Here is a 115343-nt window from a genome sequence, read left to right as displayed (position 1 = left end):
GCTGGTCGGAGGCTATAGTTTTGAGCAAAGCCAATTTAACCGTGCCACCCAAGCCAAACGACAACCGGGCTCGGCTTTTAAGCCCTTCGTTTATGCTGCGGCATTGGATAATGGCTTCACTCCTGCGAGTCAGGTTCTCGATGCCCCTTTCGTGATTGAGAAGCAGGATGTCGAATGTGAAGAAAATGAACTTGGAACGTTAGAACTTCGCGGTGTTGATGAAGATGGTCAGACTCCGCTTGAAAGAGATGAAGGTGTTGAGGCCGCCGAAGAAGATGAATGCGAGCGTTTTTATAAACCGTCCAACTATAATACAGGTAAGTTTTATGGCCTGAGCACTTTACGGCTTGGGCTTGAAAAGTCTCGTAATGCGATGACTGTCAGGCTTGCCAATGATATCGGCATGACCCCCGTAAATGCCTATGCCCGCCGGTTTGGTATATATGATGAAACCAAGCCAGAACTGGCTTGGGCCTTAGGGGCCGGGGAGACAACGCTTCTTCGCCTTGCGACAGCTTATTCGGCCCTCGCCAATGGAGGTAAGGCCGTAACGCCCGCTATTTTGGACCGCGTTCAAGACGGTCAAGGTAAAACGATTTTTGTGAATGGGGACAAGGTATGTGAGCTCTGTCTTCAAGATGAATATTACGGAGGCCCTCCGCCTGAATTGCCTGATGAACGGGAGGTTATCATTGATCCTGTTACAGCTTATCAAGTGACCTTTATGCTTAAAGGTGTGGTTGATAATGGAACGGGTTTCCGCGCACGCGCTTTGCAACGTCCGATCGCCGGTAAGACAGGAACGACGAATGATTCATATGATACATGGTTTATGGGCTTCTCTCCTGACTTGGTCGCAGGTGTCTATGTCGGAATGGACACACCAGAACAAATGGGTATTGAAACGGGCAGCTCTGCCGCGTCGCCTATATTCACTAATTTCATGGCTGAAGCGTTGAAAGATGCGCCCAAGGTACCTTTCCGTATCCCAGAGGGTGTCACGCTTTCACCTGTGAATCGTAATACAGGTGAGCCTTCTTATATTGGTGCGCCTGACTTTATTCTCGAAGCCTTCCGCCCGGGAACTGAACCTACAGTTGGTGAGTTGAAGTCAACCATTCGCGTAGGAAGCGGAACGGATAGTTTCGGAAGTTATGACTTCGATTTTGGCAATGAAGCTGAGAGTGAAGATGCCTTAGGAGAAGAAAATACAGTCGAGCTCTCTGATGAAAATGCTTCAGAAGCGCCATCAGAAAATGACGCTTTGAAAAACAAAGTTAAAGACCTCCTTAACGAAATAGAGGCCGCATCTGATGGTGTTGAGACGCCTGATGTGGAAGTTGCACCCAAGCCTGAAGCACCTGTTGATGTGGCTGTTAAAATGCCGCCGAAACCTGAAACAGAAGAGGTTGAAGAAGCGCTTGATGAAGGGCTCTACTAGTCCTATCTACTTTTCATGAGAGCTGATATTTTACAAATGAAAGACGACATCGAGCAGTCAATTGCACTGCTAAGGAGGCGTCTTTGACTGGGAAACCTCACAACAGCGGCTCGCAGAATTAAACGCACTTAGCGAAAAGCAAGATTTTTGGGACGATCCGCAAGCTGCGCAAAAACTAATGCAGGAACGGGCGCGTCTCGAAAACGCTTTCAATAATATTGAAAAACTCACGAGTGACCTTTCTGATAATCTTGAGCTCGCAGAGCTAGGCGAGTTGGATGAGGATGCGGAGCTTGTCGAAGCTGCGGCTGAGGCCTTGCGTAAAGTTAAAGAAACTTCCGGCAAAGCTGAGCTTGAAGCGCTCCTTTCGGGTGAGGCTGACGGCAATGACTGCTTTGTCGAAATCCATCCCGGGGCGGGCGGAACAGAAGCTCAGGATTGGGCCGAAATGGTGCTTCGTATGTACACGCGCTGGGCCAATGCACATGGTATGAAAACTGAAATCATTGAGGAGCAATCCGGAGATGAAGCTGGGATCAAATCTGCCACGATTAAAGTTAAAGGCCCGAACGCTTATGGATGGTTGAAGACTGAATCGGGGGTTCACCGCCTGGTGCGTATCTCTCCTTTTGATTCGAGTGCGCGTCGTCATACCAGTTTTGCCTCTGTTTGGGTCTTTCCCGAGATCGACGATACTGTTGAGATTGACTTGAACGAATCCGACTGCCGTGTGGACACATACCGCGCCTCAGGGGCAGGGGGACAGCATGTCAATAAAACCGATTCTGCTGTGCGCATTACCCACGAGCCTACGGGGATTGTTGTGCAGTGCCAGAATGACCGCTCGCAACATAAAAACCGTAAGACGGCTTGGGATATGTTGCGCTCACGCCTTTATGAAGCTGAGATGCAGCGCCGTGAGGCCGAAGCCCAAGACGCGGCAGATAACCGCTCAGAGATCGGTTGGGGACATCAAATTCGTTCCTATGTCCTGCAGCCCTATCAAATGGTCAAAGACTTACGGACGAGTGTCGAAACCTCAGATACATCGGGCGTTCTCGATGGCGATTTAGATCAGTTTATGGCTGCCGCCTTATCTGCAAAGTTAGAAACTGCAGGATAAACCACGCGCTTATACTTATTCGAACGAAGCTTTTCTTTCCTAATTTTAGATACAGCTCTCCTGCGGGTCGAGTCGGCTTTTTTAAACGAAAGCCGCGAAACGCATGAAAGCCTTGATAAAGGGCATTCTGCGGGAGCCGCGCCTGAGGCACGCCTGGGAATACTATAAACACAGGAAACGACTCCCGCAGCGGTGATTTTATCTGCGCGTAAAGGAACGTCGCAGAGGTTGGCATCTCAGCGGTCGTAACTCCGCCGCGCCCTACCTCACCGTCCCGCCTTAACAAACCTACGCGATTGTCTGCCCAAAAGCGGGAACGCCCCACTATAGCCCGAATTTCCATCATCAAGGATTTATCTGTTTGAAATTCATGCAAGCTGTTGAATTGCCATAGTTATAGGATGGCTAATTCAAGGATTGAAATATCGCGGCATAAAAAAAGCGCCTCAAAGAGACGCTTTCACTCTAAATGTTATGTGAGGTTATGCAGTCTTCTTAGCGGTTTTGGCCGCGCTAGATATATTGCTTTTACGCGTGCATTTTCCGTCAAAGAATGCGCCATTGGCAATCATCAATTGATCTTGAACCAGGTCAGCTTGAACATTGGCTGTCTCTGAGAGGTCCACAACATTGGCCTCAATCTTACCCGTAACCTTGCCGCGAATGTGAACAGCACCGGCCACGATTTTTCCGTTTACAGCCCCTTTTTCTCCGATTGTGACATTGCCGGCTTGAATATTGCCGTCCAACCGCCCGTCTATCTGGATGTGGCCATCTGTCTTAATATCGCCCGTAATAACGATATCGCTTCCGAATATAGACGGAACTGCAGCGCCACGTGAGGGTGATGATGTCTTCTTGGCCGGCATGTCAGGCGCAGAGGGCGCAGAGGAAGATGATGAATTTGTCTTATTGAACATAATGACCAGCTTTCAAAAATTTATCAGGATCGTACTCACGACCTTGGAAGTGAACTTCATAGTGCAAATGAGTTGCTGTACTGCGGCCCGTCGAGCCCATACCGCCAATCTTATCGCCCTTTTTAATAACCTGCCCGCGCTTAACATTCAATTTGTGCATATGTCCGTAGCGGGTCACAAAGCCGTGACCGTGGTCAATTTCGACCGAGCGGCCGTAACCACCATTGCGTCCAGCAAAAATAACCGTTCCGTCAGCCGCGGCAACAATAGGTGTTTCGCGACGTCCACCGAAATCCAAGCCTTGGTGAAATGTCGGGCGTTTTGTAAAGGGATCTTTTCTAAGACCGTATGAGGATGTGCGGTATGTCGGAACACCTACCGGGTGACCGAAAGGGAGTGAGGTGAGGGCGTTGTCTAAAGCTTCGGCTTCTGCAACGCGGGCTTTGATACTCGCCACGCGCGATCCGAAATCACCTTCCGCAGCAGCGGCATTAAGATCGTCACCTAAATCTACGAATAAGCCGCCTTTACCAAAGGGGCTTTCACTTAGAACAGTATCGACTGAAAGGTCCGTCGCTCTAATAATAGCGCGGCCACGCTCAATGCGGTTTAGCGTATCAATTTCCGCCGATGCTAGTATGGCGTTTTGAGTGATGTCCAAGTTGCTTAGAGACCGATCAATATCCATCCCGGTATTAGCGCTAGCTGTTTCGACTATGGCGGTTCTGGCGCTTCGAGGCGCTGCATCTCTGATAGTAGGCGCCATTAAAATTCTGTCATCAGCATATGACGTGTCCCCTGACGGCAGAGAAGGCGATGTGGGAGTTTTTAGAATTTGGGAAATTGTGTTATGCTTTTCTTCAAAGCTTTTGGCCATTTGCTCAAAACTTTGGCGCTGCTCAGAGAGCATAAGGCGAGCATTACTTTCTTTGGCTTGGGCGTCGGCGAGAAGGCGTTGATAGCGAGCCTCAACACGTTTTATTTCCTGTGCGGGAGCACGCATCGGGTTATATCCCCAAATGAGATTGAACATCGTAAAGACGCACCATGCTGCAACGAGCATTAATCCGCCTGTAATCGCCATTTGTGTCTTTGTGCCAAAGACATAATATTTAACTTCACCGCCGGAACGAAGGTAAAGCTGGCGTTCTGGGAAATGCTGGAGAACGCGTGAGCGCAACTCCCCAAAAACGTCGTTAATCATGGATCCCCATCCGTTTGAATTTTGATTATATAGACCATAACCACCCCAGGGCTTACAAGTTAAATCAAAAGAATTAAGGTGAAATTACTGCAGATATTATAAATCTCACCGAAATTTAATGTTAAACTCTATGAAAGAGGCATGTAAAAACCTTCTTTTAACCCTGCAAGTGTGCGGGCCTGCACATTAAAGGGTGGTTTGAGACGTCCGGCAAAGTAATCACTGACAAGGGCGTGAAACCAAGATTCGGGTTCCTGGCCGCGAATTTGGGCAAGTTTCTGAAACCAGCGGGCTCCGATAGCAACGTGCCCGATTTCCTCATTATAGATGATTTTTAAGATATCAGCACTAGCATTATCCCCTACATTTGTCAGTTTTTCGATCATGCCGGGCGTAACGTCCAATCCACGTGCTTCTAGCACCATGGGCGCTATTGCGAGCCTTGCAGCAAAATTGGATTTGGTTTTTACAGCAGCTTCCCACAAGCCGTTGTGGGCGGGGAGGTCACCATAGCTCATATCAAGCTCTGAAAGCCGGGTTTGGAGCAAATCAAAATGACGCGCCTCGTCAAGACAGACACTAATCCAGTCGCCTATAAAGTTAGTCTGGTCTGCCTTAGGAATATCAGGGTGATGCCCAAACCGAGCAATCATATCAGCGGCTAAATCAATCGCGTTAAATTCGATATGGGCCACAGCATGAAGGAGGGCTCCGCGCCCGGCCTTCGTGCCAAGGCGCCGTCTTTTTACGTCTCCAGGTGAGACGAGTACGGGGTGCCCCGGCCGCGCAGGCTTATCCGGCATAAGGTCAATAGCAGTGCCAATGTCACGAGACTGTTCCCAGTCTTGCGCAAGTTGCCTTGCTGCAAGGCCCTTTTTTGCTGGCGCAGAACTATTGAGAACGGCTAGTGCATTTTGAGCTGCGCCCACTTTACCCAGCGTGATTTTTCAAAGCTGTTAAGACTGTTGCAACATGATCTTTGACGCGAACTTTACGCCATATTTCAAGAATATCTCCGTCCGGGCCAATCAGATAGGTTGCACGTTCAATGCCCATATATTTTTTGCCATACATGTTTTTTTCTACCCAAACATCATAGCTTTCAATCATCCCGCCATCTTCATCTGAGCCCAATGAGACTTTGAGATCATGTTTGGCGATAAACTTATCATGTTTGGCCGCTGTGTCTTTTGACACGCCTAGTATAGAGGCACCGTGCGCGTCAAATTCCGCTTTGCTTTCTGTAAAGCCAATGGCTTCCTTAGTGCATCCAGGTGTGTCGTCTTTGGGATAAAAATACAGAACAAGATAGCGTCCTTCATAATCAGAAAGAGAGACCGTTCCGCCGCCATCGGATGGCATGGAAAAGTCAGGAGCTTTATCACCAACAGAGAGTGTCATAGGAATTTCCTTTTTATGCTGTATGTTGCGAATGCGTAAGTTGAATACGCCGCGACATAAACTTAAGTTTTCTTTACCGTCTGTGTCTAATATGATGCGGTAACTTGATAGGCCATATGACCGAAAACCCATCTGCTGACAATGCTAAGGACGCATTAAGTGACCCAGATGTCACTGCGCCAAAAGCCGTGCCGCAAAAGCAATGGTCTTATTGGCCTAAGCGCATAGCCTATCGGGTATTTCGCCTCAGCGGCGAGTTGACAGCAATCGTCCTTGGACTCGCCATATTCTGGTTTTTTGCTTTAAACATGATCTTGAGCCGTCAAAGCGTTGATATTTCACGGTTTAACACCAATGCTCAGATGTGGTTTTCTCAGGCTTTTAATGGCAGTGACGCCCAGATTGAGGACATGAATCTGACATGGCTTTCAGCGTCAAATACCATTGTTTTTGAAGCTACGAATGTTGTCATTACCGACCCGGGTGGAAACCGGATCGAAACCATACCGCGTTTGCAGACGGAAGTCCCCCTTGCTGCGGCAATGAAAGGGTCTTTGACGCCGGAGCGCTTAGTCATTGATGGCGGTGTTGTGACGTGGTTGCGAACCAATGACGGTAAAGTCATTGCGGGTTTGGGCACGCCTAATACTGTCGGGCGATTGGGGCCTGTTTGGCGCAGTGGCCAAAATACGGTTGGCGGTGATCGACCTGATGTTAGCGGGGTCAAGGCTGTCACAGTTACCAATGCTGAAGCTCACATCGTAGATGACAGCGATGGGTTAGAACTGATTTTTCAGGAAACAGATGTTGATTTTCGAAGTGAAACTGACGGCATCTTTGTCGATATGACATCTAATTTACGCAAGGATGCTATGACAATTCCGCTTGAGTTTACAATGCGGGCCTCGCCTAATGTAAAGTCCTACGCGATCGATGTGACGGCGTCGGGGTTAAACCCGTCCATCATTTCACCCAAACGCGGACGTTATGCCGGGCTAAAGACTCTTAATACATCCTTGGATTTGAAAGCCTCGGTCAAGGTGGATGAAGTCAATGGTCTTGAAACTGCTGACATTGATTTAAGCGCAGGAAGTGGCTCCGTAAAGCTAGGCGAAACTTTGGCTAATTTTGATGATGGACGTTTCAAGGCGAAGTTGACGGCTGATTCTCAGATTATGGATATCTCAGAAGTGGGACTAAGCTCGCAGAAGATAAGCTTTACAGGTTCGGGAACTTTAAGCGAGTTGGGTGCGCTCACGGATGGCAATATAAACAGCTCCCCGCTTTTTGACTTAAATCTTGCTGACATCAATCTTGATCAAACGCCGCAATTCGCGAGCCCGCTAATTATTGACAGCCTTGAAACAGCGGGGCGGCTTGATGCGGACTCGCGTGTTTTGGACTTAACAAAACTAAATGTTGATCTTGGGACACATCAGTTTTCGGTCACAGGCCGGGTAAAGCAAACGCAGGCTGGTGACTGGGAGTCTATAAAACTCGAGGGACGATCCTCAGGCACACTGATGCCGGATGACCTCTTGGCTCTTTGGCCTGTCAAATTTGCGGATGGGGCACGGCGCTGGCTTGAGCGGTCAATCCTGCGGGCGACAATCAAAAATATTGAGTTTGAAGCTGATATTCCGCAAGACCTTTTAAACGGAAGCCGTTTGCCCGTTAATGACGATTTGATGATGAGTTTCGACGTAACGGGCGGGGATGTGCGTTATATCTCGACAATGACGCCCTACACCAACACGTCAGGACGCGGTGTTGTGCGGGGGAACAGCGCCAGGTTTGACGCTATCGGCGGACAAATTGGCAACGTCAATATACAGCAAGCCATTGCGGATATTCCAAGATTGCAGCCAAAAGGTGGTGATTTGAATATGACGGTCATCGGAGATGGCGAGGCATCAGATTTAATGGGCTTGATAGATGAGAAGCCGTTCCAATATGCCAGTAAATATGGCGTCAATCCTCAGGATTTTGGCGGCACTGGTAATATTGAAGTGAAGGTTACCCGCCCGCTCTTGGAGTTTTTTGAAAGAGACAGAATAAAATATGATGTCACCGGGCGTTTTGAAAATGCGTCTGCGCCTTTCGCTTTGGGAGCGCATAAACTCAAAAATGCTTTTGTAACAATGACTGTGGACAGCGGCGGTATGACCGTCAAAGGTCCTGTAAATATAGGGCCTTGGCAAGCTGATCTGAATTGGCAGGAGACCTTTGATTTTGGCTCTACGCCGACACGCTACAAGGTTGAGGGGCGCATGGACCGCGATACGCTTGATGGTTTTGGCATTGGATTTAGGGAATATTTTGACGGCGAAATTGATCTTAAGGTGGATGCTGTAGGGAAAGGTTTAGAGCTATATTCCGCAGCTATTTCAGCTGATCTCTCAAGAAGCGCTCTGCAAATTAGGGATTATTGGGCCAAAGAGATGGGTGCGCAAGGCCAGCTTACGGGAGAGCTGAAACGGCGACCAAATGGTGATGTCCTTTTCGAAGATATGAAAATCTCTGCCTCTGGACTTGATGTCCAAGGTCGCTTGGAATTTGCGCAGGACTTTCGCCTCATTGATATGGATCTTAAACGGGCCAATATCGAAGGATTTGTTGACGCGGCTATTCAATCCAAACCTGATCTGACAAATGAGCGCCTTTCTGTTTTTATGACAGGGCGATATCTTGACATGTCTTCTTTTGTAAGGGCGGGCTTTGAAGATAGCGGAAGCGGAATAGACATTCCGATATTGCTCACGGCAGGGCTGGAAACATTGGCCCTTCACGAAGCTTATCCTGTTAAAAATGCAAATCTACTCTTCTCTCACAATGGCGAAGGCATCACAAATGCTAGGCTTTCAGGTCAAACAGCTGATGGGGATATTCAGCTTGATATGGTGACAGACGGGGAGAGCGACGTCCGAAATGTGACGGTTGATATTCCTAATGCTTCAGAAGCGGCTTTTGCCTTTTTAGGACTCGACAATATTACGGGTGGACGCCTTCAGATACAGGCGCAAATGCCGCCTATCGGGCTCTCCGGGGCTTTGAACGGTGTGGCTGAGGTCGAAGACTTTAAACTCGTCGAAGCGCCTATTCTCGCGCAAATGCTGTCCATCGCGTCTTTGCGTGGCATATTTGATACTTTAGGGGGAGAGGGCTTGAGGTTTACAGAATTTGTTGTCCCGTTCTCACTTGAGCAAGGCGCTTTAAATATTCGCGACGCCAGAGTTTCCGGTCCAGCTTTGGGCATGACGGGACATGGTGAAATTCGCTTAGACGACCAAATACTGGACTTGGATGGCGTCTTGGTTCCCGCCTATACAGCCAACTCTATGCTCGGTGATATTCCGGTGCTTGGGGATATCTTTGTCGGCAAAAAAGGCGAGGGGATTTTCGCGCTTAGCTACACAGTGAAAGGCTCATTTGACAAAACCCAAATCGCAGTAAATCCGCTTTCCGCGCTTACGCCAGGATTTTTGCGCGGCATTTTCAGAACCAAACGGGATAAGCTACCTGAAAATGTCGAAGCGGAGATTGATGCTGTGAGGCCCTCACCGCCGGGTGATAAAACCCAAGAGGAATAATCAGACAGCCTTTAAAAGGGCGTGTTTCTTTTTTCCAACTGAGATTTTCACAACCCCATCTAGGATGTCACCTTCTGATACGCTCTGTTCATGGCTTGTCACTTTTCCATCATTCAGCTTTAGCGCGCCGGCTTTGATGTGGCGGCGGCCTTCTCCATTAGAGGCGGCGAGCCCTGCCGTTACCGCAGCCGCTAAAATGCCCATTCCGATAAGATCAGAACCAGAAACTTCAACCGTCGGAAGACCAACCGCCGTGCCGCCTTTTTCAAAAGTCTCTCGGGCCGTAGCCTCAGCTTTTGCTGCAGCTTCAGCGCCGTGCAGCATTGTCGTTGCTTCATTGGCGAGGCGTATTTTAGCGGTGTTTATATCCGCGCCTTCTAGCGCTTCAAGTTTTGCAATTTCGCCTAATGGTAAATCAGTGAAGAGTTTTAAGAATCGCCCGACATCAGCATCATCTGTATTGCGCCAGAACTGCCAATATTCATAAGGTGTACGGAAATAATCTTGCCCTAATTCAGGGTCGGAATTCAGCCAGACGGCTCCATCTGCGGTCTTACCCATTTTCCCGCCTGATGCGGTTGTGATGAGCGGCGTGGTGAAGCCGAAACAATCAGCCTCCGCCATTCGCCGCGACAAATCTATACCGCTGGTAATATTGCCCCACTGATCCGATCCGCCAAGCTGTAATGTACAGCCATGCCGGCGATAAAGTTCCACGAAATCATAGCTTTGTAAGAGCGGGTAGTTGAATTCTAGGAATGTCATGGGCTGCTCATTATCAAGCCGGCGCTTAACTGTTTCCATGGCGATCATGCGGTTGACAGTAAAAAGTTTCCCGACATCACGCAGAAATTCTATATAGCCTAATCCGTCTAGCCAGTCGGCATTATCCGCGAGGATAGCCGCATTGGACCCCTCAAAATCAACGAATTTTGAGAAGACTTGCTTGATGCCGTTTTTGTTTTTCTCAATCAGCTCATTTGTGAGGATTGGACGGGATTTATCTTTATCAGAAGGATCACCGATCTTTGTGGTACCGCCGCCTAGGAGAACAATGGGCCGCCCGCCCGCGCGCTGTAGATGGCGCAGCATCATGATCTGAACAAGTGAGCCCACATGAAGGCTCGGTGCGGTGCAGTCAAAGCCAATGTAACCCGTCACAACACCTTCAGAGGCGGCTTTATCCAATCCGTCTTCATCCGTACATTGATAAAGAAACCCGCGCTCTGTAAGGGTTTGCATCAATTTTGATTGATATTGCGTCATGAATCAGGCCTATAAGGTTTCGAATTTTCGCTTCTAACAAAGCGACCTTACAAGTCAAAGGGGTATCTGTGGGACACCCGCATTACATCGCATTGGGCCTTATGAGCGGGACGTCCCTTGATGGGGTGGATGCCGCTTTTTTGGAGACGGATGGTGAGCGGATTATCCGTCTTGGCCCAAGTCTTTGTTTTGAATATTCTCAAGAAGATAAGTTGATACTTGAGGCGGCAACTCAAGCTGCGTTGCGGTGGCAATTTGAAGGCCCAAGGCCCAATAATTTTGTCGCAGCAGAAACGGTCATATTGAAAAGTCACATACGGGCCGTGAATGCGCTTTGTGAAGATCACCGTGAATGGGCCGCGGAACTAAAGCTTATCGGATTTCACGGTCAAACGGTTTTGCACCACCCGCCAAAGGCTTTGTTTAAAGGCCGCACATTGCAACTCGGAGATGGCAAGGCTTTAGCTAAGGCTGTTGGTAAACCTGTATGGTATGATTTCAGAACGGCTGATATGGCCGCAAGAGGGCAGGGCGCACCGCTCGCCCCGGTTTATCACCAAGCGCTTGTGGCCTATTCAAAATTGGACCGGCCAACAGCGGTGCTCAATATTGGCGGTGTGGGTAATGTGACTCTGATTACCAAGGACGGGCATATTATTGCCTCTGACACAGGGCCTGGAAATGGCCCATTGGATAACTGGATGTCACGTAATGGCATGGGGGCTTTTGACCCGGACGGTAAATACGCAGCGGCGGGTGAGCCGCATTTTCCTTTGGTGCGTAAATGGCTTGAGCGGGAATTTTTTCAGCAGCCTACGCCGCGTTCGGCTGACCGGTATGATTTTGATGTCATCAACGATATGGATGATTTGACGATTGAAAACGGCGCGGCGACCCTCGCGGCCTTTACGACGTTGGCGGCTGTTTATACCCTGAACGGCATGCGGGAAAAACCGCGTTCACTGATCGTCTGCGGGGGCGGTCGCCATAATAAAGGCATGATGTGGATGCTCCGTGAGCATTTAGACGCGACCGTCAAAACGGCGGAAGAAGTGGGGTGGAATTCAGATGCGATTGAGGCGCAAGCTTTCGCTTACTTAGCCGTGCGCGCAAAATGGAAATTACCGATTAGTTTTCCAACAACGACGGGTGTGGCTAAGCCGATGACGGGCGGCGTTTTAGCAATGCCGTAATCCAGCCTACGGGTTGTAGCTATGATGTGATATGTTATTCTCTCTAAAAAGGAGTCCGCCATGACCACATTCAAACCCGCAATATTCACGCTTTTTGCCGCCGCAGCCCTTACCGCATGCAATGGCGCAGAAGCCCCTGTCAAAGAAAATATGCCTGTAAAAGCCGAGACGCCTACAAAGCTTATTATCAAGTCTGATAAATTCACTTACGCCAATTATGATGAAGTGAGGGTGACCCATGTTGACTTGAACTTGGATGTTAATTTTGACGCCAAGGTTTTGGACGGAATTGCGACCATAGATTTTGAGCGTGTCAAACCAGATGCGGATATGCTCGTTCTCGATACAAAGGACCTCCTTATTAAATCCGTGCGTATTTTTTCAGGCGGCAATCCCGAAGGCGTAACGGATTATACGATGGATGAAGCGGATGCTGTTTTGGGCGAGGCGCTGCGTATTCCGCTGACGGATAAGACTGACCAAGTGCTGATAAGCTACCGCACATCACCCACCGCTGAGGGCCTTCAGTGGCTCTCGCCGGAGCAAACGGCGGGTAAAAAACATCCCTTTTTATTTTCTCAAGCTCAAGCTCTTAATGCGCGGACTATGGCGCCTCTTCAAGACACGCCGGCTGTGCGTATGACTTATAGTGCGACGTTGCGTGTGCCGGAGGGGCTCTTGCCGCTTATGAGTGCTAGCCAAGGTGCAAAAGATCAGAACGGGGAATATCGGTTCGAGATGCCGCAGCCCATTCCGTCTTACCTGCTCGCGATTGCTGTAGGGGATATCAAGTTCAAACCAATCAATGATCATATCGGCGTATATGCGGAAGAGTATATTCTGGACGCCGCGGCGGAAGAGTTTTCTGAAACGCCGCAAATGGAGGAGGCGAATACCAAGCTTTATGGGCCTTATCGCTGGGGGCGTTATGACCTTATCGTTTTGCCGCCTAGCTTTCCCTATGGCGGTATGGAAAATCCGCGGCTGAGCTTTCTTACCCCGACACTGGTGGCGGGGGATAAGAGCCTAACAAATGTCGTGGCGCATGAATTGGCGCATTCATGGTCAGGAAATCTTGTGACGAATTCTAGTTGGCGTGATGCTTGGCTGAATGAAGGTTTTACGAGCTATGTTGAGAACCGCGTCATGGAAGAGCTTTACGGCGAGCGCCGCGCTATTATGGAGCAAGTTCTGGATATGGAAGGCATGAAGCGCGCCATATCAGAAGCAAAGCGCCCTGAGCTGACGCATTTGAAACTGCCCGAGGATATGGCGCATCCTGATGTGGCCTTTACCTTAGTCAGCTATATCAAAGGCGCGAATTTCCTCTTTTTCCTCGAAGATCGCTTTGGCCGCGAAAAATTTGATCCGTTTCTAAAAGCTTGGTTTAACGATCAGGCGTTCAAGTCTGTTACGACAGAGGATTTCCTGTCTTACCTTCATGAAAACCTTCACAAAGATAATATGGAGGCCGTCACAAGAGAAGAGATTGATGCGTGGGTTTACGGGCCGGGGCTTCCTGATACAGCGCGAAAGCCAATCTCGGACGCTTTTGAGGTTGTAGATGCGCAATCAGCAGAATGGGTGTCTGGCGTAGTAAAGGCCGCTGACTTAAAAACCGAGGCGTGGTCAACGCATGAGTGGTTACATTTTTTGAATAATTTGCCTGAAGGCCTTACAGAGGCACAGTTTTCTGAATTGGATGATACCTTTTCGTTAACGGGTACACAAAATGCCGAAACAGCTTTTGCATGGTATATGCAAGCGATTAAGGGCGGCTATGACGCCGCTTATCCTGAGCTTGAGAACTTTCTCATGACAGTTGGGCGCGGAAAATTTATCTATCGACTTTACGGCGCGCTGAAGGGATCAGATAGAGAAGACCTACAGTTCTGGGCCGCCGATGTATATGAAGCCGCAAGACCCGTATATCATCCGATAGCGCAGCGTCGGATTGATGCGATTATGGGGGAGTAACCAAAGATACGTCCTCACCCACTGGGTGGGGTGAGGACGAAGAAGTTTACTACCCCTCAAGCAGTTTCGGCTCTCTTGGTGGGCAATATTGTGGATCTAGGTTCGCGTCTAGGTAATCATCAATCACATGCATCGCTTCTTCGAGATGGTTAGTGTAGAAGTGATCTGCGCCCTCGATTGGATATGTGTAAATCTTATGGCCCTTTTGAACGCGGATTTTCTCAACAATTCGGTCCACATCATCCGCTGGGACAATCGGGTCGTTCGTCCCGTAAGTGATTAGGCCAGAGGCTGGGCAGGGCGCGAGAAACGCGAAATCATATGTGTTAGTTGGAAGGCTCATTGAAATAAAGCCAGCCACTTCGGGGCGGCGCATCAAAAGCTGCATGCCGATCCACGCGCCAAAACTATAGCCTGACACCCATGTAAAAGGCGCGTTCTGGTTAAAGCTTTGCATGTAATCCATAGCGTAGGCGGCATCTTGCAATTCGCCTTGGCCATTATCGTAAACACCGACAGAACGGCCTACGCCGCGAAAGTTAAAACGCAGAACAGAAAATCCGCGGGCTTTATATTGCTCATACATCGCAACCGTGATGCGGTGGTCCATATGACCGCCAGCTTTCGGGTGCGGCGGAAGGATGAGCGCGCAGGGCGCTTGCGGATCATCGGATGGGTGATAACGGCCTTCAAGACGGCCTTCAGGACCGTTGAAAATGACTTCTGGCATAAGAGCCCCTTAAACTGTTTTGTCGCAGCTGATTAGCGCAGACTTAATCTTGACTAATTTAGTCGGAATAATTAAATCCCTGACACATTAGTGTTGCAAATAAATTTCTGGGCGGCCTTTAACAAGGACCTTCACGAAAAGCGAGAAAAACCTTCACAGAAAGGGCTTTAACAGGTGAAATTGACGGCAAAAGGGCGTTATGCGGTGATGGCCGTGGCAGATATGGCCGCGCAAGGTACGAATGTGCGCTCCTCACTCAATGATATCTCCAAACGCCAAGGTATTTCGCTGAGCTTTTTAGAACAGTTATTCGCCAAACTTCGCCGCGCGGGGGTGGTCGAAAGCCATCGCGGAGCATCTGGCGGTTATGTGCTCGCCGAATCTGCGGCTAACCTAACGCTAGAGAAAATAATTTTTGCCGTCGACGAAGACATCAAAGCCCATGGCTGCACCCCCGAAACAAAAATTGCCTGTACGGGAAAAACCGATCGTTGCCTGACCCATAATCTCTGGGGAGCCCTTGAAGATCATATTGAGCAGTTTTTAGCCTCCATTACAGTACAAGATGTCGTTGATGGCCGTTTTCCTGTTCTGGAGGCGGCGGAATGACCCGCACCTATCTCGACCATAACGCGACCTCGCCAATCCGCTCCGAAGTTATCGAAGCTGTAACAGCGGCGATGGCTGTTGAAGGCAATCCGTCTGCGCAACATGGTGATGGGCGCGCGGCGAAAAATCTAATCTCGAACGCCCGCGAAGCGGTAGGGCTCGCCATGGGAGTTTGCGCACAGGATATTGTCTTTACGGGCTGCGGCACCGAAGCTCTGAATACAGCGGTGTTTTCCGCTTGGACGGCGGGATGCCGCAAAATGCTGTTTTCCTATGCAGACCACCCCGCGACTTACCGCGCGGCGGATCAATGGAGGTGTCCGCATGAGTTTATTCCGTTAAGTGAAAATGGCGTGACGGATGTGGCGTGGCTGAAAGACCGTCTTAAGAATTGGGATGAGGCCGATGGGCGTATCTTTGTCTCTGTCGTCGCGGCCAATAGCGAGACGGGGGTTATCCAGCCGATTGAGCAGATTGCCGATATTGTTTCCGAAGTAGGCGGCTTGCTCCTTGTTGATGCGGTTCAAGCGCTCGGTAAAATACCTATGACTTACATCGCGGATTACATCGCTATTTCTGCGCATAAGATCGGCGGACCGCAAGGTGTTGGTGCGCTTTACATGGCCCCCGAAGCGCCAGCACAATCGCTGCTCTGTGGGGGCGGGCAAGAGCGCCGCCGCCGTGCGGGCACAATGAATGTGGCTGGGATTGCGGGCTTTGGCGCGGCTGTGAAGGCGATGACAGATTTAGACCATACTAGAGAGTTGCGTGATGCATTAGAGGCGGGTCTTAAATCTATGGAACCTGAGCTGACAATATTTGGGGAGGGCGTAGAGCGCCTGCCGAATACCAGCTTTTTCGCCATCCCTGATGTCAGTTCCATGACAGCGATGATGTCACTCGACCTCGAAGGCATATCCGTCTCAACGGGTACGGCATGTTCTTCGGGCAAGGTTGGCGAAAGCCGCGCAATCAAGGCCATGGGCTTATCGGATAAATCCCCTAAGGGTGCGATACGTATTAGCTTTGGGTATAACAGCACTATGGCCGATGTGGAGCATTTTCTCTCCGCCTGGGCCAAGATTAGAAAAATAAAACGGAAAGCCGCATAATGAGCGAAGACGTCAAGATTGCAAAAGACTCTATAGAGGACAGCACCGTCGAAGGTGTGCGCTCACTTGAGGCGGATAAATATAAATATGGCTTTGATAGTGATATTGAGCAGGAGTTCGCGCCAAAGGGTCTGAACGAGGATATTGTCCGTTTTATTTCGGCCAAAAAGGACGAGCCACAATGGCTACTCGATTGGCGTCTCGAAGCATATCGCCGTTGGCTCACGCTCGAAGAGCCGGAATGGGCGATGGTCGAATATCCGAAAATCGATTTTCAGGACATGTATTATTACGCGTCACCGGTGAAGAAGAAGGAATTGAATTCGCTCGATGAAGTCGACCCAGAGATACTCGAAGTCTATAATAAGCTCGGCATTTCACTCAAAGAACAAGAGGTTCTGGCGGGTGTTAAAGGCGCACCGAAAGTCGCCGTGGATGCGGTGTTTGACTCCGTCTCGGTCGTCACGACATTTAAAAAAGAACTCGCGAAACATGGTGTGATTTTCTGCTCATTCTCCGAGGCCGTAAAAGACCATCCTGAATTGGTGAAGAAATATATGGGCTCTGTTGTGCCTGTGACGGATAATTATTACGCGACGCTTAATAATGCCGTCTTCTCCGATGGCTCCTTTGTTTACATCCCGCCGGGGGTTCGCTGCCCGATGGAGCTCTCCACCTATTTCCGTATGAACGCGCAGGGGACAGGGCAGTTTGAACGTACGTTGATTATCGCTGATAAAGGCTCTTACGTCTCTTACCTTGAAGGCTGTACGGCCCCGATGCGGGACGAAAACCAACTCCATGCTGCGATTGTTGAAATTATAGTTCATGAAGATGCCGAAGTGAAATATTCTACGGTTCAGAATTGGTGGCCGGGCGACGCCGAAGGTAAAGGCGGGGTTTATAACTTCGTGACCAAACGCGCCGATTGCCGCGGTGAAAACTCCAAAGTGTCTTGGACACAGGTCGAAACAGGCTCTGCGGTTACATGGAAATATCCAAGCTGTATTTTACGCGGCGATAATAGCCAAGGTGAGTTCTATTCCATTGCCATTACTAATGGACATCAACAAGCCGATACAGGCACCAAAATGATCCATTTAGGCAAGAATACGAAATCGCGTGTTATCTCTAAAGGTATCAGCGCGGGTAAGTCTAACTCGACCTATCGCGGCCTTGTCAGTGCCCATAGAAAGGCGGTTGGTGCGCGGAACTTTACGCAATGTGATAGCTTGCTAATCGGCGATCAGTGTGGCGCCCATACCGTGCCCTATATTGAAAGTAACACGCCGACCGCGCAATTTGAGCATGAAGCAACGACATCTAAATTATCCGATGATCAACTCTTCTATTGCCGTCAACGCGGCTTGTCCGAAGAGGACGCCGTGGCGCTGCTCGTTAATGGTTTCTGCCGTGATGTCCTCCAAGAACTGCCTATGGAATTTGCCGTTGAAGCGCAGAAATTGGTGGCGATTAGCTTGGAAGGCTCTGTGGGTTAATGAAGGTCGTGCGCTTAAATTCGCTCCCCCGTTCACGGGGGAGCTGTCGCGAAGCGACTGAGGGGGGAGCCCAGCAGAGCTATGTTTCTTGTCGCTCCCCCCTCCGCCCCCTTCGGGCGCACCTCCCCCGCAGGCGGGGCGAGGGGTTTGCACTTGCGGCGTTAGGATTGCTTTTAGTGGCTTGTGGTTCGCAGGAGGTGGAAGCACCTGCCGCGCCTAAAGTCACAACCGAGGTAACACCGCCCGCTCCGCCTATGCCAAAATCACTCACCCTTGAAGATGTTGATTTCAATAGTTATTCCAAAGGCCTCGCCAAGTTCACAGGCCTCAGGGAAGGTCAATCGCGCGGCGAGGCCATCGATAACGTGCGGCTCTATTTCGCGCCTGAAGATGGCAATACAATCATCTCAACATCGCAATCGACCTTTGAACGCGAAGATGGCGCGGTCTTGCTTTTTAGCGCCAAAGGCTTGCCCGACGATTCGGTCAAAGCCGAAGAAATTTATCTCATTGTGAGCGGCGCAGAGGGCAACCAAACCCTCGCCGCTTACGGATCTCGTATTAAATGCCATCGCGGCGAAAACACAACTGAGTGGACCACCGCTCTCTGTCCATAAGGAAATAAAAATGGCCAAAGCTAAACGTAAATTTATTTCACTCTCCGAAGGTGAAAAAACATATGCCATGTCCCGCGCGGTGGTGCAGGGCGATTGGTGCTTTGTTTCTGGCACAGTGGGCTATGACTACACATCAGGTGAACTCCCAGAGTCTGCTGCGCAGCAAGCTCAGAACACCTTCACAAATATCATGGCGGCGCTAAAGGCTGCAGAGTTTGAACTCGGTCATACCATCCGAGTGCAATATACGGTCTCCGACCGCAAATATGTCAAAGAGGTTCTACCCGTGATTAAGAAGCATTTCGGAAATATTCTGCCCGCGGCGACAATGGTGATAGCCGGGATGGTGGACGAAAAGATGAAAGTGGAAATCGAGGTTACGGCGTTTCGTGGCTAACTCCCTTTTATATCCGTGCATTCCAGCGAAAGCTGGGAACCAGTATCCCGCATCTATCAAGATTAGCCATGAGGGACACTGGGTTCCTGCTCTTGCGTTTTGTTCAAAACGCTGGGCAGGAATGAACGGAAGTTTTAGAAAGTCTAAATCATGACTGAAACAGTCACAATGTATCGCCCTGTTGGCAAGAATGAGTTGAAGCTCATTGAGGATAGTGGCTTTACAGCTTATCCGCCGCGCTTGCCTGACCAACCCATATTCTATCCTGTTTTGAACGAGGGTTATGCGCGACAAATTGCGAAGGATTGGAACTCGCGAATTAATGACGACAAGGAAGGTTACGTTACGCGCTTTGCTGTGAAGAAGTCAGTTGCAGATAAATATCAGCCCGAAGTTGTTGGGGCAAAAGAACATGAAGAAATATGGGTGCCTGCTGAAGAGTTAGAAGCTTTCAATGCAGCCATCGTCGGAAAAATAGAAGTCATCGTGAAATATGCTCACGACGAGCTTATTTGGGAAAAATAATGCTAAAAATAAATAACCTTTCTGCCGCTGTTGATGACGGCCAAAAAACTATCCTTGAAGGGCTTTCGCTCGACATTCCCGCAGGGGAGGTTCATGCGATTATGGGGCCGAATGGCGCTGGTAAATCGACGCTGTCTTATGTCCTGACGGGGCGTGATGGCTATGACGTTACGGGCGGTGATGTCACGCTTGACGGTGATAACCTTCTCGATATGGACCCCGAAGAGCGGGCGGCCAAAGGCATGTTCCTGTCCTTTCAATATCCGCTGGAAATCCCCGGTGTTCCAACCATGACATTCCTCAAGACCGCGCTGAACGCACAGCGCCGCGCACGAGGGGAAGAAGAAATGGCCGCACCTGAATTTCTCAAGAAAGCTCGCGCTCTCGCCAAAGAGCTAAAGATGAAACCCGAAATGCTCAAGCGTCCACTGAATGTCGGCTTTTCGGGCGGCGAGAAGAAGCGTATGGAAATTTTCCAAATGATGATGCTCGAGCCGCGTTTTATCGTCATGGACGAAACGGATTCCGGCCTTGATGTTGATGCGCTGCGTATTGTGGCCGATGGCGTGAATAAGCTCCGCTCTCCTGATCGCGGTATGCTCATCATTACCCATTATCAGCGCCTCCTTGATTACATCGTACCAGACCGCGTGCATGTTCTCTCTGGCGGAAAAATTGCAGCCTCAGGTGATGCAGATTTCGCGAAAAAGTTAGAAGCGGAAGGCTATGACGCATATGCCGCTTAAGCTCGATACACTCCCAACCCGCCGCGACGAAGCGTGGAAATGGACGGATGTGCGCGGCCGTGTCGATGAGTCGGCAGCGGGGCTATCCGTAGCGGGCCTCCCAAAGTTCACATTGCCCGAAGGCGTCACTATTTCCGAAGTCGAGACGGACGATTTGGACACGGATAGCGCCATGGCGAAACTCGCCCGTAATTTTGGCGGCAAGGTTTGGACGATTGCCGTGCCCGAAGGCTTTAGCTCTGAAACGCCTCTCATTATTGAAGGGCTGAACCGTGGCCATATCCGTATCCGTATTGATATAGCCAAAGGCGCGAGCCTTAGTGTAATTGAACATCACGCGGGTGATGCCGGTGGTTTCGTCAATATTGATATGACGGTTACGCTCAAAGCCGAAGCCTCATTTGACAGAACCATTGTTCATAGCGACCCTGCCGATTGTGTGCGTATCGCCACAGCTCATATCACAGCTTGGAATGATGCCAAGGTCACGCAACATGCGCTGTCTTTTGGCGGAGCTTTATCTCGTATCGAGACGCGACTTGCGGGGATGGGGAAACATATTGAGGCTACGTTGAACGGGGCTTACCTGCTCGATGATAAACGCCATTGCGATATGACGAGCTATATTGATTTGGCCGTTCCCGATTGCACCATTCGCCAAGCCGTAAAAGGTGTGGTGACGGATAAATCGCGCGGCGTCTTCCAAGGTAAGTTCCATGTCCGCCGTCCAGCCCAGCACACAGATGCAGAGATGCGCCATGACGCTTTGATGCTCTCGGATACATCCGAAATTCGGTCTAAGCCCGAGCTTGAAATCTACGCCGATGATGTCGCTTGCGCCCATGGGAACACGATTGGGCAGCTTGATGAGAGCGCGTTGTTTTACATGCGCCAACGCGGTATTGGGCTGGCCGAGGCGCGGGCGCTCCTTACTGAAGCTTTCGTCGCTGATGTCTTTGATGACATGGACGATGAAGAGTTGCGCGAGAGCTTGCTAGTGAAGATTCGTGAGTGGTTGGAATGAACGAAACTACTTTTACAGAGTTTGTGCTTTATGGTTTTTTTCCGGTAGTGGTATTGGTGGGAATGCTGATGCAGCTAGATCACTTTGCCAAGATATATAGTTGGAGTGCTAAGAAGCGGAAAATAATGGAAGCATGGATAGGCTTGGGCGGCGCTTTCATAGTCATTGTATTTTGGACGCAACTTGCGAAGCAGGTTCAGCCATGACAACGTCCACCCTCGCCATACTTATTCTGATCTCGACAATTGCCTATTTCGTGTTGTCCCGCCTATCCCGTCGCCCCGGAAAAGAAGCGCCTGAGCTGATTTTTATCAGCCGTCTGTTGGCTGTCTTCATTCTAGGCCTAACCGCGTTCTATTTTTACATGAGGTTCGCGGCATGATTGAAGCATTTATCATAGCTTGGCTTGGTGTGGCTTTGTTTGTTTTTGCGAGATTTAAGCTTAGCAAAAACCCAACTTACCGGCCTTTCGCTTTTTTAAAGCTCATAGGCATAACTATCACTGCTCTAGCTGTGATAAAAATTCTATTGGTAATTTTTAATGTCCTTTAACATCGACAATATCCGCGCTCAATTCCCCATTCTCTCGCGAGAGATAAATGGTAAGCCTTTGGCCTATCTGGACAATGCTGCCTCTGCGCAAAAGCCGCAGGCGGTGATTGATGCCATTACGGGGCAGATGAGCACGAGCTTTGCCAATGTGCATCGCGGGCTTCATACGATGGCCAATGAAACAACCGAGGCATATGAAGGCGCGCGGGCGAAAGTGGCGAGCTTCCTAGGCGCGCCTAAGCCAGAGAATATCGTCTTCACTAAAGGGGCCTCCGAAGCGTTGAACCTTGCGGCTTACGGTCTTGCAGGTGAAATTGAAGCTGGCGATGAAATCATTATTACCCAAATGGAGCATCACTCCAATATCGTGCCGTGGCATTTCCTGCGCGAACGTTACGGCGCGGTGATAAAGTTTATTCCCGTAACAGAGCAGGGCGAGCTGGACCTCGCGGCCTATAAATCAATGCTTGGACCGAAGACGAAAATCGTGTCCATCGTCCATATGTCCAATGTGCTGGGCACGGTAAATCCCGTCAAAGAAATGGGCGAATGGGCCCATGCGGCGGGCGCAATATTCATCGTCGATGGCACGCAAGCCGCTGTGCATATGCCCGTCAATGTCGTTGATATTGACGCCGATTTATACTGCATGACAGGGCATAAACTATATGGCCCCACGGGGATTGGCGCGCTTTACGGCAAGACCGACATCCTTGAGCGCATGCAGCCCTTTCAGGGCGGCGGCGAGATGATTGAAGACGTCTTTGAAGACCGCGTCACCTATAATGATCCACCCCATAAATTCGAAGCGGGAACGCCGCCCATCCTCCAAGCGATTGGCCTTGGCGCGGCGATTGATTGGTACACTGGCTTTGACCCTGCTGAGGTGCATCAACATGAAATGGCGGTCTATTACCATGCGCTGGATGGGCTTCGGGCTATCAACAGTTTCCGCCTGATTGGCGATGCTCAGGAAAAGGGCTCTGTGCTAGCCTTTAACCTCAAGGGGGCCCACGCCCATGACGTTGCGCAAATTCTTGATAAATACGGCATTGCTGTGCGGGCAGGGCAGCATTGTACGCAGCCCCTCATGACCAAGCTGGGCATTCATTCTACAGCCCGGGCGAGCTTTGGTATTTACAATACATTGGACGAAGCTGATCGCCTCATTGAAGGCGTGAAAAAAGCTACCACTTTTTTATCTTAGAAAAATGACTATATAGAGACCGTTATGATTGATCCGACATTAGACAGACAGCGCCGCGCCGAAGCGATGGCGAATGCGCAAATTCCAGGGCTCGACTCGGCAAAAGACTTGCCAGTGCCAAAACATCCTGCGCCCGCGGAAGCAGCCGAAGGTGTCGTGTCTTCCACGCCAAAGCGAGACGTGATTGATGTTTCAGGCGCGCCCATAGAACCGCCATCGGACGAAGAAATAGAGCGCATTACTGAAGATGTCATCGGACAGCTTAAATCGGTCTATGACCCTGAAATCCCGACGGATATCTATGAGCTAGGCTTGATTTACAAAGTCGAGTTAGAAGATGACCGCTTGTTGAAAGTTGAAATGACTCTGACCGCACCGGGCTGTCCCGTAGCTGGCGAAATGCCTGAATGGGTGCGCGAAGCTTGCGAAGTCGTCGCCGGCGTACGCCGCGTCGAAGTCAGCATGACTTTCGATCCGCCATGGACACCCGACCGCATGAGCGATGAGGCCAAATTAGAATTAAATATGCTATGACCGTCACCACTCGAACTCGCAGACCACGCCCTAAACTCGTTACCCTTACGGATGCCGCTGCCGCGCGCGTGCGTGAAATTCTCGATGAACGCGGCGAGGGTTACTTGCGCGTAGGCGTGACCAATGGCGGTTGTGCAGGCATGGAATATGTCATGGACTATGTGTCCGAGATCGAGAAATTTGACGAAGTTGTCGAAGATAAAGACGTGCAGATCGTCGTGGATGCTAAAGCAGTGCTCTTTATTCTGGGCTCAGTCGTGGATTACGAGGTAGACGTCATGTCCTCTAAATTCACCTTCAAAAACCCAAACCAAACTGATGCTTGCGGCTGTGGTGAAAGCGTCACGATAGTTCCCTTTACGGTGGAGTGATGTCTGCTCGCCCCGCTTGCGGGGGAGCTGTCAGCGAAGCTGACTGAGGGGGGAGCCGCAAGAAAGGCTGTTAATTATGCGTGAGTCAGAATGGCAGTCCCGACCTTTCGTACAAGAACTACGTCACAATCAAACACCTGCGGAAAAGGTGCTTTGGCAAGATTTGCGGGCAAGGCGCTTGGCGGGCTTCAAATTCCGGCGCCAACATCCAATAGATTGCTTTATCGTTGATTTTGCTTGCTTGTCAGAAAATCTTGCGATTGAAATTGATGGAAGTACGCATCTATCCGATGAAGCTAAGGCTTACGATACACAGCGAACAGATTATTTAAATAAACTTGGTTGGCATATCATGCGCTTTAGTAATCATGATATCCACACTGGCACGGATGGCGTGATTGAAGCGATTTATCTGTGGCTGAAAGGCGAGGAGCTTGCGGCTCCCCCCTCCGAGCGCTTCGCGCCCACCTCCCCCTTTAAAGGGGGAGGGTGCCCATGAATCTCTCAACCTTCAACACCTATTGCGCCACACTCCCTCAAACTGAGCACGTTATCCAATGGGGTGGTGCGGATGTTTGGAAGGTGGCGGGGAAGCTTTTTGCTATGGCGCGCGAAGGGGATGACGGGTTTCAAGTCACCTTTAAAACCTCAGACATAGCCTATGAAGTTTTGCGCCAGGAACCGGGCTTGCGGCCCGCGCCTTATCTCGCCTCACGCGGAATGAAATGGATACAGCATTACGCCGCGCCTGGCCTCGATGATGAAAACCTACGCATTCATATCGAAGCGTCTTACCGCATGGCGATAGAGCGCCTGACGAAGAAAACGCGTTTGGAATTAGGGCTTTAAGTCGTCTTTCTAAGGTTCATGCGCTCCGCATAAACGACATAGCGCAGGGGGCCGTTAAAGCTGATAGCGTCAAAGGGGTAGCAGGTTACAAGGGCTAAATTTGAAGGCGTTTCGGACGCATCTCCGATGGGAAGCTCTTGCTCGCGGCTGTCAAGAATTTCGCTATGCGTGACGCGGAATATAATCTTGTCACCTTTAGCTGGTTCAAGAGTGATAACCTCCCCGGATTTTAGCTCTTTTAAGTTTTGAAACTGTGTATTCTTATGCGCGGCAATGGCAAGCATATTGGTATTTTCAGTCCCGCTTATCACCGCAGGGCCAAAAGCTAAAGCCTGACCGCTATCGGTGTTCAGGACGATGTGCGAGTTGGCTTGGCCTTCAAACTTTATACGAGCCACTGGATAAGCATCCATCCAATCCCATGGCAGATGCACCTCTCCGCTGGAAATTGTCTTGGTCCAAGACCGTTCCAATAAATGTTGCGCTAACAGGGCTTTGCCGCCGATATATATACCATTGCCAAATAGCGCTGCGCCGATAAGCGCGCTTATGACACCAAGCTTATACATGTCGGCGGCGGCGCGTGAGGATACCAAATAGCATAAGCATCAAACCGAGTAGCACCATGAGACTATGCGGGCTCGCCGTAGAGGGCATTGGGGCTGTGCGTCTGGGTGCAGGGGCGGCTTGCGTGTTGGCGGCGGAGGAGGCCCGATGGGAGGCTGTGTTATTTGACGCAAGTTTGGCGAAATCCCACCCTGCGGGGAGTTGCGTCGGAACTTTCAAAGTTTGTAGCGGATTTGACATGTCACGTGACGGCGTAACGTCAACAGCGACAAGTGAGGTCAGTCGGCTGACCAGATGGTGATCGAGGGCCGTCTTGAGGATTTTTGCGTCGATTTCCGCCGCGCCTTGCCTGTCAAAACGGCGCTCTTCCAAATCCGCGATTTTCTGGCGAGCCCATAAAACGGATAATCCTTTGGCGGGGATAGCTTGAGTGAGATCCACGCGGCCTTTATAGGGGCTGTCAGAATATTGGCCTGAAATCGTTAGAGATTTGGGTATGTCATGGCTCGCAAGCTTTACGATTGAGACGACAGGTTCGCCGTCATATAAATCAGGCAGGCGTGAGGGATAAGCTTCGCCCTTATCCTTGAGGCTAAGTTGTAAATTCGTGAGCACAGGGTTTTCAAGCGCCGCAAAGAGCTCTCCCATCTGTGTTTCAACCTCATCAATTTTTCCAATCATAACCATGGTCCCACGTCCGAATTTGGCAGCTCGCGACATAAAGAACCGATTTGGCGCAGAACCGATGCCTACAGGAAACATGCGGGCGTCTCCTAGCTTGTCTTGAATTAAAGCAAAGAGCTCTGTCTCATTCCCAATAGCGCCGTCTGTGATGAAAACAATTTGCCGCAAACGTTCTTCGTCGCTCTTGGTTTTAAAGCTGTCGCTTAAAGCTGGACGCATCATGGTTCCGCCATTTGCTGTGAGCCTTTCAACATAACGCAGAGCGCGTTGAATGTTTTCTTCTGTGGCTGGGAGTGGACGATCAGAGAATTTTGAATAATCACCGGAAAAGCGGGTGACATTAAAGCTGTCTTCCGGGCCAAGCCGGTTTAAGCCAAGCTTGAGGGCGCGCCGGGCCTGCGCAATAGACGTGCCGCCCATTGATCCCGATGTATCGATAATAAAGAGCATCTCGCGTGCGTGGCTCTTTAATAAGATTGGAGTCTCCGGCAAAGGCGGGGACATCATCGTCATCAAGTAACTTGTCTCGCCAATTGTTTCTTTGAAGACAGCGCGTTGCGGTTCATGTGAGGCTTGTGCTCTCCACTTTAACTGGAAGTCTCGATTAGCGGGAACGTCTCCAGCGGCCAGAGTGATATGCGCGCTGTCACCATCAATCCGGTTTACAGATATGTCATGATAAGGACTGTCAATCTCGGCCACATCAAAGCCAGCATCCAATTCAATATCTATACTGACGGGAAGGCGCAAATATTCCGTGGGTTCATCCTTGGGGTCCATCACAGGCGGGCTGATAAGATGCCTGTCCAATACAGGATCAAGGACAACGGGCATAGTGCCGCCATCTGCTGTTGCTAGTTTGATAACTTCTGACGGCGGAGAAAATCGCGGCGCGACAGTCATGGGAAAAATAAGTGATGCAAAACCTTGTTTTATAACGCTTTTATCCTGATATTCAATCTGAATGGCAACAGCTTCCTGGGGGCCAATATTGGCCACTGAGGCGGAGAACATATTGGGACGTAGCTGCTCAACCAGACTAGCTTTTTTACCTTGAGCTTTGGCCGTTTCGTAAATTTTCTTAGCTTGTTTTTTCTCTTTGATTTGACCTTCGATGAAACGTCCACCTACGACAATTCGCAAGCGGTCAACGGCAGCGTTTTCTGGGAGGGGGAAGACGTAAACGCCCTCGACCCATTCATCAGAAGTGTTCTGAAAGGTCTGGGATAATGTTGTGCGTATCACAGGTCCAGCGATCTTCATTTTTACATCGGTCGAAACCATGGGAGCTTTAAGGTAGCGATTAAGCCGATCTGTTTTGAATAAGAGGGATCCATTACTCACTTCATTTATGCCAATCTCTGTATTCATTGCGGCTGAAGCAGGGTTAGGCGGGGGAGGTGTATCCGCCCGGGCGGAGGTAGAGAATACCACTAGAAAAATAGCTGTTGTGATAAGTGAAGTGTGTATTAGCCGCATGATATATCCGTCCCTGTGATGATGTGATAGGAACGTAAATGCGGAGCAAAACAGCCCTTAATGAGACGTGCTCAAGGAATGTTTAAGGCAATTTTATAAATTGCGGCGAAGCTGTGCCAAAACCAAGGCAAAGAAAAACCCCGCCGAGACGGGGTGTGCATAAGCTTTTGTATAGATATTTAAGCTGCGAGTTCTTGCTTTTCTATTTCTGCTGGCTTGCGCTCGTTAAAAGCATCGCACATGTCTTCCGCTTCTTTGTCGGAGAAGAGCTTTTTGGCTTTCGGGAAAAATTCGGCTTCTTCTTCATCCACATGGTGAATGACTTTATGGGCCAATTTTTCAAACTTTTTCATCCAGACATCAGCATCCATGTCCAAATTGTCCAAGACTTCGATTTGCTCTGTCATAAGCTGGTGTTCTTCTACCGCGTGGCGCGTGTCATCTGTTCCTTTCGGGTCTTTCATCAGCTCCGAATAAAAAGCCTGTTCTTCAGCAGAAGCGTGAGCCTCGAGCTCGACACGCAGTTCAGCCCATAGCTTATTCCGCTTTTCAGAATCACCGCGCGTATGCTTTATCTGCTCGCAGAGGTCACGTTGTTTATCGTGATCTTGTTCTAAGCGTTTGTAAATTTGCATAAGTCTCTCCTGTGTTAATGTTCACAGAATTAACGGGGCAGGCGGCTAATCGTTCCAAATTACCTTAAAGCCTATCCTTCAATGAGGCCTGATGTTCCGGCCGCTTTCAGCATAGCTTCTTGTAGTTTTTCAAAGGCACGCGCTTCGATTTGGCGAATCCGTTCACGGGAGACGTTATATATTCCCGCCAAATCTTCGAGTGTCATAGGTTTTTCAGCCAGGCGACGTTTTGCAATAATATCCCGCTCACGCTCATTTAGATCAGACATGGCTTCCGTTAGGAGTTCCATACGGGCATCATGTTCTTGGTCTTGTGCCAAAACCTCTTCTTGCGAGGCACTGTCATCTTGTAACCAATCCTGCCATTCCGAAGAACCATCCTCACTGCCAATGGTGACATTAAGCGAAGCATCGCCGCCATGACCCATTCTGCGGTTCATGGAGGTCACTTCTGATTCTTTTACGCCTAGTTTTGTGGCAATTTTAGACAAATGTTCAGGGCGAAGGTCGCCATCTTCAATGGCTTTCATCTCGCCTTTCATGCGGCGCAGGTTAAAGAAGAGCTTCTTCTGTGCGGCGGTCGTCCCCATTTTCACGAGCGACCATGAGCGAAGTACATATTCCTGAATAGCGGCACGTATCCACCACATGGCATAGGTGGACAGGCGGAAACCCTTATCAGGATCAAATTTCTTGACCGCTTGCATCAGGCCAACATTACCCTCTGAAATAACTTCACCGATAGGCAGGCCATATCCGCGATAGCCCATAGCGATCTTCGCGACGAGACGTAGGTGAGAGGTTACCATTTTTTCCGCCGCAGCAGAGTCTTGATGCTCAACCCACCGCTTAGCGAGCATAAATTCTTCATCGCGCTCAAGCATGGGAAATTTTCGCACCTCTTGCAGATAGCTGTTTAGCCCCTGCTCAGGAGATAGCGTTAAAGACAGGCTCATATTGCCAGAATATGAGGCGTCTTTCGTTTTCGCTGTGCTAGCCGCTTTCTTAGCGGGTAATGTGGTTTTAGTTTTAGTCATACAAACCCTCCGATGGATACATATAGGGAACTCATTAGCGATTTAAAGGGTTCCAAGATGAATTTTCGGAAGAGAGCGATGTCTTAAGCCATATTGCAAAAAAAATACCCTGAGCGAGGCAGGGTATCACAAGTCTTATGTTTTGAACTCTTTAGAAACGGCGTCCATAAGATAATGCAAGGACAGTCATGCCATCATCAATGGCAAGATCACCCAGATCCAAATATGTAGCATCAAATCGCACAACATTTTTCCGTGCCTCGCCAAAAGCATAATCCAGACCGATACCGCCAGCGAAACCATTGGCTGAGAGATCAGCCGACACATTGCCAATTGCAGCGTTGCTGACGGTCGCACCAAATTTTGTAGAGTGATATCCAAGTCGTCCGATTAGGCCAAAACCCGCGTCACGATTGGTCCGCGCAACACCATATATACCAACATTGGAGTCAACGCCTAAGTCCACGTCGATATTGCCTAATTGCGGGTCGTTGATTCTTTCGGAGACTTCTGTAAAGGCCGTTCCGATTTCACCCTCAACACCGAGCATAAAGGCGCCGACATTGTGCATGTAGCCAAGACGCCCTTGTGCGCCTGTAAAATCATTATTTTCATACATGGAGATACCCACATGGGCTTCCAAGCCGCTATCTTGAGCCATAGCGGGAGTCATCGTCATGGCCATAAAGCCCACGCTTAGAATGAGTATTTTTTTCATATCTTGGTTCTTTCCTCTCTGAAAACGCGACCCCTAGTCAGCCTTACTGTGGATTGCAAGGTGAAATGGCTGTGAAATTACAGTTGCTCTAGGGCCTGAAGCAATCCGGCCATGTCGGGCGGGAGGGGCGTTTCAAAGGCCATAAACTCTTTGGTCGTCGGGTGCTTGAAGCCAAGGCTGGCTGCATGCAGGGCTTGGCGTTTGAAATGGCTCATCGCCTCTTTAACGGCGATTTCGCCCGGGCTTTTACTGGTTAGAAAGGCTCTCTGTTTTCCGTAAAGTGGATCGCCAAGTAGGGGGCAGCCAATATGCGCCAGATGCACGCGGATTTGATGGGTGCGGCCCGTCTCCAGTCGGCATTCAATCATACTAACCTGCGGAACGCCGACGGCTGCATTGGGTTGTTGGCCGAAGCCTTTGATATATTTATAATTTGTGATGGCATGGCGGCCGTGATCAGAGGCTTCTATGTTGCTCAAAGTACCACGGACAACAGCTTGTTTCTTACGGTCATATACGCTTCGGGCCAGGCGGCTTTCGACGCGGCCTTCGCGAGGTTTAGGAATGCTTCGGGCAAGGCAGATATAAACGCGCTCGACCGTGTGTTTGGCAAATTGCTTTGACAGATACCGGTGCGCGCGATCCGTCTTCGCGACGACAAGCGCGCCTGATGTGTCTTTATCGATACGGTGTACGATGCCCGGCCGCATAACGCCGCCTATGCCTGAGAGGCTATCAGCGCAATGATAAAGTAGCGCATTGACCAATGTCGCGGAACGAGAGCCTGGCGCAGGATGGACTGTCATCCCCGCAGGTTTGTTGACGACAATAAGCTGATCATCTTCATAGAGTATGTCGAGAGGAATATTCTCAGCTATCGGTGTGTCATCAACTGGCGGCGGTACAAAGACAGCATATTCAATGCCTTGGCGGACTTTGTTCGTTGGCTTGTGAACTAAATCACCATCGGCGCGAACTTGTTTGGCTTCTATAAGAGCGCCTATTCTGGCCCGCGATAACTCTGTCCAACCCGCAAGCCATTTATCGACACGGATACCAATATCCGCGTTGTCTGCGGTGCGAGTATGCCAAGTGCCTTGCGGAGTTTCGTCTTCAATATTTTTCTCGGATGCGTCGACCATGGCGCGGCTTTAATCTGAATGAAGCGCGAAAGCAAAACACTTCTGCGAGGCGATATAGCCCTTATCTGGGTTTTCTTAAATGTAAAATCTGTATGTGTTAAATAAGACACAGTCTTGCGAAAATCGGAAATAGAGACGGTTGTCTCTTGATATGCAACAAATTGCACTGTAGCGATAAAAACATAAATAGCGGCCATTCAAGGCTGCATGACGTAAACTTAACAGCACACGGGGAAACCATGCTCAAAAAAACCCTCCTACTCGGCTCCACATTCATGATGGTTGCCGCCGCGCCTGCCTTAGCTCAAGTTGAAGACGAGATTATCGTTACAGCTACAAAGCGGGCACAAACACTTCAAGATACACCTGTTGCCGTCACAGTGACTAGCGCCGCAGAAATTGAGAAAGCAAATATTCGCGATATTAAAGATCTACAATCGGTCGTGCCTTCATTGGTTGTGACAACAAATCAGAACTCCGCGCAGTCAACCTTTACCATTCGTGGTTTTGGTAACGGTGCCAACAATACTGGTCTTGAGCCATCTGTTGGTGTTTTCGTTGACGGTGTTTACCGCTCACGTCCATCCTCAGCGATTGGTGATTTGCCCAAGCTAGAGCGTGTTGAAGTCCTGTCAGGACCGCAATCAACGCTTTTTGGTAAAAATGCTTCTGCTGGTGTTGTCAGTATTGTAACTGCTAAGCCCGAATTTGATTTCAACGGCAGCGTGTCTGGCACTTATGGTAACTTTAACAACATCAACCTTAAAGCTGATGTTACCGGCCCACTCTCTGAAACGATGGCCTATAGCCTCTCAGGTGGATATAACAGCCAAGACGGTTATGCCGAAGCTTTCACTCAAGGTCTTCCAGATGTAAATGATCGTAACCGTTTCAATCTACGTGGTCAGCTTCTTTGGGAGCCTAACGACGTTGCCTCTGTTCGCTTTATTGCAGATTACAGTGAAATTGACGAAATTTGCTGTCACGTGACGAACCTGCAAAATGGTCCAACGGCGGCGATTATCACAAGCCCTGTTTTGGGCGGCGCCTTGGCTGACCCGAATGATGTATTCGCATTTGTTGACTATCGTGATGTAAACCCAACAAATGAAATCAAAGATTACGGCCTCTCAATGCATGTCGATTATGATCTTGGTTTTGCAGAGCTTACATCAATCACAGCTTATCGAGATAATGATTCGCTCAATGTTGGCGATGTCGATTTCACAACAGCCGTTCTTGTTGAGGAATTTCGTGATAACCGCTTGAAAACTTTCACGCAGGAACTGCGTCTGGCCTCTACAGGCGACGGCCCTTTGAGTTGGTTGATTGGCGGTTTCTACTTTAATGAAGATGCCGACGTTCAAAACGGACTGGATTATGGTGAAGACACGCGTAATTACCTCGACTTCTTGGGAGCAGGCTTTGCAGGTCTCGAAGCCGCGTCCGGCGGTATTTTGGCTCCAGGGTCGTCATTTGCAGACGAGACCACAACACGTGAGTTTTCAACACAGAAGAACGAAGCCTTTAACGTCTTTGGCAATGTCGACTATGAAATTACGGATCGCCTGACCGCAACAGTTGGTTTGGCTTATGTAGATGACTCTAAGACAGTCACCGCGCGGACAGTCAATACTGATGTCTTTGGTAACGCCAATCTCACAGGTGACTTTGGTACGAACGTTCTAACCGCTGGCGGTTTGGCGGCTAACTTTGGTGCGTTCCAAGCGTCTTGTTTGGTTGACCCAGCTAATCCTGCTGGAGGCTTCCTTTCTGGTTTGGCATTCCCGAATGATCTAGCGACAATCTTCGGAACACAGTGTTTTGTTCCAGGAACAGGATTTGTCCCTGGACAAGCTGCTTTTGGTGGTTTCCAGTCGTCGGTAGCGGCAGGATCTGCTGCCTTGGCACAGTCTGTAAATAACCCACTTCTGGCTTTGGCTGGTTTCCAGTTCCAACCGCAATTCCTGCCATTTGGCGGCGATGCGAATAACCCATTGGAAGACGGGCGTTCAAACGACACGAATGTCGATTACACATTGAAGCTTGGCTATGAATTCACAGATAGCTTTAATGCCTATGTGTCTTACGCGACGGGTTACAAAGCGACATCATGGAACTTAAGCCGAGACTCACGTCCATCTATTGATAATGCGGCGGCATTATATTCTGCGGGCCTCTTGCCGAATAACTACCGCTTCCAGCTCAATGATGGGTCGCTCATCAGCAATGCATCTACAGCAACTGTGTCTCAAGCGGATATCAATGTTGCAAGTCCGTTCAACGCGAACTTTGGATCACGTTTCTCAGAACCTGAAGAAGCTGAAGTGTTCGAAATTGGCGTGAAGACAAAGTTTGACTGGGGTTACATCAACCTTGCTCTGTTTGATCAGTCCATCACCAATTTCCAAACAAATGGTTTCCGTGGTACGGCCTTCGTCTTTACCAATGCCGAGAAGCAATCGACAAAAGGTCTTGAGCTCGACTCAATGTTCCGTTTGGATGATAATTTTACAGGCACGTTCTCAATGACATTGCTTGATCCGATTTATGACAGCTTCACAAATTCAGTGAGTGGTGACATTAGTGGCGAAAAAGTTGCTGGTGTTCCTGAGGTCAGCTTCTCTGTCGGTGCCAATTGGGACTTCCAACTTACAGATAAGATTGACGGTTATATTCGCGGCGACTTTGAGCATCAAAGCAGCACACGCATCATCCAGCAGTTTAATCTTACTGACCAAGTTGATCGTTTGAATGCGAGTATCGGCTTTAACAAAGATGCAATGTCCTTGCAATTTTGGGCTCGTAACCTGACAAATGATCAAGAATTCCAAACAGTTTTCCCGGGTGTTATTCAATCATTCCCAGGACAAGTTCCAACAATCAATGGTTACCCTGCACGTCCACGGACTTACGGCGTAACAGCTAAGTACCGTTTCGGGTCATATTAAGCCCTGAACATAGCAAATTGTTTTTCAAGCCGTCCCTTCGGGGGCGGCTTTTTTTATGTTTGGAAGCTTTATTTGTGCCCCGCCAATCAAGGTGTTTTTCACTAACCGTTTAAAGCGGCGTCACAGAGCAGAAAAGCACGGCCGCCATCTGATTCAAGAGCTGTCCGTATCGCTTCTCTGTCATGTTCTATGAGGCTTAGGCGGCTTTGATATTGCGCTGCGAAAGTCCTTGCATCCATTTCAAGAGCGCCATTTTGACCAATCGCAAGGTGTAAATGCCGAACAGCCTCGCCCATGCGCAGAGCCACAGCCGCACTCATGGCTGCCGCGCCTTTGGCTTTGCGGGTATTGGCGGCTTCGATAATACAGCCGTCATCAACAATGGCGCCTGGAGTTAAGCCAAGGGCACTTAACGACGCAATCATGCGTTGATCGGATATTTCACGAGGCGAAGGTTCAGCTAAGGTCAGAGGCGTTTCATTTTCAGCCATAGCTTCATCAGGACGTTCTAAGCCTCCGAGCATATCCCGCCATCGCCAGCCAGATTTGGTTTTATTGGCTTTCGTCTTTTTCTTCCCAAATCCAACGATGTCTTCTGACATTGGCGGAGCCGTGGGCCGCAAAGTCTCCGGGCTTGGCTGTAAATCAACTTCAGGATCAAAGGATGTGATATCAGCATTGTTATCAATAGGCGCCATGTCAGCAGTTAAATCGAGGGGTTCGACTTCTAATGTAAGTTCTTCCAATAATTCCAACGCCTGTTCATCAGGTCGTGGTATTGACATTGGGTCCTCGGCTTCAGGCGTATAAGGCCTAAATACAGTATCGCCTTTAGGGGCGGCTCTGAGGTTTAATGGGCGCGGAGTTTCATCTGGAATACGCGGCGGCTCCACAGGCGGAAAATCCTGCTCAAGCGGCTTAAGGCGGATGCGTTTGCGTTTCACCGGTTTTGGCTGCTCAGGCATTTCAAGCGGGAGAGTTTCAGCGGGTCTAGGTGCATTTAAACGCGCTTGCAAAGCGACCATATCGTTCTCGATGCGCGCAATTTCTTTGCGTGTGTGTCCCAGACTATCCTGCACACGCCGCGCGGCTTGATCGCTGATACTCTCGGCTTTATCGCTCGAGAACTTAACCATCTGCTCCATATCGGCAAAGCGTTGTTTAACCGCAGTATCCGTAAGCCGCGTCGCTTCGGCAAGGGCCTGAACAGTCACCTTACCGGCTTGAGAGGCCTCGGTTAGGCTCTCAGCGGAAACTTTGGCAGAGAGGGACATATCGCGCATTTTGACCAAGCGTTCTTCTAATGAGATCGACATGTCCTGTTGCTCATCGCGCAGCTGAGCAATCATGGCTGTCAAATCTTTGGCATGTTTACGGTATACTTCATCGAGTTCAGCAGACCTTGCGCGTATCATGTCGGCCAAGCCTTCAATCTCTTCATGGCTTTTCGTAAGAGTTGAGGCGGCTTCTACCGTATTACCTTTAACAACATCTGAGGCGGCATTGATTTTCTCCGCGGCCCCGTCAATGCTAACTCTGGCTTCTTGAATCTTATGCTCTGCAAGCTGTGTAGAGGCTTCAAGCTTGTTTGATTGTTCATCCAAGGTCGAGGAGAGCATAGCCATACGGTTATCAAAAGTCCCTGCGATTTGTTCAAGAGCCAATCTCTGTGTAGAGAGTCGTCCCGCGATTTCGTCTGCTGTTTGGGTTGTGGCCGCCGTCGCAAGCGTGAGTTCATGTGTTTGGTCTTTCAACACGCTTTCCAAGCTACTCATTCGGGCAAGAGCTTGGTCAATGCGGGCGTCAATGCTGTCAATTTCTGTTTTTACGGCCATGGACATGATGGCTGTCTTGGCAACCACACTATCATCTGGCGTTGAAAGCGTATGTGCCGCACGAATGAGGTCATGGGATTGCGCCGAGAAATTGGCGAGCTGCCTAAGCGCAAAGAACAATAGTCCTAACAATAGAGCCGGAAGCAAAATCGCCAAGATGAGACCTGCAATCTGAATAGGGCTGAGGTCTGTCCATTTGCGTTCCAAATCAAAAAAACCATACATATAGGCAAAGCTTGCACCCAACCAAGCAAGAATGGCCAAGAGTCCAACCCATTTCATCCATCCTGTTGAAGGAGGACTATCAGCAACAGATGTCGCGGTGACCGCTCCTAATGTGGCCGTGCCTGAAAGCGGCGCTTGATAAGGTTCAAGTGGCGGTGTCACGGAATCTACAGGTTTTACAGCGACCTTTTCTGCCTTTGTTGCAGGGGCTGCATCTTTGATCGGGTCTGTTTCAGCGGGCATATTATCACTCTCACGTGTGATAAATGCAGGGACAGGGTCGTCATCAACTTCGTCATCAGTCAAGGGACGTAGGAAAGATTTGCGGGGTGTTTTATCCGAAGGCCGAATGTTGAGAGCATCCAATGCATCATCATCCACGGGTTCAATAGATGAGATTTTCTTAAAAATATCTGACAAGTGGACGTCCTCTTTTTATCTTTTGGCTTATTAACTGAATATAAGCCGTTTTCTCTTATCATGTGAAATATAATGGGAAAAGTCGCGAAGACTATGAATCCTTCAATTGGTGTATAAAATGGGTGGGCTGGCTATGAGCACGGCAGTAAAATCTCGCATGTCTGCGGGGCATAAAATATCTCAAGCTGAGAAAAATTATCTGAAGCAGGGTCTTAAGCAACCCGGCGGTAAGCTCCCCTTATTTGATAAACGCGGTCAGGAAATTCCGGCGGCCCTCATACAAGCTTGCCTCAAAAAGGGTTATGTCGAGCGCTGGTTTGCCAACCCCCTTAAACCTGATTGGTTGGTATGCCGTCTAACAGAAAAGGGTCGTCAGGCCCTTTAGTTTTCTGTTTCTCTGCTGTTATGCGAAAGTCATATCTAGCGGCTTACGTGTCTTATAAAGTATCGCTGCAATCAACCCCATCGCTAGCAAAGTTGTGGGCACGTCAATCACAGTATTGGGCGTCGCCATGAAGAGTGAGGGTGTGGGCAGGACAGATCCTTCGTAATTTACAAAGATAGCGGCAAAGGTATTGTTGGCGGCATGGAAGCCAATTGCAGATTCTAGTCCGTCATCCATCCAGACCATGAGGCACGCTACAAAGCCGAAGAAGAAATAACTGCTCATTGTCAGGAGCAGAATGCCATCTTCTGCGCCTTTCAGGGCTTCAGGGTTTGAGAGATGCATGCAAGCAAAGAGGGCGCTTGTAATGATGAAGGCAACCCATTTATTCTTGAGGATATGAGCGAATCCTTGGTTGAGATAGCCTCTGAAAACAATTTCTTCCGTGCCGGACTGCATTGGAATAAAGATAAGAGAAACAAGGGCGTATATTAAAAACCTACCAGCATCGAAATTGGTATTGATAGGGCTTAGGCCTGTAAAATGACCCACAGCCGTTAAAGAACCGAGCACAACCCATGTCACACAGAAGGCTTGCAGGCCGCGTGACCATCGTATTTTCTTAGCCGTTGTATGAAGACTCAAGATGCTACGTTTATGTAAAAACTTTTGCCCCAGATAAAGCGCGATAAGCGAAAACGGAAAAACCAATAAGAACAGCATGTAGGCCATCGGGCTAACGCCCATGGCTTTTAGAATCGTAGAGTTGGCTTCGGGATCGTTCATGACGCCCATGAGCTTCCAAAGCCCCACAATTGATGTCACGACGCCTATTCCCGTTAGAATGCCAAATATCTTTTGCGCCGTGTCTTTGGTGTTACGGTTTATGAGCCAGCCTATTAGGCCAAGCAATGTGCCGCCGACAAATAAAAGTCCAAATAATGCCGCAGCCGTGGGATCAATTCCCGTCATCATATCTGCGGTCGCGCGGTCAATTTCTGCGCCCAGTTCGGGGTCAGCCGCTCTTGCAAGCTCAGGAATAGGGCCTGTGATAGGAATTTGAACAAAGAGCCAGCCCAATATCGTAAACCAAAACACCATGATCCAACTCCACCAGCGGGATTCGCCTGTTAGAGCTTCTTTGAAATAATCGAAATGGGGTGCGGACATGTTGCGGCCTTTGAGTTGTTTAGGAGACTATGCCGTGAAAACCGTAAAGCGCATATTAAAAAACCGCGCTCTGCTATCACTCAGAGCGCGGTTCTTGTCAGACCTAAGCGTAACCTACCAACGGCAGCTAACGACCCGTTCTGAACCCTGTACAATATATGTCCCATCCCAAGGATTTGAGCATTGCTTAACGCTCACGAGTTCGCGGTGACCGTGATGCCATCCTTCGACATTAATGCGGCGGCACGTGGTACGGCGTTGATAGTAACCATATGAGCCGTAAGTCGGGCGGTAGAAGCTGTAAGCTGCCGGCGCCCAGCGATAAGAACTGTAACCAGGTGTGCCGAAATGAAAACTAATACCAAGGTTCGAGCGGTAAGGCGTGTAATAACCGCGGTTTCGAAAGCTACGTCTCGTAGAGTGACGGCGAGCCGGACGGTAATAGTCGCGGCGGCGAAAGTCATGACGGTATGATCTGTCCCGGTTCCGATAATGCCTGTCACGATTGCGATAGCCTCTGTCGGAGCTGTGACCGCGATGTCGGTCGCTACGAGTATCATGACGGCGGCTACGGTCACCGCGTGAACGATCCCCGCGATTGCGATCGCTTCGATTTCCGCGGTTGCGGTCACTGCGATCTCCGCGATCTGCAACCTTGGTCAGTTTGGATTTTGAACTGTGAAGCTTTGTGTCAACAGCCGGCGCAGCAGAGGCGGCGGGAGCAACGGCGAGCACAGTCAAAGCACTAGCCGCCAACAATATCTTTGTTAAATGTCTGGTCATAGGGACCTCCTTTTGGTTAGCGACACTCTCAGGGTTAGCAAAGGCGCGCTGAGCTAATGCTGAAAACTCTGTTCATCTTTGATTAATCCTTTAAGGAAGCCTTATGAGTGCACATGATTCAGACCCAGAAATAGATTTTAATCATTTAAATCAATATGTTGGAGGCGATAAAAGTCTTACGGCAGAAGTCTTTGGCTTGTTTAAGCATCAAGTTGAGATGTGGGGGCGGGCGTTGATTGTGGACGCCGATGATGAGACATGGGCTTCTGTGACTCATTCTTTGCGCGGCACAGCGCTGGCTGTTGGGGCAACAAAGCTTGCGCAACTTTGCGAAAATGCCGAAGATTTAGTCGGAGACGGTAATCGGCCGGGGGGGCGTGAAGTTGCCCTGCAAAATATTGAGTTTCGAATATCCCGAACAATGGCCGAAATTCAGCGCTGGGAATATCGCCAGACCCTAAATCAAATGCGCGGTCAATAGGCGCAATTTTTTACCTTTTCACGAAAGCATTTCTAGGCAGGGCGGAATAACCTTGTTATAAGCCGCGGCTGAAACACGATTTATGCCTATTAAGGCTGTTATTCTGACGTATAAGACACGGGTAAGACGATGACGAAATGGACACCTTCAAGCTGGCGCGCATTACCGGCAAAGCACATACCGGATGATTACCCCGATATGGATAAATTAGCTGAGGTTGAAAATACGCTGAAGGGCTATCCGCCGCTTGTCTTTGCTGGAGAAGCCCGGCGCCTCAAGGCGCGTTTGGCGGATGTGTCGATGGGGAAGGCTTTCTTGCTGCAAGGCGGCGATTGCGCTGAGAGCTTTAAAGAGTTTCATCCTGATAATCTTCGCGACATGTTTCGTGTTATGATGCAAATGGCTGTTGTGCTGACTTATGGCGCCGGACAGCCGGTTGTTAAAGTCGGGCGTATTGCAGGACAATTTGGGAAGCCGCGCAGTTCACCCGTCGAAGTGCGCGATGGCATTACTCTACCTAGCTATCGCGGGGATAATATTAACGGTATGGATTTTGACGAAAAGTCCCGCATCCCTAACCCTAAGCGTCTGCTGAAAGCCTATGGTCAGTCCGCATCAACGCTTAACCTGCTGAGAGCCTTTTCTACGGGTGGTTATGCGAATCTGCGGAATATTCATAAATGGACACTTGGCTTTGCGGGGCAGTCTGAACAGACGGCGCGGTATAAGGCGCTTTGTGATAAAATATCTGATGCGATGGATTTCATGGAAGCTTGCGGCGTTACGCCCGAAAGCACGCCTCAAATGGCGGCAACAGATTATTATACAAGTCATGAAGGGCTGCTTCTCGGATATGAAGAAGCTATGACCCGCATCGATAGTACAACAGGGCGCTGGTATGACACGTCTGCGCATATGCTCTGGATCGGGAACCGAACACGCCAGCTTGATCATGCCCACGTTGAATTTATGCGCGGCATTGAGAACCCAATCGCAATGAAAATCGGTGAAGGACTGGAGTCGGATGAGTTATTACAGCTTATAGATAAGCTGAACCCTGAAAATGAAGCCGGGAAAATCACGCTCATCGCGCGTTACGGCCATGACAAAGTTGCCAAAGGCTTGCCGAGTCTCGCGCGTGCTGTGAAGACCTCAGGACGTCACGTCGTTTGGTCCTGCGACCCGATGCACGGTAACACCATTAAAACGTCTACTGGCTATAAAACACGTCCGGTCGATAATATCCTGTCTGAAGTCAAAAGCTTCATGCAAGTTCTGCATAGCGAAGGCTGTTGGCCAGGCGGTGTGCATTTCGAGATGACGGGTCAGAATGTTACGGAGTGCCTTGGTGGTTCCGCGAGAGCTGTCAGGGAAGAGGATTTATCCTCACGCTATCACACCCATTGCGACCCGCGCCTAAATGCAGATCAAGCTTTGGAGCTTGCATTCTTAATTGCAGAAGAGTTGGGAAGCTACCGCAAAGAGGAGGCGGCCAGACTCGCGAGTTAGAGGTTTCACGTCTGCGTTCTTATCATATCAACGACCTCTCCGCCGATCGGAATGAGCGCCAACATCATTGAGACGAACTGCGCAATAAAGAGCGCTATAAAAATGAGAAGCCCGATAACAATCGACATACCAATACGCGTGCCTGTCTCCGAATTGGCGTAAGCCCCTCTGTAAGCTGTCACGCAGTAGCTAAGAAAAATGAGGGCCATCGCGACAAATGACGCTATTTGATAGGCTTGTCCTTTAAAGGGAAGCATCATGAAAGTCGTGAGTAGCCCTATGATTGATCCTGGCACTATAATCGCAAAAATATATCTAACGCGCGCAATGAAGGGGAGTTTCTGTTCCCATCCACGGAAAATAAATCCGAGCAAACACATAAAAAGAACAAAGAAAAACGGATAGATAAAGATATAGTTTTTGAACATCTGTTTACCAGCTTCCACACGGTCAAAACCGCTCATATCTATAATATCTCCCTTCCTCTCTGCTCCTGTGATAACGCCATCTGATAATGAACCAGCCAACATACGAAACATTGCTGTCATTTCGCTACTTTCGCTCGCCCAGATAAATTGAAGGCCAATCATGATTGTCATGAGGCCAAACCACATGCGCATTGAGGGCCAGTATTTACCTTCCCAATTTGGAGATAGGGCGGCTTTAAAATAAATGGCGGGCGTTTTAATCAGGACAATAAGGCTTTTTAAGCCCATTATGTTTATACCAATAAGGTCATATAAAAATTCATCACGGCCGAGAGGATGGTCAATTGAAAGGTCTTCAGAAAGACGAGCCTCTTCAAGAAATATATTTTCATCTGTCATGAACGATGCCTCCCGCCTATTTAAATCATAAAAAAACCGTCATGGAAATATCCATAACGGTTTTATCTTGAGGCAGGTAGGTCCTGCCAAATAGATTAGTCTATAGGTCTTTAAGACCTGCCGATGGTTTGAACGTAGCAGAGGTCTTGGCTTTGCTCATCATCATCTGGCCTGTTGCCGGATTACGCATCTCACGTGAGGCGCGATGTTTGGCGATAAATTGACCAAACCCGGGGAGGGCAACAGTAGACTTATCACCCTTTTTCATTTCATTTGTGACGATTTCACAGAAGGCGTTCACGAACTCTCCTGCTTGTGCTTGTGTTGTTCCGCAATGATCAGCCAGTGCGCCAATGAGTTCTTTCTTGTTCATCCTGGTCTCCCTAATAGATGGTGATTCCATCACAGCGATGGAATCGTTAATACTACCCTAGTTAATTTAGTTAATGAGTCATTAAAAACCGCGGTTTTATGGGGGTTTTGGGCGATTTTGGGGTGTTCTGAGCTACATAAAGGGATCCAAATTAACTTATTCGGTCCGTCTCACTGAAGAATCAGTCTGTCTAGTTGCGCTTTTATCTTGCGCTACATGGCCTCTGCGGGGTTTATAGGCGCATGAAGAATAAGGTGAAAGTAGCTGTTATCGGCGCCGGTGTTTTCGGGGGGTATCACGCAAATAAATGTGCGGAAAATTCACATGCGGAATTTATAGGTATCTTTGATCCAGATATTGGACGCGCCAAAAGCCAAGCTGCCAAACATGGTGTGCAAGCCTTCGATAATTATAAAGCCATGCTTGATAAATGTGAGGCTGTGGTTGTGGCATCTCCTGCGGATACGCATGGAACTATGGCAATAACAGCGCTGGAGTTTGGAAAGCATTGCTTGATAGAGAAGCCTGTGGCCTCGAAATTGAAAGATGCCGCGAGAATAGTTGAGCTTGCTACAGAGAAAGACCTTTTTGTGCAGGTCGGGCATCAAGAGCGTTTTGTGGCAAAAGCGATTGGGTTGAACACGCTGCCTGAAAATCCGACCCGAATAATGTCCCGCCGAATGAGTAAATATTCCGAGCGCGGCACGGATGTTTCTGTCTCGCTTGATCTCATGACGCATGACCTTGATCTTGTTGTGATGTTGATGGGGGGGCTGCCGCAGCAAGTAAAAGGACAAACGCGCATAGAGAAATCGCAATTTCCAGATTTTAGCCAAGGCGAGCTTAAATATGCGCAGGGTTCGGCATTACTAACAGCCAGCCGTTTGGAGGATGATTTCTCGCGCACGATGGATATCACATATCCAAGCGGGGAGGTGCATATTGATTTCAACGCAAAGACCCTCAGCCATACAACACCATTTGATTTAAACGCTGAATTTGGTAGCGACCCTTCCGCCAAGGACAGTTTAGGCGCTGCGAGTGAAGCGTTCATATCGGCTATCCTTGACGGCACCCCTGTTCCTGTGACAGCACAAGATGGATATAATGCGCTGAAACTGGCGCTTGCGATTGATGGGGAGATATCATGGGAAAACGACGTATAATCGGCGCGGTTGCGCTTGGCGCAATTTTGTTTGGAGGCGCTTTCATGGCGCTTAATTGGGAAAACATCCAGCGCCTGAAAACTGTAAATACCTTGTTTGACGAAGATAAGATCGTCAATAATTTCTCCAATATGGACGCCGCCTTTTTACATCAAGACTTGGCCGCATCTCCTAATCCATTTATCTTTCCGAAAGATGCGCAAGCGCTCCCCAAAACAGTTTTTGTCAATGGGCAGGAGCGCGACCTTGAAAAGCTCCTCGCAGATTTGGACACAACCGCACTTATTGTTCTTAAAGACGGCAACATCGTTCATGAGAGTTATTCCAAAGGTACAGCCCAAGACGATCTGCGCATAAGCTGGTCGGTAGCCAAATCTTTTATGTCGGGGCTATATGGAAATGCTGTAAAATCCGGCGCGATAAAATCGCTGGATGACAAAGTCGAGGACTATGCCCCCGCGCTGAAAGGCTCCGCCTATGAGGGCGCGACCATACGTAATGTACTGAACATGGCGAGCGGCATTACCTTTGATGAAGACTATATGGATCCGAAATCCGACATCAATGATATGGGCCGCATTTTGGGCCTTGGCGGCTCTATGGATGACTATGCAGCTGGCTTGACGGACAAAGATGTGCCGGCCGGTACACGTTGGCAATATGTTTCAATTGATACACATATCGCGGCGATGGTGCTACGTGCTGCGTCGGGCAACTCATTGCATGAGCTATTCAATGAGACTTATTCTGCTCATCTGGGGTTTGAGCGAGCGCCCGTTTATATGACCGATGGTGAGAATGTCGCCTTTGCGTTGGGCGGTCTTAATCTGACCACGCGTGACTATGCCAAGTTTGGACAAATGTTCCTTCAAAATGGTGAGTTCGGAGGCACTCAAGTCGTTCCCGCTGAGTGGGTCGCGGCTTCGACGGTTCATTCCGCCCCAACCATGAGCGACCGCGATGTTGGCTATGGCTATCAATGGTGGATACCTATGCCGCAGGAAGGGCCTAATAAAGGCGATTATACCGCCGCAGGAATTTACGGACAATACATTTACGTCAATCCCGCCCGCGGTATCGTTATCGCCAAAAACGCCGCTGACAGGGAATTCGCCTATCCCCAAGACGGCTATGGTCATTCTATGAACGTAAATATGGATATGTTCCGAAGCATTGCTGATTATTATGGGGAAGAGTGATAATCAGCCTGACTCGGCTTAGGCCGATAGTCTCCGTTGCCCTTTGACCGAAAAGGCGGTTGAAATCGCGTCCAAGAAACGAAGCATGTCATCAAAATCACTGAGCGTTTTTTTTATGCTCTCATTACTCCATGCACCCGTCATGATGTCAATGATGTCGAAGCGGTTATCACCGATCAGATCGACCACGAGATGATTTTCAAAGGCTACGCCGCGCACAGGGCCTTGGGCAGCATAGGCGGTTAGGCGTTCAATGACAGCAGGGTCGAAAATCAACCGAGCTTCCATTTGATCATCGGCGCGTACCTTATACGCTTTGGCAAATTGTCGTGAGAGTAGTTTGACTTTATTATGCTTTCGGTGAGGGGGTGTCATAGGCCATATGCCCGCCTTGTTTTTAAATTCAACGCGGCCCGTTAGTTTTGTCGGCAATGTAAGCGCAATAAGCAAATGATGTATCCGTCCATCATGGTTTTCGTTCCATTCTACTGCGGCGAAAGAAATATTACCGCGCACGCCTTTAAAGCCGTCCTCGAATTGTTGCTCGTTTAAAGTTTGTTTGAAATAGCGCTCTTTCGTTTCGTCCGATCCGATAAAAACAGTGTTAGGTACAGCTAATCCGGAGGCTTTAATGATTTCGCTTGCTTCTCCCAGACCACTATGATCTTCCATAACGGCGCAAACATCCTTAAGCGTTTGTGGGCATTTTGACCAAGTCGTTATCTTTTTCAAAGAGGATGCAGGCCCACCTGGTACGGCGATAAATTCTAACCCTAAGGCTTTTGATAAACTATGCATCACCTGTGTGCGAAGCAGGAAGTTATGTTTCCCTTTGACAAATATGTCGGCCAGGCGAGCTCTAAAGAGATATCCCGTTATAAAAATACTGGCTAGGAACAGAAGGGGAAAGGCGACAATACTAAGAACCTCAGCAAGATTATTGTCTGGCAAGACCATCTTTAAACCAGCGAATGAGGCGATAAAGAGAGAAAATCCGGCAAAAAAAGGTAATTTTAGCTGCTTCGGTATTCCGTCCTTCGTCAAAGGTTCCTGCTTTGATTGTGCCAAAAGTGGTATGATTTCGGTTTTAATTAACCTATCCATATCAGGTATCTTTGTTTTCGAGGATGTCATTTTGTGCCCAATTCGCTTCACTTTTAAGACTGTGTATATGAGAGCAGTTAAATAAGCATGAGTCAGGCAAAGGCTATATTAAGGCATATGCAATAAAGCTAAGAATGAATTAATGTCGTGTCTTCTAAAGGCTTGCCACTCCGTGCAACAGCCCGCTAAACCAAACCCATGACCCAGAAACAAATAACGACTCTCAAAATCGCCTCCGCGCAACTTAACGCTCATGTTGGGGCGCTTGGCTCTAACATGGCCAAGGCCCGCGAAGCTTATGCTTGTGCTAAAGCCGACGGTGCCGACATTCTCGTCCTGCCCGAACAGTTCGTCATTGGTTATCCGGCGGAGGATTTGGTGCTTAAACCGTCTGCCGTTTTGGATTGTAAGGTCCATGCGGAAGACTTTGCGAAGCTCACCAAAGATGGGCCTGCTGTGGTGTTTAATTTGCCGTGGCTTGAAGAGGGCAAGCTCTACAATGCTGCGCTGTTTATGCGCGATGGTAAGATAACCGATGTGCGCCTTAAACATCATCTACCCAATTACGGCGTGTTTGATGAGGCGCGTATATTCACCAAAGGCCCGCTCCCTGAGCCTATAGAGTTTAAAGGCATTACGATTGGTCTGCCGATTTGTGAGGACCTTTGGCAGCCGGGCGTGGCGAGCCATTTGGCCGATAACGGGGCGGAAATTCTCATCTCGCCCAATGGGTCGCCTTGGCGGCGCACGGCGCTGTCTGAGCGGGTCGAGGCGCTGGGCGAGAAGGTGCATAATGAGGGCTTGCCGCTGATTTACGTCAATCAGATTGGCGGGCAGGATGAGCTGGTTTTTGATGGCTCTTCCTTTTCTATGGCGGCGGATGGCTCGATTGTTCAAGCGCTTAAGAGCTTTGTCGAGGATTATGATTGCGCGACATGGGAAAAGCGCGACGGAACATGGGTGTGCGCGGATGCCAAGATAGAAACACAGCTGACAGGGCATGAGGCCGATTGGCGAGCCATGTGTCTCGGCCTCGGCGATTACGTCAATAAGAACCGCTTTAAGCAGATAGTGCTTGGCCTGTCGGGCGGAGTGGATAGTGCCGCTGTCGCCGCTATTGCCGCCGATGCGCTCGGCCCCGACCGTGTGTGGTGCGTGATGATGCCCTCGCGCTATACGGCGGGGGAGAGCTTGGGCGATGCGCAGGATTGCGCCGAGCGGATTGGGTGCCGCTATGATGTGATTGCGATTAAGCCCGCCTTTGATGCGTTCCAAGAGATGCTTGCGCCAATGTTCAAAGACTTACCCTTTGATACGACCGAGGAGAATATGCAGTCCCGCACCCGCGCGCTCACCCTTATGGCGATTTCCAATAAGTTCGGGCCAATGGTGGTGACGACAGGAAATAAATCCGAAATGGCGGTGGGTTATGCCACGCTATACGGCGATATGTGCGGCGGCTATAACCCCGTCAAAGATATCTATAAGACCGAGCTCTTTGAGCTCTGTAAGTGGCGTAATAAGAATAATCCCGAAGACTTGCTGGGCGGGGATTATCCTATTCCCGATAACATTATCACCAAGCCGCCTTCCGCCGAATTGCGCGATGATCAGAAAGACAGTGACAGCCTGCCGGAATATGACGTGCTCGACGATATCCTCTTTGGACTGATTGAGCAGGAATTGCCTGTAGAAGACATCATCGCGCGAGGCCACAGCCCTGCCACCGTAAAGCGCATACAGCATCTGCTCTACATAGCTGAATATAAACGCCGCCAAGCCCCCCCGGGCGTAAAGATCGGCACAAAGAATTTCGGGAAAGACAGGCGCTATCCGATTACGAATGGCTATCGGGATGAGGTATGATGGATAGTCTCAAACTGATAAGTGCCGATAGAAAGCGCGTTGCCCCCGCAAATCAAAGAGCAATATCGTTTATGGATTTTGAAGTGTCGGGCGTCTCACTCTATTCTGAATTAGTTTCTCGCAGCTACGATTACGTTTCTTGTTTAGGTTGGGTTGGCGCGGAGTATGAATTGGAAGCTCGCGACCGTCTAATGTTAAAAACACCGGGAGAGATGTCGAAAGGGAGAGTAGGTCTATACGTATGTCCGGAATGCGTTGACCCTTATTGCGGTGCTATTACAACGAAAATCCACGAGGAAAATGGCGAAATTATCTGGAGCGAATTAGCTTATGATAATTTTATGTTTGAAGACCCCGAGTTATTCCAATTTATTATTTTGGACGGGCTTGGCCCATTTAGGTTTAACAAATTAAAATACTTTACGCTTTTCTCGGAGTTATGAGCTGTATTAGTTCCCCAGCTATGCATTGCTTTACTCTTTCATTCATTATCACAATCCCCTAAGACCGCGCGAATAGTTTAAGAAGGTTTTATTGATGACTGTCATCTGCCGTTTTGCCCCGTCGCCGACCGGGCGTCTTCATGTTGGGAATGTGCGTACTGCGCTTATGAATTGGCTCTTTGTGCGTGAACGCGGGGGCAAGTTCATTCTGCGGATTGACGACACGGATTTGGAACGTAGCACCAATGAATATGAAGAGGGTATCAAGGAAGACCTTGGTTGGCTTGGCCTGAATTGGGATCATACCTTTAATCAGTCGCATAAATTTCCCGCCTATGAAGAAGCCGCAAAGAAACTGCGTGAGGCGGGTCGTCTTTATCCTTGCTACGAGACAGGCGAAGAGCTTGACCGCCAACGTAAATTACAGCGCGTGCAGGGCAAACCGCCCGTCTATAACCGCGCGGCGCTTGAGCTTACCGATGAACAAATCAAAGCTTATGAGTCGGAGGGCCGCAAACCGCATTGGCGCTTTAAGCTTTCGGGCAAGACCGTGAAGTGGAATGATATGGTGCGCGGTGAGCAAAGCGTGGATACTAGCTCGCTTTCTGATCCTGTCCTGATACGCGGCGATGGTTCATTCCTTTATACGCTGCCGAGCGTGGTCGATGATATTGACGAAAAAATCACTCACGTCATTCGCGGCGAAGATCATGTGACCAATTCTGGCGCACAGATTGAAGTTTTTCAGGCGCTCTCCGATCACTTACCTATCTTTGCTCACACGCCGCTATTGGTTTGGAAAGATGGCTCGCCGCTGTCTAAGCGTCTCGGCTCGCTTTCTATGGAAGAGCTCAAGGAGCAGGGCTTCGAACCTTTGGCAATTTGTTCATTGCTCGCAAAAATCGGCACATCGGATGCGATTGAAGTCCGCAGCTCCATGGAGGCGCTCAAGGATGAGTTCTCATTTGATAAAATTGGCCGCGCCCCTGCGCGTTTCAGCGATGATGAATTGCTGCTGCTCAATGGCCGCCTCTTACACGAAATGCCCTATGATGATGTGAAAGATCACCTTGAGAGCTTAAATGTGGGCGGCGGCAAAGATTTTTGGAACCTCATCCGCGCAAATATCAGCAAAGTTGCGGACGCTGCGGGGTGGTCCACAGTTCTTTATTCGCCCATGCCCGGCCGGATTGAGGACGAGGATCGTGCCTTTTGCATAGCGGCGGCCAATTGCTTGCCTGAAAATATCTCAGATGAAACATGGGGTGAGTGGACAGCCACGTTAAAAGCCGAACAAGGCCGCAAAGGCAAGGGGCTCTTCATGCCTTTGCGCCGTGCCCTAACTGGCCGCGACCGCGGTCCAGAAATGGGTCAGCTTTTGAAACTTCTCGGAGCGGATAAAGCTAAAGCCAGGCTAAAAGGCGAAACCGCCTAAAATTTTCTCCAAAGTTCACATGAATGTGACGGGTATGTGTTTTTGAGATAGTCTAGCTCTGCTTCACAAATGAAAGAGAGAGACTACCATGGCAGCACATACCTTAAAATTACCTTTGTTCTTAACGCGGCTGAGCATTTTCTTGTTCATGCTGCCTTGGCAGATCATGCGATTTACCAAGCCTGAAGTCATCGATAATATTTCGAATAAATATTATAAATTCAGCATGCCTGAAATTGGCAGCACAATCACGGGGGTGCTGATGATGGCTTTGCTTTTGGCATTTCTTATCGGGTTTAAGAAGAAAATCAGCTATCTGCTTGTGCTTATTCTGCATGGTGTGGGGACGGCGATGACGATCCCTAATCTTATTCCAGGACTTGAAGGGTATAACCAACTCTTTTTAGCGGCGCTTCCCGCGCTTGCGGCTATGCTACTGCTATATTGCCTGCGCGATGAAGATACGATGTTGAGTTTGGATTAAGAGAAAAACTTACGTTTTGGAAAGGTTACAAACTAACGTCAGGCTGCGTGCGTAACCTTTATATCCCCGCATAATCGGGGGCTCTTAAATTTGGAGAGACCCATGAAAACCCTCAAAAATCGCGCGAGTCGCGGAACAATAACACTCACCCTAACCACAGCGGCATTGGCCTTTGCTAGCACGGCCAGTGCAGGTGATTGCAATATGAAGAAAGCCCAACAGGCGGCGCAATATACTGCAGCTCCTGCGACGCAAGTTCTGAGCACCTCGGCGCAAAGCAATATTGTCTATGCCGGAGCTCATAAAATGGAGAAGAGCACAATTGTTGATGCGGCAGTCGCAACAGATAGCCTTTCCACATTGGTAGCGGCGGTCACGGCGGCTGATTTAGTGGAGACCTTATCAAGTCCCGGGCCCTTCACGGTCTTTGCACCGCTAAATAGCGCTTTTAACGCGCTTCCTGCTGGAACCGTTGAGACTTTGCTGCAGCCTAAAAATAAGCATCAATTACAAGATATCCTCAAAGCACATGTCGTCTCAGGTAATCTGTCCACCAAAGACATTATAGGCTTAGCTGAGAAAAATGGCGGTACAGTGGATGTGCAAACCGTGAGTGGTGATACGCTGACTGCTGTGCTGGCCGGAGGCACATTATATGTCAAAGATGAGAGCGGCGGATTAGCGTCCGTAAAAAAAGCGGATATAATGAAATCCAATGGTACGGTTCACGTCGTAGATAGGGTGTTACTTCCAAAATAGTCCCTTTACTGGAAGCAATACGGTCCATCTTTCTTCCCCTTTGAGAATGGACACCTTCAAGCGCTTCGAATTTAATATTCGGAGCGCTATTTTTTTTGAATCATGTTCAGAATATTGCGGCCCATAATGCGCCAAATAGGATCGAAAATCAGAATCCCTGCGATGATGAAAGCACCCCATATCCAATCTGCGCCATCAATATAAAGCCAGATAAAGACTCCAATCATTATCGGATAAAAGGCGAGGGCGTGAAACAGGCGCCACATGGCAATTAAGCTGGCTTTCATTCCAATTCTCTTGGCAAAATAAGATCAACCAATCTCCAAGAACTGGGGTCTAGCCAGTCGCCTTCGCTTTGTATATTTCGCGAAAGAACCGTGCAAGCTCCCGTGGGGTAATCGTGATAATGCCCTGTAAAATATTCGTGTAATGCCGCCCATCCGGGATTATGCCCTAGCAACATGAGCTTACCCTCAGGTTCAATTTGCTTGCCACAAATAGTCAGCACGGTTTCAACGCCAGCATGATAAAAGTTTGAATCGTAATTTACGGTCTGTGCACCGGGGATAGCGCGGATAAGGCGCATGGCGGTTTCGCGGGTGCGAGCGGCGTCTGAACTCCAGATGATATCAGGCGCATATCCGCGGGCGGTTAAAGCTAAGCCCACCGCCTCAGCGGCTTTCTGTCCCCGCTTATTGAGCGGGCGTTGATGGTCAGACAGTGACCCGTCTGACCAAGACGATTTTGCGTGACGCATGAGGAGAAGATGACTCAACATGCATTAAGCGTAGGGCTAGTTCATTGTGTAAACAATGCCAAAGCGTGTGATTGTGTCTGTTTTTTCACGGCCCGGAGCAACGTCACTATGCGTGTCGATACGGAATGATGCGCGTGCCGCCAAGTTCCCGGCGAGCGTCGCTGTGATGCCTGTTTCGTTCCATATATATGTATCACTCTTGGAGTAAATGACTTCTGTATCGTTATAGAAAGACACATTCTCGTTGAAGATATAATCAAAATCAGAGAATGCGCGTCCTGCAATTTCGGCGTTTTCTTCACCTAATGCACCTTGGTCTTCTTGCATCCGGTAGCCGAGTCCGCCTTCTACATTCCAGCTAACAGGCTCAGGCAAAATTACTTTGTAACCCAGACCGCCGCCTACGAAGTAACCTTCTTGGAAAGCGCCGAAATCATCGCTGAAATAATCAGCATTTGCGTAACCGTATAAGCGGTCATTAAAATCACGGTCTATTTGATAGCCGAGATTATAACGCTTTTTATTCGTCAGGCCCTCAGCTTTGCCAAGATCAGCAAGAGCTTTGAACTTATGACGCCAGGGGCCGTCTTCTTTTTGAAGTTTCAGGCCCAGCCCGATATCTGTTGTATCTGTGTTACCAGTCGTTTTTGAACCAGCGAGAGAGGCTTCGCCGCTCCAACCGTCTAAAATATCATTAAATTGAGCGTGGGCTGTTCCGGTTGCAGCAAACATAAAAGCTGCGGCTAAAAGCATATGCTTCTTCATGTTATTCCCTTTCGTAGGATTAAAATAATTGGGGGACACCTAAGGATTTTATCTGAATTGAATATGAATAACGGATTTTAAATGCATGTAGGTGTTGTAATTAAGCCGAAATGAAAACTGCTTGCTTTACGTTGTTGACCACCGCCGCTATAGCGAGCGCGAGATATAAACCTCGTTTAAGAAGACACATCCGACATGCACGACATCAAAGCCATACGCGAAAACCCTGAAAGCTATGATGCCCTTTGGGCGAAGCGGGGATTAGAGCCGCTCTCCAAGAAAATCCTCGACCAAGACAAGTTGATTCGTAAAGCGATGCAGGTTGTCCAAGAGGCTGAAGCCGCACGTAATAAAAGCTCTAAGATGATTGGTCAGGCGATGGCCAAAGGCGATAAAGACGAAGCCGAACGCCTTAAGACCGAAGTTGCAGGCGCGAAAAACGTTATCGCCGCTATGGGGGCGCAGGTGGATAGCGAGAAAGCTCAGCTACAAAGCCTGCTGGAGTCCACGCCCAATATTCCGTTTGCGGATGTCCCTGAGGGCGAAGATGAAAACAGTAATGTAGAGCTTCACACATGGGGCGAGCCAACCAAGCTAGGCTTTGAACCCAAAGACCACGCTGATTTAGGCGAAGCGCTTGGCATGATGGATTTTGAAACGGCTGCGAAAATGAGCGGGAGTCGCTTTGTCGTGCTGAGCGGGAAGCTGAGTAGGCTCGACAGAGCGCTTGCGGCCTTTATGCTTGATTTACAGACGGAGGAGCATGGGTATCTGGAGCATACGCCTCCTCTTATGGTGCGTCCAGAAGCGCTATACGGCACAGGTCAACTTCCTAAGTTTATGGAAGATCTATATATTTGTGCTAGCGAGGGAGATCGCAATCGTCTGAGTAATCAGGCTCTTGAATCTCTGGATGTTCCTGTCAAAAAATTTGAGCAAGCTCCAGAATTGAATATCCGTGATTTAGTCAACAAAGCGTATGCAGAGGCTCCAACGAACGAAGCATACTTTTTAATCCCAACAGCTGAAGTCTCTCTCACAAACATTGTGCGCGAATCCATAGTCGATCCCGACACACTCCCCATGCGCATGACGGCACACACACCGTGTTTCCGCAGCGAAGCGGGGAGTGCAGGGCGTGATACGAAGGGCATGATCCGTCAGCATCAATTTAATAAGGTCGAGCTTGTCTCTATTGTCAAACCCGAAGATAGCGAGGCAGAGCATAAGCGTATGCTCGGCTGCGCGGAAGAGGTGCTAAAACGTTTGGAGCTGCCTTATCGCGTGGTTGAACTTTGCACAGGGGACCTCGGTTTCGGAGCACGCCGAACCTTTGACATCGAAGTGTGGCTCCCGAGCCAAGACACATATCGCGAGATTTCAAGCTGTTCCAATTGCGGAGACTTCCAAGCTCGCCGCATGAATGCTCGCTATAAATTCGCAGAAAAAGATAACCGTTTTGTGCATACGCTTAATGGCTCTGGTCTAGCAGTGGGGCGGACATTGGTTGCGGTGCTAGAGAATTATCAGAATGAGGATGGCTCTATCACAGTACCGAAAGCGCTCGTGCCCTATATGGGCGGCGTTGAGGTTATTTCTGCGTGAGAATCCTCCTAACAAACGACGATGGCATCCACGCCACGGGCTTAGCTGTCCTTCGCCGCATTGCCGAGCAGCTCTCGGATGATGTTTGGGTCTGTGCGCCGGATACGGAGCAATCCGCAGCGTCACGCGGTGTGTCTTTGCACAATCCGGTAAAGCTGAAAAAGCATGAGGATAAAGTGTATTCAGTTACGGGGACACCGACCGACTCCGTTATCGTCGCTATGACGGAGTTGTTTCAAGAGGATAAACCTGACTTGATTTTATCGGGGGTGAACCGCGGGCAAAACCTCGCCGAAGATGTGACTTTTTCCGGTACAATTGCCGGGGCCTTGCAGGGTATGCAGATGGGCGTGCCGTCTATTGCACTGTCCCTCGCGAGAGGTTTTCAAGGGGCGGACAGCTTACCTTGGGACACAGCAGAACATCATGGGCCGGATTTTATAAAGTCATTGATTTCAAAAGGCTGGCCAAAGAACTGCATCCTCTCTATCAACTTCCCCGACACTTCTGTTGACGGCGTCAAAGGTGTTCAAATCACCCGCCAAGGCCATCGCGATTTTCAAATGAGCGGCGTAGATAAACGGGCCCACCCTCGCGGCGGCCATTATTTTTGGCTCACCTATGGGGCAGCGAAATCAAACCCGCCCCACGGCACAGACCTTCGCGCCATTTATGATGGTTATATCTCAGTCACGCCGCTCCATACGGATTTAACGCATACCGAAACACTTAATGCTTTGCAGGAAGCCTTTGATGCCGACTAATCATGATTGACCCAGGTCTGATAGACATGATTATGCGTCTGCGCGGGCGTGGAATTTCAGATAATGCCGTGCTGAAAGCTATGGAGTTGTCGCCGCGGAAACACTTCGTGGGTGAAAGCTTATTTGAGGCCGCTTATGATGAGCAATCCCTGCCAACCTCATGTGGACAAACAGTTTCTCCGCCTTTGACCATCGCGCTTATGACGCAAATGCTAGAGCTTACGCCTGAGCATAAGTTACTCGAAATAGGCTGCGGCAGTGGCTACCATACTGCCATTCTGTCAAAGATCGTTAAGCGGGTCTATTCTGTTGAGCGTTATAAGCAGTTAATCCGCGAAGCAGAAGCGCGGTTTAAAACGCTCGGCATTACGAACCATGTGATACGTCATGGCGACGGACGTTACGGATGGGGCGGACAAGCACCCTTTGATCGTATCATCCTGACATGTGCCCTAAGAGCTGAACCCGCTATGTTGATTGACCAATTGGCCCCAAATGGCAAACTTGTTGCCGTCGTTGATGATCAGCTAACGCGATATTCCAAAGCCCGCAAAAAGGTTACGGTCGAGACCCTTTTTCCATTGCAAGTGCCCATGATTGAAGCTGGAAAATCCAAGGTGCTATAACGCCTAACTTTCGTCATGTTTTATGATAGTGTGGCGCTATGAAAACGGCTTTGCTTATATCCGCTGCCCTAATGCTCACGGCCTGTAGCACCGTCAGGACGGGGACAAAGATTGTTAAGACAACAGGAAAAGTCGCGGCGGGAACAGGTAAAATCATATATAAGACAGGTGAGGCGACAGGCAAAGCCGTCGTCGGTGTGGGGCGCGGCACAGCATCTTCGATTGATAAAGTAACGAGCACGGAAACGGTTCAAAATGTAACTATGTCTCCCGAAGCGCGCGGAATAGACAATGTTGGCGATAGAAACTCTTTCGGTGAAGTGCTGTTATCGCCCCTCAGTGACATCAATCTTCGCAAGCAACGTATTCCCAAAAAACTCAAAGCCATTAAAAGCCCTTATGAGCCTTTGCCTGTGATGACATGTCAGGCGGTCTTCAATGAAATTTTGGTTTTCGATGATATTTTAGGGCGCGATTTAGATAGTCAGCGCTTTGAAAGTGACACAGAGCGCAGCCGACGCAAAAGGCGGGAAGCCAGTCTGGATGTGGCCGAGGCCGGCGTTCGTAGTTTTATCCCGTTTCGCGGGATTGTTCGCGCGGCGACGGGCGCGACGAAGCATGAGAATAATATTCGCAAAGCCTATAGAACGGGTATGGCGCGGCGCGGCTATTTACGCGGTGTTTTCGATGCGAGTGGCTGCTGAATATACAGAATTGCAAGATGAAACTGCAATCCTTTAAACGTGGTTAACGAAACGCTAACACATCTAGGTGAAGTTCCAGGTTAGACGAATCGATTCTGACCTCGGAGCCCTATATGCGCCTCTTATCCATCCTCGCTTTGACCACGCTTTTATCCGCACCGGCTTTCGCCGCTGATCTGGGCACTTATCGTCCGGGTTCACCTTATCATAGTGTTGTCGCACCCGGCGCGGATGTTTGTGAAAGCCATTGCGCGGGAGACGCTCAGTGCAAGGGGTGGAATTATGTCAAAGTAAATCCGCGCGCTCCCGGCGTTTGCGAATTTAACACGAAATCTGTCAGCCCAATTGAAAGCGCGATCAGCATTAGCGGAGCCGGTGGCATATCTGCCGCCCCAAATCTTTTGAAAGGTAACACAAATACAATTCGTGTTGGAACTCAAGCAAGGCCGCAACCTCGTAGCCGCACAGTAACTGTAGGGCAAACACCTTCCGGTCGCCGCATTGTTCGCGAAGCTGTGCCGCAACGAGTTCAGACGCGCCCAACCGTCGCGCGCACCCCAGCCGCCAGTGGGAGCTTGACAGAACAGCAAAATAAATACCGTCAAGCGACGGGCCATACCGCGTCTCAAGGCTATCCTCAGTCGCGCCAAACTCAACCGCGCGCGCCACAACAAGCGTCACGCCCCGGATTAGGCCAGCCGCAAATTGCGACGCGCCAGGCAGCTCCGCAAGGTCAACGCTTGATGCGGGATCCCCGTATTCAAGCGCCGCAATACCCTCAGGGTCCTCGTTTCCATCATAATTTGGATGGAGCCACGCAAGGCCGTCCACCTATTGGTGTTCCGATTGGGCCTGGAGGGCCGCAAGCTGCTGCGCCCCGCCGGACGGCACCAGTTCCGCAACAAACCGCCATGCCACGGGGATCTGTTAATGACCCTGTGACGCATTCAAATGGCGCCCGCCGTGTTCAAGCTGCCGCACAGCAGCAAGCACAATTGACTTATGAGCAAGCACAGCAAAGCCTATACGGGTCTTTAAATGATGACGTTCAAGCGCCGCGGCCTCTCATGGGAGCTCCGCTTGATCCAAATGCGCCTATCCCAACGTCACAAGCGCGTCCGACACAGCCCATCCCTCAGAGCTCCTTGGGCGTTTTGGCGGGGCCACCTGCGCGTTAGACAGTTTGGTTTAAACCGCTGGCTTAATCTTGCCTATCAGGCGCATGATAACGTGAGTGATGGCTTTTGCGGAGAGACGAAACCATCCAAAGACAACAAAGATCACAAAACATACGGTCAATATAGATAGATATATATTGGCGACCTGTTCGGCAGGGACGTCCAAAATAATGAGCGTGTTCATCGCGCCTGCTATAGCGCTAATCATCATGAGGAATATCCACACGCCTGACCAATAAAAGTTGACGAGCTTATTCTTCATGGGAAAGCCTAGCATCGGCATGCAAAGAAGGCTTGTCACAGCTGCAGTGATTGTAAACATTATCAATGCGGGAAGTATCTGTGCCATCATGAGCTTAAATGCGCCTTTCTAAGAATAGTCCTCTACTCCAAGCAAGCTATAGGCCAGTTAAGCTTTTGTTAAGCTTAGAGGCGCTCTTTTGTGGTCAAAAAGCGGATTTCGGGGTTCTTTTCTTGCGCGTAACCGACATCCCAAGCTGATTTGGCCAGAAATACAGGGTCATCATCGACATCAACGCCTGTAGTGGACATGGATTTATCGATGAAAGCTTTCAAGATAGCTGGGTCATCAGAGGTGAGCCACCGCGCGGTTTGATAGGGCGGAACCTCGAAGGTCACTTCAAGCCCATATTCGGTTTTGATACGCTCGCGCATCACGTCAATTTGCAGCGCGCCCACCGCGCCGACAATCATATCCGCGCCGAGCGTCGGTTTAAACAATTGCGTGACGCCTTCCTCGGCCAGCGACTCCAACGCTTTGCGCAAATGCTTCGCTTTAAGCGGGTCGGCGAGGCGGGCGCGGCGCAGGATTTCGGGGGCAAAGTTTGGGATGCCCGCAAATTTGACTTTGCCGCTCTCGGACAAGCTATCGCCCACGCGCAGAGCACCGTGATTAGGGATGCCAATAACATCACCCGCATAGGCATTTTCTGCAATCTCACGGTCTTGGGCGAAGAACATGACAGGGTTATGGACGGTGATGGCTTTGCCGCCCGCCGTTTTCATTTTCATGCCGCGTTTAAATTCTCCGGAGCAGAGGCGCAGAAACGCTACGCGGTCGCGGTGATTTAGGTCCATATTAGCTTGAACCTTAAACACGAACCCTGCGACTTCTTTTGAGGTCGGGAGCATTTCTGCTTTCTGGCCAGCTTTTACACAAGCTTCTGGCTGAGGCCCCGGCGCAAATTCCGCTAAGGCATTTATGAGCTCAAGCACGCCAAATTTACGCAAAGCCGAGCCGAAATAGACAGGCGTCATATGGCCTTCGCGAAAGCTCTGCACATTGAAATCAGGATATTCCTTTGCGAGCTCTTGCTCTTCGGAAAATTCTTCGAGCAGGTCAGTATCGTCAAAATGCGCGCCAATAGAGTTACCGTCCATAGGCGTCCATTCATGGGCGTCGCCTGAGTCGGCTTTGGCGAATTTTAAAAACTGCCCTGTGCGTAAATCCGACACCCCGCGAAAGCGTCGGCCCGAGGCGGCGGGCCATTGCATCGGAACCACATCAAGGGCGAGCTTATCTTCAATCTCGGCAATGATCTCAAAGGTGTCACGCGCTTCACGGTCAAGTTTATTGACGAAGGTGATGATGGGAATATCGCGGAGGCGGCAAACCTCAAAAAGCTTTAGGGTTTGCGGCTCAATACCTTTGGCCGCGTCAATCACCATGACCGCGCAATCGGCCGCGGTGAGGGTACGGTATGTGTCCTCGGAAAAATCCTCATGCCCCGGCGTATCGAGCAGGTTAAAGATAAGCTCTTTATGTTCAAATGTCATGACGGAGGAAGAGACCGAAATGCCGCGCTCTTGCTCAATCTTCATCCAGTCTGATTGCGTCCGCCGCGCTTCGCCCCTTGCCGCTACCTTACCTGCTTGGTGAATAGCGCCAGAGGCCAAGAGCATGTTTTCCGTCAGCGTAGTTTTACCTGCATCCGGGTGAGAGATAATCGCAAAGACACGGCGCTTATTGGGCTCGATTTCAAGGGCTTTAGACATGAGCGCGGGATAAGGGGATTGCGCGGGGAGGGCAAGGGGAAAGAGGCGTGCTGCCTATTACTATACATGTCTGTAGACGTAGGTTTTATGCGGTTGTGTGAGAGCGTCTAAAGGTTAGTTTGTTTGAGAAAAGAACCAAAGCCATTGGAAGAATAAATATAGCACAGAATAGTAAGAATGTACCAAGAAACATCCATGATCCATGGCTGACGGTCATTATGAGGCAGAACAGGAGAGGCAGCAAAATTAGTATTGAAAAGCTTGCAAGAGAGGCTTTGAGAAGTTTTGATACAGGGTTGAAATTATGGGATACAGCTATAGCTAAAAACAAGCATGAAGTAATAAAAACACCTAAAGCGAATATGTGTGTGAGGGGTGGAAAAGTAACTTTTCCTATAGAATAAAATAATCCGAGTGATCTGATTATACCTAGAAATCCAATGCAAATAAGAATTAAGGTCACGATAATTTTGAAGCTGATGTAAGGTATGTTATTTAAACGCATAAGTTTAGTGTAGGGGTAACCAATTAATGCTTTGTGAAATTTGTATAGGCTAATTCATCCAGCGATTTATTGTTTTCTGTGTCCTCTCATGCTCTCTACCCTCATTGCAAGAACGGAGTCTTGCAATGATGGGGGTGGAGTGCCAATCCTACCCCCATGGATAAACTCTCACGCGATCATTTCATGCAGGCCAAGACGGCGGGACGGGCGCTTAATCTTGCCGCTAAGTCGATGCGGATATTGTCTTCTGTGGCGTGGGATGATGGGCAGAAGGATCGGTTCCTTAAAGACGGAAAGATGCCCAATCCAGACTACGCGCCGATTGATGTGTCAGAGCCGCGACGCCTCATTGCCGAAGCTCGAAAATCAATTGAGGGTGAGCATGTTATTTTTGAATGGCTTGGGCGCTTGGCTGAGACGCTTGATATCACAACGGGCTTGATTGAGACGCGCGGCACGGCGGCATTTTATAAACATTCGGCAGAGCTTTATGGGCGGCCAACCAAGTTAATGCTCGATAAGAAAACTCGCGTGATTGACCTAGCGCGTCATATGGATAGTACGCTGGAGGGGCTCGATTTTTCTAAACTCGTAATCGAAGGATATGAAACGCATCTTTCAGCAAAAGACTTCGCGAAAGAGCTTAAGGCACGGCTCGCGCTGCATTTTGGCGATAAAGCGCCATCGGTCGAAATATCCGACACACTCTCTGCCAAAGCTTCGGCAGGGCGTACGCGCATTCGCGTTCGCGCAAGCGCGAGCTTTACAGAGCGAGACATTGAACAACTCCTTCAGCACGAAGCCCTCATCCATACGGCGACAGCCCTAAATGGTCGTGCACAGCCACATTTCAAAATCTTAGGACGTGCACATGCGGGAACAACTGAGGTCCAAGAAGGACTTGCCGTATTTGCGGAGATCATTAGCGGGGCGATGGACCCGCAGCGTTTCCGGCGGCTCTCTGACCGCGTGATTGCGATACAAATGTCGATTGACGGCGCAGACTTTAAAGAGGTGTTTAATTTTTATAATGAGCGCTTGGATGATCCCGACCAAGCTTTTGAAAATACGCGGCGTATTTTTCGCGGCGGAGTGATGACGGGCGGGGCGCCCTTCACGAAAGATATGGTTTATCTGAACGGACTTTTGCGGGTGCATAATTTTATGCGCACGGTTGTAAAACTAGGCCGCGCGGATCTCATTCGTGTTTTATTTTATGGTAAAATGGATATTGAAGATGTACCGGCTTTGGCGCAAATGGCAGCGTCAGGCCGAATGCGAAACCCTAAATACATGCCGCCTTGGGCAAAAGACCTCCGCTTCCTCGTCAGCTATATGGCCTATTCGGGCTTCCTAAATCAGGTAAAATTACCTGGTTTTCAGGCCTATTATAAAGAAGAATTGTCTGATGTCCCCGTGGTCTGGTCTGTGTCCTGATCGCCATGTTTAAGATTTTTTAACGCAATTGCGCGTTCACTCTTTCTTAACTTAACCTTTTAGCAAGACCTTAAAAGCTGCTCCTTTATTTGAAATTTCAATAATAATTGGAACAGCAGAAGGTTTGGGAACATGGCTGAGACTTTGGGAACAGAATATAACGAACTACTCTATGGCACAGATGGAGATGATATTATCACTGGGTTCTCCGGCTATGATACCATGGACGGCGGAGAAGGATCCGACACTTACATCGTAAATGCAGGCGACTTTCAAAACCGCTATGTTGATTTTTATCAAGACTCAGGCACATCGGGTACAGATGTAATTTTGGCGGCAGAAGGTGGTATCATTATCGGTATCGGCGACGGGTTTAGCTATGCATCTAGCGGTATTGAGAGAATTGATGGTGTTGAAGGCTCCACGATTTCTGGCGATAATGACCGCCAAGTTTGGGATTTTACAGGTGTTGAGATTACGGGTGTTGACCTCCTTTTTGGAATGGGCGGGCATGATGAAATCCGCGGATCAAACGCTGCGGATACTATTGATGGCGGTACCGGCCATGATGTTTTGTTTGGCGGATTGGGCGCAGACCACATTATGGGCGGCGAAGGTCATGATATTATGCACGGCGAAGAAGGCCGCGATGTATTAGAAGGCGGTTTCGGCCATGATCAGATCTATGGTGGTGATGGTCGCGACACACTTACAGGCGGTGATTGGAATGACATGCTTTATGGTGGCGATGGCCGTGATTTTCTGAATGGAAATGCGGGCTATGATTATTTGGACGGCGGTAATGGCTCTGATGTTTATTATGTGGGGCTAGATAATGACGGTTTTGTTGACGAATATAAAGATACGGGCGAGTCTGGCCGTGATGTGATCCGCGCATTAGAAGCCGGAACTGTTATAGGCCTCATGAGCGGTTTTGGGCCTGATAGCGGCATTGAAGCGATTTCCTCAGCGCGTAATGCGGATGTCACAATTGGCGGCACGAATGATGCTGAAGTATGGGACTTCTCAGCGACCACGCTACATGGAATCCAGTGGATCAATGCGCTTGATGGTCATGATGATGTGACAGGGAGCGTCCGCCGCGATCGCATAGATGGCGGTAATGGTAATGACATGCTCGATGGCGGTGCGGGTAATGATTACCTTAAAGGCGGTAACGGATTTGACCATATTCTCGGCGGCGAAGGTAAAGATCGCCTCGAAGGCGGTGCTGGTAACGACTTTATGGACGGCGGAGAAGGTCGCGATCTCTATCTCTTTAATACAGAGTCCAATGGCGGTTTTGACGACATTATGGATAGCGGAACAGAAGGACGGGATGTCATTAGAGCCATGGAGGAAGGTACTGAAATTGGATTAGCCCAGAGCTTTGGCTCTGCTAATGGTATTGAGGTTATATCCAGTGGGAAAAATGCTAACGTCACAATTGAAGGCAGCGATGCAGGTAATAATTGGGACTTCTCAGATGTACGGCTTTACAGGATCGAAGCCATCAATAGTGGCGACGGCATGGATGTCGTGCAGGGCAATAATCAGCGCAACACGATTAATGGCGAAGCCGGTCATGACCAACTTTATGGTGGCCGTGGCAGAGATACGCTCTCAGGTGGAGCGGACTCCGATTTCCTCTTTGGGGAGCAAGGAGCAGACAGCCTCTTTGGAGATGATGGAAATGATGTCCTAACAGGCGGCCTTGGACGTGATATGCTGACTGGCGGAGACGGTTATGACACATTCGTTTTTGGTGAAAAGTCAGGACGCGATACTATCACGGATTTCGAAGACGGTTATGATATCATCGAGTTCAGAGATTTGGTCGACGACTTTACGGACCTTATAATCTCGCAGAATGGCGCGGATACGGTTATTAAATCAGCCAATGGGGTTATAACACTGACTGATTTTGATAGCTCTCTGCTTGATGCGAATGATTTCTTATTCGCCTAGAATAGAGTGAAATATTTAGAATATAAAGGCCTCGCATTATAGCGGGGCCTTTCTTCTAATGGTATCTATGTACTCGGTTTGCCGCTTTTGCGTTTCAACAATAGAAATGCGATTATGGCCGTAATAGCTTCGAAGAATGCATAAGCTATGAGGGTTGATGATGGCGTTCCTTCATAAGGCAAAGCTATGATGCGGCCCATGGCATAGCCGCCCGTGTAAGCCATCAAAGTAAACAAGGCAGGTCGCTCGAATTGTGTTTTCAGTGCTCCGCTTGCACAGAGAAGGCCTATACCCAGGCTAACACCGCCATAGTTGCTCCGGACTTCATATAGGGCATTAGTTCCTAATTCACCAAAGCCCATATTTTCAAATATGCCTGGGGCAGATAGGAAAACATAAATGCCAAACCCTATAAAAAGAATGGCGTTCAAAAGTAAGAATAGTCTCGTCATTTTTGCCACTCCGACTTGGGTGCTTCTTAGCTTTCGCGTCTGTTCAGAAACGCTAACCGTTCAAATAAATGCACATCTTGCTCGTTCTTAAGCAGCGCGCCATGGAGCGGTGGTATTAGTTTTTTCGGGTCAGCTTCTTTTAGGGTTTCTGGGTCAATATCTTCCACAAGAAGGAGCTTCAGCCAATCTAGAAGTTCAGAGGTGCTAGGCTTTTTCTTGAGTCCCGGCATGGCGCGGACATCGAAAAAGCGTTTCATCGCAGCATTCAGCAGACGCGGCTTGATGCCGGGGAAGTGAACTTCAACGATCTTGGCCATCGTTTCATCATCCGGAAACTGGATGTAATGAAAGAAGCAGCGCCGCAGAAATGCATCAGGCAAGTCCTTCTCATTATTGGATGTGATAATAATGATCGGGCGCTGCTTCGCCGAAATTGTTTCTCCTGTCTCATAGACATGGAAACTCATTTTATCGAGTTCATGCAGCAGATCATTTGGAAATTCGATATCTGCTTTGTCAATTTCATCAATCAAGAGGATAGGGCGCTTTTTTGACTCAAAGGCTTCCCATAGTTTTCCCTTTTTGATGTAATTCGCAATGTCGTGGACGCGGTCTTCGCCCAGTTGGGAGTCGCGAAGACGGGCGACCGCGTCATATTCATAAAGGCCCTGCTGTGCTTTTGTTGTGGATTTGATATTCCACTCCAATAGAGGTGTGTCGAGGCCTTTTGCAATTTCGTGGGCCAAAACCGTTTTACCTGTCCCTGGTTCGCCTTTTATCAACAGTGGACGCTCTAATGTAATCGCGGCATTCACCGCCATTTTCAGGTCTTGTGTCGCAACGTAATTTTTAGTGCCTTCAAACTTCATTTTCATATCCTTGTTTGACTATCTTATTTATACGGCAGACAGAGTGTTGCAAGAGATGTTTTATTCACATTCTTTTGTGGGGAATCATATTGCCCCCGTAAATTCCACACGATAAGAGGCGCTCAATATGACCGATCAATGAGTCGTAAACAAAGACTGGGAATCCTAATATTTGTTTTGAAAATATCAATGGGAGGCTGGCATGGCTGCAACAAAGAAACCAAAAAAAACGGTTAAGCTTCCGAAAGGTTATGTGCCTTCAGAAGACGAAAAATTCATGAATCCTAAGCAAAAGGAATATTTCCGCCAAAAGCTATTGGCTTGGAAAGCTGACGTTATTAAACAGACTCAAGATACAGTCGAATTTCTTCAACAAGAAAATGTATCTTATCCCGACCCTGCTGACACAGCTGCGGCTAATGCAGATCGTCAGCTGGAACTGCGCTCTCGTGACCGTCTTAGGAAATTACTCAATCAAATCGACAAGGCTTTGGCCCGAATTGATGATGGAACCTATGGTTACTGCCAAGAGACGGGCGACCCCATTCGCATTAAGCGGCTTGATGTGCGCCCAACAGCAAAGCTAAGCCTTGAAGCCCAAGAAATGCATGAACGCGGCGAAAAGGTTCGCGCGGGATAAGTCTGCCTATTGCGTGCTACCAGAAAGCCAGAGGCCCATCTGGGGCCCCCGGTATCAATTCCGTATAATCGCTAGAGAACCCGGACACGCTTTAGCTTTCCGGGAACATAAAACCTTTACGATTTACTCGTAACCCAGGCATCAACTCGTTCTTCGAGAATATTGAGCGGGACAGGACCGGATGCGATCACAACATCATGATACTCGCGAATATCAAATTTATCACCCAGCTTTTCTTTTGCCATTTCGCGCAAATCTAATATTTTGATCATGCCAATTTTATAGGCCGTAGCTTGTCCCGGCATGACGATATAGCGCTCAATTGCTTTAATGCAGTCATTTTCGGGGTTGGGGGTGTTGGTTGTAAGGTAGTCAATAGCTTCTTCGCGTGTCCATTTTTTATCATGCAATCCTGTGTCAACGACAAGCCGTGCAGCGCGCCAGAGTTCCATCGCAAGACGTCCAAAATCAGAATAAGGATCTTGATAGAAACCCATTTCTTTGGGGAAATATTCTGAGTAAAGCCCCCATCCTTCGGTATAGGCCGTGACGCGGTTATGTTTACGGAACTTCGGAATGCCTTCAAGCTCTTGCGCAATTGATAATTGCATATGATGTCCTGGATTACCTTCATGATAAGCGAGAGCTTCCATTTGATATTTAGGCATATCCGTTATTTTATAAAGGTTCGCATAGTAATAACCAGGGCGAGAGCCATCCGGTGTGCCGCGTGAGTAAAAAGCTTTACCGGCTGCCTTTTCGCGGAAAGCTTCAACGCGCCGAACTTCAAGTTTGGCCTTGGGTTGACGAAGAAAGACCTCATCTAAGCGGGCCGTAATTACATCAATAATGCGTGTCGCCTCTTTCAGATAAGCCTCTCGGCCCGCATCTGAGTCTTCATAGCTAAAACGCGGTTCGTCTTGTAAGTATTTGAAAAATTCTTGGAGCGTTCCTTCATAGCCAACTTTTTTCATGATATCGCGCATTTCGCCGTGAATGCGGTCAACTTCTTGCAGGCCCAATTCGTGAATGTCTTTGGCGCTCATATCTGTAGTCGTCATGACTTTTAGGCGGTAGGCATAGTAATCAGCTCCATCAGGGAGTTTCCATGCGCCGTCATCTGTATTGGCCTTGGCTTGCTGAGCTTCCATTTCAGTCAGCAAGGCAGCATAGGCCGGTTTTACCGAGGTCAGGAGGGCGGTTATAGCTTGCTCATATAAGGCTTCAGTTTTCTCTTCGCCAAGATTGAGTTTCTCGACTTTGGTTTTGAAATCATTAAGCATCAAGTTCAATTTGTCACTTTCATCAAAGGGAGCGCCGCTGACGATATTATTGGTTGTGCGAATGACGTGATCATAGACGAATTTTGGCGGCATGATGCCTTTATCCGCGCTAGCTCTGGAGTTCTTGATGATTTCCGTAAGAAAAGCTTCGACACCCTCAAGGCGTTTTATATAATTTTCCGCATCTTCAATGTTTTCAATCGGGTGCTCATTTATCAAAAATGTGGGGATGCTGGAATGTGGCCCGAACATTTGTGTGAAGGCATAGCCATGATACCACCATTTTGCGCTATCTAAACTATTTTGGCTGTTTTCCATAAATAAACGATATGATAGCTGTCCTGTCTCGTCCAAGTCTTCTAGGTTGAAGGTGTTCTTGAGTTCTTCCATATTTTGGCGAATCCGATCCAATTCTTCGAGGGCAAAGGTGCGGCTAGGATCGTTCCATTCATCCATGCGTTCTTTGATGCCTAAGCCTGCAAGACGCTGAGGGTAGCGTCGTGCCCGTTCCATAAATTTATCTTCAAACCAAGCATTCAGTCTAACATTAACGTCGGCCTGTTGCATATTTTTTGCGGCCTCAACAATTGAAGGTGTTTCAGACTTCGTTGAAGCCGGGCTAGTATCCTGACATGCGGTAAGGGCTAGGGCCGCCGTTGTAAGTATAAGAAATTTGCGCATTATGATGTCCTGTTTAATCTTGTTTTGATGTTACCCAGTCCTCTACCAACTCTTCCAATACTTTTAAAGGCACTGAACCGTTAGCGAGAACAACGTCGTGGAATTCGCGAATATCGAATTTATCGCCAAGGCGCTCTTCGGCCTTTTTGCGAAGATCCTGAATTTTGATCATACCAATTTTATAGGCTGTCGCTTGTCCCGGCCAGACGATGTAACGATCAATTTCAGCACGGACATCTCCTTCAGGATTTGGAATGTTGTTCAAGTAATATTGGACGGCTTCTTCACGTGTCCATTTTTTCGTATGGATTCCTGTATCCACGACTAACCGCGCAGCACGGAAAATTTCCATCGAAAGGCGGCCAAAGTCGCTATAAGGATCGGTATAAAGGTTTAGCTCTTTAGGAACTGACTCAGAATACAGAGCCCAACCTTCTATATAACTCGTATGTCCGCCCATCGTTCTGAATTTGGGGAGGCCCTTCAGTTCCATGGCGATAGCAATCTGCATATGGTGACCCGGGATGCCTTCGTGATAGGCAAGGGCCTGCATAAGATATTTGGGCTGCTCTTTGACGTCTTTTAGGTTGATATAATAAGTGCCTGGCCGAGACCCGTCAGCCGCAGGTTGATTGTAAAAAGCGCCAAAAGCTGTGGCTTCACGAAAGGGTTCAACGCGTTTTACAACAATATCCGCTTTGGGTTTTGTGATGAAGAGACTGTCCAAGCGTGTTTTCATATCTTCGATGATATCAGTGGCGCCGGTGATGTATCGCTCTCGACCTTCATCTGTATTCGGAAATACAAATTGAGGGTCTGAGCGCAGATAATCAAAAAACTCTTTCAAGTCCCCCTCAAAGCCGACTTGGGTCATGATTTCGCGCATTTCGTCTTGAATACGCGCGACCTCTTTAAGCCCGGTTTCATGAATATCTTCTGCCGTCATATCCGTTGTTGTGTAATGGCGAAGGCGGGCTGCGTAGTAATCCTTAGCGTTAGGGAGCTTCCACGCGCCATCATCCTCTGACGCTTGAATCTGGTGCTCGGAGAACATTGCGATTAGATTGATATAGGCGGGCTGTAGCGATGTCATTAATGCCTGCTTAGCGTCTTGGACGAGTCTATTTTTTTGATCCTCAGAGATATTAAGCTTTTCAATTTTGCTTTTAATATCTGAGAAGAGGGGGCTGTCCTCTCCTTCAGTAAATGGCGCACCGTTTATAACATTTCGCGACGCTTCTGATATTTTCGGGTACACAAATTTTGGCAAAATAACACCTTGATCAAATTGCGCCTGAGCTCTGTCAGCATATTGCCCTAAATAACGTTCTGAGTCTTTCAAGCGCGCGATATAGGCTTGCGCATCTTCGACGCTTCCAACGCTGTGGAAGTTTATCAAGAAGGACGGTAGGCTCGTATGAGGACCGCTCATATGCTGGAAAACATATTCATTTTGAGAAAATTTATATGTTTCAAGTGCGTCTTCGGTCGCAAATTCGAACAGGCGGTATGATAGCGCGGTTTGTTTGTCGAGGCGATCAATGTCGAATTCGCGGCGCATTTCTTCGAGCCAAGCTTTGGATAATGCCGCGCTTTCATCTACGGCTAGGGCTGAGGCATCATCGAGCTTATCCTGATTGTCTTTCATCCCCAAATAAGTTTGGGTCATGGGCGAGCGGGCAAGCTCATCCTCATAGCGCGCTTGAAACCAATCATTAAGTGCTTGGCTGTGCGCCTCAACTCTTTCAACTTTGGTTGGGGTTTGCGATGTTGACGGGCTGCAAGCTGTTAGTAGAAGCGTTGCCGAGAGGGCTGAGGAAATAAAAAGTGTCGAGAGGCGCATTGAGATTTAATCCTGTAGTAACATTGGTCATACAGTAACCCGACAATTTAAAAGGCCAAGGTCATAATTTGTGCTTATCCTGAGTATATTCCGCAAATTCATGAGCATAATGTTCCGAAAACTGTCTAAGGTTATGCAATGACATCAGTGATTCGAGATGTGGACGAGGATAAAGTTCCGGCACGCCGTTCTATATGGCTGTGGGCACTCACGATAATATTGGGCATCATTATTCTTGCGAGCGCTAGTTTTGCAGCGATTAACGCTGCCGCTCTAGGCCTGCCTGCCATCATATTATTGGGCGGAATGGCTCTTGTTGCAGCCTTTGGTTTGATGAGCCTAATTGTTCGGAAACCTGCAGGGGATAAATTTGAACGTCGTCAATCCACACGTGATGGTGTTTATGCACAAGCTTTTTATAACAGTCCCGAAGCGACGGCCCTTGTTGAGGGTGGAAAAGTTATACATGCCAATAAAGCTTATTTGAGCTTGGCTGAAAAAATTGGCGCAATGGGGGTGAGCGAATCAGCGCCATCCGTTGACCGCCTTTTTAGTGCAGGCGGCAAAGATACTTCAGCGGCTGTTTTCCGTCTGCATCACATGCAAAGAGATACGCCATTTGCTGAAGAGATAGTTGATACTGTTGATAGTGATGGCTCGCTGCACCGTTATCGTGTTCACGTTACAAATTTAGAAGGGCGGCAGCTTTGGCAAATTGCAGATATCACTCGCGATAACGGCGGCGGAGACAGCGTCTTAGTAGGAGCACCCGTAGGGCTTTTCTCTGTGACAAGAGAGGGCCGGGTTCTGGCCACAAATTCTGTTTTGGACCGTTGGCTAGGGGGAACGGATGTTGTTCGCCCTGATTATATGAGAGAATTTATAGAAGATGCCGAAGCTTTGCTGGAGAGCCCTGCGACGACCGGGCGCGTTGTCAGGACTGACACGCGGCTGATCACGCGCAAAGGCGTTGTTACCCCCAGCATAATGGTCGGCACCTGGTCACATTTGGATAGCGGTGAGGAAGTCGCGAGTGTTGCGCTTTACGGACATTCCAGTCTTGGCGCGAAAAAAGACGTGGGTTCCGCCTTATCTTCTAACGTTGCTTTAGCCGCAAACGACTCTGTAGCCGGCTTTTCTTCTGCGCCTGTAGCCATATTACAGCTAGAAGGAACAGATTTGGGTCAAGCTATTGTGAAATCCGCTAATCCAGCCCTTGAGCGTATGAGCGGCGGTATGTCCTGGCAAGATCGTCCTTTCTCTCAGATTTTTGCAAAAAATGATGCGGATCATCGCTTTTTGAGTTTGAACGCATCTGATTGCGAAACGGATAAGCCTTTTGATGCGACTCTTACGGGTGAAAAGGCACTACCTGTTTCTGTTTATATTGTGCCTGACCCTGAGACCGAGGCATCGGCGTGGGCTTATCTTGTAGATACGAGCGCCCGTAAGTCTCTCGAAGATCAACTTGTACAGTCTCAAAAAATGCAAGCAATTGGTCAATTGGCAGCTGGTGTGGCCCATGATTTTAATAATCTTTTGACGGCCATTCGCCTTAATACAGACGAGCTATTGCAGCGTCATCCCGTCGGGGACCCGTCTTACCCTGAACTCCAAAATATCAATACGACAGGCATTCGGGCAGCGGCGTTGGTTAAAAAGCTTTTAGCGTTTTCCCGCAAACAGACGCGCCGAATGGAGCTGTTAAACGTTACAGACACATTGTCTGAAATGATTGTGACGCTCAAACAAACACTGGGTGAGCGGGCTCAGCTGAACGTGGTACACGGAAGAGGTCTTCCGGCTGTTCGCGCAGATAAAAGCCAGATTGATACCGTTTTGATGAACCTCTGCGTCAATGCAAGAGATGCGATGGAGGATCAGGGCGGCGGTAACATTACCATCTCCAGCCTACAGAAAGCGCGGCAGGAGATTGATGACGCGAATTTGGCATTGGCGCTTAAGACGATACCAGGTGATAATTTCGTTGTCATAGAAGTCGCAGACACGGGCACTGGGATGACAGATGACGTGAAGTCAAAAATCTTTGAGCCTTTCTTTACAACAAAAGAAGTTGGCAAGGGCACAGGTTTGGGACTTGCTACGGTTTACGGAATTGTTCAGCAATCGGGCGGGCACTTGACGGTCGATAGTAAGTTGGGCGTGGGAACAACCTTTCGGATTTATCTTCCTTCTGTTGATCCGAATGAGGTCGCTGAGGTGGATATCCCTAAGGCGTCATCTGCCTCTAAAAAACCGGCTGACCTTACGGGACAGGGCAATATCCTCTTTGTTGAAGATGAGGCCTCCGTACGTCTTATCGCGGCCAAGTCTTTGCGCAAGAAAGGCTATATCGTTGTTGAAGCTGAGGACGGAGAGGAGGCCTTTGAAATGTTAGAGGACGCGGAAGAGCCTTTTGATCTCATGATTTCAGACGTGGTTATGCCGGGTATGGATGGCCCGACTTTACTTAAAAAGGGCAGAGATATGCTAGGGGATGCCAGAATCGTCTTTATTTCAGGTTACGCCGAAGAAGAGTTTTCAGACCTTCTGTCAGAAGAACCTGATGTAACTTTCCTTCCAAAGCCTTTCACACTTGCCCAGCTGGCGGAAAAAGTGAAAGCCGAAATAGGCGAAAGTGAAGCATAATCAATGGCTTGTGTATTTTTGTTCCATAATTGTTCTTTTTTCTTGCGCTGTGAGAACATATGTGGAACAAGATGTTTACGGCAGTCCGATACCAGCCGCAATTTCAAGACGATGACCGAAGGGCTCCGGTCATTTTTACTGGAGTTCCGTTATGGCCAGAAAATCATCAACACCCTTAACCGTCGTGGGTAAAGCCGACGACAAGAATAAGTCCGCAGCTCTCGAAGCTGCAATGTCTCAAATTGATCGTGCCTTTGGTAAGGGCGCAGTTATGAAATTGGGCCAGAAAAGCGCGATGGATGTCGAATCCGTTTCAACAGGCTCTATCGGACTTGATATTGCTCTTGGCATTGGCGGTTTGCCTAAAGGCCGCATCATCGAAATTTATGGTCCTGAAAGTTCTGGTAAAACGACATTGTCTTTGCATGTTGTTGCTGAAATGCAAAAGCAAGGTGGCGTTGCTGCCTTTATTGATGCGGAACATGCCCTTGATCCTGTCTATGCGGGCAAGCTTGGTGTTGACGTTAATGAATTGCTGATTGCTCAGCCTGATACAGGTGAACAGGGGCTCGAAATTGCGGATACGCTTGTGCGCTCTGGTGCGGTTGATATCCTCGTCATCGATTCTGTAGCGGCTCTCACGCCTCGCGCCGAGCTAGAAGGTGATATGGGTGATAGCCTACCTGGCCTTCAAGCCCGTCTCATGAGCCAGGCGTTGCGTAAGCTGACGGGCTCTATTTCGAAGTCTGGCTGTATGGTTATCTTTATCAACCAAATCCGTATGAAGATCGGCGTGATGTACGGATCGCCTGAAACGACAACAGGTGGTAATGCACTGAAATTTTACAGCTCTGTACGCCTTGACATTCGCCGTATCGGCGCGATTAAGTATCGCGACGAAGTTGTTGGTAACCAGACCCGTGTCAAAGTCGTCAAAAACAAAGTCGCGCCGCCCTTCCGTCAGGTTGAATTCGACATCATGTATGGTGAAGGCATCTCCAAAACAGGCGAGTTGATTGACTTGGGTGTTAAGGCTGATGTTGTAGAAAAATCAGGCAGTTGGTATTCCTATGGCGATGAACGTATTGGGCAAGGACGCGAAAATGTACGTACTTTCCTTAAAGATAATCCTGATATTGCCGCTGACTTAGAACGTAAAATCCGTATCAATGAAGGATTGATTGAAGATGAACTCCTTATGCCTAAGGATGAGCAAGTTGAAGACGATGGTGAGCCAGATAACATAACGTCACTTGGGGCATAAAAGCTTTTCAACCAAATTCCCTGTCTAAAGGGCAGAATTCCCCGTATATTTCTGTCTTTTGACAAAAGAGCGCTTGGCTAAGTCAGGCGCTCTTTCTATATGGAAACTCCATAACTTAGGTAATGAACGGCATGACATCCTTACGTGATATTCGGCAGCAATTTTTAAACTTTTTTGAGGAGCAGGGTCACACCGTGGCGGCCTCAAGCCCGCTAGTGCCGAATAATGATCCGACGCTGCTTTTTACCAATGCCGGGATGGTGCAGTTTAAAGACTATTTCACAGGTGGCCAAACGCCACCTTATCCACGCGCTGTAACATCTCAAAAATGTGTGCGCGCGGGGGGCAAGCATAATGATTTGGATAATGTAGGTTACACAGCTCGCCATCACACATTTTTCGAAATGCTGGGTAACTTTAGCTTTGGAGATTATTTCAAAGAAAATGCCATTGAACATGCTTGGAACCTCGTCACGAAAGATTTTGGACTGGATAAAGATAAGCTGCTGGTCACAGTATATCACACCGATGATGAGGCTTTTGATCTTTGGAAAAAAATAGCGGGTCTATCTGATGAGCGAATTATCCGTATCGCAACATCTGATAATTTTTGGGCTATGGGCGATACAGGACCATGCGGACCTTGTTCGGAAATATTCTATGATCACGGCTCCGATATTCCCGGCGGGCCTCCGGGGTCACCTGATGAAGACGGCGACCGCTTTATCGAAATTTGGAACTTGGTTTTCATGCAATTTGAGCGATCTAAAGACGGCACTCAAACGCCCCTGCCTAAACCTTCCATTGATACGGGTATGGGACTTGAGCGTACGGCAGCTATTCTCCAAGGTAAGCATGATAATTATGACATTGACCTTTTCCAAAATCTTATAGGGGCATCTGTTGAACTAACAGGCGTAAAAGCCGAGGGTGAGGCTAAGTTTTCACACCGCGTTATAGCAGACCATCTAAGAAGCTGTTCTTTCCTAATGGCAGATGGCGTCACGCCGTCAAATGAGGGCCGCGGTTATGTTCTGCGCCGCATCATGCGCCGAGCTATGCGCCACGCCCATATTTTGGGGGCCAAAGATCCCCTTATGCACAGACTTGTTCCATCGCTAATCTCAGAAATGGGCGATGCCTATGCTGAGCTTGGCCGTGCCAAAGCGTCTTTTGAAGCGACATTTGAGCAAGAGGAAGAGCGCTTCCGCCGCACATTGGGACGCGGTACGGCGCTGCTAGAAGAGGCTACGGCTGAACTTGGCGATGGGGACACGCTCGACGGTGAGACCGCCTTCAAACTTTACGATACATATGGCTTTCCACTCGATCTGACCCAGGATGCGCTTCGCGCAAAAGGCATTGAGGTGGATAAAGACGGCTTTGACGCCGCCATGGCGCAGCAAAAAGAAGACTCCCGCGCAGCAGGTTTTAAATCCGGTGATGTTGGCACAGATGACATCTGGCTCGCCGCGCGCGAGGCTAGCGGCCCGACGGAGTTTACAGGCTATGAAGACTTGTTTGTCACCAGCCCTGTTCAAACCCTCGTCGTTGAGGGTGAAGTTGCAAACAGCGCCTCTGATACTGACGTCATGTTTGTTACGCCCGCAACGCCATTTTATGCGGAAAGCGGCGGCCAGGCCGGTGATAAAGGTGTTGTGAGTTTTGAAAATGGAGCTCAGATTGTCGTTAAAGATGTCGTCAAAAAGGCGGGTGATCTTCATGTTCACATCGGCTCTCTAACGGGAGAGATAAGCCGAGGCGACGTAGCCTATTTGACCGTAAATTCTGACAATCGCAAGCGCACTATGGCAAACCACTCCGCGACCCATATTATGCACGAAGCCTTGCGCCGCATATTGGGTGAACATGTGACGCAAAAAGGTCAAATGGTGGATGGCGAGCGTATTCGTTTTGATATCTCACACGGAAGCGCCATTACGCGCGAGGAACTGGCTAAAGTCGAAGATCAGGTCAATCAGGTGATTTTACAAAATGCCGAAGCGAGCACTGAATTAATGAATCCTGAGGCGGCTATGGCGGCCGGGGCTATGGCTTTGTTCGGCGAAAAATATGGTGACGAGGTTCGTGTATTATCTCTCGGCGATCCGATAGACGAAGACCCAAAGGCCTATTCTGTAGAGCTTTGCGGCGGCACTCATGTTGATCGCACGGGCGATATTGCGCTGTTTAAAATTGTTTCCGAAGGCGCGGTCGCCGCAGGCATTCGCCGCGTTGAAGCCGTGACAGGTGAGGCCGCGCGTCAACATCTTGAAACTCAAGCGGGTTATACCCGTGCTGCTGCGGATAAACTTAAAGCCAAACCTGAAGATGTTCCTGCACGCATTGAAGCGCTCATCGCAGATCGTAAGAAACTTGAAAAAGAACTGTCGGAAACCAAGAAAGCGCTCGCCCTAGGCGGGTCAGGGGGCAGCGCGGCCAAAGCTGAAGAGATAAATGGTGTTAAGTTTATGGGGGGTGTTCTCGAGGGCGTGTCTGGTAAAGATCTTCGCGCCATGCTTAATGATCAGCTGTCTGCGATAGGATCAGGTATCGTCGGATTTGTAGCGAAAGACGGAGCAAAAGTTGCTGTGGCCGTAGCTGTAACTGATGATTTAATTGGTAAATATAATGCGGCAACGCTTGTAAATGCGGGCGCTGAGAAAGTTGGCGGGCGGGGTGGCGGCAAGCCCGGCATGGCCCAAGCTGGCGGCTCTCAACCCGAGAATGCCGATGAGGCACTGGCGGCAATAAAAGCGAGCATATGAGCGATCACCATCATTTTAATTATATAGAATTGCCGACGACTGATATGATGGCAATGAAAGCCTTTTATAAGTCAGTTTTTGGATGGGATTATATTGACTATGGGCCTAGCTATTCTGCGATTACAGGGGCCGGTATGGATGGCGGTTTTGATGCCGAGGCAGGAGCACGCAAGCCCTCTGACCAAGGCGCATTGATTGTCCTTTACTCAGATAATCTTGAGGCGACAGAGCATGCGGTGATAGCTGCAAATGCAGAAATAACGATGCCGATTTTTAGGTTTCCTGGTGGACGGCGTTTTCACTTTAAAGACCCGAGCGGAAATGAGCTTGCGGTTTGGACAAAGGTTACAGAATGATCCGCAAAAATTTTATTATGACTAATGAAAGTGCTGACCGAACGGGAATTGTCGCGGCATTGACAGAATGCTTAGCGCGCCATGATGGCTTTATTACAGAGCTTTCGCAATTCGGGACGCCATCATCAGAACGTTTCTATTCTCGTATCGCCTTTAACATGGGTGAAGGTGATGTAAGCGTCTTTAAAAGGGAAATGAAAGCTGTTTCTGCTGACTTTGATTTAAAAACGAAAATCATACCTGCGAAGCGTAAGACCAAGACACTAATAATGGTGTCGAAATTTGATCATTGCTTAGCAGATCTAATCTACCGTGTTGGGAAGAAACGGCTGAATTGCGAGGTTGTCGGAATTGTAAGTAATCACGAAACCGCTAGGCCCTTGGCTGTAACCGCGGGACTGGCCTATCATCATATTCCCATTACGACTGAGACCAAGCCTCAAGCCGAGCAAGTCTTACGTAATATTATTGAGGCGAGCGGCGCTGAACTCATCATTCTTGCGCGTTATATGCAGGTTTTGTCCGACAGCATATGCCGCGATTATTCAGGCCGTATTATTAATATTCACCACTCCTTTCTACCAAGCTTCAAGGGCGCAAAGCCCTATCATCGTGCCTATGAGCGTGGTGTTAAATTAATTGGGGCGACGGCACACTATGTGACCGCTGATTTGGATGAAGGGCCAATTATCGAACAAGGCATTCAGAGAGTTGACCACACAAAAACTCCTGCAAAACTGATTGATATCGGCCGGGATGTTGAATCCCAGACTTTGGCGGAAGCCGTGCGATTACATACCGAACACCGTGCATTCTTAAACGGGGCAAAAACGGTTATCCTGCCATAGTTTAGATGTCGATTTAGTTTTAGGTCAATTATCTTGTTTGATATCCTGCGTGGCAGTAGCACTGATCTGTTCGCTCATGTTTTACCACTTAGCGGTATCGAACTTACGCGACACACCGATCGTAGCAAATATGCCATTTTTAGAACCGTCCGATGAATTTAAGATAGGACTATCGGCTGCATCTCCTGTGAACCAACGATAATTCGCGATAAGGCTTACAGCGTATTTTTCTTCTATTTCGACCCAGCTTACTAAACCTGCCGAGTAGGCATATATGCCAGAGCCCGCATCATAGGCTGTGAGGCCGGATGTAGCGGCTTGAGCATCAGTAACAGTAAAAAAACTATCATTATGTTTGTTATCAGCCCAACTGACTGTTGCCGTAGGCTGTACCTTCAACTTCCCTAGAGGAAAAAATGTCCCAATAGAGGCGTCTGCCGTCAAGCCGTCATGACCACCAATAATATCTTTGCCGACATTAACGCCTAAGCCCACGGGTCCGATTGTACTAAGAATAAAGCCGCCCAAAGGCGCACTGCCGCCTATGTCATCAAAGCCATTTAAATTGACGCTCTCATCGCTATCGCGGCCACCCTGATAGCTAATGCTCGGGCCGGCGCGTAAAGACCATTTATCAAGGCCTTGCCCTGTGCCGATATCAATGGAGCGATAGCGTAATGTTGTGCCGAATAAGGTAAAGCCTTTAACATTATCAAAGCTTAGATAGGGAAGAGCGCGAACTTCCTCATCGGCAGAACCTAGATATTTGGAATTAAGAAGGATAGAGGCGCCGATATATCCTGTGCCGTCATTATTGCTAACAGGCATGTCTTGGGTTTGGGCTAAGGCTGGGGAGGTTATTGCAGTTGTAAGGATGATGTATAATAAGTTTTTCATGAACGCGGATCTAGGGGAGAGTTGCATCAACTGCCAATAACGTTCGCGAGAGATTTGCGGATGGAATTGTTAGCCTTGAATTTGTCCTCGCGAATTGGAATTCTCATCTGAATTTTGATTATGAGTTGAAATCGCCAATGTCTTATATAGATAAAGCCCAGAATAGCTTTTGAGATTGAAAAATATGACACAACAAATACCTGATATCATTTATACTATTGTGGATGAGGCGCCTGAATTGGCTCGCAATTCTTTGCTTCCCATTATTACGTCTTTTGCAAATGCAGCGGATATAAATGTCGAGACTCGCGATATCTCATTGGCGGGACGTATTTTGTCATTATTTCCAAAGCTATTAACCGATGATCAGCGCGTGTCTGACGACCTCGCTGAATTAGGAAAGCTTGTAAAAACCCCTGACGCAAATGTCATTAAGCTTCCCAATATCTCCGCCTCTGTGCCGCAATTGCAGGATGCGATCAAAGAGTTGCAGTCCCAAGGTTACCCCATTCCGGATTATCCGAAAGACCCTGAGAGCGAAGCTGAAAAAGCTGTTCGCGCTAAATATGACGGCATTAAAGGATCGGCCGTGAACCCGGTTTTGCGCGAAGGTAATTCTGATCGCCGATCTGCCAAAGCCGTTAAAGCTTATGCCAAGCTCAACCCTCACCGTATGGGGGAGTGGACAGCGGATAATAAAACCACCGTTGCCTCAATGCCTGGTAATGATTTTTTCGCCAATGAAAAATCCGTGACCATCACAGACGCGCAAGCGGGCGGGGCGAAAATTGTCTTCACCGATAAAGGCGGTAAAGAGACCGTCCTGAAAGACGGTTTGTCATATGAGGAGGGTACGATTGTTGACGGAACATTTATGTCCGCCAAATCCTTGCGCGCTTATATTAAGAAAGAAGTCGAGTCCGTAGAAGATGGCGTCTTGTTTTCGGTTCATCTTAAAGCCACGATGATGAAAGTCTCTGACCCGATTATCTTTGGGCATTTCGTTTCCGTTTATTTGGAAGACTTCTTGAGCAAACATGGCGACTCGCTTGACTTTAATCCTAACTCCGGCATCGGTACGCTTGAGAAACTGATAGTGGGTAATGCCGAAATGGAGGCGGACCTCAAAGCAGCACTCGCCGCCAAACCGCCGCTCTATATGGTCAATTCCGACAAAGGTATAACCAATCTCCATGTCTCGTCCGACGTCATTATTGATGCGTCTATGCCGGCTGTCATTAAAGCCGGCGGCATTGGTTGGGGCCCTGACGGGGAGCCGGCTAATACGAAATGCTGCATCCCGGATAAGAGCTACGCGCCCGTTTATGACGAGACGGTTGAGTTCTTTAAGCAGAACGGCAAGCTCGATGTGACCACATGCGGCGCAGTTTCCAATGTCGGACTTATGGCGCAGAAGGCCGAGGAATATGGTTCCCACCCGACGACCTTTACAGCAAGCGCTGACGGGACGATGTCTATCGTATTGGAGAATGGCGAGACGATTATCAGCCATAAGGTTGAAGCGGGAGATATTTGGCGCTCTTGTACGGCTAAAAAAGCCCCTATTTTGGATTGGATTAAATTGGGCATAGAGCGTTTTGACGCGACAGGTTTGGCGGCATTCTGGCTCGATGAAAACCGTGCCCATGATGCAGAACTGATTAAATATGTGATCCCCGCGCTTCAAGATGCTGGAAAAAATATTCCAATATTGGCTCCGCGCGAGGCCACGCGTTATACACTTCAAGAAATGACGAAGGGGCACGATGTGGTTACTATCACGGGCAATGTTTTGCGTGATTACCTGACTGATTTGTTCCCGATTTTAGAACTTGGAACGTCTGCGAAAATGCTCTCCATCGTTAAGCTTATGAATGGCGGCGGATTGTTTGAAACAGGGGCAGGCGGATCTGCGCCAAAACATGTGCAGCAGCTACAAGAAGAGAACCATCTGCGTTGGGACAGCCTTGGCGAGTTTTGCGCCTTGGGCGAGAGTTTCAATTTCCTCGCCACAAAGGGCCGCCCAAAAGCAGCTGTACTGGGCGAGGCGGTTGAGAAGGCCACGCAAATCCTGCTCGTCGAAGGTCAGTCTCCGGGCCGTAAGGTCGGCGATAATGATAACCGCACCTCGCATTACTGGTTCGCCCGTTACTGGGCTGAAGCTATTTCACTACAGTATGAGGATGCGGAGCTGAAAGCGCATTTCGCTAAGATTGCGGCGGAGTTAGTCAAGCACGAAGAGACAATTCTCGCCGAGCTCATGGCCGATGAAGGGAAGCCCGCGGATATGGGTGGGTACTATCATGCGGATGCAGATAAGGTTGCGAGGATAATGCGCCCTTCAGCGACGCTGAACGGGATTATTGGGTAAATTTTTCGTCATATTTCCGTCTTGATACGCCAAGGCGGGAAGCGTCGATTTTTGCCTCCTGCAAAGAGACGAATTCGGTTTCCACTCGGGTCTTCTATATCCGCTTCAAACCAGAGATATGATTTCATTTCGGGTGTTGTGAGTGGCGTGAGACTCTTATCGGCCAAAAATGCCTCCACATCATCGACTTCGAAATAGATGAGGGGCACATCAACAGAGGGTTTGAAATCTGTTTGAGCAGCATGAAGAGAGAGTGTGGCTTGAGTACCGTGACCATCATCTGGAAACTCAAACCGCACATATCGCGGGGAGCTGTCGACTATACGCGTAAGGCCAAGTTTTTCGTAAAATAAAATGCTTGCCGACATGTCCTTGGACGCGAGCGTGACTTGATTGAGGCGGATGTTATGCATAGGGTTCTTAGACGAGAGATGCGTTCGCGCGAACGGCTAAGCCGAATTTGTAATGCAAATTCGACATAGCCGCAGACCGCCCAGCGGTCACGCGAACGTTACGTCATTTTACGTTCAAAATTCTCCGCAATCGCTTCTAGATAGCCTGTTGTTGTCAACCAACCTTGTTGCGGGCCAACTAGCAATGACAAATCCTTCGTCATTTGGCCACCTTCAATCGTTTCAATGACAGTGCGCTCAAGGCCCGTTGCGAATTTCACGAGTTCTTCATTATCATCTATTTTACCACGGTGCGCGAGGCCGCGTGTCCAAGCAAAGATAGAGGCTGTGGAGTTTGTAGAGGTCGCTTCGCCTTTTTGGTGGTTACGATAATGACGAGTGACAGTCCCGTGTGCGGCTTCCGCCTCCATGGTTTTTCCGTCCGGCGTAAGCAAGAATGACGTCATAAGTCCCAGCGAGCCAAAACCTTGCGCGACTGTGTCAGACTGCACATCGCCGTCATAATTTTTACAGGCCCAGATATATCCGCCGGACCACTTCATTGCCGCGGCCACCATATCGTCAATTAAGCGGTGCTGATATTCGCCGCCAAATTCTGCAAACTGACCGGAAAATTCAGCATCATAAATTTCTTGAAAAATATCTTTGAAGCGTCCGTCATATTTCTTGAGGATTGTGTTTTTAGTCGACAGATAAACAGGCCATTTACGCTGAATGCCGTAGTTAAAACAGGCCCTCGCGAAGTCCCGGATAGAGGCGTCGAGGTTATACATACCCATCGCTACACCGGATTCGGGAAAGTCAAAGACTTCTTTCTCGATTTTATCGCCATTCTCACCTTCCCAGGTCATAGTCAGTTTGCCTTTGCCGGGCACAAGAAAGTCTGTGGCTTTATATTGGTCACCAAAGGCATGGCGCCCGATAACAATGGGTTGTGTCCAGCCCGGGACGAGACGAGGGACGTTGGAACAAATAATCGGTTCGCGGAAGACAACGCCGCCCAAAATATTGCGTATGGTCCCGTTGGGGGAACGCCACATTTTTTTCAGGCCAAATTCTTCGACGCGCTGCTCATCCGGCGTGATGGTGGCGCATTTAATGCCAACATTGTGCTTTTTAATCGCATTGGCGGCGTCGATTGTGATTTGGTCATCTGTGGCATCGCGGCTTTGGATCGATAGGTCATAATCAAGAAGGTCGATATCGAGATAGGGGTGGATGAGACGTTCTTTAATCATATCCCACATGATGCGGGTCATCTCGTCGCCATTCATATCTACGACGGGATTATTTACCTTGATTTTAGCCATAATGTCCTCTGTAAGCGGGGAAATTTAATTTCATGCGCCGCTTACCACTGGCGGGTCTATATTTAAAGAGAGAAGATGGGAAAAACCATTAGAGACCAGTTGGGCCGCGTGGTTGAAGGCGATAAAGCCTTGGTAACCCCCGCCGTTGTGCTCGTGAGGCCACAGCTTGGCGAAAATATTGGGGCGGCGTGCCGCTGTATGCTTAACTTTGGTTTGACAGATTTGCGTCTTGTGGCCCCGCGTGATGGATGGCCCAATGCGGCAGCAGAGCCTATGGCGGCCGGCGCGATAGATGTGCTGGAAAATGCAAAAGTTTATGAGAGTGTGGGTGAGGCGGTCGCTGACTTGAAATTTGTCTTGGCTGCTACGGCTCGCCGCCGCGAATTGGAGATACCTGTCATAGGCACAGGCGATGTAGGGTCCACGCTTAAAACTTATTCACGTGAAGGCACAGCGACAGGCATATTATTTGGGCCGGAAAAAGCGGGGCTGACCAATGCTGATGTGGTCTTGGCGGATGCGATATTAACCTATCCGGTTAATCCCGCCTTTCAGTCTCTGAATTTGGCACAGGCTGTGAATATATTTGCGTATATTTGGGCCAGTGCAGAAGACGGAGGTGCCCCCCCTGATCTGTTTCAAAAAGATATTAGTGGCATTGCTAATCGTGAGGATTTGGTGCGTATGTTCGAGCACTTGGAAGATGAACTTGATGATGCGGGCTTCTTCTACCCCCCTGAAAAACGGTCTTTGATGTCGCAAAACATTCGCGCGCCCTACACCCGCGCAAGGTTAACGGCCCAGGAAGTACAAACTATGCGGGGTATTATAAAGGCTTTGTCCAGAGGACGGGGCAGGGGCCAGACTAATAGAGGACAAAGATGAGATATTTTGGATATGCCCTGATTTTGGTGGCGATAGCAGGGGGCTACACGGACGTGCATCCCATACTTATTATATTGCTAGCTCTACTTTCGACACTTATTTATGCGTCAGCGCGAAGAAAAGCGCTGAAGAACCAGCCCCAAGCGGCGGATCAAAATATGATGCTTGATGGGGCTTACCTCTTAGCAGGGCAGACAATGATCATGTTTGCTGCCTTTATATTAGGCTGGTTTTTTGCAAACCGCGTTGCTTTGGGAAGCGCTTCGTAAATTTTCAATTATGACAGCTTTATTACACTTAACGTTGCGATAAAGTCACACTTGTCATTTTTAATCTTTTTTCGGGTTTACTCATTGTTTACGTGTGTTAATGAAGATTTAGGGAGTTGCTGTAGGAATATGTGGGCGCGCATGATGTCATCACATAGATTATAGTCTTCAGAATTAATGAAAACGGCGAGAAATCGTCAGACATGATACACAATGGAGGGTTTTCAATGTCGAAACTGAATAACAAATATGTGACCGTATCACTTGCTGCAATGCTTGCGGTTGGTTTAGGATCTGTTGCATCAGCTCAAGTGAGTATGATTGATGATATTACAATTGATGCGCCTGCTGTAGATCCAACAGCAGTTCCAAACCCTGCAGCTCCTGGGGCTGCATTTTGTAATGCCAATGCACCGACCGGAGGTGCGACTGCGCTGCAATGCGGGAACAATGCAGACGCTCGGCAGCTATTTGGTACAGCCGTAGGTAATGATGCTATTGCCGAAGACTTTGCGTCCTCTTTTGGTAATGGGGCGAACGCTGCAGGGAATGGGGCAACTGCATTGGGTGTTTTTTCAACTGCTAACAACGTCGGTGTGGCTGTAGGTGGAGCTACATTTGCTAACACGGCAGCTGTTTCCGTGGGAACGTTTGCGACCGCCAGTGGTTTTGCGGCTAATTCAATTGGTTTCCAATCAACTGCAGCAGGGTTACAAAGCCAAGCTATTGGTTTCGGAGCGGAAACTGGAGTAAATGCTACAGATTCAATCGCAATGGGGACGGTTACAATTGTTAATGGTGCGAACTCAGTCGCTATAGGTGACAACATCACAACCGGTGCTGCGAACACAGTCGCCATCGGCTCTACATCCGCAGCAGGCGCTGTAAATGCTGTTGCTGTTGGTTCTGGCGCGACTGCAAATGGTACATTCTCAACGGCTACAGGTGCAAATGCAATGGCAACTGGTAATGCGTCATCTGCCTATGGCGCTAACTCAAATGCGGAAACACTTCGTGCATCTGCAATCGGCTTTGGCGCTAATGCAACAGGTGCACAAGCTCAAGCTTTCGGTTCATTGGCTCTTGCCGATGGAAACCAAGCGTCAGCTTTCGGCCTTCGTTCACGTGCTGCGGGTTCATTCTCAACAGCGACAGGTACAGCCCGTGCAATGGGTAATGCTTCTCTCGCTAGCGGGTACAACGCTCAAGCAAATTCCGATCTTTCAACAGCTATGGGCTTTGGCGCAAATGTAACAGCTGGTGCTACCGAAGGTACAGCAGTTGGCGCACGTTCTCTCGTAACTGGAACTTTTGGTACTGCTCTAGGAACCTCTTCGCGTGCCACAGCAGATGGCGCGACGGCTGTTGGTTGGGGGGCATTTTCGACAGGCGCTCTATCCACTGCCGTTGGTAGCTCAGCAGGTGCAGCGGGTATGATGGCGACTGCATTTGGTAACAGTGCAAATGCTTCAGGTGCAGGTGCCACGGCACTTGGACAAGGTGCGGCTGCCACTGATGTTGCGACAACAGCTACAGGTAAGCTTGCAACGGCTTCCGCAAATGGTGCCTCTGCTTATGGTTGGGGGTCTTTCGCAACGGCTGCAAATGCAACAGCACTTGGTGCTAGTGCTGGAGCGTCTGGGGTTAACTCTACAGCCGTAGGTAATAGTGCAAATGCGTCTGCTAATGGCGCATCAGCAATTGGCTTCGGATCATTTGCAACAGCTGCCAACACATCTGCAATAGGTAGCTCAGCAGGCGCTTCAGCCGTAAACGCGACCGCAGTCGGTAACAGCGCAAATGCATCAGACGATGATGCAACAGCCGTTGGTTTCCAGTCTGCATCCACAGGCTTCCATTCAGCTGCTTTTGGTGCTCTGAGTAATGCCTCAGGTCTTGGCGCAACCGCACTGGGTTGGTTGTCAACAGCTTCAGGTAGTCAGTCAGTTGCGGTTGGTAATCTAGCAAATGCTACAGGCGATTTTTCAACCTCTGTTGGCCGCTTATCGCAAGCCACAAATGATGGTTCTACTGCTCTCGGGTTTGGTTCTTTCTCGACTGCTGATAACGGCACTGCTCTTGGCAGCGCCGCAGGTGCATCTGGAATGAATTCCACTGCGGTTGGTAACAGCGCAAATGCCTCTGGCATGAATTCAACCGCTGTCGGCCAACAAAGCGCTGCAACCAATAACGGTTCAACAGCTATTGGTTATCAAGCTCAAACGACAATGGATAACCAAATTGTCTTAGGAACAACTGCAGAGTCTATTACGGCTCCCGGTATCACATCTGCTCTGTCGCTTTCACGTCAGTCTGGTCCAATCGAATTGGTGACATCTGATGCGTCTGGCAATCTTGCAACGGACGGTGGTTCTACAATCGCTAACATCAACGCGTCTACAGGTGCAAATACTGCAGCTATTGCGACGAATAGAATGGATATTGATACAAATACGACTGATATCACGACGAATAGAAATGCTATCGCGCAGAACTCAAACAATATCAGCAATGTTACGAACAACATTAGCAACTTGAGCGCGGCCGTTATCTCTAACAACGCTTCTATTGGTGTAAATGCTGGTAAGATTGCTGATAACTCAGCACTCATTGGTGTCAACGCAGCGAATATTGGTAATAACAGCTCAAGAATTTCTGAGCTTCGTTCCGGTCTCGCAGCTGTTGCATCTGTTCCGGACCTATACCTGAACGCTGACGAAACATGGACTGTTGCTGGCGGCGTCTCACTTTATGATGATGGCTTTGGCGGATCAGAAACTGGCTTCGGCGGTGGTGTTCAGTTCCGCAGCAGCACTTCTGATAATTGGTCAGTTGGTGCAGCAGGTTCTGTTGCTGGAGGTGCATATTCAGTACGCGTCCAAGCTCGTATCGGCGGATAAGCCAACTCACATTAAGAATAAGAATGGCCGCTTTATGCGGCCATTTTTTTTTGCTCTGAGCTTGTAGAATTCAGAGCGAGCCTAAGACGTGCGATTTTGGAGGCTTAAATACCAAATGGTACGGTTTTCATTCTCTATCGATGAACGTACCTTAATCGGGTCTATGACACCCGCAGAATTGTTTAATACAGAGTTGTTGGTATAACCTTCAAGGCCTTACGGAATTGATCCTACTATGTGCTCAAGGCGCGATTGCCATAAGTATTTTGTTGCAGTTGAGTTTAAGCCTCTTCATCTCTGGTCTCATGACAGTCTTGAAAACTTTAGGCTATATCGCTTGGTCTAGTTGATATGCTTAGGCCGCCCTCTGTAAGCATCAAAGCTGTATATCAGGATTCCTACCCAAATAAACCCAAAGCACCAGGCATGTGCGGTTGTGAATGCTTCCCCATAATAAAGTGCACATATGAACTGTCCTGTTGGGCCAATATATTGGAGCATACCAAGGGTGGATAGTTTTAGCTTTCTAGCCGCGATTGCAAAAGCCCAAAGCGGCAGTACCGTAACCGGGCCTGCCAATAACAAAAGCCCCGTTATACTCGGAGAAGTCCCAAAGGAAAGCGTGCCCTGAATATGTAACCAAAACAGGAATGCCGCAGCAGGAATAAATAAAAGACCCGTTTCAATAACTAACCCCGGTATAGCTCCAACAACGGCTTGCTTCCTAATAACGCCATAAGTTGCGAAACTGGTTGCCAAGATAAGTGAAATATAAGGAAAAACACCTCCATATAGGGTCAATATGGAAACCCCGATCAGAGCCAATATGACGGACACGAATTGTAATTTTGTGAGTTTTTCACCAAAAAACAAAACACCAACCAAGACATACATAAGAGGGTTTATGAAATAGCCGAGGCTACCTTGGAATATTTGCTCATTTTGAACGGCCCAAATATATACGCCCCAATTTACGGATAATGCAATGGCGGCAAGCGCCAATAACCCGACAAGCTTTGGGAGTCTCAGCGCTCGTTTCAATTCGGGCCATTGCCGCCTGATAACTATGATAATGAGGGCAAAGGGAAGGGACCACACGATGCGATGAGCTAATATTTCAAGGGGTGAAACAACTTCTGTAATTTTGAAGTATATGGGGAAAGCCCCCCAAAATGTGTAGGCCATAATGCCGGCCATAAGACCAAGCTTGGCATCCTCAGATGTGGTATGTGGCGGGATAGAGTTCATCTATTCCGATTGTCATAAAGCTGCGATTTTAACTAGCAAAATCTAGTATAAATTACGCTTGACTTGAGCGGCTGTTGTTTTAAACGACGCTTCTAATCACGGGTTGGTGTGGCGCCGCCGTTGTAATCGCTGCCGGATGTGCCGGAAAGCCGGGCCACGCTATGAAGATGAGGATACACGCATGTCTAAGCGTCATTCTACAAAATATAAAATTGATCGCCGTATGGGTGAAAATATTTGGGGGCGTCCGAAGTCTCCAGTCAATAAACGCGCCTACGCTCCTGGCCAGCATGGCGCCAATGCCCGCCGCGGTAAAATGTCTGACTTTGGTACGCAGCTTCGCGCTAAGCAAAAGCTAAAAGGCTATTACGGTAACATCACAGAGAAACAGTTTCGCCGCACATATGATGAAGCGACCCGTCAAAAAGGCGACGCCTCCGAGAACCTTATCGGTCTTCTTGAGCGCCGTTTGGATGCCATTGTGTACCGCGCTAAATTTGTTCCGACTGTTTTTGCGGCACGTCAATTTGTGAATCACGGCCACGTTCTTGTGAACGGTAAAAAGGTCAACATTCCATCTTACCGTTGTCGCGAAGGTGATGTAATTGAGGTGCGCGAGAAGTCTCGTACAATGGCTCTGGTCCTAGAAGCCCTTGAAAGCGCGGAGCGTGAGCTGCCTGATTATGTCAGCGTTGATCCGAAAGCTATGAAGGCGACATTGACACGTATCCCGAGTTTTGATGAAGTTCCTTATCCTGTCGTAATGGAACCCAATCTAGTTGTGGAATTCTATTCTCGTTAAACGATAGAATAAAGTTAGAATTGAACCCTGCTTTGTCGATCATACAGGTCCGAGGCAGGGTTTTTTATTGTTGAACTATAGCAGATTAAACGCGGCTCCAGACAACTCTATAGTTTTTGATGTTATTAGGAGCGTGGGTTATAGTGTCTTGAAAACGATAAAAGCCCGCTTCAGGAAATCGAAACCGTTGCGTTCCGCGCTGATCTGATGTGATGCGAACTTTCTCTTCAGTCATGACATTGCAATTAAATATTTCTAAAACAAAAGCTGCTTGGCATCTCTGAATGATTAGCTCTAGCGAAGCCCCTTTAGGTATTGCGTATTGGGCTTGTATTGTTTGACCTGGCCTGAGGTAGGTTCGCTTCAATCGAAAGGCATCCGCATAAGATGATAAAGCGGCCCATTGACTGCTTTCAGGTGCTACCGAGGAGGATGTATCAAGTTCAGAAAATGAGAGAATTTTGTTAAGGCCCAGATAAGCTGGAATATAATGCAGAGCGATATAACACATCGCTCCGCCTATAATCAGAGTTGTGGCGGAACCAAAAGTTCTAGCTAACCCTAATGACTTTCTTTTCTTTAAAGCGCCCTTATCAATATATTCTGCGTGAAAGCCACCGATTTTTTTGCGGCGTCGTATTATGTCTATTCCAAATAGCGGCATAGCTGCGTCCCAACATATAGGTAGCGCCCCCGCAACCTCTAAGGACAGTAGCAAAAATGAGTTTAAAGAGCCTTAATCGCTTAGGGAAGATATCTTAAGGTTTAAGCTTTGGTTGTAATACCTTTATCTGATAGCATTGTACGAAGTTCGCCTGTTTCAAACATCTCTTTTACAATATCGCAGCCGCCGATAAATTCGCCTTTGACGAAAACCTGCGGAATCGTAGGCCAATTATTGTAATCTTTGATGCCTTGGCGAATTTCAGGATCTTCAAGAACGTTCACTGACGCATATTCCGCGCCTACATAATCCAGAATTTGGACCACAGTCGAGGAAAAGCCACATTGCGGAAATACGGGTGTACCTTTCATGTAAAGTACGACATCGTTTTCACTAACGGTTTTTTTTATCTGGTCTTGAGCTGACATGAGTAATCCTTTGCGTCTTTCAGACTATAAATGGGTAGAGCTTTATCGATTTCAAGGCGCACGTGTTTCAAGGGCGAGGGCATGTAATTCACCGTCTGCGCCGTCCATTTTCCCTTTTAGAGCAGCATAGACCATTTGGTGTTGTCTCACGCGGGGCACGCCTTCAAAGGCTTTACTTATGATGACGGCCTTCCAGTGGTTATTGTCGCCCGCCAGGTCAATCATTTCGACTTGAGCGTCGGGCATGGCCTCAACGATCATGGCCGCGATATCTTCACCTCGCATAGCCATTAAGACATTAACTCGGGCAGGAAGGCTTCATGTTTTTTTCGTAATCCGGCCAATGATACATCAAAGCCATCATCAGCTTTTATACGGTCGCCGCCGATTTTACCTACGATTTGGGCTGAAACACCTTTGGCTTTTGCTGTTGAAATTACAGGGTTTACGCTATTCTCTTCCACGGCGACCAGATATCTGGCTTGGTCTTCACCGAAAAGCCAGGCATGTGTAGGACATTCTATAGCGCGTGATAAGTGCAGGCCTATATTTCCGGCAAAGGCCATTTCGCATGCCGCGACGGCAAGGCCGCCATCTGAACAATCATGAACAGCATTGACGCGTTTATTGCGAATGAGTTTACGCACATAGTCGCCGTTACGCTTCTCGGCTTCTAAATCAACGGGAGGAGGTGCACCTTCCTCGCGGCGGAGTATTTCTCTTAGATATATAGAAGATCCCAACCAGCCTTGAGTGTCGCCGATCATTATGAGGGTGTCGCCGTCTTTCGCGCCCGTTAATGTCACGAAATAGTCAAGGTCTGGGATAAGACCAACGCCGCCAACAGCGGGGGTGGGGGGGATCGCGGCTCCGTTAGTTTCATTGTAAAGTGAAACATTACCCGAAACGACCGGATAATCAAAGGCGCGGCACGCTTCGTTCATACCCTCAATAGCCCCGACGAATTGACCCATAATTTCAGGCCGCTCAGGATTACCGAAATTCAGGCAATCCGTAATCGCGATAGGATCAGCGCCTACACAAGTAAGGTTGCGCCAGGTTTCAGCCACGCATTGCTTACCGCCCATATATGGGTCAGCTTGAACATAGCGGGGTGTGCAGTCGGTTGTGATCGCGACAGCTTTATTCTTACCGTGAATGCGAACAATGGCCGCGTCTCCGCCGCTTTGGCTGCTATCGACCGTATCGGCCATAACATGGCGATCATATTGTTCCCATATCCAACGCTTAGACGCGATATCAGGGGAGCCCATAATGCGGACAAGCGCATCGTCATAGTCTTGTGTCTCGTGTACTTCAGAAGCGTCAATAATGGGTAGGGACGCCGGAATTTCATAAGGCCGATCAAGGTTTGGGGCATCATCAGCCAAGGGCGCTATCGGGATGTCACAGACCTTCTTACGGTTATGGCGCAGAACTAAACGGCCTGTATCTGTCGTCTTTCCAATAAGGGCGACATCAAGTTCCCATTTTTCAAAAATATCGTAAGCGAGCTTTTCTTTTCCCGGCTGTATCACCATCAACATACGCTCTTGAGACTCAGATAACATCATCTCATAGGCGGTCATGCCGTCTTCGCGTTGTGGCACTTTGTCGAGGTTGAGCGAGATGCCCACGCCGCCTTTATCTGCCATCTCAATAGAGGATGAGGTTAGTCCTGCAGCACCCATATCCTGTATCGCGATAATAGCGTCAGTTGCCATAAGCTCAAGACAAGCTTCTATAAGCAGTTTTTCTGTGAAAGGGTCACCGACCTGAACAGTCGGACGTTTCTCTTCGCTGTCATCATCAAACTCTGCCGAAGCCATAGTCGCGCCGTGTATTCCGTCGCGTCCTGTTTTAGAGCCCACATAAAATATCGGATTACCAACGCCTTTAGCGGCGGAATAAAAGACATTGTCTGCATCAGCGAGGCCCACACACATCGCATTGACGAGAATATTGCCATTATAGCCCTTATGAAAATTTGTCTCGCCGCCAACTGTTGGAACGCCCACACAATTACCATAACCTCCAATTCCGGCTACCACGCCGTTGACCAACTGCTTGGTTTTCCAGTGGCTTGGTTCGCCAAAGCGCAAGGCATTCATCAGAGCTATGGGACGAGCGCCCATCGTAAAAACATCTCGCATGATACCGCCAATTCCGGTCGCAGCACCTTGATAAGGCTCAATGAATGAGGGGTGGTTATGAGATTCCATTTTGAAAATAATCGCGTCGCCATCATCAATATCAATAACGCCCGCATTTTCGCCCGGCCCCTGAATAACGCGGTCGCCTTTGGTTAAAAACTTCCCAAGGTGACGGCGCGAGGATTTGTAAGAGCAATGCTCCGACCACATAACTGAGAAAATACCAAGTTCATTGATATTGGGCTCTCGGCCTAGACGGTCGAGAATAATCTCATATTCCTCCTCGGAGAGGCCATGCTCTTTGACGATCTCAGCCGTAATTTTCGTCTTAATATTCATCAGATAGACTCAATGATAGATTTAAAAAGGCCAAGCCCGTCAGTCCCGCCATGGAGCGGGTCAATGGCGCGTTCAGGGTGTGGCATCATACCAAAAACATTTCCCGCCTCATTGCAAATGCCGGCTATATCGCGGGCAGAACCATTAGGATTCTCGGCGTAGCGAAAGACGACTTGCCCTTGTTTTTCGAGCTTATTAAGGGTCTCGTCATCGGCATAGTAATTGCCGTCATGGTGAGCGACAGGAAAAATAACGTCAGTCGTCATGCCATAGTTTGTTGTGTAGCGGCTATTGCTATTTGTGATCTTAAGTTTCTCGGGACGGCAAACAAACTTAAGCCCTTTATTGCGTATCAGGGCGCCTGGTAAAAGCCCGGCTTCTGTCAGAACTTGGAAACCATTGCAAAACCCTGCAACGGCCAAACCTTTATTCGCCTTTTCAACAAGATCTTTTACGATTGGAGAGCGGGACGCCATCGCCCCGCAGCGCAGGTAGTCACCATAAGAAAACCCTCCAGGAAGGACAACAAAACTAACGTCCGCCGGTATTTCACTTTCGCGGTGCCAAACCATTTCCGGCTTAACGCCTGTGACTTTTTCAAGTGCAATTGCGGCGTCGCGATTGCAATTTGAGGCCGGGAAGGTGATGACGGCTGTTTTCATCGCCTAGTCCTCAATTTCGACGCGGTAGCTCTCGATCACGGTGTTGGCGAGAAGTTTCTCGCACATCTCTGTGACCCGAGTCTTTGCAGCTGCGCTATCATCTCCTGTAAGGTCAAGCTCAATAACTTTTCCTTGTCGAGCTGCAGACACTTCATCAAAGCCGAGATCATTCAGAGAGCGTGAAATTGCTCGGCCTTGGGGGTCAAGAACGCCGGGTTTAAGGCCGACATGTATAATGGCTTTCATGGAACGTCTCTCTATTCGTCGTTTGATACAACTGAAAGGGTGGGTTTGCCTTGCGGCGGATTGGATTGAAGAATGCCAAGGCGTGTGGCAACTTCGGTATAGGCTTCTGTCACATCTCCGAGGTCTCTTCGGAAACGGTCTTTATCAAGCTTTTTATTGGTCTCGCGGTCCCAGAGACGGCAACTATCGGGGCTGATCTCATCAGCCAAAACGACTTGATGGTCTCCAGTCTCTGTTGAGAGGCGGCCAAATTCAATCTTAAAATCAATTAGATTGATACCAATGCCAGAAAACATACCTTGTAGGTAATCGTTGATACGCAATGTCATCGCGATCATTTCATCGAGCTCGGCGTGCGTAGCCCAACCAAAGGCATGTATATGTTCCTCGGCAATCAGGGGGTCTCCCAAATCGTCGCGCTTGAGGCAAAACTCCACGATAGAACGCGGCAGTTTTTCACCCTCTTCAATACCCAAGCGTTTCGACATAGTTCCTGCGGCGACATTTCTGCAAATCACTTCAAGCGGTATAATCTCAACCTTTTTAATCAACTGCTCACGCATATTAAGACGCTTAATGAAGTGCGTTGGAATACCAATTTCACCGAGGCGTATCATGACAAATTCAGATATTCTGTTATTTAAAACACCTTTGCCGTCCAGCGTGGCTTTCTTTTGGGCATTGAAAGCCGTGGCATCGTCTTTGAAATATTGGACAAGTGTGCCGGGCTCAGGTCCTTCATAGAGGATTTTGGCTTTGCCTTCGTAGATTTGTTTGCGGCGGCTCATAATGGCCCTCTCACTCTCCGCGACTCGCGCGGCACTTAAAGCCGTGGCTTAACCTAAAAGCGTCAATGCGGCAATGTTACTTGGGCAGGAAAATTGGGGATTTCTGTCTTGTTTTAAGGTCAATGACTTCATACATATTGGACAGAAAACAGACTCTAAAAGGATTTAAAATGTCAGGATTTGACGAACGTAAAGATGTTGCTGAAACGAAATTTGTCATGGATGCAGCAAAAGAATTTAAGGCCGAAGCTAAGCGCAATAAGGCCTTAGGTCTGTGGGCCGCAGAATTTATCGGAAAAGATCCTGAAAAATACGCTCTAGAAATTATCATGGCTGATATGGAAGAGGCTGGAGACGATGATGTGTTTCGGAAATTGAAAGCTGACCTTAACGCCGCAAATACCGAACTGTCTGATCAGGCTATTCGTGACAAAATGGCGGAGTGCTTAAAAGTTGCCCGAGAAGAGGTTTATGGCGCGTAACATCCGAAATCGATTGATAATCGATTTCAGTGAAGCGCCGAAACGGCTAGCCCGTTTCGGATAGAAATCTGGATTACACCAAGGCTAAATCGGTGTGTTTGGCTCGGGGCAGGTGATGTCAAAACTCTCAGCATTAGCCACCGCATAAGTCTTTAAATTCTTGATATGCATGGCCATACTTTGCGTATCATAAGTCATATTTACGCAGCCCAAAGTGCGCTTTGTATCGCCGTCTATAATGGCAGCAAAGCCGGTGACACCCATCCAGCTATTATATTGTTTAACAAGGCCGCGGTCGAAAACTGTGTGGGCGTTTAGCTCTCCATTACCGCGCGAGATATCAATATTGACATATTCTATGTCAGGGTCATTCAGGCTCTGAAGCGCTTGACCTAAGGCAGGTTCAACGACCTTACAAGGTGCGCACCAATCTGCGCGGAACATCACAACATAGACATCAGGGGTCGGGCTCATACTATTCGCCGTAGAACCTAATCCTAAAGTCATGGCCGTTGCGGCAATCGCTGTCTTAAGAAGTGTTTTCATCTTAAAAGTCTCCATTTAGCCTTATTATTTTCATTTTCTTCAGTTTCGCATCAAAAAATTACAGCTGCGAGTAACACGTCTTTGTGAAATTGCTGTTAGGCATAAAAAAGCCCGGAACTTTGTCCGGGCTTTTTGAGATAATCTTACCTGATCTTAGAGGCCTGGGTCAACATTGTGCGCTGCAGGGCAGCGTGTTGTCTTAGCATTTACAGATGCATTAGACATATAAGCCGTACCTTGGGCTTTTGAAGCCATTTGGCGGAGCTCACGTGCCATTTCATTAGCGTCAAATGTGCTATTTACACATCCGATAACACGCTTTGATTTAGCATCGACAACAGCAGCGAAGCCTGGAAGGCCAACCCATTGGTTAAAGACGGGGACGATATCGCGATCAAAAGCTTCGTGAGCCCCTTTTTCCCACTTTGCAGCTGTTGATGTGTCAATGACGACTTCTTCAGCGTTTACACCTGAGATGGCGAGGGCTGATGCGAGTTGACTGTCAAGCTGTTGGCTTTTCACGTCTTGAGCGTTGCGAAAGTTCACAACGTATACATCTGTTGCAAATGCTGATGATCCAAAGGCTGCTGTAATGGCAAGACCTGAAATAAGGGCAGTAAGTTTCTTCATGGGTATGTCCTATTCTCTAGAAGTTCAAATTTAAGGTGGTGTGGTGGTCCACATCCTGTTTTGTTATGAAGCGAGTTCTAGTTTGAATTGGTAAATTAACGGCAAACATGACGTTAGGGGACTATTTACATTGCTTGCTGAAATCGTTAATTATAAAGCTAAGGTATTGAAATTATTGTGAAATATAAATTCATAAAAACTGTGATTTTCTAAATGCAGTTAAGCTGTCATGAATACTACGCACGGGTGAGCGGCCAAATTAAGTAAATGTAAACCATGTTCCTAACCGTAGGGTTACGGAGCAGTAAGAATTAAACTTAGTATTATAAAGATTGCACGCCTTATTGACCAAAGTGCAATAAGTGTTCCCGCGTGTATCGTCGCTTTATCTACCCAAACACTCGGCTAAATATTTTATCCACATGTTTCAAATGATATTCATCGTCAAACATATCTCTTACTTGATCTTCGGAAAGTAAGGCCATTACGTCTTTATCTTTTAGCAATAGCTCTAAAAACGCGCCTTCGCCGGCGTCACCCTTGGTGCGGAATAATTCCCAGACCTGCATCGCATTACGCTGAACCAAGCGGTACGCGCTCTCTCGCTGTTCTCCGGCTTGGGTGAGGGCAAGGAGGAAACGTTGGCTATTATGCAATCCGCCTAGACGGTCCATGTTTGCTTTCATTTTCTCTGGATATACGACCAGATTTTCAATGACGCCGGCCAAGCGGTGCAGGGCAAAGTCCAGATGCACTGTGCTATCTGGGCCGATGCCGCGTTCTACTGAACTGTGTGAAATATCACGCTCATGCCAGAGGGCGACATTTTCCATGGCTGGCATAACGGCCATGCGTACAAGACGGGCAAGACCGGTGAGGTTTTCCGTCAGCACAGGATTACGCTTATGCGGCATAGCGGAACTACCTTTTTGGCCTTTTGAGAAAAACTCTTCGGCCTCGAGGACTTCGGTACGTTGTAGATGACGGATTTCTACGGCTATGTTCTCTATAGAAGAGGCGACAACGCCTAATGCCGCGAAATAGGCGGCATGACGGTCACGCGGAATGATTTGCGAGGAGACAGGCTCAATCGCAAGGCCCATTTCTTTGGCGACATGCTCCTCGACGGCGGGGTCGATATTTGCGAAAGTTCCGATTGCGCCTGAAATAGCGCAGAAAGCTATCTCTTTCCGGGCGGCTACGAGACGTTCGCGTCCACGGGCAAATTCTGCGTGGAAACGAGCGAGCTTAACGCCAAATGTTGTTGGCTCAGCATGAATCGCGTGGCTACGGCCAATCGTGATTGTGTGCTTATGTTCTGTTGCGCGCTTCTCCAATGCTGCGAGTACACGGTCCATTCCGACTAAGAGTAAATCAGTCGCGCGGGCGAGCTGTACAGACAGGGTCGTGTCGAGAATGTCAGAGCTGGTAAAACCCTGATGCACAAAACGCGCATCTTCGCCGATAAAGGTGGCCAGGTGGGTTAGGAAGGCAATGACGTCATGTTTAACTTCGCGCTCAATTTCGTCGATCTTGGCGACATCAAACTCAGCAAATCCGCCGCGTTCCCAAATATTTTTGGCCGCCTCTTTAGGGATAACGCCCAACTCAGCCAAAGCGTCACAACCATGAGCTTCGATCTCAAACCAAATCCGGTATTTTGTGGCCGCCGACCATATTTCGGTCATTTCTTTGCGGGCATAGCGCTCAATCATAACAGACTCACCTTTATCTTTGCGCGACTTAGACTAAAGCCGCGCGATAAGGTCAAGGCCTAGCTGCTCTCATTTCGCGCTTCGGCGGCGGCCCAGTCTTTGGGGAGGCTTATTCTGACAAACATATAGAAAATAAAGGCCAGAATATAGGCGCCGAATGTTACGTACATAGCCCAACGTGTGGCCTCTAGCTCGACTTTGCCTTGTCCCAAGAAGACGTCAATCATGGCCCCGGCAAATGTCGGGCCTCCGCCCAATGCAATCATGTTCAGGACGAAGAAGAACAAAGCTGTTGACATGGCACGTAATTTAATAGGCGCTAGGGTTTGGGCAATTGCAAAGCTTGGGCCCAAGTAAACACCTAAGCAAAGTTGTAGCGCCGCGCCAATTGCAAGGTGAAGAGCAATTGTCGGGGCCCAAAACGCTGCGATAGCGAGAGGAAGGGCTAGAAAAACAGCTATAGCTGGGATTGTGCCATAAGCGCGAATATCTGTTTTGGCTTTCCAGTCTACAAGTTTAGCTCCAAAATAAGTCCCCGCGACATAAAATGTGCCGTTAATGATGCCGATCCAGATAATAAAAGTACGTGGACTAAATTCTGGGTCGAGTAATCGCAGGAATTTAGTTTGAAACCCTGAAATAGCGTAACTCGCGAAACTCGCAAAGGCGATTCCAAGAGCCATCCACCACCAGGACTTAATGGAGAGTATTGTCATGACACCAGGTTGCAAGCTGAGCAGGAACATCGTGACGATAAAAATCGCAAATGGAATAAAAAACACCACAGACATTGCGCCTGTTGCCCAAGACGCTATCAGAATAGCCATCAATCCACCAAATAAGGCAAAGCGTGGTAAAAGGTTTGCTTCTGCAAAAGATTGACCGAGTGGAATGTAGCCTGAAGGTGCTTTAACACCCGTTTCCATAGCGCCGCGCACGGGTTCGCGTATGGTGACCTTCACAATAATCGCCAAGGCAATACCAAAAACGCCAAGTGTTATAAATATGCGCCGCCAATTTACAGTTTCTGCATCAGCACCTAGCAGCGCCGCCGTTAGAAAATAGGCTGACATAATACCCAGAGGAATTCCAAGAGAATAAATTCCCAGAGCGCCTGCGCGTTCTTCTTTGGCATAAAAATCAGAAATCATAGAATGCGAGGGTGGGCTGCCGCCGGCTTCACCAATCCCGACGCCAACGCGTGCAAGCGCGATATGAACGAAATTTTGGGCAAACCCTGTTAGCGCTGTAAAACCGCTCCAAACCGCCAAAGCCAATGACAATAATGTTACGCGGTTCATGCGGTCGGCAAGAAAGGCGAGTGGAATGCCCATAATTGTATAAAATGCAGCAAAGGCGAGGCCAACTAAAAGACCAAGCTGAGTATTGGTCAGGCCTAAATCGGCTTGAATCCAAGGTGCCAAGATGCCAACGATCTGGCGATCAATGAAATTAAAGCCATAGACCAATGTCAAAAGCAGTAGCGCAAAAGTTCGATATTTTGTCGAAACTTTTGATGTGGTCTCATGATCCGTCATATTTTCCCCTTGAACGGCTAATTTACATTAGTCCCAATGTTTTAAATGAGGCGATGTTTTCCCGCCCTATTATGAGGTGATCGTGAACCGACACCCGTATTGCTTTACAGGCTTGCACGATTTCTTTTGTGATGTCGATATCTGATTGACTGGGCGTTGGATCGCCGCTCGGGTGGTTGTGGGCGAGTATCAAGGCTGTGCTTTCAAGCTCCAAGGCGCGCTTGATAATTTCGCGGGGATAGACTGGCGCACGGTCTATCGTGCCGCGCCCTAAGACTTCATCGGCAATGAGACGGTTCTTGCGATCCAGAAAAAGCACACGAAACTGCTCTATGCCTTCAAACTGCATGGCAGTGCGGCAATAATCGAGCAATGCAGTCCATGATGAGAGCACGGGTCGGCCTAAAATGCTTTCTTGACCGAGCTTAGTCGCGGCAGCTTTTATAATTTGAAGGTCCAGCGCCATTTTTGGGCCAACGCCTTTGACTTCGATGAGCCGCTCTATCGGTGCGGAGACAGCTTCGGCAAAGCTTCCAAATTTCGCGATGAGGGCTTTGGCAGTCGGCTTAACATCGCCTTGGCGAACAGAATTAAACAGATAAAGCTCAAGAAGCTCGTAATCGGCCAACGCGTCAGGGCCGCCTTTGGCGAACCTTTCGCGTAGACGATCGCGATGCCCGTGATAATGCGGCTTCGGTTTGCGTTTTACATCGGCCATACTGGCTCTTACACGTAAGGCGGCTTATGGAGACCTTTAGGTGAGGTCGTGAAAATTTCGCATCCATCCTTTGTCACGCCGATAGAGTGCTCAAATTGCGCCGTGAGTTTTTTGTCGCGAGTCACTGCCGTCCAACCATCTGAGAGAATTTTCACATCAGGCTTGCCGAGGTTGATCATAGGTTCAACCGTAAAGAACATACCTTCGCGCAGGACTTCGCCTTCACCGGGGCGGCCAAAATGCAAAATATTCGGCACGTCATGAAAAAGCTTACCGAGGCCATGACCACAAAAGTCTTGCACAACTGAACAGCGCTCGCCTTCTGCAAATTGTTGAATCGCATGTCCTATATCGCCTGTCGTGTTGCCGGGCTTCACCGCGGCAAGGCCAAGCATTAAGCTGTCATAGGTGATATTGATGAGCCGCTCCGCGCGGCGGTTAATCTCGCCAATCGGATACATGCGGGATGTATCACCGTGCCAACCATCGACAATAACGGTGACGTCAATATTGACGATATCACCATTTTTAAGCGGTTTAGGGCTGGGAATTCCATGACAGACAACATGATTGATAGAAGTGCAAACCGTGTGTTGATAGCCGCGATAGCCCAAACATGCGGGCACGGCACCATTATCGACAACAAATTCAAACGCGGCTTTGTCGAGTTCTTCTGTGCTCACTCCGGGCTTAGCCATTGGAATAAGCATATCAAGGCATTCAGCGGCCAGGCGGCCTGCTTTGCGCATACCTTCAAAATCGGCTTGGGAGTGTAGTTTTATCGCGCCGTCACGAATATCGTCGGCGTCTTTGGCATCAATATAATTCATAGCCGCCTACATAAGGCGGCTATGAGGGAATTACTACTGTAAAAGTGGCTTAATGATGGGCGTCACAGGCAAACCGGCCGTGATGATGCGCACCATGGCGTCTAGCCGCGCGGCGCGAGCGGACATAAGTCGTCGGCTGCGATACATATGTTGTTCTGGGCTGAACGTAAGTTGTCGGCTGAACATATGTCGTCGTTGGAGCCGAGCTCACGTAGCGCGTTGTCGTTGGGGCCGGACTAACATAACGCGTTGTCGAGCTCGTATATGTTGGCTGACTATAGCTCGCTGTTTGATATGTCGGCTGACTATATACCGGCTGTGAAACGGTTTGGGTTGTATAACCCGTCTGTGCGCCATAGCTCGGGTCAGAATAAACCGGATGATCAGAGACTGTCGTGCGAGGCTCATAAGTTGTCGTCTGATAAGACGTCGGCTGGTGATATGTGCCCGAACTTGTCGTTCCGTAGGACGTTGATGAATGTGTGCTCGACGAGGAGGTAGGATATCCACCCGTATAGACAGGGTCACAATCGATGGATTTATCTGCAATGCCAGCGCCTGCAAGGCCACCTAGAACACCGCCAATGACAGACCCTTCAGTACGGGCACCACTGCCTGAAACTTGAGACCCAATCACGGCTCCTGCCACGGCACCAATGCCGCCGCCAATTATTTGCCTGCGATCCTCAGAAGATTTACACGCTTCATGCGCCGAGTAACCTGAATGAGATTGGTTATAGCTTTGCGCGCTAGCTGCTCCGGCTAATCCCGTCGTGAGTAGTAAGGCCCCTGATAGTTTAACAAAATGATTGAAACGCATAACGTCCTCCATAATTGGCCGGCGAGTCATATCGCTTGGCTGATAAGGTGGAATATGGCGCGGGTAGTCTGAAGGCTTTCTGACACCGTTTTTCATATACCGTTCATTTAGTTTTCATTCATGCTTGGGTCAGGCCGTTGGGTTTTGAGCCTTGAATATATGCTCTAAACCGCTATCGGATTATCATGACCCAAAAAACTGTGACAGCAGGTGTTATCCTTATCGGCGATGAACTTCTATCGGGGCGAACGCGAGACACCAATCTAAGCACGATTGCGCGGTGGCTTGAGCCGCTCGGTGTGCAAGTCGGCGAGGCACGTATTGTCGCTGATGATGATGACGTCATCAGCGAAACCGTTCGAGCTTTCTCTGATCGCTTTGATTATGTTTTCACCACAGGCGGCATCGGCCCGACCCATGATGACATTACGGCTGATTGTATCGCGGCAGCGTTTGGCCTCGGGATATCTGAGCGTGGGGACGCGATAGAGATGTTACGCGAGCGTTATGATTTGTCAGAGCTCAACGCCGCTCGCCGCCGCATGGCGCGCATTCCGGACGGGGCGAGCCTGATCAAAAACCCCGTCAGCCAAGCGCCGGGCTTTCAAACCAAGAATGTTTTCACCCTAGCAGGCGTGCCCTCTATTATGCGCGGTATGCTCCCCGACATAGAGCATCGCATCAAAGGCGGGGCCAAAGTCTATTCGCGCACCGTCACCGCCAAAGGCATAGGCGAGGGCGATGCCGCCGCGCCTCTGGTCGAGATTGAAAAAGCCTATGAGGGCGTGAGTATCGGGAGCTATCCGTTCTTCAACGCAGAGTTACGCGGCGTGAATTTTGTCGCGCGCGGACGGGATGAAGTGGTTCTGGAGGAAGTTGAGGGACGGTTGCGGGCGTTGGTGGCGGGGTTGATGGAATGATGAGTGTGTAACGATATTGATAGCCGTTGTTTGACGGAAGCAGATGTTTGTATAGGGTGCCGTGATGTATTTTAAAGATTTATCTATTTGGGGAATTTTCAAAGTATCTCTTATTTTGGATTTTGTAATACCGATTTTATTAATTCCCATTTTATCGGTGATATATATTTTTGCTCCCAAGAAATTCACTTTCAATTGGGAACCTAAGTTTGAAATTAACGGAATGAGTATTGATTTCACATCAGGCGTTGTGAGTGTCGGAGGAACAGTACTTTTGACGCTTATTATTGGTTTTATTGGTTTGCTAGTTCAATGCGCAATATTATATTTTCTAGCACAAAAAACACCACTGGGTCGTGTAAAAATTTCTAGTTGAAAGTTCTGCGTCTTTTATGAACCAGTCTACCATAACATCTACCACCATCACAACCGCCGACCTTGCTGGCCGATACAAGTCCACGGCAGGCTCTCAAGAGGCTATCGACCCTGCGATTATCGCTGATGCAATGGAGCGCCTTAACCGCGACGGTTACATCATAATCGAAAAGCTGTTTTCAGATGAGGCTATGGACACGCTTAAGGCTGATGTCTTGCCGCGTTTTAAACATAAGGCTGGGCGGAATAATTTTGAGGGGCTGACGACTCAGCGGCTTTATACGATGATGGCCGAGACGGATATGGCTAATCCGATGGTCGAGCATCCGCTTATCCTTGGATTGCTCGATAAGATTTTTGAGCCCAACTATCTGCTCTCGCAATTGCAGGTCATCAATATCCATCCCGGCGAGGCTGCGCAGCCGCTGCATTATGATGACGGCTTTTATCCGTGGCCGAGACCGCGCCGCGCTTTGGGCGCGGCGACCATTATCGCGGTGGATGACTTTACCGAGGATAATGGCGCCACAGTCGCGATTCCCGGCTCGCATCTCTGGGATGATAAATATCCTAGCGATGAGGATAAAGCGCAGCTTATCAAGGCCGTTATGCCAAAAGGCTCGGTGCTATTCTTCCTGGGCACATTATGGCATGGCGGCGGCGCGAATGAGAGCGAGGCCTCTCGCATGTGCCTAACCGCGCAATATTGCGCGCCCTTTTGCCGAACACAGGAGAATTTCTCGCTCTCTATTCCGAAAGCGCGCGTGAAGGGCTTTTCGGAAAACATACAGCGTCTTCTTGGCTATTCGATACATCCGCCCTTTATGGGTATGGTCAAGGGGAAGCATCCGAAACGGGTTTTGGAGGATTAGGGGTGGCGAAGTTAGGCGCGCTACATGCATTGACAATGACACTACATTAATCGTTTTCTTTATGCAGTTTTAGCCGGCGCGCTTGAGCGCTTCGGAACATCCCGATTTTATGTCCACAGGACATAAAATTTTTGCGGAGCAAAATTAGGATGTTGGTGCGGGCGGCCGGACTTGAACCGGCACTTCCATACGGAAACAAGATTTTAAGTCTTGCGTGTCTACCAATTTCACCACGCCCGCTAAAGCCCAAGTGCTTGGATGCACGGGTAATTAAGGGGCGTTGCGGTTTCGGGCAAGCACTTTCTCTACGATTTGTGGCTTTCCACGAAAAATCCGAACGCCTAGAGTAATTGATGCGTAAGAAGTCCTGTGGAGGTTATTATGACGACTTATATTATTGCTTACATCGCGGCCCTTATTTTCTTTTTAGCTGTAGATATGCTCTGGCTCGCCGGTATTGCAAAAAAGATTTACGGGCGGCAGCTCGGTAAACTTATGACCCGCAATATAAGATGGGGCGCGGCGTTTGTTTTCTATACATTATACCTCTTGGGGGTGGTCATATTTGCTATTCGTCCTGGGATAGAGGCTGAAAGCCCTATGACAGCACTGACATATGGTGCGCTATATGGCTTCTTTTGTTATATGACATATGATTTGACCAATTTGGCGACTTTAAAAGATTGGCCAGAAAAGCTTATCTGGATCGATATACCTTGGGGAACAGTGCTGACAGCAAGTGCGGCGGTTGTCGGGACTTGGGCAAGCCTGAGTTTTGTTAGCTGATGTACCGGATGAGCTGTGTTCACGAAAACATTGGGCTAAGCCTCTTTACATAATTTTGAAAAACACTATCTAAAGCATCATGAGAAGGCGTGGGATAAATCCCACGAATAATTATGACGCTTATTTCAGATTTTGTAACGCGTGCGGAAGCCCTCGCTATATCCAGCGGGCAATCGCTCTCAACTATTTCACGTAAGCTGCTCAATGATGGCAAGGGCTTGGCGCGGTTGAAAGAGGGCGGGCAATGCACGCTCAAAACCATGGATGAAGCGCTGGCTAAATTAGATGCGCTAGAAGCCGAACTTTCGGGTGATATTAAATTGCGTATGACTCATTTGGACAGGCTCGAAGCTGAGGCCATCCACATTATGCGCGAAGTTGCGGCGCAATGCGAAAACCCTGTGATGCTATATTCTGTCGGTAAAGATAGTTCGGTTATGTTGCATCTTGCCGAGAAGGCATTCTATCCGTCCCGTCCGCCATTTCCGCTTATGCATGTCGATACGACATGGAAATTCAAGGAAATGATTGCCTTCCGCGACCGCCGCGCGAAAGAGGTCGGGATGGAGCTTATTGTTCATTCCAATCCTGATGGCATTCGTGATGGGGTTGGGCCGTTCACCCATGGCTCTGCGGTTCATACCGACATCATGAAGACACAAGCCCTTAAACAGGCTTTGGATAAATATAAGTTCGACGCTGCCTTTGGCGGCGCACGTCGCGACGAAGAGAAATCACGTGCCAAGGAACGCATCTTTAGCTTCCGCTCTGAGAACCACCGCTGGGACGCCAAGAACCAGCGGCCTGAGCTTTGGAATATCTACAATACACGCGTGAAAAAGGGCGAAAGCATGCGCGTGTTCCCAATCTCAAATTGGACCGAACTCGATATTTGGCAGTATATCTATAAAGAGAATATCCAAATTCCTGACCTTTATTTGTCTAAAAAACGGCCTGTTGTCGAGAAGGACGGCGTGCTCATTCTCGTTGATGATGACCGTATGCCGATCGGCCCCGATGATGTGATTGAAGAGAAAATGGTGCGGTTCAGAACTTTGGGCTGCTACCCGCTAACGGGCGCGGTAGAGTCAGAGGCAGATACGCTGCCTGAGGTTATCCAAGAAATGCTCTTAACCACGACGTCTGAACGTCAAGGCCGCGTGATTGATAGCGATGCGGGCGCATCGATGGAACAGAAAAAAGAAGAGGGGTACTTCTAATGGCACATCTTGATGACCTCATCTCAACCGACATTCTCGGATATCTCAAAGCTCAAGAGGATAAGTCCTTCCTACGCTTTATAACCTGCGGTTCCGTCGATGATGGTAAATCCACCCTTATTGGGCGGCTGCTTTATGATTCAAAGCTCATCTATGAGGATCAACTCGCCTCGATTGAAAAGGACAGTAAAAAATCCGGCACGCAAGGCGATAAAATTGACCTCGCGCTTCTTGTTGATGGTCTCGCCGCAGAGCGGGAACAGGGCATCACCATTGACGTGGCTTACCGCTTCTTCTCTACGGATAAGCGCAAATTCATCGTCGCAGATACGCCGGGTCACGTACAATATACACGTAATATGGCGACGGGAGCCTCGACGGCAGATGTCGCGGTCCTGCTGATTGATGCGCGTTATGGCGTGCAAGAACAAACGCGCCGCCATGCTTTTATCGTCTCATTGCTGGGCGTGAAGCATGTTGTTGTCGCTATCAACAAGATGGACCTCAATGATTTTGACCAGTCCATCTATAACGATATCGAAGTCGACTTTCGCGAGTTTTCAAAAGATCTCGGCTTTACCGATATCACCTGCATTCCGATGTCGGCGCTAGATGGTGATAATGTCACTATTCGCTCGAAAAATTCCGACTGGTATAAAGGCCCGACACTTCTCGAATATCTTGAAGAGGTGAATGTGGATGCGGCGACCCTAGACGCGCCATTCCGCTTGCCTGTGCAATGGGTCAATCGTCCGAACCTCGATTTCCGCGGCTTTAGCGGCACGGTGGCTTCGGGCACAATTGAAGTTGGCGACGAAATTATAGTGATCCCATCAGGCAAGCGCAGCACAGTCAAAGAGATTGTGACCTATGATGGTAACAAGGATATCGCCCGCGAAGATATGGCGATTACCCTGACCCTAAATGACGAGATTGATATCTCGCGCGGGGACATTATCTGCAAAAAAGATAATCCAGCTGAGCAAGCTGACCAATTCCAAGCACACATGCTCTGGATGAGCGAGAATGAGCTTTATCCTGGTCGGCAATATCTGCTGAAGACGGGTAATAAAACAGTCCCTGCCAGCATTCTAAAGCTTAAGCACCGCATTGATATTAATGATTTTTCTGAAGTGGCAGTCAATACACTGGCGCTGAATGAGGTCGGCGTGGCGACGCTCTCGCTCTCTGCGCCTATCGCTTTTGATGCCTATAACGATAACCGCAATACAGGTAGCTTCATCCTGATTGATCGCCAGACAAATGCGACGGTTGGCGTAGGTATGCTCGACTTTGCGCTGCGCCGTGCTAGCAATGTTGTTTGGCAAGATTTGGACGTCAATAAAGCCGTCCGCGCAGAGCAGAAGAACCAAAAACCGGCCTTACTCTGGTTCACAGGGCTATCGGGTTCAGGCAAATCGACCATCGCCAACCTCGTTGAAAAGCGCCTGCTCGATTTGGGCCGCCATACTTATACGTTGGACGGCGATAATGTGCGCCATGGCCTGAATCGTGATCTGAACTTCTCCAAAGCCGACCGTGTGGAAAATATTCGCCGTATCGGCGAGGTCTCCCGCCTTATGGTCGATGCGGGGCTTATCACCATGGCGTCGTTCATTTCGCCTTATCGCGCCGAGCGCCAGATGGCGCGTGACCTCTTAGAGAACGGCGAGTTCATTGAGATTTTTGTCAATACCCCACTCGAGGTTGCGGAGGCGCGTGACGTCAAAGGGCTCTATGCCAAAGCCCGCGCAGGTGAGATTAAAAACTTCACGGGCATCGACAGTGAATATCAGGCCCCACAAAACCCTGAGATCACAGTCAATACGGTCGAAATGTCCGCAGATGATGCCGCCGAGATGATTGTCTCTTATCTTAAAGACAAAGGTTTTCTCGCAGGGTATGACGCCTAATGGCTCATTATGATGTTTTCAATGGCGATGCAGATGGAATAATCTCGCTTGTGCAATTGCGCCTGTCTGAACCGCGTAAGTCGGAACTGGTTACGGGGCGTAAGCGCGACATCAAATTACTGGGCCGCGTTGAGGCAGGTGAGGGCGATAGCGTTACCGTGCTCGATATTTCCATGCGATCAAATGCAGAAGATTTAGGCAGAATTTTAAGCGCGGGGGCCTCGGTCTTTTACGTTGATCATCACAATGCAAGTAACATGGCAGAGCATAGTAATCTCAGCGCCATTATTGATACATCGCCTGAAATGTGTACAGCGATGTTGGTGGATGATTATTTGGGTGGAGCCCATCGCGCCTGGGCTGTCACAGCGGCTTTTGGTGATAACTTTCCAAAACTTGCAAAACGCAAAGCTGAAGGATTAGCTTTAAAATTAGACCGCCTCGAACGGCTAGGTATGCTCGTCAATTATAATGGTTATGGTGGTTCCATTGATGACCTGCTCTATCACCCCGCAGATTTATATCATGAGCTTGCCGCTTTCGACACGCCTATGGACTTTCTGAATGAAAACAAAGCCGTGTTTGATGCGCTTGAAGCAGGATATGAAGCTGATCTGTTAAAAGCGAGCCATGCCGATGTGATTGATCAGACTGAAACCGGTCATATCATTACGCTCCCCGACTCCGCAGGGTCTCGCCGCATTTCAGGCGTTTATGGTAACCAACTTGCCCAAGACAATCCTAAGCGTGCGCATGCTATACTCACCGCGCAAGATGGCGGCTATCTCGTTTCTATCCGCGCTCCGCTCAATAATCGCACAGGTGCAGATGCGCTTGCTCTGCAATTTGAAACTGGCGGGGGACGCAGCGCAGCGGCAGGTATCAACCATTTACCCGAAGCTGATTTGGGCAGATTTATACAAGCCTTTCGCGCGGCGTATTAAGGCTATTAATCCCAACATTCCCAGTTTTCTTGAGTAATGCTTTTTCGACATGTTAACCAACCAGTTGAATAGAACTGGATGCCGCAAAAGCCTTGTTCTTCAATGAGGCTGTAATCTGTTTTTTTAAGTGCTGGATTTGGGATTTCGACAGCCAGATCTTTAAAACTAGTAGGACAAACTTGGTTGGTGGTCTCGTACTGCTGAACATGTTCAAGGATAATGTCACCCCTTAACTCAGTCTTTTTGTGTAGCTTATGACCCCTCTGAGCACCTAGAAGAAACCCTGAAAACAGTATCAAGCATCCGAGAAGGGCGACGAAAGAGAAGATTATGACGTTGCGATTTCGATTAAATAGCCCAATGAAAAAAGCGATAAATGAGGTCAATAACAGGACGAAAAATGTAAGAAATCCTATTATAACCGATATCGGGACAAGAAACCCATGTGCATGAGATGACTCAGCATAATAATATACTGCTAAGAGGAAGCATGTTCCGAGCAGGAGAATACTCATTTTATGCTTATTTCTGTTAAGCTCGTGGTGTGAACCGTCAGTCATAAAGCTATTTCCTAGTACTTATATCCAAGAATATATCACACAAGACTAATTTGGGTGAATTTTTCAAGCCCTTTCGCGCGGCGTTTTAATCGGCTAGACTCTCACCATGCCCAGTGAAAAAGTAGAATTTAAAGGCGCCTTTGGCGACACACTTTCAGCCAAGATCGATTGGCCTGATGAGGGCGAGCTGAAAAGCTGGGTTCTCTTTGCCCATGGTTTTTCGATTGGTAAAGACCTCAAACCCATCCGCACGATTTCTAAATCTCTCGTCGATGATGGTTACGGTATGCTCCGCTTTGACTTTACGGGGCTAGGCGAAAGCAAAGGTAATTTCTCGGATACAAATTTCACCTCCAATTGCGAAGATATCCGAATGGCGGCCAATTATCTGCGCGAATTTCACGGTCCACCTTGCGTGATGATTGGCCATAGTTTCGGCGGTACGGCGACCCTAAAAGTGGCCGATGAAATCCCGGAATGCAAAGCGGTGGCGACCATAGGCTCACCTTGCGATACCACCCATATCGTGCATCAATTTGCAGATCAGATTGAAGAAATTGAGGAGGAGGGTGAGGCGAAAGTCTTGCTCGGTGGGCGTCCCTTTATCATCAAAGAACAATTCCTCGAGGATATCGGCAATCAAGACATCGCCAAAGAAATCGCCGATCTCGACCGCGCCCTGATGATTTTCCACTCTCCCCAAGATAAGGTCGTCAGTATTGATAATGCCGCGCATATTTATGGTGAGGCACGACATCCCAAGAGCTTTGTCAGTTTGGACGGGGCCGATCATTTACTTTTGAAGAACCCAGCCGATGCGGAATATGTGGCCCATGTCTTAGCGGCTTGGGCACATCGGTATATTTAGGTTGGTAAGACGGATTGAAGTTGTGTTATCGGGAGCTTGAATGGTCTATTTTACGGATTTAGCAACTTTTGATTATCATTCGGGGCCGTTTAGTTGTGATGAGTGGGAATGCCCTTTACTTTCTGTCGGTTGGTTAGAAAAGGAGTTTGCTTTCGATAAAGGTCCATCGCCTACATGGCTTATTGATCGTATAAGTTCCATTCGTATCTCGACAAAAGCGCAGTTTTTACAATGGGCATTTAGAGGGCTGCATTCATGCACACTGTGCGAAAAGCATACGATGTTAACTGACTCACATATAAATTTATTCGTTCCAGGTGTTGATTGCGTTTACGTAACACCAGGTCGAATAGATCACTACATTCTTGAACATGCGTACAAGCCCCCTCAAGTCTTTGTCGAGGCGATTGCCAAATGTATAGACCCTAAGAGTGATGAATATTTGAAGGCTTTAACAAGAGTAAATGCCAATCAAGTGCCACCATTGTTCAGAGATTTGAGTAGTAAAAACACAAACTGAATTACAACTTGCTTTCCCATCCTCACTCATTACATATGCAACAAATTGCATAGCCCCAATTAAGGATCACCCATGTCATCTTCTCTTTTTCAGTCCTTTGCTTGTCGCGGTTTAACGCTGCCTAACCGCTTTGTTATGGCGCCTATGACGCGGAGCTTTTCGCCTGATGGTGTGCCGGGTGAGAATGTAGCGGAGTATTATGAACGCCGCGCGGCTAATCATGTGGGCTTAATTATTACAGAGGGCACGGTGAATGACCGTCCGGGTAGCGCCAATGATGCCAATTACCCGCTGTTCCACGGCGAAGCGGCGCTTAAAGGCTGGCAGAATGTTGTCGAGAAAGTCCATGGCAAAGGCGGAAAAATTGCGCCGCAGCTCTGGCATGTCGGCATGGTGCGTAAGCCGGGCACAGGGCATAATCCTGACGCCCAATCCGACTCCCCCTCTGGCGTGACCCATACGGGTAAAGCGGTCATGGACCCTCCCAGTGATGAAGAGGTCGCGGATATGGTCAGCTCCTATGCGCGCTCGGCCAAATCTGCCAAAGAGCTCGGCTTTGACGCGATCGAAATTCACGGCGCGCATGGCTATCTCATCGACCAATTTTTTTGGGATGTGATGAATAAACGCGAAGGCAAATATGGCGGCGATTTGCTCGAGCGCGCGGAATTTGCTGGCGACGTTATCCGCGAATGCCGCAAGGCCGTGGGCGAGGATATGCCGATTATCTTGCGCTGGTCACAATGGAAACAGCAAGATTACTCAGCGCGCCTCGCTGACACGCCGCAAAAAATGGAAGCCTTTTTAAACGTGTTTAAAGATGCGGGCGTGGATATGCTCCACTGCTCACAGCGCCGTTTCTGGGAGCCTGAATTTGAAGGGTCTGATTTGAACCTTGCGGGCTGGGCGAAAAAGCTGACAGGACTAGCGACAATTTCCGTGGGCTCCGTTGGGCTGAACGGGGATTTCTTTGGCGCATTTGCGGGTCAGGGCTCCGAAGCCGCCTCTCTCGATAAGCTTTTCGAAATGATGGATCGCGGTGACTTTGATCTTATTGCTGTAGGACGTGCGCTCCTTCAAGACCCGGAATGGGTCACAAAGGTAAAAGAGGGCCGCATGGATGAATTAAAAGACTATGACGGTAAAGCCCTTGCAACGCTTTATTAAACTCAAAACAGGAGACCCATATGTTTAGTCATATTATGCTCGGCGCAGATGATGTCGAAGCCTCAAAAACCTTTTACGACGCAGCCTTAGGCGCATTAGGCGTTCCCCCCGGGCGCGTGGATCCCAAAGGCCGCGCTATGTATATGCACGGCGGATCCATATTCATGTTGACTAACCCGATTGATGGGAAGCCAACGACGCATGCAAATGGGAGTACTTATGGGTTTGCAGCCGCAACGCCCGAAGAAGCGGATGCTTTTCACAAAGCCGGATTAGCGCATGGCGGCACAGCTATCGAAGACCCTCCAGGATGGCGTGAGGGTGCAGGTATGAAACTATACCTAGCTTATTTGCGTGATCCATCAGGCAATAAAGTTTGCGCGATGTGCCGAGGCTAACGAGTCGTATTAGTCGCACGCCAACGGCTTGGTAGAGTCGTTGGTTGTGTCCATACGTAGTTTCCCTGTTCCGGAAACTTGACCATATGTTTCGATATTCGCCTTAACGCCATCGAAACTCCGATTTTCAGGTAGGCCGTGAGCTATCCAAACATCCAAAATGGGTTCAAGGGGTAATGCGCCGCTTATGCGGTAATCCTGTCTTACGGACCAAAACTGCCACCAGCTGTGGAACCGAATTTTGTAATGCCGATACTCAGATCCCGCTAATCTTGTGCGGGGCAGCACTTCACCTTTAAAATAGTCCCCTGTATAAATATCGTGAAGTTCTTCTGGCGTTGAGCTGGCTATTTCGACGATATAGTTTTCGTACCAATCATCGCCATTTTGCTTTGCTGCTTCATCACCTTGCCAATTCACGCTTACCTTTGGCCCAGCCCACCAACGGCCATTTCCAGTTAAATTTGTGGTATATGTGGAGCAAATTTCTAGATCTTGTTTGGCCTCTGAGACGTTAGATGTCACATCATCAGCACGAGATAATCCAACATCGAGTCCCCCATCAGGGGCCGTTTGTGAAACGCCAAAATGCAGCGTTTTGCCTTGGAACTGGCGAATATGCTCACCAGTGAAGCTATCGCTTACCCAAGCCGAAGATGAATAATCACCAAACTGAAAATGATCTGTACTTGAGTTGAAGGTACTACTGGCGACGCCAGCTTTAGCTTTCGGTATTAAGGTCTGAGCGGTCTCGACACGCGTCACGCTATGACAGCCTATAACGCCAATTGTAGTTATGCTCAAAACGGAGGTTTTTATGAGCTTGCTTTTCATCAGGACAACGCTTGGGCGTGCCATTTTATGTGGTCTTCAATGAAACTTGTGATGAAATAATAGCTATGATCGTAACCCTGTTGCATTCGCAAAGTCAGCTTTTGTCCCATTTTTTGGCAAGCTGTATCAAAAAGATCAGGGCGTAAATGCTCTTTTAGGAATTCATCATCTGTTCCTTGATCAATTAGAATATGTGCACCTGATGGCCGTGCCATGACCAAATCGACTGCATCATATTGAGACCATTTGGCTTCGTTATTTCCAAGGTAGCCTTCAAAAGCATTGCGCCCCCAAGGAACTTGAGTAGGTGCGACTATAGGCGAAAAGGCTGAGCAGCTTTTAAACAGCTCTGGGTTTTTAAGATGTAAGGTAAGAGCGCCGTGGCCGCCCATAGAATGCCCAAAAATACCAATGCGCTGTGGATCGACTTGCGGGAGGTTTTCTTTGATCCAGAATGTAAGCTCATCACGAATATAAGTTTCCATGGAGTAATTTTCCATCCACGGCATTTGCGTGGCGTCCAGATAAAAACCAGCTCCTTTACCAAAGTCATAACGATCTTCAGTGTCGGGAACATGCTCTCCGCGAGGTGAGGTATCAGGTGCGATTATGATCAAACCGAGCTCGGCGGCCATACGCTGCGCGCCAGCCTTAGTGATAAAATTCTGCTCTGTACATGTCAGACCAGAAAGCCAAATCAGAGCAGGGGCATTCTTTGCGCCGTCTGGTGTGAAGACGGCCACACGCATGTCGCAATTGCAAGCGTCGGAGCGATGTTCATATACCGCTTGAATTCCGCCGTAGATTTTGTTTTCAGATATTGTTTTCATCTATAGAGCCTTGCCTGTTTTGTCTAAATTGTCTATTTTGTCCAAAGAAATTTAAGGAGTCCTCTCATGGATACTATGACAGCAGCCGAAGCCAAGCAGAAATTTGGGAAAGTTATCACCAAAGCACAGCGTGAACCTGTTGCAATTACAAAGCATGGTGAACAGGTCTGCATCGTTTTATCCGCAGCGCAATATGCTGAAGACCAAAAGGCTTATGATTTCTTTGCTGCGAAATCTATCAAACGAGGATTGGAGGACATTAAAGCGGGACGTGTATCTTCGGCCGATGAGGTTCGTGCGAGGTTAGCGTCGCGCTCCGCAGCACTAAAGAGTTAGATGCGTATTCATGGAAATTGTTTATTCAGCTCATGCAGAAATGAACCTCAATGAGATCTTTGACTATGGAGTTGTAAATTGGGGCGTTGATCGCGCCATTTCATTCGTCACTTTCCTTCAAGATGAAATAGACATTCTCACAGACTTCCCGGAGTTAGGGAAACGCTATGAGAATGATAACCTAATGCTGTTAGAGGGTCTTCGCGCTCTGGACATTGATAATTATAAAACACTTTATCGGTTAGGAAAAAACGATATTGAAATTGTGTCAATATTGCCCAAAGGTCGACCACATTTGTCTTCTAGTAAACCGCCTTTGCAGCCTCTTTAATCGCTTTCCTAATCCGCACATAGGTCGCGCAGCGGCAGATATTGCCGCTCATAGCCGCATCGATGTCGTCATCGCTTGGGCTCTTATTGGTTACGAGTAGCGCTGTGGCGCTCATAATTTGCCCAGCTTGACAATATCCGCATTGCGGCACGGCCAATTCTTCCCACGCGCCGCGAATGGCGTCTGCGACTTTGCCGCTTGCACCCTCGATCGTGACAATGTCAGAGTCTTCGACATCTTCATGGGCCGTGATGCAAGAGCGGATAGGCGTGCCGTCCACATGGACAGTACAGGCGCCGCATTGCGCCACGCCGCAGCCAAATTTTGTTCCCGTCATACCAAGGTGATCTCGTAGTACCCAGAGGAGAGGCGTGCCTTCTGCGGCGGTGACGTTTTCATTTTTCCCGTTTATCTTAAGTGTGATCGCCATTGTCTTAACCCTCTCCAACTTTACTCATATCAAGCCTATCATTCTGCCCAAGTAGAGGCATAGCCCTGAGCCTTTGTCCTGTCGCTGCGAAAATCGCATTGGCCAATGCCGGCGCGGCGGGCGGTGTCCCGGGTTCTCCGACGCCCGCAGGAGGTGCCTCGCTTTCCATGATATGTGTCTCAAAGACATGCGGGGCTTCGGCCATACGCATGACGCGCCAATCCGGAAAATTACTTTGATCAACGGCGCCATTTGTAGCCGTAATTTCTCCGTAAAGCGCATTTGAAATTCCGAATAATGTCCCGCCCTCAATCTGTGATTTGGTATTATCAGGGCTGACAACTGTGCCTGCATCAACGGCGCTCCAGATTCCGGGAAAGGAAATATTTCCATCGGCATCAACAGCAACTTCAATGGCAGTAGCAACATAAGCCAGGAAAGAGCGGTGAACCGCTATGCCGAGGCCGTGTCCTTTGGGAACGTCGCGTCCCCATTTGGCCATAGTTGCCGCTTTATCAAGCACCGCTTTAAGACGTTTCGTATCGACGGGGTGTTCATCAAGAGACGCGCCGTAATTGGGATAGGTGACGCCGTCTTTGCTAAAGTCGATGATGCGGTCAGGCCCGATAATATCCATGAGAAACGCTTTCGGGTCTTTACCGGCCGCATGAGCGAGTTCTGCGGCAAAGCTTTGATTGGCAAAAACATGATAAACATTAGCCACAGAGCGTAGCCATCCAATACGGATATGAGAATTAGCTTTGCCAACCTCCACGGCCATATTCGGTACATTCCACGGATTGTCCGTGGCGCCGAGTGAGAGCTCAAAATCAGAGCCTTGATCAGACGGGCCAAAGGTCGAGTTAATGGATGGGAAGACTGTGCGGTGAAGCACTGCAGTGACATTGCCATCTTTATCCAGCCCGCCCTTCATGTGCTGTGCTGAGACTGAGTGGAAATAGCCATGCTTAATGTCATCTTCGCGGGTCCACGTCACTTTGACGGGTTTACCAACCTCACGAGCAAGCAATGCCGCTTCAACTACGAAATCAGGTTTGGATTTCCGGCCAAAACCGCCGCCAAGTAAAGTGACGTGAACGGTTACATTCTCATCCGGCACGCCGCATATTTGCGCGACTGTGCTTTGCGCCGCTTGAGGGTTCTGCGTACAGGCCCAAATCTCAACGTTATCACCAGTCCACTGCGCAGTCGCGGCAGGAGGTTCCATTGGAGATTGCGAAAGATGCGCCGCATAATAATCTGCTGATATCATTGTCTCTGCCGATGAAAGAGCCTTTGTGACATCGCCGCGCTTAAACTTATTCTCGCCGGGTTGACGTGCCGTCGCCATCAGCTCTTGGGCATATGTTTTAGAATTATAATTTTTATGTGGTCCGGCATCCCACTCAATTTTCAGGGCTTCGCGTCCTTGAATAGCGGCCCATGTATCTGTTGCGATGACGGCGACGCCGCCAAGCTGCTGAAATCCTGGCGCTTCACCTTCTGGCTCTTTCATTTTTACGACTTGGGTGACGCCCGGCACGGCGAGGGCCGCTGTGTCGTCTAAGCTTTTGACTTTGCCAAAGAGTGCAGGCGGCCGCGCGATTACGGCGTAAAGCATATCGGGAACACGCACATCGATGCCAAATGTCCCTTTACCACGAATAACGTCTGAGATGGTGTATGAAGGTTTGTCTTTTCCAATATAGCGCCATTGACTGCGCGTCTTCAGAGTAACTGTGTCTTCGGCAGGAACGTCAAGCTTACCTGCCGCTTCAGAGACGTCACCATAGGTGAGTGTTTTGCCAGAGCTATGGGTGATAACGCCAAGTTCACTGGTGCA

112 protein-coding genes and 1 tRNA gene (2 of these 113 cut by a window edge) are annotated in these 115343 nt (G+C 48.9%); 63 read left to right on the top strand and 50 right to left on the bottom strand.

Features of this window, described 5'->3' with window-relative positions:
* Together F569_RS16135 and prfB are read left to right on the top strand one after the other, a co-directional pair.
* Positions 1–1441, top strand: partial view of a penicillin-binding protein 1A gene (locus F569_RS16135; RefSeq protein WP_051279151.1) — the 3' portion only. 1460 nt of this gene lie to the left of the window's left edge; only the last 1441 of its 2901 coding nucleotides appear in the window; the start codon falls outside the window, past its left edge; its stop codon occupies positions 1439–1441.
* Positions 1442–1456: 15 nt separating this feature from the next.
* Positions 1457–2564 (top strand): peptide chain release factor 2 gene (gene prfB / locus F569_RS0102675; RefSeq protein ID WP_154813614.1). Its coding sequence is split into 2 segments (ribosomal slippage): positions 1457–1525 and positions 1527–2564, totalling 1107 coding nucleotides; the frame shifts between segments, so codons are not numbered across the junction.
* A gap of 482 nt (positions 2565–3046) precedes the next feature.
* Here the strand turns inward: prfB and F569_RS16130 are convergent.
* From F569_RS16130 to bcp, 4 genes are all read right to left on the bottom strand, one after another.
* Positions 3047–3484, bottom strand: coding sequence for a bactofilin family protein (locus tag F569_RS16130; protein WP_051279150.1), 438 nt, complete (start codon positions 3482–3484; stop codon positions 3047–3049).
* Positions 3474–4688 carry a M23 family metallopeptidase gene (locus F569_RS18665; protein WP_051279147.1) on the bottom strand — a complete coding sequence of 405 codons (1215 nt, stop codon included), beginning with the start codon at positions 4686–4688 and terminating at the stop codon, positions 3474–3476. Before F569_RS18665 ends, F569_RS16130 begins: the two co-directional genes overlap by 11 nt.
* A 128-nt stretch (positions 4689–4816) precedes the next feature.
* Positions 4817–5617, bottom strand: coding sequence for a ferritin-like domain-containing protein (locus F569_RS0102660; RefSeq protein ID WP_026940933.1), 801 nt, complete (start codon positions 5615–5617; stop codon positions 4817–4819).
* Position 5618: 1 nt separating this feature from the next.
* Positions 5619–6089, bottom strand: coding sequence for a thioredoxin-dependent thiol peroxidase (gene bcp / locus F569_RS0102655; protein WP_026940932.1), 471 nt, complete (start codon positions 6087–6089; stop codon positions 5619–5621).
* Between the two features lie 116 nt (positions 6090–6205).
* On the opposite strand from bcp, the gene F569_RS0102650 reads away from it, so the two are divergent.
* Positions 6206–9679, top strand: a complete 3474-nt coding sequence (locus F569_RS0102650; RefSeq protein WP_026940931.1) for a DUF3971 domain-containing protein — start codon at positions 6206–6208, stop codon at positions 9677–9679.
* On the opposite strand, the gene tyrS is transcribed toward F569_RS0102650, so the two are convergent.
* Positions 9680–10945, bottom strand: coding sequence for a tyrosine--tRNA ligase (tyrS, locus tag F569_RS0102645; protein ID WP_026940930.1), 1266 nt, complete (start codon positions 10943–10945; stop codon positions 9680–9682).
* 68 nt (positions 10946–11013) lie between these two features.
* Between tyrS and F569_RS0102640 the strand changes: the two genes are divergently transcribed.
* The gene (locus F569_RS0102640; protein ID WP_026940929.1) at positions 11014–12138 is read left to right on the top strand and encodes an anhydro-N-acetylmuramic acid kinase; all 1125 of its coding nucleotides are present in this window, start codon (positions 11014–11016) and stop codon (positions 12136–12138) included.
* 60 nt (positions 12139–12198) lie between these two features.
* A complete protein-coding gene (locus F569_RS0102635) occupies positions 12199–14115 on the top strand; it encodes a M1 family metallopeptidase (RefSeq protein WP_026940928.1) in 1917 nt (638 codons plus the stop codon).
* Positions 14116–14164: 49 nt separating this feature from the next.
* On the opposite strand, the gene F569_RS0102630 is transcribed toward F569_RS0102635, so the two are convergent.
* Complete coding sequence (locus F569_RS0102630; RefSeq protein ID WP_026940927.1) at positions 14165–14845, bottom strand: alpha/beta hydrolase; 681 nt, start codon at positions 14843–14845, stop codon at positions 14165–14167.
* Between the two features lie 174 nt (positions 14846–15019).
* Between F569_RS0102630 and F569_RS0102625 the strand changes: the two genes are divergently transcribed.
* From F569_RS0102625 to F569_RS0102550, 14 genes are all read left to right on the top strand, one after another.
* Entirely contained in the window at positions 15020–15454 is a 435-nt protein-coding gene (locus F569_RS0102625; RefSeq protein ID WP_034387116.1) for an Rrf2 family transcriptional regulator, read from the top strand.
* Positions 15451–16566: a cysteine desulfurase family protein gene (locus F569_RS0102620; RefSeq protein WP_026940925.1), complete on the top strand. Its 1116-nt coding sequence runs from the start codon at positions 15451–15453 to the stop codon at positions 16564–16566. The genes F569_RS0102625 and F569_RS0102620 overlap by 4 nt, the downstream gene beginning before the upstream one ends.
* Positions 16566–18065: a Fe-S cluster assembly protein SufB gene (gene sufB, locus F569_RS0102615; protein WP_051279145.1), complete on the top strand. Its 1500-nt coding sequence runs from the start codon at positions 16566–16568 to the stop codon at positions 18063–18065. The genes F569_RS0102620 and sufB overlap by 1 nt, the downstream gene beginning before the upstream one ends.
* 176 nt (positions 18066–18241) lie before the next feature.
* Positions 18242–18682, top strand: a complete 441-nt coding sequence (locus F569_RS0102610) for a hypothetical protein (protein WP_154813613.1) — start codon at positions 18242–18244, stop codon at positions 18680–18682.
* A gap of 10 nt (positions 18683–18692) precedes the next feature.
* A complete protein-coding gene (locus tag F569_RS0102605) occupies positions 18693–19079 on the top strand; it encodes a Rid family hydrolase (RefSeq protein ID WP_026940922.1) in 387 nt (128 codons plus the stop codon).
* A gap of 150 nt (positions 19080–19229) precedes the next feature.
* Complete coding sequence (locus tag F569_RS0102600) at positions 19230–19604, top strand: hypothetical protein (protein ID WP_026940921.1); 375 nt, start codon at positions 19230–19232, stop codon at positions 19602–19604.
* Entirely contained in the window at positions 19604–20350 is a 747-nt protein-coding gene (sufC, locus tag F569_RS0102595; RefSeq protein WP_026940920.1) for a Fe-S cluster assembly ATPase SufC, read from the top strand. The genes F569_RS0102600 and sufC overlap by 1 nt, the downstream gene beginning before the upstream one ends.
* On the top strand, positions 20331–21374 hold the full coding sequence (sufD, locus tag F569_RS0102590; protein ID WP_026940919.1) for a Fe-S cluster assembly protein SufD: 1044 nt from the start codon (positions 20331–20333) through the stop codon (positions 21372–21374). The genes sufC and sufD overlap by 20 nt, the downstream gene beginning before the upstream one ends.
* Entirely contained in the window at positions 21371–21580 is a 210-nt protein-coding gene (locus tag F569_RS19670) for a hypothetical protein (RefSeq protein ID WP_026940918.1), read from the top strand. The genes sufD and F569_RS19670 overlap by 4 nt, the downstream gene beginning before the upstream one ends.
* A gap of 335 nt (positions 21581–21915) precedes the next feature.
* Complete coding sequence (locus F569_RS0102570; RefSeq protein ID WP_026940916.1) at positions 21916–23133, top strand: aminotransferase class V-fold PLP-dependent enzyme; 1218 nt, start codon at positions 21916–21918, stop codon at positions 23131–23133.
* A gap of 66 nt (positions 23134–23199) precedes the next feature.
* The gene (locus F569_RS0102565; RefSeq protein WP_084168841.1) at positions 23200–23667 is read left to right on the top strand and encodes an SUF system Fe-S cluster assembly protein; all 468 of its coding nucleotides are present in this window, start codon (positions 23200–23202) and stop codon (positions 23665–23667) included.
* Positions 23664–24038: a HesB/IscA family protein gene (locus F569_RS0102560; RefSeq protein ID WP_026940914.1), complete on the top strand. Its 375-nt coding sequence runs from the start codon at positions 23664–23666 to the stop codon at positions 24036–24038. The genes F569_RS0102565 and F569_RS0102560 overlap by 4 nt, the downstream gene beginning before the upstream one ends.
* A gap of 76 nt (positions 24039–24114) precedes the next feature.
* Positions 24115–24537, top strand: coding sequence for an endonuclease domain-containing protein (locus F569_RS0102555; protein WP_034387113.1), 423 nt, complete (start codon positions 24115–24117; stop codon positions 24535–24537).
* Entirely contained in the window at positions 24534–24887 is a 354-nt protein-coding gene (locus F569_RS0102550; RefSeq protein ID WP_026940912.1) for an MmcQ/YjbR family DNA-binding protein, read from the top strand. Before F569_RS0102555 ends, F569_RS0102550 begins: the two co-directional genes overlap by 4 nt.
* Here the strand turns inward: F569_RS0102550 and F569_RS16120 are convergent.
* The 6 genes from F569_RS16120 to F569_RS0102520 form a co-directional block, all read right to left on the bottom strand.
* A complete protein-coding gene (locus F569_RS16120; RefSeq protein WP_051279143.1) occupies positions 24884–25456 on the bottom strand; it encodes a class GN sortase in 573 nt (190 codons plus the stop codon). The genes F569_RS0102550 and F569_RS16120 overlap by 4 nt on opposite strands.
* Positions 25449–27617, bottom strand: coding sequence for a marine proteobacterial sortase target protein (locus F569_RS16115; protein WP_051279142.1), 2169 nt, complete (start codon positions 27615–27617; stop codon positions 25449–25451). Before F569_RS16115 ends, F569_RS16120 begins: the two co-directional genes overlap by 8 nt.
* A 179-nt stretch (positions 27618–27796) precedes the next feature.
* On the bottom strand, positions 27797–28252 hold the full coding sequence (locus tag F569_RS0102535; RefSeq protein WP_026940911.1) for a hemerythrin domain-containing protein: 456 nt from the start codon (positions 28250–28252) through the stop codon (positions 27797–27799).
* 71 nt (positions 28253–28323) lie between these two features.
* Entirely contained in the window at positions 28324–29208 is an 885-nt protein-coding gene (gene rpoH, locus F569_RS0102530) for an RNA polymerase sigma factor RpoH (RefSeq protein WP_026940910.1), read from the bottom strand.
* A gap of 232 nt (positions 29209–29440) precedes the next feature.
* Entirely contained in the window at positions 29441–30007 is a 567-nt protein-coding gene (locus F569_RS0102525) for an outer membrane protein (protein ID WP_026940909.1), read from the bottom strand.
* Between the two features lie 77 nt (positions 30008–30084).
* A complete protein-coding gene (locus F569_RS0102520) occupies positions 30085–31149 on the bottom strand; it encodes an RluA family pseudouridine synthase (protein WP_084168726.1) in 1065 nt (354 codons plus the stop codon).
* Positions 31150–31388: 239 nt separating this feature from the next.
* On the opposite strand from F569_RS0102520, the gene F569_RS0102515 reads away from it, so the two are divergent.
* The gene (locus tag F569_RS0102515; protein ID WP_026940907.1) at positions 31389–34100 is read left to right on the top strand and encodes a TonB-dependent receptor; all 2712 of its coding nucleotides are present in this window, start codon (positions 31389–31391) and stop codon (positions 34098–34100) included.
* Positions 34101–34201: 101 nt separating this feature from the next.
* Here the strand turns inward: F569_RS0102515 and F569_RS0102510 are convergent, their stop codons facing one another.
* Positions 34202–36580, bottom strand: a complete 2379-nt coding sequence (locus tag F569_RS0102510; protein ID WP_026940906.1) for a coiled-coil domain-containing protein — start codon at positions 36578–36580, stop codon at positions 34202–34204.
* Between the two features lie 133 nt (positions 36581–36713).
* Between F569_RS0102510 and F569_RS0102505 the strand changes: the two genes are divergently transcribed.
* Positions 36714–36965 (top strand): hypothetical protein, encoded by a 252-nt coding sequence (locus F569_RS0102505; protein WP_233353573.1) that lies wholly within the window; start codon positions 36714–36716, stop codon positions 36963–36965.
* Between the two features lie 18 nt (positions 36966–36983).
* Here the strand turns inward: F569_RS0102505 and F569_RS18660 are convergent, their stop codons facing one another.
* On the bottom strand, positions 36984–38135 hold the full coding sequence (locus F569_RS18660) for a CPBP family intramembrane glutamic endopeptidase (RefSeq protein WP_051279139.1): 1152 nt from the start codon (positions 38133–38135) through the stop codon (positions 36984–36986).
* Positions 38136–38249: 114 nt separating this feature from the next.
* Positions 38250–38918, bottom strand: coding sequence for a hypothetical protein (locus tag F569_RS0102495; RefSeq protein ID WP_154813612.1), 669 nt, complete (start codon positions 38916–38918; stop codon positions 38250–38252).
* A gap of 103 nt (positions 38919–39021) precedes the next feature.
* Between F569_RS0102495 and F569_RS16105 the strand changes: the two genes are divergently transcribed.
* Both F569_RS16105 and F569_RS0102480 read left to right on the top strand, forming a co-directional pair.
* Complete coding sequence (locus F569_RS16105) at positions 39022–39399, top strand: Hpt domain-containing protein (protein WP_034387107.1); 378 nt, start codon at positions 39022–39024, stop codon at positions 39397–39399.
* 129 nt (positions 39400–39528) lie between these two features.
* On the top strand, positions 39529–40908 hold the full coding sequence (locus F569_RS0102480) for a class II 3-deoxy-7-phosphoheptulonate synthase (protein WP_026940903.1): 1380 nt from the start codon (positions 39529–39531) through the stop codon (positions 40906–40908).
* Between the two features lie 5 nt (positions 40909–40913).
* On the opposite strand, the gene F569_RS0102475 is transcribed toward F569_RS0102480, so the two are convergent.
* Positions 40914–41735, bottom strand: coding sequence for a hypothetical protein (locus F569_RS0102475; protein ID WP_026940902.1), 822 nt, complete (start codon positions 41733–41735; stop codon positions 40914–40916).
* 100 nt (positions 41736–41835) lie between these two features.
* Complete coding sequence (locus F569_RS0102470) at positions 41836–42108, bottom strand: HU family DNA-binding protein (protein WP_026940901.1); 273 nt, start codon at positions 42106–42108, stop codon at positions 41836–41838.
* A 254-nt stretch (positions 42109–42362) separates the two neighbouring features.
* Here F569_RS0102470 and F569_RS0102465 point away from each other — a divergent pair, with 254 nt between their 5' ends.
* A complete protein-coding gene (locus F569_RS0102465; RefSeq protein ID WP_233353572.1) occupies positions 42363–43274 on the top strand; it encodes a Gfo/Idh/MocA family protein in 912 nt (303 codons plus the stop codon).
* Positions 43256–44473, top strand: coding sequence for a serine hydrolase domain-containing protein (locus F569_RS0102460; protein WP_026940899.1), 1218 nt, complete (start codon positions 43256–43258; stop codon positions 44471–44473). The genes F569_RS0102465 and F569_RS0102460 overlap by 19 nt, the downstream gene beginning before the upstream one ends.
* Positions 44474–44491: 18 nt before the next feature.
* On the opposite strand, the gene F569_RS0102455 is transcribed toward F569_RS0102460, so the two are convergent.
* Positions 44492–45607 (bottom strand): DUF3137 domain-containing protein, encoded by a 1116-nt coding sequence (locus F569_RS0102455; protein WP_026940898.1) that lies wholly within the window; start codon positions 45605–45607, stop codon positions 44492–44494.
* Positions 45608–45775: 168 nt separating this feature from the next.
* On the opposite strand from F569_RS0102455, the gene F569_RS0102450 reads away from it, so the two are divergent.
* The 5 genes from F569_RS0102450 (at position 45776) to F569_RS0102430 (ending at position 50564) form a co-directional block, all read left to right on the top strand.
* Positions 45776–47443 carry an NAD+ synthase gene (locus tag F569_RS0102450; RefSeq protein WP_026940897.1) on the top strand — a complete coding sequence of 556 codons (1668 nt, stop codon included), beginning with the start codon at positions 45776–45778 and terminating at the stop codon, positions 47441–47443.
* Positions 47440–47886: a hypothetical protein gene (locus F569_RS18655; protein WP_051279138.1), complete on the top strand. Its 447-nt coding sequence runs from the start codon at positions 47440–47442 to the stop codon at positions 47884–47886. The genes F569_RS0102450 and F569_RS18655 overlap by 4 nt, the downstream gene beginning before the upstream one ends.
* A gap of 94 nt (positions 47887–47980) precedes the next feature.
* On the top strand, positions 47981–49321 hold the full coding sequence (gene gltX, locus F569_RS0102440) for a glutamate--tRNA ligase (RefSeq protein ID WP_026940896.1): 1341 nt from the start codon (positions 47981–47983) through the stop codon (positions 49319–49321).
* A gap of 88 nt (positions 49322–49409) precedes the next feature.
* Positions 49410–49805: a hypothetical protein gene (locus F569_RS0102435; protein ID WP_026940895.1), complete on the top strand. Its 396-nt coding sequence runs from the start codon at positions 49410–49412 to the stop codon at positions 49803–49805.
* Positions 49806–49907: 102 nt separating this feature from the next.
* Positions 49908–50564 (top strand): fasciclin domain-containing protein, encoded by a 657-nt coding sequence (locus tag F569_RS0102430; RefSeq protein ID WP_233353571.1) that lies wholly within the window; start codon positions 49908–49910, stop codon positions 50562–50564.
* A gap of 86 nt (positions 50565–50650) precedes the next feature.
* Here F569_RS0102430 and F569_RS0102425 read toward each other — a convergent pair whose 3' ends face one another.
* From F569_RS0102425 to F569_RS0102415, 3 genes are read right to left on the bottom strand one after another with little or no spacing between them, the layout of a single operon-like run.
* Complete coding sequence (locus tag F569_RS0102425) at positions 50651–50851, bottom strand: hypothetical protein (RefSeq protein WP_026940893.1); 201 nt, start codon at positions 50849–50851, stop codon at positions 50651–50653.
* Positions 50848–51342, bottom strand: coding sequence for a SixA phosphatase family protein (locus F569_RS0102420; RefSeq protein WP_026940892.1), 495 nt, complete (start codon positions 51340–51342; stop codon positions 50848–50850). The genes F569_RS0102425 and F569_RS0102420 overlap by 4 nt, the downstream gene beginning before the upstream one ends.
* Before the next feature lie 15 nt (positions 51343–51357).
* A complete protein-coding gene (locus F569_RS0102415; protein ID WP_051279136.1) occupies positions 51358–52086 on the bottom strand; it encodes a DUF481 domain-containing protein in 729 nt (242 codons plus the stop codon).
* 195 nt (positions 52087–52281) lie between these two features.
* Between F569_RS0102415 and serS the strand changes: the two genes are divergently transcribed.
* The 5 genes from serS (at position 52282) to F569_RS0102390 (ending at position 56963) form a co-directional block, all read left to right on the top strand.
* Positions 52282–53691 carry a serine--tRNA ligase gene (gene serS / locus F569_RS20000; protein ID WP_026940890.1) on the top strand — a complete coding sequence of 470 codons (1410 nt, stop codon included), beginning with the start codon at positions 52282–52284 and terminating at the stop codon, positions 53689–53691.
* Positions 53688–54455 (top strand): 5'/3'-nucleotidase SurE, encoded by a 768-nt coding sequence (surE, locus tag F569_RS0102405; RefSeq protein WP_026940889.1) that lies wholly within the window; start codon positions 53688–53690, stop codon positions 54453–54455. Before serS ends, surE begins: the two co-directional genes overlap by 4 nt.
* A 2-nt stretch (positions 54456–54457) precedes the next feature.
* On the top strand, positions 54458–55081 hold the full coding sequence (locus F569_RS0102400) for a protein-L-isoaspartate(D-aspartate) O-methyltransferase (protein ID WP_034387104.1): 624 nt from the start codon (positions 54458–54460) through the stop codon (positions 55079–55081).
* Between the two features lie 38 nt (positions 55082–55119).
* Positions 55120–55785 (top strand): hypothetical protein, encoded by a 666-nt coding sequence (locus F569_RS18650; RefSeq protein WP_051279135.1) that lies wholly within the window; start codon positions 55120–55122, stop codon positions 55783–55785.
* A gap of 113 nt (positions 55786–55898) precedes the next feature.
* Complete coding sequence (locus tag F569_RS0102390) at positions 55899–56963, top strand: polyadenylate binding domain-containing protein (protein WP_026940887.1); 1065 nt, start codon at positions 55899–55901, stop codon at positions 56961–56963.
* Positions 56964–56973: 10 nt separating this feature from the next.
* Here the strand turns inward: F569_RS0102390 and F569_RS0102385 are convergent, their stop codons facing one another.
* Together F569_RS0102385 and F569_RS0102380 are read right to left on the bottom strand one after the other, a co-directional pair.
* Positions 56974–57315 carry a hypothetical protein gene (locus tag F569_RS0102385; RefSeq protein WP_026940886.1) on the bottom strand — a complete coding sequence of 114 codons (342 nt, stop codon included), beginning with the start codon at positions 57313–57315 and terminating at the stop codon, positions 56974–56976.
* 74 nt (positions 57316–57389) lie between these two features.
* The gene (locus tag F569_RS0102380; RefSeq protein WP_026940885.1) at positions 57390–58979 is read right to left on the bottom strand and encodes a peptide chain release factor 3; all 1590 of its coding nucleotides are present in this window, start codon (positions 58977–58979) and stop codon (positions 57390–57392) included.
* A 119-nt stretch (positions 58980–59098) separates the two neighbouring features.
* Between F569_RS0102380 and F569_RS0102375 the strand changes: the two genes are divergently transcribed.
* The 3 genes from F569_RS0102375 (at position 59099) to F569_RS0102365 (ending at position 62889) form a co-directional block, all read left to right on the top strand.
* Entirely contained in the window at positions 59099–59383 is a 285-nt protein-coding gene (locus F569_RS0102375; protein WP_026940884.1) for a hypothetical protein, read from the top strand.
* A gap of 257 nt (positions 59384–59640) precedes the next feature.
* Positions 59641–60921 carry a flavohemoglobin expression-modulating QEGLA motif protein gene (locus F569_RS0102370; RefSeq protein WP_034387102.1) on the top strand — a complete coding sequence of 427 codons (1281 nt, stop codon included), beginning with the start codon at positions 59641–59643 and terminating at the stop codon, positions 60919–60921.
* A 132-nt stretch (positions 60922–61053) separates the two neighbouring features.
* Positions 61054–62889: a calcium-binding protein gene (locus tag F569_RS0102365; RefSeq protein WP_026940882.1), complete on the top strand. Its 1836-nt coding sequence runs from the start codon at positions 61054–61056 to the stop codon at positions 62887–62889.
* A gap of 65 nt (positions 62890–62954) precedes the next feature.
* Here the strand turns inward: F569_RS0102365 and F569_RS0102360 are convergent, their stop codons facing one another.
* The gene (locus tag F569_RS0102360; RefSeq protein WP_026940881.1) at positions 62955–63341 is read right to left on the bottom strand and encodes a DUF4345 domain-containing protein; all 387 of its coding nucleotides are present in this window, start codon (positions 63339–63341) and stop codon (positions 62955–62957) included.
* Between the two features lie 26 nt (positions 63342–63367).
* The gene (locus F569_RS0102355; protein WP_026940880.1) at positions 63368–64210 is read right to left on the bottom strand and encodes an AAA family ATPase; all 843 of its coding nucleotides are present in this window, start codon (positions 64208–64210) and stop codon (positions 63368–63370) included.
* Between the two features lie 202 nt (positions 64211–64412).
* On the opposite strand from F569_RS0102355, the gene dksA reads away from it, so the two are divergent.
* Positions 64413–64850: an RNA polymerase-binding protein DksA gene (dksA, locus tag F569_RS0102350; RefSeq protein WP_051279134.1), complete on the top strand. Its 438-nt coding sequence runs from the start codon at positions 64413–64415 to the stop codon at positions 64848–64850.
* 116 nt (positions 64851–64966) lie between these two features.
* Here the strand turns inward: dksA and F569_RS0102345 are convergent, their stop codons facing one another.
* Together F569_RS0102345 and F569_RS0102340 are read right to left on the bottom strand one after the other, a co-directional pair.
* The gene (locus F569_RS0102345) at positions 64967–66814 is read right to left on the bottom strand and encodes a DUF885 domain-containing protein (RefSeq protein ID WP_034387100.1); all 1848 of its coding nucleotides are present in this window, start codon (positions 66812–66814) and stop codon (positions 64967–64969) included.
* A gap of 13 nt (positions 66815–66827) precedes the next feature.
* Positions 66828–68657 (bottom strand): DUF885 domain-containing protein, encoded by a 1830-nt coding sequence (locus tag F569_RS0102340; protein WP_026940877.1) that lies wholly within the window; start codon positions 68655–68657, stop codon positions 66828–66830.
* A 138-nt stretch (positions 68658–68795) separates the two neighbouring features.
* Here F569_RS0102340 and F569_RS16085 point away from each other — a divergent pair, with 138 nt between their 5' ends.
* From F569_RS16085 to purU, 5 genes are all read left to right on the top strand, one after another.
* The gene (locus tag F569_RS16085; protein WP_051279133.1) at positions 68796–71306 is read left to right on the top strand and encodes an ATP-binding protein; all 2511 of its coding nucleotides are present in this window, start codon (positions 68796–68798) and stop codon (positions 71304–71306) included.
* A gap of 151 nt (positions 71307–71457) precedes the next feature.
* Positions 71458–72570 (top strand): recombinase RecA, encoded by a 1113-nt coding sequence (gene recA / locus F569_RS0102330; protein WP_026940876.1) that lies wholly within the window; start codon positions 71458–71460, stop codon positions 72568–72570.
* 131 nt (positions 72571–72701) lie between these two features.
* Entirely contained in the window at positions 72702–75338 is a 2637-nt protein-coding gene (alaS, locus tag F569_RS0102325) for an alanine--tRNA ligase (RefSeq protein ID WP_026940875.1), read from the top strand.
* Positions 75335–75694 carry a VOC family protein gene (locus tag F569_RS0102320; RefSeq protein ID WP_026940874.1) on the top strand — a complete coding sequence of 120 codons (360 nt, stop codon included), beginning with the start codon at positions 75335–75337 and terminating at the stop codon, positions 75692–75694. The genes alaS and F569_RS0102320 overlap by 4 nt, the downstream gene beginning before the upstream one ends.
* Complete coding sequence (gene purU / locus F569_RS0102315) at positions 75691–76542, top strand: formyltetrahydrofolate deformylase (protein ID WP_034387098.1); 852 nt, start codon at positions 75691–75693, stop codon at positions 76540–76542. Before F569_RS0102320 ends, purU begins: the two co-directional genes overlap by 4 nt.
* Positions 76543–76623: 81 nt before the next feature.
* On the opposite strand, the gene F569_RS0102310 is transcribed toward purU, so the two are convergent.
* Positions 76624–77439 (bottom strand): MipA/OmpV family protein, encoded by an 816-nt coding sequence (locus tag F569_RS0102310; RefSeq protein WP_026940872.1) that lies wholly within the window; start codon positions 77437–77439, stop codon positions 76624–76626.
* Positions 77440–77623: 184 nt separating this feature from the next.
* On the opposite strand from F569_RS0102310, the gene F569_RS0102305 reads away from it, so the two are divergent.
* Positions 77624–79810 (top strand): NADP-dependent isocitrate dehydrogenase, encoded by a 2187-nt coding sequence (locus F569_RS0102305; protein WP_026940871.1) that lies wholly within the window; start codon positions 77624–77626, stop codon positions 79808–79810.
* Positions 79811–79818: 8 nt separating this feature from the next.
* Here F569_RS0102305 and F569_RS0102300 read toward each other — a convergent pair whose 3' ends face one another.
* Entirely contained in the window at positions 79819–80223 is a 405-nt protein-coding gene (locus F569_RS0102300; RefSeq protein ID WP_084168722.1) for a VOC family protein, read from the bottom strand.
* 98 nt (positions 80224–80321) lie between these two features.
* Positions 80322–81533: an NADP-dependent isocitrate dehydrogenase gene (locus F569_RS0102295; protein WP_026940869.1), complete on the bottom strand. Its 1212-nt coding sequence runs from the start codon at positions 81531–81533 to the stop codon at positions 80322–80324.
* A 75-nt stretch (positions 81534–81608) separates the two neighbouring features.
* Here F569_RS0102295 and F569_RS0102290 point away from each other — a divergent pair, with 75 nt between their 5' ends.
* The 3 genes from F569_RS0102290 to F569_RS0102280 all read left to right on the top strand — a co-directional run bounded on the left by F569_RS0102290 (position 81609) and on the right by F569_RS0102280 (position 85587).
* Positions 81609–82418, top strand: a complete 810-nt coding sequence (locus F569_RS0102290; protein WP_084168721.1) for an RNA methyltransferase — start codon at positions 81609–81611, stop codon at positions 82416–82418.
* On the top strand, positions 82415–82687 hold the full coding sequence (locus tag F569_RS0102285) for a hypothetical protein (RefSeq protein WP_026940867.1): 273 nt from the start codon (positions 82415–82417) through the stop codon (positions 82685–82687). Before F569_RS0102290 ends, F569_RS0102285 begins: the two co-directional genes overlap by 4 nt.
* 227 nt (positions 82688–82914) lie before the next feature.
* Positions 82915–85587 (top strand): hypothetical protein, encoded by a 2673-nt coding sequence (locus tag F569_RS0102280; RefSeq protein ID WP_026940866.1) that lies wholly within the window; start codon positions 82915–82917, stop codon positions 85585–85587.
* 342 nt (positions 85588–85929) lie between these two features.
* On the opposite strand, the gene rarD is transcribed toward F569_RS0102280, so the two are convergent.
* Entirely contained in the window at positions 85930–86835 is a 906-nt protein-coding gene (gene rarD / locus F569_RS0102275) for an EamA family transporter RarD (protein WP_034387095.1), read from the bottom strand.
* A 181-nt stretch (positions 86836–87016) separates the two neighbouring features.
* Here rarD and rpsD point away from each other — a divergent pair, with 181 nt between their 5' ends.
* Positions 87017–87637 carry a 30S ribosomal protein S4 gene (gene rpsD, locus F569_RS0102270; RefSeq protein ID WP_026940864.1) on the top strand — a complete coding sequence of 207 codons (621 nt, stop codon included), beginning with the start codon at positions 87017–87019 and terminating at the stop codon, positions 87635–87637.
* A gap of 85 nt (positions 87638–87722) precedes the next feature.
* On the opposite strand, the gene F569_RS0102265 is transcribed toward rpsD, so the two are convergent.
* The 7 genes from F569_RS0102265 to purC all read right to left on the bottom strand — a co-directional run bounded on the left by F569_RS0102265 (position 87723) and on the right by purC (position 92917).
* Positions 87723–88301, bottom strand: a complete 579-nt coding sequence (locus F569_RS0102265) for a hypothetical protein (RefSeq protein WP_026940863.1) — start codon at positions 88299–88301, stop codon at positions 87723–87725.
* Between the two features lie 101 nt (positions 88302–88402).
* Positions 88403–88729, bottom strand: coding sequence for a Grx4 family monothiol glutaredoxin (grxD, locus tag F569_RS0102260; protein WP_026940862.1), 327 nt, complete (start codon positions 88727–88729; stop codon positions 88403–88405).
* Between the two features lie 51 nt (positions 88730–88780).
* On the bottom strand, positions 88781–89020 hold the full coding sequence (locus tag F569_RS0102255) for a BolA/IbaG family iron-sulfur metabolism protein (protein WP_026940861.1): 240 nt from the start codon (positions 89018–89020) through the stop codon (positions 88781–88783).
* A complete protein-coding gene (gene purL / locus F569_RS0102250) occupies positions 89020–91221 on the bottom strand; it encodes a phosphoribosylformylglycinamidine synthase subunit PurL (RefSeq protein WP_026940860.1) in 2202 nt (733 codons plus the stop codon). Before purL ends, F569_RS0102255 begins: the two co-directional genes overlap by 1 nt.
* Positions 91221–91883 (bottom strand): phosphoribosylformylglycinamidine synthase subunit PurQ, encoded by a 663-nt coding sequence (gene purQ, locus F569_RS0102245; RefSeq protein WP_026940859.1) that lies wholly within the window; start codon positions 91881–91883, stop codon positions 91221–91223. Before purQ ends, purL begins: the two co-directional genes overlap by 1 nt.
* A gap of 3 nt (positions 91884–91886) precedes the next feature.
* Positions 91887–92129: a phosphoribosylformylglycinamidine synthase subunit PurS gene (purS, locus tag F569_RS0102240; RefSeq protein ID WP_026940858.1), complete on the bottom strand. Its 243-nt coding sequence runs from the start codon at positions 92127–92129 to the stop codon at positions 91887–91889.
* 11 nt (positions 92130–92140) lie between these two features.
* The gene (purC, locus tag F569_RS16080) at positions 92141–92917 is read right to left on the bottom strand and encodes a phosphoribosylaminoimidazolesuccinocarboxamide synthase (protein ID WP_034387093.1); all 777 of its coding nucleotides are present in this window, start codon (positions 92915–92917) and stop codon (positions 92141–92143) included.
* A gap of 170 nt (positions 92918–93087) precedes the next feature.
* On the opposite strand from purC, the gene F569_RS0102230 reads away from it, so the two are divergent.
* Complete coding sequence (locus F569_RS0102230) at positions 93088–93399, top strand: DUF1476 domain-containing protein (RefSeq protein ID WP_026940857.1); 312 nt, start codon at positions 93088–93090, stop codon at positions 93397–93399.
* Between the two features lie 84 nt (positions 93400–93483).
* Here the strand turns inward: F569_RS0102230 and F569_RS0102225 are convergent, their stop codons facing one another.
* The 7 genes from F569_RS0102225 to F569_RS18645 form a co-directional block, all read right to left on the bottom strand.
* Positions 93484–93945, bottom strand: a complete 462-nt coding sequence (locus F569_RS0102225) for a thioredoxin family protein (protein WP_162143725.1) — start codon at positions 93943–93945, stop codon at positions 93484–93486.
* A gap of 153 nt (positions 93946–94098) precedes the next feature.
* Positions 94099–94575 carry a hypothetical protein gene (locus tag F569_RS0102220; RefSeq protein ID WP_026940855.1) on the bottom strand — a complete coding sequence of 159 codons (477 nt, stop codon included), beginning with the start codon at positions 94573–94575 and terminating at the stop codon, positions 94099–94101.
* Between the two features lie 389 nt (positions 94576–94964).
* Positions 94965–96290: an adenylosuccinate lyase gene (gene purB, locus F569_RS0102215; RefSeq protein WP_026940854.1), complete on the bottom strand. Its 1326-nt coding sequence runs from the start codon at positions 96288–96290 to the stop codon at positions 94965–94967.
* A 59-nt stretch (positions 96291–96349) separates the two neighbouring features.
* Positions 96350–97828 carry a spinster family MFS transporter gene (locus F569_RS0102210; RefSeq protein WP_026940853.1) on the bottom strand — a complete coding sequence of 493 codons (1479 nt, stop codon included), beginning with the start codon at positions 97826–97828 and terminating at the stop codon, positions 96350–96352.
* A gap of 22 nt (positions 97829–97850) precedes the next feature.
* Positions 97851–98546, bottom strand: a complete 696-nt coding sequence (gene radC, locus F569_RS0102205; RefSeq protein WP_026940852.1) for a RadC family protein — start codon at positions 98544–98546, stop codon at positions 97851–97853.
* An 8-nt stretch (positions 98547–98554) separates the two neighbouring features.
* A complete protein-coding gene (gene map, locus F569_RS0102200; RefSeq protein ID WP_026940851.1) occupies positions 98555–99376 on the bottom strand; it encodes a type I methionyl aminopeptidase in 822 nt (273 codons plus the stop codon).
* Positions 99377–99425: 49 nt separating this feature from the next.
* On the bottom strand, positions 99426–100292 hold the full coding sequence (locus F569_RS18645; RefSeq protein WP_026940850.1) for a glycine zipper 2TM domain-containing protein: 867 nt from the start codon (positions 100290–100292) through the stop codon (positions 99426–99428).
* Positions 100293–100381: 89 nt separating this feature from the next.
* On the opposite strand from F569_RS18645, the gene F569_RS0102190 reads away from it, so the two are divergent.
* From F569_RS0102190 to F569_RS0102180, 3 genes are all read left to right on the top strand, one after another.
* On the top strand, positions 100382–101116 hold the full coding sequence (locus F569_RS0102190; protein WP_026940849.1) for a competence/damage-inducible protein A: 735 nt from the start codon (positions 100382–100384) through the stop codon (positions 101114–101116).
* Between the two features lie 64 nt (positions 101117–101180).
* Positions 101181–101492 carry a hypothetical protein gene (locus F569_RS0102185; protein ID WP_026940848.1) on the top strand — a complete coding sequence of 104 codons (312 nt, stop codon included), beginning with the start codon at positions 101181–101183 and terminating at the stop codon, positions 101490–101492.
* A 16-nt stretch (positions 101493–101508) separates the two neighbouring features.
* A complete protein-coding gene (locus F569_RS0102180) occupies positions 101509–102363 on the top strand; it encodes a phytanoyl-CoA dioxygenase family protein (RefSeq protein ID WP_051279129.1) in 855 nt (284 codons plus the stop codon).
* 153 nt (positions 102364–102516) lie between these two features.
* On the opposite strand, the gene F569_RS0102175 is transcribed toward F569_RS0102180, so the two are convergent.
* A tRNA-Leu gene (locus F569_RS0102175) sits at positions 102517–102603 on the bottom strand.
* A 141-nt stretch (positions 102604–102744) separates the two neighbouring features.
* On the opposite strand from F569_RS0102175, the gene F569_RS0102170 reads away from it, so the two are divergent.
* The 8 genes from F569_RS0102170 (at position 102745) to F569_RS0102130 (ending at position 110739) form a co-directional block, all read left to right on the top strand.
* Positions 102745–103149 (top strand): DUF2177 family protein, encoded by a 405-nt coding sequence (locus F569_RS0102170; RefSeq protein WP_026940846.1) that lies wholly within the window; start codon positions 102745–102747, stop codon positions 103147–103149.
* Positions 103150–103409: 260 nt separating this feature from the next.
* Entirely contained in the window at positions 103410–104369 is a 960-nt protein-coding gene (cysD, locus tag F569_RS0102165; protein WP_169697919.1) for a sulfate adenylyltransferase subunit CysD, read from the top strand.
* Positions 104369–106282, top strand: a complete 1914-nt coding sequence (gene cysN / locus F569_RS0102160; protein WP_026940844.1) for a sulfate adenylyltransferase subunit CysN — start codon at positions 104369–104371, stop codon at positions 106280–106282. The genes cysD and cysN overlap by 1 nt, the downstream gene beginning before the upstream one ends.
* Positions 106282–107226 carry a hypothetical protein gene (locus F569_RS0102155; protein WP_026940843.1) on the top strand — a complete coding sequence of 315 codons (945 nt, stop codon included), beginning with the start codon at positions 106282–106284 and terminating at the stop codon, positions 107224–107226. The genes cysN and F569_RS0102155 overlap by 1 nt, the downstream gene beginning before the upstream one ends.
* 666 nt (positions 107227–107892) lie before the next feature.
* Positions 107893–108654, top strand: coding sequence for an alpha/beta hydrolase family protein (locus F569_RS0102145; protein WP_026940841.1), 762 nt, complete (start codon positions 107893–107895; stop codon positions 108652–108654).
* 40 nt (positions 108655–108694) lie between these two features.
* Positions 108695–109174, top strand: coding sequence for a DUF7919 family protein (locus F569_RS19665; RefSeq protein WP_034387090.1), 480 nt, complete (start codon positions 108695–108697; stop codon positions 109172–109174).
* Positions 109175–109246: 72 nt separating this feature from the next.
* On the top strand, positions 109247–110341 hold the full coding sequence (locus tag F569_RS0102135) for an NADH:flavin oxidoreductase (RefSeq protein WP_026940840.1): 1095 nt from the start codon (positions 109247–109249) through the stop codon (positions 110339–110341).
* A gap of 20 nt (positions 110342–110361) precedes the next feature.
* Positions 110362–110739 carry a VOC family protein gene (locus F569_RS0102130; RefSeq protein ID WP_026940839.1) on the top strand — a complete coding sequence of 126 codons (378 nt, stop codon included), beginning with the start codon at positions 110362–110364 and terminating at the stop codon, positions 110737–110739.
* A 9-nt stretch (positions 110740–110748) separates the two neighbouring features.
* Here the strand turns inward: F569_RS0102130 and F569_RS0102125 are convergent, their stop codons facing one another.
* Positions 110749–111597: a hypothetical protein gene (locus F569_RS0102125; RefSeq protein WP_154813610.1), complete on the bottom strand. Its 849-nt coding sequence runs from the start codon at positions 111595–111597 to the stop codon at positions 110749–110751.
* A complete protein-coding gene (fghA, locus tag F569_RS0102120; protein ID WP_026940837.1) occupies positions 111573–112403 on the bottom strand; it encodes an S-formylglutathione hydrolase in 831 nt (276 codons plus the stop codon). The genes F569_RS0102125 and fghA overlap by 25 nt, the downstream gene beginning before the upstream one ends.
* A gap of 66 nt (positions 112404–112469) precedes the next feature.
* Here fghA and F569_RS0102115 point away from each other — a divergent pair, with 66 nt between their 5' ends.
* Both F569_RS0102115 and F569_RS16065 read left to right on the top strand, forming a co-directional pair.
* A complete protein-coding gene (locus F569_RS0102115) occupies positions 112470–112739 on the top strand; it encodes a type II toxin-antitoxin system Phd/YefM family antitoxin (RefSeq protein WP_026940836.1) in 270 nt (89 codons plus the stop codon).
* Between the two features lie 10 nt (positions 112740–112749).
* The gene (locus tag F569_RS16065) at positions 112750–113070 is read left to right on the top strand and encodes a type II toxin-antitoxin system RelE/ParE family toxin (protein WP_034387087.1); all 321 of its coding nucleotides are present in this window, start codon (positions 112750–112752) and stop codon (positions 113068–113070) included.
* Here F569_RS16065 and F569_RS0102105 read toward each other — a convergent pair.
* Positions 113042–113500 carry a (2Fe-2S)-binding protein gene (locus F569_RS0102105; RefSeq protein WP_026940835.1) on the bottom strand — a complete coding sequence of 153 codons (459 nt, stop codon included), beginning with the start codon at positions 113498–113500 and terminating at the stop codon, positions 113042–113044. The genes F569_RS16065 and F569_RS0102105 overlap by 29 nt on opposite strands.
* 4 nt (positions 113501–113504) lie before the next feature.
* A protein-coding gene (locus tag F569_RS16060; protein WP_233353569.1) for a xanthine dehydrogenase family protein molybdopterin-binding subunit crosses the window boundary here: on the bottom strand, positions 113505–115343 show its 3' portion. Its footprint extends 501 nt past the window's final position; only the last 1839 of its 2340 coding nucleotides appear in the window; the start codon falls outside the window, past its right edge — the gene reads right to left on this strand; the stop codon is at positions 113505–113507.

It is taken from the genome of Hellea balneolensis DSM 19091, assembly GCF_000428525.1.
GTDB classification, from domain to species: Bacteria; Pseudomonadota; Alphaproteobacteria; order Caulobacterales; family Maricaulaceae; genus Hellea; species Hellea balneolensis.
The sequence above is the reverse complement of the archived record's forward strand: the minus strand, read 5'-3'. Positions and strand labels throughout refer to the sequence as shown.

Bases quoted from the DNA above. Each gene is read 5' to 3' on its own strand.
- F569_RS16085 (WP_051279133.1), top strand. From the start codon at position 68,796: ATGACATCAGTGATTCGAGATGTGGACGAGGATAAAGTTCCGGCACGC.
- F569_RS18650 (WP_051279135.1), top strand. From the start codon at position 55,120: ATGAAAACGGCTTTGCTTATATCCGCTGCCCTAATGCTCACGGCCTGT.
- F569_RS0102620 (WP_026940925.1), top strand. From the start codon at position 15,451: ATGACCCGCACCTATCTCGACCATAACGCGACCTCGCCAATCCGCTCC.
- F569_RS0102130 (WP_026940839.1), top strand. From the start codon at position 110,362: ATGTTTAGTCATATTATGCTCGGCGCAGATGATGTCGAAGCCTCAAAA.
- F569_RS0102480 (WP_026940903.1), top strand. From the start codon at position 39,529: ATGACGAAATGGACACCTTCAAGCTGGCGCGCATTACCGGCAAAGCAC.
- F569_RS0102460 (WP_026940899.1), top strand. From the start codon at position 43,256: ATGGGAAAACGACGTATAATCGGCGCGGTTGCGCTTGGCGCAATTTTG.
- map (WP_026940851.1), bottom strand. From the start codon at position 99,376: ATGAATTATATTGATGCCAAAGACGCCGACGATATTCGTGACGGCGCG.
- F569_RS0102285 (WP_026940867.1), top strand. From the start codon at position 82,415: ATGAGATATTTTGGATATGCCCTGATTTTGGTGGCGATAGCAGGGGGC.
- F569_RS18665 (WP_051279147.1), bottom strand. From the start codon at position 4,688: ATGATTAACGACGTTTTTGGGGAGTTGCGCTCACGCGTTCTCCAGCAT.
- F569_RS0102630 (WP_026940927.1), bottom strand. From the start codon at position 14,845: ATGCCAGAAGTCATTTTCAACGGTCCTGAAGGCCGTCTTGAAGGCCGT.
- grxD (WP_026940862.1), bottom strand. From the start codon at position 88,729: ATGTCAGCTCAAGACCAGATAAAAAAAACCGTTAGTGAAAACGATGTC.
- F569_RS0102560 (WP_026940914.1), top strand. From the start codon at position 23,664: ATGACCGTCACCACTCGAACTCGCAGACCACGCCCTAAACTCGTTACC.
- F569_RS0102365 (WP_026940882.1), top strand. From the start codon at position 61,054: ATGGCTGAGACTTTGGGAACAGAATATAACGAACTACTCTATGGCACA.
- rpsD (WP_026940864.1), top strand. From the start codon at position 87,017: ATGTCTAAGCGTCATTCTACAAAATATAAAATTGATCGCCGTATGGGT.
- F569_RS0102190 (WP_026940849.1), top strand. From the start codon at position 100,382: ATGACCCAAAAAACTGTGACAGCAGGTGTTATCCTTATCGGCGATGAA.
- rpoH (WP_026940910.1), bottom strand. From the start codon at position 29,208: ATGAGCCTGTCTTTAACGCTATCTCCTGAGCAGGGGCTAAACAGCTAT.
- F569_RS0102340 (WP_026940877.1), bottom strand. From the start codon at position 68,657: ATGCGCCTCTCGACACTTTTTATTTCCTCAGCCCTCTCGGCAACGCTT.
- F569_RS0102170 (WP_026940846.1), top strand. From the start codon at position 102,745: ATGACGACTTATATTATTGCTTACATCGCGGCCCTTATTTTCTTTTTA.
- F569_RS0102355 (WP_026940880.1), bottom strand. From the start codon at position 64,210: ATGAAGTTTGAAGGCACTAAAAATTACGTTGCGACACAAGACCTGAAA.
- F569_RS0102280 (WP_026940866.1), top strand. From the start codon at position 82,915: ATGTCGAAACTGAATAACAAATATGTGACCGTATCACTTGCTGCAATG.
- F569_RS0102230 (WP_026940857.1), top strand. From the start codon at position 93,088: ATGTCAGGATTTGACGAACGTAAAGATGTTGCTGAAACGAAATTTGTC.
- F569_RS0102505 (WP_233353573.1), top strand. From the start codon at position 36,714: ATGAGCACGGCAGTAAAATCTCGCATGTCTGCGGGGCATAAAATATCT.
- F569_RS0102135 (WP_026940840.1), top strand. From the start codon at position 109,247: ATGTCATCTTCTCTTTTTCAGTCCTTTGCTTGTCGCGGTTTAACGCTG.
- F569_RS0102400 (WP_034387104.1), top strand. From the start codon at position 54,458: ATGATTGACCCAGGTCTGATAGACATGATTATGCGTCTGCGCGGGCGT.
- F569_RS0102310 (WP_026940872.1), bottom strand. From the start codon at position 77,439: ATGAAAAACTTATTATACATCATCCTTACAACTGCAATAACCTCCCCA.
- F569_RS0102515 (WP_026940907.1), top strand. From the start codon at position 31,389: ATGCTCAAAAAAACCCTCCTACTCGGCTCCACATTCATGATGGTTGCC.
- recA (WP_026940876.1), top strand. From the start codon at position 71,458: ATGGCCAGAAAATCATCAACACCCTTAACCGTCGTGGGTAAAGCCGAC.
- F569_RS0102565 (WP_084168841.1), top strand. From the start codon at position 23,200: ATGGCGAATGCGCAAATTCCAGGGCTCGACTCGGCAAAAGACTTGCCA.
- F569_RS0102535 (WP_026940911.1), bottom strand. From the start codon at position 28,252: ATGCAAATTTACAAACGCTTAGAACAAGATCACGATAAACAACGTGAC.
- serS (WP_026940890.1), top strand. From the start codon at position 52,282: ATGCACGACATCAAAGCCATACGCGAAAACCCTGAAAGCTATGATGCC.
- F569_RS0102525 (WP_026940909.1), bottom strand. From the start codon at position 30,007: ATGAAAAAAATACTCATTCTAAGCGTGGGCTTTATGGCCATGACGATG.
- F569_RS0102450 (WP_026940897.1), top strand. From the start codon at position 45,776: ATGACCCAGAAACAAATAACGACTCTCAAAATCGCCTCCGCGCAACTT.
- F569_RS0102385 (WP_026940886.1), bottom strand. From the start codon at position 57,315: ATGATGGCACAGATACTTCCCGCATTGATAATGTTTACAATCACTGCA.
- F569_RS0102320 (WP_026940874.1), top strand. From the start codon at position 75,335: ATGAGCGATCACCATCATTTTAATTATATAGAATTGCCGACGACTGAT.
- purC (WP_034387093.1), bottom strand. From the start codon at position 92,917: ATGAGCCGCCGCAAACAAATCTACGAAGGCAAAGCCAAAATCCTCTAT.
- purL (WP_026940860.1), bottom strand. From the start codon at position 91,221: ATGAATATTAAGACGAAAATTACGGCTGAGATCGTCAAAGAGCATGGC.
- sufB (WP_051279145.1), top strand. From the start codon at position 16,566: ATGAGCGAAGACGTCAAGATTGCAAAAGACTCTATAGAGGACAGCACC.
- F569_RS0102105 (WP_026940835.1), bottom strand. From the start codon at position 113,500: ATGGCGATCACACTTAAGATAAACGGGAAAAATGAAAACGTCACCGCC.
- F569_RS0102155 (WP_026940843.1), top strand. From the start codon at position 106,282: ATGGCTCATTATGATGTTTTCAATGGCGATGCAGATGGAATAATCTCG.
- F569_RS0102265 (WP_026940863.1), bottom strand. From the start codon at position 88,301: ATGCCGCTATTTGGAATAGACATAATACGACGCCGCAAAAAAATCGGT.
- gltX (WP_026940896.1), top strand. From the start codon at position 47,981: ATGACTGTCATCTGCCGTTTTGCCCCGTCGCCGACCGGGCGTCTTCAT.
- cysD (WP_169697919.1), top strand. From the start codon at position 103,410: ATGGATGAAGCGCTGGCTAAATTAGATGCGCTAGAAGCCGAACTTTCG.
- F569_RS16065 (WP_034387087.1), top strand. From the start codon at position 112,750: ATGGAAATTGTTTATTCAGCTCATGCAGAAATGAACCTCAATGAGATC.
- F569_RS0102210 (WP_026940853.1), bottom strand. From the start codon at position 97,828: ATGACGGATCATGAGACCACATCAAAAGTTTCGACAAAATATCGAACT.
- radC (WP_026940852.1), bottom strand. From the start codon at position 98,546: ATGGCCGATGTAAAACGCAAACCGAAGCCGCATTATCACGGGCATCGC.
- F569_RS0102650 (WP_026940931.1), top strand. From the start codon at position 6,206: ATGACCGAAAACCCATCTGCTGACAATGCTAAGGACGCATTAAGTGAC.
- F569_RS0102550 (WP_026940912.1), top strand. From the start codon at position 24,534: ATGAATCTCTCAACCTTCAACACCTATTGCGCCACACTCCCTCAAACT.
- F569_RS0102555 (WP_034387113.1), top strand. From the start codon at position 24,115: ATGCGTGAGTCAGAATGGCAGTCCCGACCTTTCGTACAAGAACTACGT.
- rarD (WP_034387095.1), bottom strand. From the start codon at position 86,835: ATGAACTCTATCCCGCCACATACCACATCTGAGGATGCCAAGCTTGGT.
- F569_RS19665 (WP_034387090.1), top strand. From the start codon at position 108,695: ATGGTCTATTTTACGGATTTAGCAACTTTTGATTATCATTCGGGGCCG.
- F569_RS0102290 (WP_084168721.1), top strand. From the start codon at position 81,609: ATGGGAAAAACCATTAGAGACCAGTTGGGCCGCGTGGTTGAAGGCGAT.
- F569_RS0102600 (WP_026940921.1), top strand. From the start codon at position 19,230: ATGACTGAAACAGTCACAATGTATCGCCCTGTTGGCAAGAATGAGTTG.
- purB (WP_026940854.1), bottom strand. From the start codon at position 96,290: ATGATTGAGCGCTATGCCCGCAAAGAAATGACCGAAATATGGTCGGCG.
- F569_RS0102295 (WP_026940869.1), bottom strand. From the start codon at position 81,533: ATGGCTAAAATCAAGGTAAATAATCCCGTCGTAGATATGAATGGCGAC.
- F569_RS16120 (WP_051279143.1), bottom strand. From the start codon at position 25,456: ATGTATAAGCTTGGTGTCATAAGCGCGCTTATCGGCGCAGCGCTATTT.
- bcp (WP_026940932.1), bottom strand. From the start codon at position 6,089: ATGACACTCTCTGTTGGTGATAAAGCTCCTGACTTTTCCATGCCATCC.
- cysN (WP_026940844.1), top strand. From the start codon at position 104,369: ATGGCACATCTTGATGACCTCATCTCAACCGACATTCTCGGATATCTC.
- F569_RS0102145 (WP_026940841.1), top strand. From the start codon at position 107,893: ATGCCCAGTGAAAAAGTAGAATTTAAAGGCGCCTTTGGCGACACACTT.
- purU (WP_034387098.1), top strand. From the start codon at position 75,691: ATGATCCGCAAAAATTTTATTATGACTAATGAAAGTGCTGACCGAACG.
- F569_RS0102300 (WP_084168722.1), bottom strand. From the start codon at position 80,223: ATGCATAACATCCGCCTCAATCAAGTCACGCTCGCGTCCAAGGACATG.
- F569_RS0102455 (WP_026940898.1), bottom strand. From the start codon at position 45,607: ATGACATCCTCGAAAACAAAGATACCTGATATGGATAGGTTAATTAAA.
- F569_RS16105 (WP_034387107.1), top strand. From the start codon at position 39,022: ATGAGTGCACATGATTCAGACCCAGAAATAGATTTTAATCATTTAAAT.
- F569_RS0102255 (WP_026940861.1), bottom strand. From the start codon at position 89,020: ATGGCTATGCGAGGTGAAGATATCGCGGCCATGATCGTTGAGGCCATG.
- F569_RS0102435 (WP_026940895.1), top strand. From the start codon at position 49,410: ATGGCAGCACATACCTTAAAATTACCTTTGTTCTTAACGCGGCTGAGC.
- F569_RS0102415 (WP_051279136.1), bottom strand. From the start codon at position 52,086: ATGAAGAAGCATATGCTTTTAGCCGCAGCTTTTATGTTTGCTGCAACC.
- F569_RS18655 (WP_051279138.1), top strand. From the start codon at position 47,440: ATGATGGATAGTCTCAAACTGATAAGTGCCGATAGAAAGCGCGTTGCC.
- dksA (WP_051279134.1), top strand. From the start codon at position 64,413: ATGGCTGCAACAAAGAAACCAAAAAAAACGGTTAAGCTTCCGAAAGGT.
- F569_RS0102225 (WP_162143725.1), bottom strand. From the start codon at position 93,945: ATGAAAACACTTCTTAAGACAGCGATTGCCGCAACGGCCATGACTTTA.
- F569_RS0102115 (WP_026940836.1), top strand. From the start codon at position 112,470: ATGGATACTATGACAGCAGCCGAAGCCAAGCAGAAATTTGGGAAAGTT.
- alaS (WP_026940875.1), top strand. From the start codon at position 72,702: ATGACATCCTTACGTGATATTCGGCAGCAATTTTTAAACTTTTTTGAG.
- F569_RS0102570 (WP_026940916.1), top strand. From the start codon at position 21,916: ATGTCCTTTAACATCGACAATATCCGCGCTCAATTCCCCATTCTCTCG.
- sufC (WP_026940920.1), top strand. From the start codon at position 19,604: ATGCTAAAAATAAATAACCTTTCTGCCGCTGTTGATGACGGCCAAAAA.
- F569_RS18645 (WP_026940850.1), bottom strand. From the start codon at position 100,292: ATGAAAAACGGTGTCAGAAAGCCTTCAGACTACCCGCGCCATATTCCA.
- F569_RS0102360 (WP_026940881.1), bottom strand. From the start codon at position 63,341: ATGACGAGACTATTCTTACTTTTGAACGCCATTCTTTTTATAGGGTTT.
- F569_RS0102475 (WP_026940902.1), bottom strand. From the start codon at position 41,735: ATGACAGATGAAAATATATTTCTTGAAGAGGCTCGTCTTTCTGAAGAC.
- purQ (WP_026940859.1), bottom strand. From the start codon at position 91,883: ATGAAAACAGCCGTCATCACCTTCCCGGCCTCAAATTGCAATCGCGAC.
- tyrS (WP_026940930.1), bottom strand. From the start codon at position 10,945: ATGACGCAATATCAATCAAAATTGATGCAAACCCTTACAGAGCGCGGG.
- F569_RS0102425 (WP_026940893.1), bottom strand. From the start codon at position 50,851: ATGAAAGCCAGCTTAATTGCCATGTGGCGCCTGTTTCACGCCCTCGCC.
- F569_RS0102220 (WP_026940855.1), bottom strand. From the start codon at position 94,575: ATGAAGAAACTTACTGCCCTTATTTCAGGTCTTGCCATTACAGCAGCC.
- F569_RS0102470 (WP_026940901.1), bottom strand. From the start codon at position 42,108: ATGAACAAGAAAGAACTCATTGGCGCACTGGCTGATCATTGCGGAACA.
- F569_RS0102520 (WP_084168726.1), bottom strand. From the start codon at position 31,149: ATGGTCGACGCATCCGAGAAAAATATTGAAGACGAAACTCCGCAAGGC.
- F569_RS0102430 (WP_233353571.1), top strand. From the start codon at position 49,908: ATGAAAACCCTCAAAAATCGCGCGAGTCGCGGAACAATAACACTCACC.
- F569_RS18660 (WP_051279139.1), bottom strand. From the start codon at position 38,135: ATGTCCGCACCCCATTTCGATTATTTCAAAGAAGCTCTAACAGGCGAA.
- fghA (WP_026940837.1), bottom strand. From the start codon at position 112,403: ATGAAAACAATATCTGAAAACAAAATCTACGGCGGAATTCAAGCGGTA.
- F569_RS0102185 (WP_026940848.1), top strand. From the start codon at position 101,181: ATGTATTTTAAAGATTTATCTATTTGGGGAATTTTCAAAGTATCTCTT.
- F569_RS0102305 (WP_026940871.1), top strand. From the start codon at position 77,624: ATGACACAACAAATACCTGATATCATTTATACTATTGTGGATGAGGCG.
- purS (WP_026940858.1), bottom strand. From the start codon at position 92,129: ATGAAAGCCATTATACATGTCGGCCTTAAACCCGGCGTTCTTGACCCC.
- F569_RS0102495 (WP_154813612.1), bottom strand. From the start codon at position 38,918: ATGACCAGACATTTAACAAAGATATTGTTGGCGGCTAGTGCTTTGACT.
- F569_RS0102635 (WP_026940928.1), top strand. From the start codon at position 12,199: ATGACCACATTCAAACCCGCAATATTCACGCTTTTTGCCGCCGCAGCC.
- F569_RS0102420 (WP_026940892.1), bottom strand. From the start codon at position 51,342: ATGTTGAGTCATCTTCTCCTCATGCGTCACGCAAAATCGTCTTGGTCA.
- F569_RS0102605 (WP_026940922.1), top strand. From the start codon at position 18,693: ATGGCCAAAGCTAAACGTAAATTTATTTCACTCTCCGAAGGTGAAAAA.
- F569_RS0102380 (WP_026940885.1), bottom strand. From the start codon at position 58,979: ATGTCTAAAGCCCTTGAAATCGAGCCCAATAAGCGCCGTGTCTTTGCG.
- F569_RS0102125 (WP_154813610.1), bottom strand. From the start codon at position 111,597: ATGGCACGCCCAAGCGTTGTCCTGATGAAAAGCAAGCTCATAAAAACC.
- F569_RS0102370 (WP_034387102.1), top strand. From the start codon at position 59,641: ATGGATAAACTCTCACGCGATCATTTCATGCAGGCCAAGACGGCGGGA.
- F569_RS16130 (WP_051279150.1), bottom strand. From the start codon at position 3,484: ATGTTCAATAAGACAAATTCATCATCTTCCTCTGCGCCCTCTGCGCCT.
- F569_RS0102345 (WP_034387100.1), bottom strand. From the start codon at position 66,814: ATGCGCAAATTTCTTATACTTACAACGGCGGCCCTAGCCCTTACCGCA.
- F569_RS0102180 (WP_051279129.1), top strand. From the start codon at position 101,509: ATGAACCAGTCTACCATAACATCTACCACCATCACAACCGCCGACCTT.
- F569_RS0102390 (WP_026940887.1), top strand. From the start codon at position 55,899: ATGCGCCTCTTATCCATCCTCGCTTTGACCACGCTTTTATCCGCACCG.
- F569_RS16115 (WP_051279142.1), bottom strand. From the start codon at position 27,617: ATGCGGCTAATACACACTTCACTTATCACAACAGCTATTTTTCTAGTG.
- sufD (WP_026940919.1), top strand. From the start codon at position 20,331: ATGACGCATATGCCGCTTAAGCTCGATACACTCCCAACCCGCCGCGAC.
- F569_RS19670 (WP_026940918.1), top strand. From the start codon at position 21,371: ATGAACGAAACTACTTTTACAGAGTTTGTGCTTTATGGTTTTTTTCCG.